The 109,728-nt window shown below is 59.6% G+C and carries 117 protein-coding genes and 1 tRNA gene (2 of these 118 cut by a window edge); 52 read left to right on the top strand and 66 right to left on the bottom strand.

Going from position 1 to position 109,728, the window contains the following annotated elements; translation table 11 throughout:
* The 4 genes from ACR0KM_RS01655 to ACR0KM_RS01640 form a co-directional block, all read right to left on the bottom strand.
* Positions 1–213, bottom strand: the beginning of a protein-coding gene (locus tag ACR0KM_RS01655; RefSeq protein WP_480856972.1) for an inorganic phosphate transporter. It extends 1,266 nt beyond the left edge of the window; only the first 213 of its 1,479 coding nucleotides appear in the window; it begins with the start codon at positions 211–213; its stop codon lies off the left edge, out of view.
* A 91-nt stretch (positions 214–304) separates the two neighbouring features.
* Positions 305–763 carry an NUDIX hydrolase gene (locus ACR0KM_RS01650; protein WP_480819436.1) on the bottom strand — a complete coding sequence of 153 codons (459 nt, stop codon included), beginning with the start codon at positions 761–763 and terminating at the stop codon, positions 305–307.
* A 183-nt stretch (positions 764–946) separates the two neighbouring features.
* Positions 947–3,388 carry an ATP-dependent helicase HrpB gene (gene hrpB, locus ACR0KM_RS01645; RefSeq protein ID WP_480856974.1) on the bottom strand — a complete coding sequence of 814 codons (2,442 nt, stop codon included), beginning with the start codon at positions 3,386–3,388 and terminating at the stop codon, positions 947–949.
* Between the two features lie 42 nt (positions 3,389–3,430).
* Positions 3,431–4,147 (bottom strand): DUF3108 domain-containing protein, encoded by a 717-nt coding sequence (locus tag ACR0KM_RS01640; RefSeq protein WP_480856976.1) that lies wholly within the window; start codon positions 4,145–4,147, stop codon positions 3,431–3,433.
* Positions 4,148–4,227: 80 nt separating this feature from the next.
* Here ACR0KM_RS01640 and meaB point away from each other — a divergent pair, with 80 nt between their 5' ends.
* The 5 genes from meaB (at position 4,228) to ACR0KM_RS01615 (ending at position 8,185) form a co-directional block, all read left to right on the top strand.
* The gene (meaB, locus tag ACR0KM_RS01635; protein ID WP_480819439.1) at positions 4,228–5,211 is read left to right on the top strand and encodes a methylmalonyl Co-A mutase-associated GTPase MeaB; all 984 of its coding nucleotides are present in this window, start codon (positions 4,228–4,230) and stop codon (positions 5,209–5,211) included.
* 116 nt (positions 5,212–5,327) lie between these two features.
* Entirely contained in the window at positions 5,328–6,521 is a 1,194-nt protein-coding gene (locus ACR0KM_RS01630) for a Hint domain-containing protein (protein WP_480856978.1), read from the top strand.
* A gap of 119 nt (positions 6,522–6,640) precedes the next feature.
* Positions 6,641–6,928, top strand: a complete 288-nt coding sequence (rpmB, locus tag ACR0KM_RS01625) for a 50S ribosomal protein L28 (protein ID WP_008756960.1) — start codon at positions 6,641–6,643, stop codon at positions 6,926–6,928.
* Positions 6,929–7,324: 396 nt separating this feature from the next.
* Positions 7,325–7,675, top strand: a complete 351-nt coding sequence (locus ACR0KM_RS01620; RefSeq protein WP_480856980.1) for a hypothetical protein — start codon at positions 7,325–7,327, stop codon at positions 7,673–7,675.
* A 45-nt stretch (positions 7,676–7,720) separates the two neighbouring features.
* Positions 7,721–8,185 carry a copper chaperone PCu(A)C gene (locus tag ACR0KM_RS01615; RefSeq protein WP_480856983.1) on the top strand — a complete coding sequence of 155 codons (465 nt, stop codon included), beginning with the start codon at positions 7,721–7,723 and terminating at the stop codon, positions 8,183–8,185.
* Between the two features lie 68 nt (positions 8,186–8,253).
* On the opposite strand, the gene ACR0KM_RS01610 is transcribed toward ACR0KM_RS01615, so the two are convergent.
* Together ACR0KM_RS01610 and ACR0KM_RS01605 are read right to left on the bottom strand one after the other, a co-directional pair.
* Positions 8,254–8,862: an HdeD family acid-resistance protein gene (locus tag ACR0KM_RS01610; RefSeq protein WP_480856985.1), complete on the bottom strand. Its 609-nt coding sequence runs from the start codon at positions 8,860–8,862 to the stop codon at positions 8,254–8,256.
* Positions 8,863–8,922: 60 nt separating this feature from the next.
* Positions 8,923–9,627, bottom strand: a complete 705-nt coding sequence (locus ACR0KM_RS01605) for an NAD-dependent deacylase (protein WP_480856987.1) — start codon at positions 9,625–9,627, stop codon at positions 8,923–8,925.
* A gap of 28 nt (positions 9,628–9,655) precedes the next feature.
* Between ACR0KM_RS01605 and ACR0KM_RS01600 the strand changes: the two genes are divergently transcribed.
* Complete coding sequence (locus ACR0KM_RS01600) at positions 9,656–10,126, top strand: low molecular weight protein-tyrosine-phosphatase (RefSeq protein WP_480856989.1); 471 nt, start codon at positions 9,656–9,658, stop codon at positions 10,124–10,126.
* Positions 10,127–10,585: 459 nt separating this feature from the next.
* On the opposite strand, the gene ACR0KM_RS01595 is transcribed toward ACR0KM_RS01600, so the two are convergent.
* From ACR0KM_RS01595 to ACR0KM_RS01585, 3 genes are all read right to left on the bottom strand, one after another.
* Complete coding sequence (locus ACR0KM_RS01595) at positions 10,586–11,527, bottom strand: LysR family transcriptional regulator (RefSeq protein ID WP_480856991.1); 942 nt, start codon at positions 11,525–11,527, stop codon at positions 10,586–10,588.
* A 66-nt stretch (positions 11,528–11,593) separates the two neighbouring features.
* Positions 11,594–11,902: a hypothetical protein gene (locus ACR0KM_RS01590; RefSeq protein ID WP_480856993.1), complete on the bottom strand. Its 309-nt coding sequence runs from the start codon at positions 11,900–11,902 to the stop codon at positions 11,594–11,596.
* Between the two features lie 141 nt (positions 11,903–12,043).
* Positions 12,044–13,141, bottom strand: a complete 1,098-nt coding sequence (locus ACR0KM_RS01585; RefSeq protein WP_480856995.1) for a tetratricopeptide repeat protein — start codon at positions 13,139–13,141, stop codon at positions 12,044–12,046.
* A gap of 282 nt (positions 13,142–13,423) precedes the next feature.
* Between ACR0KM_RS01585 and lepA the strand changes: the two genes are divergently transcribed.
* The gene (gene lepA, locus ACR0KM_RS01580; RefSeq protein ID WP_480856996.1) at positions 13,424–15,223 is read left to right on the top strand and encodes a translation elongation factor 4; all 1,800 of its coding nucleotides are present in this window, start codon (positions 13,424–13,426) and stop codon (positions 15,221–15,223) included.
* Positions 15,224–15,302: 79 nt separating this feature from the next.
* Here the strand turns inward: lepA and ACR0KM_RS01575 are convergent, their stop codons facing one another.
* Positions 15,303–15,686, bottom strand: coding sequence for a DUF5615 family PIN-like protein (locus ACR0KM_RS01575; protein WP_480546379.1), 384 nt, complete (start codon positions 15,684–15,686; stop codon positions 15,303–15,305).
* Positions 15,687–15,691: 5 nt separating this feature from the next.
* The gene (locus ACR0KM_RS01570) at positions 15,692–16,333 is read right to left on the bottom strand and encodes a DUF433 domain-containing protein (protein ID WP_480856998.1); all 642 of its coding nucleotides are present in this window, start codon (positions 16,331–16,333) and stop codon (positions 15,692–15,694) included.
* Between the two features lie 349 nt (positions 16,334–16,682).
* On the opposite strand from ACR0KM_RS01570, the gene ACR0KM_RS01565 reads away from it, so the two are divergent.
* Both ACR0KM_RS01565 and ACR0KM_RS01560 read left to right on the top strand, forming a co-directional pair.
* The gene (locus ACR0KM_RS01565; protein ID WP_480819450.1) at positions 16,683–16,997 is read left to right on the top strand and encodes a hypothetical protein; all 315 of its coding nucleotides are present in this window, start codon (positions 16,683–16,685) and stop codon (positions 16,995–16,997) included.
* 111 nt (positions 16,998–17,108) lie between these two features.
* Positions 17,109–17,561, top strand: coding sequence for a hypothetical protein (locus ACR0KM_RS01560; RefSeq protein WP_480857000.1), 453 nt, complete (start codon positions 17,109–17,111; stop codon positions 17,559–17,561).
* A gap of 403 nt (positions 17,562–17,964) precedes the next feature.
* On the opposite strand, the gene ACR0KM_RS01555 is transcribed toward ACR0KM_RS01560, so the two are convergent.
* Together ACR0KM_RS01555 and ACR0KM_RS01550 are read right to left on the bottom strand one after the other, a co-directional pair.
* A complete protein-coding gene (locus tag ACR0KM_RS01555; protein ID WP_480819452.1) occupies positions 17,965–18,102 on the bottom strand; it encodes an entericidin A/B family lipoprotein in 138 nt (45 codons plus the stop codon).
* Between the two features lie 201 nt (positions 18,103–18,303).
* On the bottom strand, positions 18,304–18,645 hold the full coding sequence (locus tag ACR0KM_RS01550; RefSeq protein WP_480819453.1) for an ArsR/SmtB family transcription factor: 342 nt from the start codon (positions 18,643–18,645) through the stop codon (positions 18,304–18,306).
* A 303-nt stretch (positions 18,646–18,948) separates the two neighbouring features.
* On the opposite strand from ACR0KM_RS01550, the gene ACR0KM_RS01545 reads away from it, so the two are divergent.
* The 6 genes from ACR0KM_RS01545 (at position 18,949) to ACR0KM_RS01520 (ending at position 22,841) form a co-directional block, all read left to right on the top strand.
* Positions 18,949–19,581, top strand: a complete 633-nt coding sequence (locus ACR0KM_RS01545; protein ID WP_480469244.1) for an ATP-dependent Clp protease proteolytic subunit — start codon at positions 18,949–18,951, stop codon at positions 19,579–19,581.
* Between the two features lie 137 nt (positions 19,582–19,718).
* Positions 19,719–20,984, top strand: coding sequence for an ATP-dependent Clp protease ATP-binding subunit ClpX (clpX, locus tag ACR0KM_RS01540; protein ID WP_480819454.1), 1,266 nt, complete (start codon positions 19,719–19,721; stop codon positions 20,982–20,984).
* A 211-nt stretch (positions 20,985–21,195) separates the two neighbouring features.
* On the top strand, positions 21,196–21,558 hold the full coding sequence (locus tag ACR0KM_RS01535; RefSeq protein WP_480857002.1) for a RidA family protein: 363 nt from the start codon (positions 21,196–21,198) through the stop codon (positions 21,556–21,558).
* 79 nt (positions 21,559–21,637) lie between these two features.
* Entirely contained in the window at positions 21,638–22,021 is a 384-nt protein-coding gene (locus tag ACR0KM_RS01530) for an NADH:ubiquinone oxidoreductase subunit NDUFA12 (protein WP_480857004.1), read from the top strand.
* An 11-nt stretch (positions 22,022–22,032) separates the two neighbouring features.
* The gene (mlaD, locus tag ACR0KM_RS01525; RefSeq protein WP_480819457.1) at positions 22,033–22,485 is read left to right on the top strand and encodes an outer membrane lipid asymmetry maintenance protein MlaD; all 453 of its coding nucleotides are present in this window, start codon (positions 22,033–22,035) and stop codon (positions 22,483–22,485) included.
* Positions 22,482–22,841 carry a DUF2155 domain-containing protein gene (locus ACR0KM_RS01520; protein WP_480857006.1) on the top strand — a complete coding sequence of 120 codons (360 nt, stop codon included), beginning with the start codon at positions 22,482–22,484 and terminating at the stop codon, positions 22,839–22,841. The genes mlaD and ACR0KM_RS01520 overlap by 4 nt, the downstream gene beginning before the upstream one ends.
* Here the strand turns inward: ACR0KM_RS01520 and aat are convergent.
* The 4 genes from aat to ACR0KM_RS01500 all read right to left on the bottom strand — a co-directional run bounded on the left by aat (position 22,805) and on the right by ACR0KM_RS01500 (position 26,021).
* A complete protein-coding gene (gene aat / locus ACR0KM_RS01515; RefSeq protein WP_480857007.1) occupies positions 22,805–23,437 on the bottom strand; it encodes a leucyl/phenylalanyl-tRNA--protein transferase in 633 nt (210 codons plus the stop codon). The two genes, ACR0KM_RS01520 and aat, sit on opposite strands and share 37 nt — an antisense overlap.
* Before the next feature lie 48 nt (positions 23,438–23,485).
* Positions 23,486–24,835 carry an acetyl-CoA carboxylase biotin carboxylase subunit gene (gene accC, locus ACR0KM_RS01510; protein WP_480857008.1) on the bottom strand — a complete coding sequence of 450 codons (1,350 nt, stop codon included), beginning with the start codon at positions 24,833–24,835 and terminating at the stop codon, positions 23,486–23,488.
* A gap of 9 nt (positions 24,836–24,844) precedes the next feature.
* Positions 24,845–25,336 carry an acetyl-CoA carboxylase biotin carboxyl carrier protein gene (accB, locus tag ACR0KM_RS01505; RefSeq protein ID WP_480819461.1) on the bottom strand — a complete coding sequence of 164 codons (492 nt, stop codon included), beginning with the start codon at positions 25,334–25,336 and terminating at the stop codon, positions 24,845–24,847.
* 148 nt (positions 25,337–25,484) lie between these two features.
* Positions 25,485–26,021 carry a LuxR C-terminal-related transcriptional regulator gene (locus ACR0KM_RS01500; protein ID WP_480819462.1) on the bottom strand — a complete coding sequence of 179 codons (537 nt, stop codon included), beginning with the start codon at positions 26,019–26,021 and terminating at the stop codon, positions 25,485–25,487.
* Between the two features lie 165 nt (positions 26,022–26,186).
* Here ACR0KM_RS01500 and ACR0KM_RS01495 point away from each other — a divergent pair, with 165 nt between their 5' ends.
* The 5 genes from ACR0KM_RS01495 (at position 26,187) to ACR0KM_RS01475 (ending at position 32,087) form a co-directional block, all read left to right on the top strand.
* The gene (locus tag ACR0KM_RS01495) at positions 26,187–27,482 is read left to right on the top strand and encodes a helix-turn-helix domain-containing protein (protein WP_480857010.1); all 1,296 of its coding nucleotides are present in this window, start codon (positions 26,187–26,189) and stop codon (positions 27,480–27,482) included.
* A 78-nt stretch (positions 27,483–27,560) separates the two neighbouring features.
* Entirely contained in the window at positions 27,561–27,941 is a 381-nt protein-coding gene (locus ACR0KM_RS01490; RefSeq protein WP_480819464.1) for a response regulator transcription factor, read from the top strand.
* Complete coding sequence (locus ACR0KM_RS01485) at positions 27,938–28,258, top strand: hypothetical protein (protein WP_480857012.1); 321 nt, start codon at positions 27,938–27,940, stop codon at positions 28,256–28,258. The genes ACR0KM_RS01490 and ACR0KM_RS01485 overlap by 4 nt, the downstream gene beginning before the upstream one ends.
* Positions 28,246–30,927, top strand: coding sequence for an ATP-binding protein (locus ACR0KM_RS01480; RefSeq protein ID WP_480857014.1), 2,682 nt, complete (start codon positions 28,246–28,248; stop codon positions 30,925–30,927). The genes ACR0KM_RS01485 and ACR0KM_RS01480 overlap by 13 nt, the downstream gene beginning before the upstream one ends.
* A 77-nt stretch (positions 30,928–31,004) precedes the next feature.
* Entirely contained in the window at positions 31,005–32,087 is a 1,083-nt protein-coding gene (locus ACR0KM_RS01475; protein ID WP_480857015.1) for a FliM/FliN family flagellar motor C-terminal domain-containing protein, read from the top strand.
* Between the two features lie 5 nt (positions 32,088–32,092).
* On the opposite strand, the gene ACR0KM_RS01470 is transcribed toward ACR0KM_RS01475, so the two are convergent.
* Genes ACR0KM_RS01470 through ACR0KM_RS01455 form a run of 4 tightly spaced genes read right to left on the bottom strand, consistent with a single transcriptional unit; the run spans position 32,093 to position 34,279 of the window.
* Positions 32,093–32,521: a protein tyrosine phosphatase family protein gene (locus ACR0KM_RS01470; protein WP_480857017.1), complete on the bottom strand. Its 429-nt coding sequence runs from the start codon at positions 32,519–32,521 to the stop codon at positions 32,093–32,095.
* Between the two features lie 9 nt (positions 32,522–32,530).
* Positions 32,531–32,962: a DUF6691 family protein gene (locus tag ACR0KM_RS01465; RefSeq protein ID WP_480857019.1), complete on the bottom strand. Its 432-nt coding sequence runs from the start codon at positions 32,960–32,962 to the stop codon at positions 32,531–32,533.
* The gene (locus ACR0KM_RS01460; RefSeq protein WP_480857020.1) at positions 32,962–33,390 is read right to left on the bottom strand and encodes a YeeE/YedE family protein; all 429 of its coding nucleotides are present in this window, start codon (positions 33,388–33,390) and stop codon (positions 32,962–32,964) included. The genes ACR0KM_RS01465 and ACR0KM_RS01460 overlap by 1 nt, the downstream gene beginning before the upstream one ends.
* Positions 33,391–33,415: 25 nt before the next feature.
* Entirely contained in the window at positions 33,416–34,279 is an 864-nt protein-coding gene (locus tag ACR0KM_RS01455; RefSeq protein WP_480857022.1) for an MBL fold metallo-hydrolase, read from the bottom strand.
* 242 nt (positions 34,280–34,521) lie between these two features.
* Here ACR0KM_RS01455 and ACR0KM_RS01450 point away from each other — a divergent pair, with 242 nt between their 5' ends.
* Positions 34,522–34,737 carry a hypothetical protein gene (locus tag ACR0KM_RS01450; RefSeq protein WP_480819472.1) on the top strand — a complete coding sequence of 72 codons (216 nt, stop codon included), beginning with the start codon at positions 34,522–34,524 and terminating at the stop codon, positions 34,735–34,737.
* Between the two features lie 8 nt (positions 34,738–34,745).
* Here the strand turns inward: ACR0KM_RS01450 and ACR0KM_RS01445 are convergent, their stop codons facing one another.
* Positions 34,746–34,964, bottom strand: coding sequence for a hypothetical protein (locus ACR0KM_RS01445; RefSeq protein ID WP_480819473.1), 219 nt, complete (start codon positions 34,962–34,964; stop codon positions 34,746–34,748).
* A gap of 167 nt (positions 34,965–35,131) precedes the next feature.
* Between ACR0KM_RS01445 and ACR0KM_RS01440 the strand changes: the two genes are divergently transcribed.
* Positions 35,132–35,398: a DUF2312 domain-containing protein gene (locus tag ACR0KM_RS01440; RefSeq protein WP_480819474.1), complete on the top strand. Its 267-nt coding sequence runs from the start codon at positions 35,132–35,134 to the stop codon at positions 35,396–35,398.
* A gap of 9 nt (positions 35,399–35,407) precedes the next feature.
* Here ACR0KM_RS01440 and ACR0KM_RS01435 read toward each other — a convergent pair whose 3' ends face one another.
* Positions 35,408–36,283 carry a hypothetical protein gene (locus tag ACR0KM_RS01435; protein WP_480857024.1) on the bottom strand — a complete coding sequence of 292 codons (876 nt, stop codon included), beginning with the start codon at positions 36,281–36,283 and terminating at the stop codon, positions 35,408–35,410.
* Positions 36,284–36,461: 178 nt separating this feature from the next.
* Between ACR0KM_RS01435 and ACR0KM_RS01430 the strand changes: the two genes are divergently transcribed.
* Positions 36,462–36,537: transfer RNA gene (locus ACR0KM_RS01430), tRNA-Thr, on the top strand.
* A gap of 198 nt (positions 36,538–36,735) precedes the next feature.
* Here the strand turns inward: ACR0KM_RS01430 and ACR0KM_RS01425 are convergent.
* Entirely contained in the window at positions 36,736–37,020 is a 285-nt protein-coding gene (locus ACR0KM_RS01425; protein WP_480865369.1) for a hypothetical protein, read from the bottom strand.
* Positions 37,021–37,538: 518 nt separating this feature from the next.
* On the opposite strand from ACR0KM_RS01425, the gene ACR0KM_RS01420 reads away from it, so the two are divergent.
* The 3 genes from ACR0KM_RS01420 (at position 37,539) to ACR0KM_RS01410 (ending at position 39,698) form a co-directional block, all read left to right on the top strand.
* Entirely contained in the window at positions 37,539–38,186 is a 648-nt protein-coding gene (locus ACR0KM_RS01420; RefSeq protein WP_480857026.1) for a hypothetical protein, read from the top strand.
* A gap of 101 nt (positions 38,187–38,287) precedes the next feature.
* Positions 38,288–38,554: a hypothetical protein gene (locus ACR0KM_RS01415; protein ID WP_480857028.1), complete on the top strand. Its 267-nt coding sequence runs from the start codon at positions 38,288–38,290 to the stop codon at positions 38,552–38,554.
* A gap of 664 nt (positions 38,555–39,218) precedes the next feature.
* Positions 39,219–39,698: a hypothetical protein gene (locus tag ACR0KM_RS01410; RefSeq protein WP_480857029.1), complete on the top strand. Its 480-nt coding sequence runs from the start codon at positions 39,219–39,221 to the stop codon at positions 39,696–39,698.
* Between the two features lie 152 nt (positions 39,699–39,850).
* On the opposite strand, the gene ACR0KM_RS01405 is transcribed toward ACR0KM_RS01410, so the two are convergent.
* The 10 genes from ACR0KM_RS01405 to ACR0KM_RS01360 all read right to left on the bottom strand — a co-directional run bounded on the left by ACR0KM_RS01405 (position 39,851) and on the right by ACR0KM_RS01360 (position 46,786).
* Positions 39,851–40,720, bottom strand: coding sequence for a hypothetical protein (locus ACR0KM_RS01405; protein ID WP_480857031.1), 870 nt, complete (start codon positions 40,718–40,720; stop codon positions 39,851–39,853).
* Entirely contained in the window at positions 40,717–41,130 is a 414-nt protein-coding gene (locus tag ACR0KM_RS01400; RefSeq protein WP_480857033.1) for a hypothetical protein, read from the bottom strand. The genes ACR0KM_RS01405 and ACR0KM_RS01400 overlap by 4 nt, the downstream gene beginning before the upstream one ends.
* On the bottom strand, positions 41,120–41,593 hold the full coding sequence (locus ACR0KM_RS01395; RefSeq protein WP_480857035.1) for a hypothetical protein: 474 nt from the start codon (positions 41,591–41,593) through the stop codon (positions 41,120–41,122). Before ACR0KM_RS01395 ends, ACR0KM_RS01400 begins: the two co-directional genes overlap by 11 nt.
* A 1-nt stretch (position 41,594) precedes the next feature.
* Complete coding sequence (locus tag ACR0KM_RS01390; RefSeq protein WP_480857036.1) at positions 41,595–43,097, bottom strand: YfjI family protein; 1,503 nt, start codon at positions 43,095–43,097, stop codon at positions 41,595–41,597.
* 1 nt (position 43,098) lies between these two features.
* Positions 43,099–43,971, bottom strand: a complete 873-nt coding sequence (locus ACR0KM_RS01385) for a DUF7146 domain-containing protein (RefSeq protein ID WP_480857038.1) — start codon at positions 43,969–43,971, stop codon at positions 43,099–43,101.
* The gene (locus ACR0KM_RS01380; protein WP_480857040.1) at positions 43,968–44,204 is read right to left on the bottom strand and encodes a hypothetical protein; all 237 of its coding nucleotides are present in this window, start codon (positions 44,202–44,204) and stop codon (positions 43,968–43,970) included. Before ACR0KM_RS01380 ends, ACR0KM_RS01385 begins: the two co-directional genes overlap by 4 nt.
* Positions 44,201–44,419 carry a hypothetical protein gene (locus ACR0KM_RS01375; RefSeq protein ID WP_480857042.1) on the bottom strand — a complete coding sequence of 73 codons (219 nt, stop codon included), beginning with the start codon at positions 44,417–44,419 and terminating at the stop codon, positions 44,201–44,203. Before ACR0KM_RS01375 ends, ACR0KM_RS01380 begins: the two co-directional genes overlap by 4 nt.
* A gap of 107 nt (positions 44,420–44,526) precedes the next feature.
* Complete coding sequence (locus tag ACR0KM_RS01370; protein ID WP_480857044.1) at positions 44,527–44,724, bottom strand: helix-turn-helix transcriptional regulator; 198 nt, start codon at positions 44,722–44,724, stop codon at positions 44,527–44,529.
* A gap of 116 nt (positions 44,725–44,840) precedes the next feature.
* Positions 44,841–45,602 (bottom strand): hypothetical protein, encoded by a 762-nt coding sequence (locus tag ACR0KM_RS01365; RefSeq protein ID WP_480857045.1) that lies wholly within the window; start codon positions 45,600–45,602, stop codon positions 44,841–44,843.
* A complete protein-coding gene (locus ACR0KM_RS01360; protein WP_480857047.1) occupies positions 45,602–46,786 on the bottom strand; it encodes a tyrosine-type recombinase/integrase in 1,185 nt (394 codons plus the stop codon). The genes ACR0KM_RS01365 and ACR0KM_RS01360 overlap by 1 nt, the downstream gene beginning before the upstream one ends.
* Before the next feature lie 233 nt (positions 46,787–47,019).
* Between ACR0KM_RS01360 and ACR0KM_RS01355 the strand changes: the two genes are divergently transcribed.
* A complete protein-coding gene (locus ACR0KM_RS01355) occupies positions 47,020–47,481 on the top strand; it encodes a DUF6538 domain-containing protein (protein ID WP_480857049.1) in 462 nt (153 codons plus the stop codon).
* A 41-nt stretch (positions 47,482–47,522) separates the two neighbouring features.
* Here ACR0KM_RS01355 and ACR0KM_RS01350 read toward each other — a convergent pair whose 3' ends face one another.
* Positions 47,523–48,221, bottom strand: coding sequence for a hypothetical protein (locus tag ACR0KM_RS01350; protein ID WP_480857050.1), 699 nt, complete (start codon positions 48,219–48,221; stop codon positions 47,523–47,525).
* On the opposite strand from ACR0KM_RS01350, the gene ACR0KM_RS01345 reads away from it, so the two are divergent.
* Entirely contained in the window at positions 48,189–48,689 is a 501-nt protein-coding gene (locus ACR0KM_RS01345) for a hypothetical protein (protein ID WP_480857051.1), read from the top strand. The genes ACR0KM_RS01350 and ACR0KM_RS01345 overlap by 33 nt on opposite strands.
* A gap of 991 nt (positions 48,690–49,680) precedes the next feature.
* Here the strand turns inward: ACR0KM_RS01345 and ACR0KM_RS01340 are convergent.
* Both ACR0KM_RS01340 and ACR0KM_RS01335 read right to left on the bottom strand, forming a co-directional pair.
* Positions 49,681–50,187 (bottom strand): hypothetical protein, encoded by a 507-nt coding sequence (locus ACR0KM_RS01340; RefSeq protein ID WP_480857053.1) that lies wholly within the window; start codon positions 50,185–50,187, stop codon positions 49,681–49,683.
* Positions 50,171–51,022: a response regulator transcription factor gene (locus ACR0KM_RS01335; RefSeq protein ID WP_480857055.1), complete on the bottom strand. Its 852-nt coding sequence runs from the start codon at positions 51,020–51,022 to the stop codon at positions 50,171–50,173. Before ACR0KM_RS01335 ends, ACR0KM_RS01340 begins: the two co-directional genes overlap by 17 nt.
* 520 nt (positions 51,023–51,542) lie before the next feature.
* Between ACR0KM_RS01335 and ACR0KM_RS01330 the strand changes: the two genes are divergently transcribed.
* The 6 genes from ACR0KM_RS01330 to ACR0KM_RS01305 all read left to right on the top strand — a co-directional run bounded on the left by ACR0KM_RS01330 (position 51,543) and on the right by ACR0KM_RS01305 (position 60,488).
* Positions 51,543–53,969: a hypothetical protein gene (locus tag ACR0KM_RS01330; RefSeq protein ID WP_480857056.1), complete on the top strand. Its 2,427-nt coding sequence runs from the start codon at positions 51,543–51,545 to the stop codon at positions 53,967–53,969.
* A gap of 130 nt (positions 53,970–54,099) precedes the next feature.
* Positions 54,100–56,040, top strand: coding sequence for a type I secretion protein (locus ACR0KM_RS01325; protein ID WP_480857058.1), 1,941 nt, complete (start codon positions 54,100–54,102; stop codon positions 56,038–56,040).
* A gap of 40 nt (positions 56,041–56,080) precedes the next feature.
* Positions 56,081–58,390, top strand: coding sequence for a type I secretion system permease/ATPase (locus ACR0KM_RS01320; protein WP_480857060.1), 2,310 nt, complete (start codon positions 56,081–56,083; stop codon positions 58,388–58,390).
* Between the two features lie 3 nt (positions 58,391–58,393).
* A complete protein-coding gene (locus ACR0KM_RS01315; RefSeq protein ID WP_480857062.1) occupies positions 58,394–59,737 on the top strand; it encodes an HlyD family type I secretion periplasmic adaptor subunit in 1,344 nt (447 codons plus the stop codon).
* 87 nt (positions 59,738–59,824) lie between these two features.
* Positions 59,825–60,217 (top strand): rhodanese-like domain-containing protein, encoded by a 393-nt coding sequence (locus tag ACR0KM_RS01310; RefSeq protein WP_480857064.1) that lies wholly within the window; start codon positions 59,825–59,827, stop codon positions 60,215–60,217.
* Positions 60,218–60,302: 85 nt separating this feature from the next.
* Positions 60,303–60,488: a hypothetical protein gene (locus tag ACR0KM_RS01305; RefSeq protein ID WP_480528563.1), complete on the top strand. Its 186-nt coding sequence runs from the start codon at positions 60,303–60,305 to the stop codon at positions 60,486–60,488.
* Here ACR0KM_RS01305 and ACR0KM_RS01300 read toward each other — a convergent pair whose 3' ends face one another.
* Entirely contained in the window at positions 60,489–61,289 is an 801-nt protein-coding gene (locus tag ACR0KM_RS01300) for an alpha/beta fold hydrolase (protein WP_480857065.1), read from the bottom strand.
* 47 nt (positions 61,290–61,336) lie between these two features.
* On the opposite strand from ACR0KM_RS01300, the gene ACR0KM_RS01295 reads away from it, so the two are divergent.
* Positions 61,337–61,711, top strand: a complete 375-nt coding sequence (locus tag ACR0KM_RS01295; protein WP_480528565.1) for a hypothetical protein — start codon at positions 61,337–61,339, stop codon at positions 61,709–61,711.
* A 65-nt stretch (positions 61,712–61,776) separates the two neighbouring features.
* Here ACR0KM_RS01295 and glyA read toward each other — a convergent pair whose 3' ends face one another.
* Entirely contained in the window at positions 61,777–63,072 is a 1,296-nt protein-coding gene (glyA, locus tag ACR0KM_RS01290) for a serine hydroxymethyltransferase (protein WP_480857067.1), read from the bottom strand.
* A 168-nt stretch (positions 63,073–63,240) separates the two neighbouring features.
* On the opposite strand from glyA, the gene ACR0KM_RS01285 reads away from it, so the two are divergent.
* Entirely contained in the window at positions 63,241–64,002 is a 762-nt protein-coding gene (locus tag ACR0KM_RS01285) for an NAD kinase (protein ID WP_480819486.1), read from the top strand.
* Positions 64,003–64,253: 251 nt separating this feature from the next.
* Here ACR0KM_RS01285 and ACR0KM_RS01280 read toward each other — a convergent pair whose 3' ends face one another.
* The 3 genes from ACR0KM_RS01280 to ACR0KM_RS01270 form a co-directional block, all read right to left on the bottom strand.
* Positions 64,254–65,693: an amidase family protein gene (locus ACR0KM_RS01280; RefSeq protein ID WP_480857069.1), complete on the bottom strand. Its 1,440-nt coding sequence runs from the start codon at positions 65,691–65,693 to the stop codon at positions 64,254–64,256.
* 169 nt (positions 65,694–65,862) lie between these two features.
* On the bottom strand, positions 65,863–67,752 hold the full coding sequence (gene prpE / locus ACR0KM_RS01275) for a propionate-CoA ligase PrpE (RefSeq protein WP_480857071.1): 1,890 nt from the start codon (positions 67,750–67,752) through the stop codon (positions 65,863–65,865).
* A 284-nt stretch (positions 67,753–68,036) separates the two neighbouring features.
* Positions 68,037–70,310 carry an NADP-dependent malic enzyme gene (locus tag ACR0KM_RS01270; protein ID WP_480857072.1) on the bottom strand — a complete coding sequence of 758 codons (2,274 nt, stop codon included), beginning with the start codon at positions 70,308–70,310 and terminating at the stop codon, positions 68,037–68,039.
* 175 nt (positions 70,311–70,485) lie between these two features.
* On the opposite strand from ACR0KM_RS01270, the gene ACR0KM_RS01265 reads away from it, so the two are divergent.
* The 7 genes from ACR0KM_RS01265 to upp all read left to right on the top strand — a co-directional run bounded on the left by ACR0KM_RS01265 (position 70,486) and on the right by upp (position 76,870).
* Complete coding sequence (locus ACR0KM_RS01265) at positions 70,486–71,184, top strand: hypothetical protein (protein WP_480857073.1); 699 nt, start codon at positions 70,486–70,488, stop codon at positions 71,182–71,184.
* Positions 71,153–72,250, top strand: a complete 1,098-nt coding sequence (locus tag ACR0KM_RS01260) for a cupin domain-containing protein (RefSeq protein ID WP_480857075.1) — start codon at positions 71,153–71,155, stop codon at positions 72,248–72,250. Before ACR0KM_RS01265 ends, ACR0KM_RS01260 begins: the two co-directional genes overlap by 32 nt.
* Positions 72,251–72,349: 99 nt before the next feature.
* Positions 72,350–72,742: a cytidine deaminase gene (locus ACR0KM_RS01255; RefSeq protein ID WP_480819491.1), complete on the top strand. Its 393-nt coding sequence runs from the start codon at positions 72,350–72,352 to the stop codon at positions 72,740–72,742.
* Positions 72,743–74,050, top strand: a complete 1,308-nt coding sequence (locus ACR0KM_RS01250; RefSeq protein ID WP_480857077.1) for a thymidine phosphorylase — start codon at positions 72,743–72,745, stop codon at positions 74,048–74,050.
* Positions 74,047–75,258 (top strand): phosphopentomutase, encoded by a 1,212-nt coding sequence (locus tag ACR0KM_RS01245; protein WP_480857079.1) that lies wholly within the window; start codon positions 74,047–74,049, stop codon positions 75,256–75,258. The genes ACR0KM_RS01250 and ACR0KM_RS01245 overlap by 4 nt, the downstream gene beginning before the upstream one ends.
* Positions 75,255–76,241 (top strand): adenosine deaminase, encoded by a 987-nt coding sequence (locus ACR0KM_RS01240; protein WP_480857080.1) that lies wholly within the window; start codon positions 75,255–75,257, stop codon positions 76,239–76,241. The genes ACR0KM_RS01245 and ACR0KM_RS01240 overlap by 4 nt, the downstream gene beginning before the upstream one ends.
* The gene (gene upp, locus ACR0KM_RS01235; protein ID WP_480819495.1) at positions 76,238–76,870 is read left to right on the top strand and encodes a uracil phosphoribosyltransferase; all 633 of its coding nucleotides are present in this window, start codon (positions 76,238–76,240) and stop codon (positions 76,868–76,870) included. Before ACR0KM_RS01240 ends, upp begins: the two co-directional genes overlap by 4 nt.
* Before the next feature lie 3 nt (positions 76,871–76,873).
* Here the strand turns inward: upp and ACR0KM_RS01230 are convergent, their stop codons facing one another.
* Complete coding sequence (locus ACR0KM_RS01230) at positions 76,874–77,887, bottom strand: hypothetical protein (protein WP_480857082.1); 1,014 nt, start codon at positions 77,885–77,887, stop codon at positions 76,874–76,876.
* A gap of 143 nt (positions 77,888–78,030) precedes the next feature.
* Between ACR0KM_RS01230 and ACR0KM_RS01225 the strand changes: the two genes are divergently transcribed.
* Positions 78,031–78,951, top strand: a complete 921-nt coding sequence (locus tag ACR0KM_RS01225) for a DMT family transporter (protein WP_480857085.1) — start codon at positions 78,031–78,033, stop codon at positions 78,949–78,951.
* A 267-nt stretch (positions 78,952–79,218) separates the two neighbouring features.
* The gene (locus ACR0KM_RS01220) at positions 79,219–79,914 is read left to right on the top strand and encodes a Hint domain-containing protein (RefSeq protein WP_480819498.1); all 696 of its coding nucleotides are present in this window, start codon (positions 79,219–79,221) and stop codon (positions 79,912–79,914) included.
* Between the two features lie 59 nt (positions 79,915–79,973).
* On the opposite strand, the gene ACR0KM_RS01215 is transcribed toward ACR0KM_RS01220, so the two are convergent.
* The 8 genes from ACR0KM_RS01215 to ACR0KM_RS01180 form a co-directional block, all read right to left on the bottom strand.
* On the bottom strand, positions 79,974–82,175 hold the full coding sequence (locus ACR0KM_RS01215; RefSeq protein WP_480857087.1) for a 3-hydroxyacyl-CoA dehydrogenase NAD-binding domain-containing protein: 2,202 nt from the start codon (positions 82,173–82,175) through the stop codon (positions 79,974–79,976).
* Complete coding sequence (locus ACR0KM_RS01210) at positions 82,168–82,656, bottom strand: cupin domain-containing protein (protein ID WP_480857088.1); 489 nt, start codon at positions 82,654–82,656, stop codon at positions 82,168–82,170. The genes ACR0KM_RS01215 and ACR0KM_RS01210 overlap by 8 nt, the downstream gene beginning before the upstream one ends.
* Positions 82,656–83,867: an acetyl-CoA C-acetyltransferase gene (locus ACR0KM_RS01205; RefSeq protein ID WP_480819501.1), complete on the bottom strand. Its 1,212-nt coding sequence runs from the start codon at positions 83,865–83,867 to the stop codon at positions 82,656–82,658. Before ACR0KM_RS01205 ends, ACR0KM_RS01210 begins: the two co-directional genes overlap by 1 nt.
* Before the next feature lie 11 nt (positions 83,868–83,878).
* Complete coding sequence (locus ACR0KM_RS01200) at positions 83,879–84,517, bottom strand: glutathione S-transferase family protein (protein ID WP_480857090.1); 639 nt, start codon at positions 84,515–84,517, stop codon at positions 83,879–83,881.
* 277 nt (positions 84,518–84,794) lie between these two features.
* The gene (locus ACR0KM_RS01195; protein WP_480819503.1) at positions 84,795–85,007 is read right to left on the bottom strand and encodes a hypothetical protein; all 213 of its coding nucleotides are present in this window, start codon (positions 85,005–85,007) and stop codon (positions 84,795–84,797) included.
* 53 nt (positions 85,008–85,060) lie between these two features.
* Positions 85,061–86,842, bottom strand: coding sequence for an acyl-CoA dehydrogenase C-terminal domain-containing protein (locus ACR0KM_RS01190; RefSeq protein WP_480857092.1), 1,782 nt, complete (start codon positions 86,840–86,842; stop codon positions 85,061–85,063).
* 38 nt (positions 86,843–86,880) lie between these two features.
* Complete coding sequence (locus ACR0KM_RS01185; protein ID WP_480819505.1) at positions 86,881–87,282, bottom strand: MerR family transcriptional regulator; 402 nt, start codon at positions 87,280–87,282, stop codon at positions 86,881–86,883.
* Between the two features lie 172 nt (positions 87,283–87,454).
* Positions 87,455–87,823, bottom strand: a complete 369-nt coding sequence (locus tag ACR0KM_RS01180) for a MerR family transcriptional regulator (RefSeq protein WP_480857094.1) — start codon at positions 87,821–87,823, stop codon at positions 87,455–87,457.
* Positions 87,824–87,940: 117 nt separating this feature from the next.
* Here ACR0KM_RS01180 and ACR0KM_RS01175 point away from each other — a divergent pair, with 117 nt between their 5' ends.
* Genes ACR0KM_RS01175 through ACR0KM_RS01165 form a run of 3 tightly spaced genes read left to right on the top strand, consistent with a single transcriptional unit; the run spans position 87,941 to position 90,196 of the window.
* Positions 87,941–88,360, top strand: coding sequence for a PaaI family thioesterase (locus ACR0KM_RS01175; RefSeq protein WP_480819506.1), 420 nt, complete (start codon positions 87,941–87,943; stop codon positions 88,358–88,360).
* Position 88,361: 1 nt separating this feature from the next.
* Positions 88,362–88,877 (top strand): PaaI family thioesterase, encoded by a 516-nt coding sequence (locus ACR0KM_RS01170; RefSeq protein WP_480819507.1) that lies wholly within the window; start codon positions 88,362–88,364, stop codon positions 88,875–88,877.
* 2 nt (positions 88,878–88,879) lie between these two features.
* Positions 88,880–90,196, top strand: coding sequence for an MATE family efflux transporter (locus ACR0KM_RS01165; protein WP_480819508.1), 1,317 nt, complete (start codon positions 88,880–88,882; stop codon positions 90,194–90,196).
* On the opposite strand, the gene arsC is transcribed toward ACR0KM_RS01165, so the two are convergent.
* Genes arsC through ACR0KM_RS01145 form a run of 4 tightly spaced genes read right to left on the bottom strand, consistent with a single transcriptional unit; the run spans position 90,193 to position 92,352 of the window.
* Positions 90,193–90,534, bottom strand: a complete 342-nt coding sequence (arsC, locus tag ACR0KM_RS01160; protein WP_480528593.1) for an arsenate reductase (glutaredoxin) — start codon at positions 90,532–90,534, stop codon at positions 90,193–90,195. The genes ACR0KM_RS01165 and arsC overlap by 4 nt on opposite strands.
* Positions 90,531–91,589, bottom strand: a complete 1,059-nt coding sequence (locus ACR0KM_RS01155) for a quinone-dependent dihydroorotate dehydrogenase (protein WP_480857095.1) — start codon at positions 91,587–91,589, stop codon at positions 90,531–90,533. Before ACR0KM_RS01155 ends, arsC begins: the two co-directional genes overlap by 4 nt.
* Positions 91,586–92,017 carry a DUF1330 domain-containing protein gene (locus ACR0KM_RS01150; RefSeq protein ID WP_480857097.1) on the bottom strand — a complete coding sequence of 144 codons (432 nt, stop codon included), beginning with the start codon at positions 92,015–92,017 and terminating at the stop codon, positions 91,586–91,588. The genes ACR0KM_RS01155 and ACR0KM_RS01150 overlap by 4 nt, the downstream gene beginning before the upstream one ends.
* On the bottom strand, positions 92,014–92,352 hold the full coding sequence (locus tag ACR0KM_RS01145) for a DUF952 domain-containing protein (protein WP_480857100.1): 339 nt from the start codon (positions 92,350–92,352) through the stop codon (positions 92,014–92,016). Before ACR0KM_RS01145 ends, ACR0KM_RS01150 begins: the two co-directional genes overlap by 4 nt.
* A gap of 108 nt (positions 92,353–92,460) precedes the next feature.
* Between ACR0KM_RS01145 and ACR0KM_RS01140 the strand changes: the two genes are divergently transcribed.
* Together ACR0KM_RS01140 and mnmH are read left to right on the top strand one after the other, a co-directional pair.
* Positions 92,461–94,044: a bifunctional metallophosphatase/5'-nucleotidase gene (locus ACR0KM_RS01140; RefSeq protein ID WP_480857622.1), complete on the top strand. Its 1,584-nt coding sequence runs from the start codon at positions 92,461–92,463 to the stop codon at positions 94,042–94,044.
* Between the two features lie 73 nt (positions 94,045–94,117).
* Entirely contained in the window at positions 94,118–95,170 is a 1,053-nt protein-coding gene (mnmH, locus tag ACR0KM_RS01135; RefSeq protein ID WP_480857102.1) for a tRNA 2-selenouridine(34) synthase MnmH, read from the top strand.
* Here mnmH and selD read toward each other — a convergent pair.
* Genes selD through ACR0KM_RS01100 form a run of 7 tightly spaced genes read right to left on the bottom strand, consistent with a single transcriptional unit; the run spans position 95,161 to position 103,247 of the window.
* Positions 95,161–97,320 (bottom strand): selenide, water dikinase SelD, encoded by a 2,160-nt coding sequence (gene selD, locus ACR0KM_RS01130; RefSeq protein ID WP_480857103.1) that lies wholly within the window; start codon positions 97,318–97,320, stop codon positions 95,161–95,163. The genes mnmH and selD overlap by 10 nt on opposite strands.
* A 5-nt stretch (positions 97,321–97,325) precedes the next feature.
* Complete coding sequence (locus tag ACR0KM_RS01125) at positions 97,326–97,712, bottom strand: Na+/H+ antiporter subunit G (protein ID WP_480819516.1); 387 nt, start codon at positions 97,710–97,712, stop codon at positions 97,326–97,328.
* Between the two features lie 7 nt (positions 97,713–97,719).
* Positions 97,720–97,989, bottom strand: coding sequence for a K+/H+ antiporter subunit F (locus tag ACR0KM_RS01120; protein ID WP_480857104.1), 270 nt, complete (start codon positions 97,987–97,989; stop codon positions 97,720–97,722).
* Positions 97,986–98,486: a Na+/H+ antiporter subunit E gene (locus tag ACR0KM_RS01115; protein WP_480857105.1), complete on the bottom strand. Its 501-nt coding sequence runs from the start codon at positions 98,484–98,486 to the stop codon at positions 97,986–97,988. The genes ACR0KM_RS01120 and ACR0KM_RS01115 overlap by 4 nt, the downstream gene beginning before the upstream one ends.
* Positions 98,483–100,021 (bottom strand): monovalent cation/H+ antiporter subunit D, encoded by a 1,539-nt coding sequence (locus ACR0KM_RS01110; protein ID WP_480857107.1) that lies wholly within the window; start codon positions 100,019–100,021, stop codon positions 98,483–98,485. Before ACR0KM_RS01110 ends, ACR0KM_RS01115 begins: the two co-directional genes overlap by 4 nt.
* The gene (locus ACR0KM_RS01105) at positions 100,018–100,377 is read right to left on the bottom strand and encodes a Na+/H+ antiporter subunit C (RefSeq protein WP_480819520.1); all 360 of its coding nucleotides are present in this window, start codon (positions 100,375–100,377) and stop codon (positions 100,018–100,020) included. The genes ACR0KM_RS01110 and ACR0KM_RS01105 overlap by 4 nt, the downstream gene beginning before the upstream one ends.
* Positions 100,377–103,247, bottom strand: a complete 2,871-nt coding sequence (locus ACR0KM_RS01100) for a monovalent cation/H+ antiporter subunit A (protein ID WP_480857109.1) — start codon at positions 103,245–103,247, stop codon at positions 100,377–100,379. The genes ACR0KM_RS01105 and ACR0KM_RS01100 overlap by 1 nt, the downstream gene beginning before the upstream one ends.
* A 219-nt stretch (positions 103,248–103,466) precedes the next feature.
* Here ACR0KM_RS01100 and ACR0KM_RS01095 point away from each other — a divergent pair, with 219 nt between their 5' ends.
* Positions 103,467–103,937 carry a rhodanese-like domain-containing protein gene (locus ACR0KM_RS01095; RefSeq protein ID WP_480819522.1) on the top strand — a complete coding sequence of 157 codons (471 nt, stop codon included), beginning with the start codon at positions 103,467–103,469 and terminating at the stop codon, positions 103,935–103,937.
* A complete protein-coding gene (locus ACR0KM_RS01090) occupies positions 103,937–104,761 on the top strand; it encodes a CE1 family esterase (protein ID WP_480819523.1) in 825 nt (274 codons plus the stop codon). The genes ACR0KM_RS01095 and ACR0KM_RS01090 overlap by 1 nt, the downstream gene beginning before the upstream one ends.
* On the opposite strand, the gene mdoH is transcribed toward ACR0KM_RS01090, so the two are convergent.
* The 4 genes in view from mdoH to ACR0KM_RS01070 are tightly spaced (at most 32 nt apart) and all read right to left on the bottom strand, a layout consistent with a single transcriptional unit that may run on beyond the window.
* Positions 104,762–106,633, bottom strand: coding sequence for a glucans biosynthesis glucosyltransferase MdoH (mdoH, locus tag ACR0KM_RS01085; protein ID WP_480857111.1), 1,872 nt, complete (start codon positions 106,631–106,633; stop codon positions 104,762–104,764).
* Positions 106,630–108,129, bottom strand: a complete 1,500-nt coding sequence (locus ACR0KM_RS01080; protein WP_480819525.1) for an OpgD/OpgG family glucan biosynthesis protein — start codon at positions 108,127–108,129, stop codon at positions 106,630–106,632. The genes mdoH and ACR0KM_RS01080 overlap by 4 nt, the downstream gene beginning before the upstream one ends.
* A complete protein-coding gene (locus ACR0KM_RS01075; protein ID WP_480857113.1) occupies positions 108,126–109,343 on the bottom strand; it encodes an OpgC family protein in 1,218 nt (405 codons plus the stop codon). The genes ACR0KM_RS01080 and ACR0KM_RS01075 overlap by 4 nt, the downstream gene beginning before the upstream one ends.
* 32 nt (positions 109,344–109,375) lie before the next feature.
* Positions 109,376–109,728 carry the 3' portion of a tetratricopeptide repeat protein gene (locus ACR0KM_RS01070; protein ID WP_480819527.1) on the bottom strand. Its footprint extends 1,018 nt past the window's final position, so only the last 353 of its 1,371 coding nucleotides appear in the window; its start codon lies beyond the right edge, outside the window; it ends in the stop codon at positions 109,376–109,378.

The raw sequence follows: 109,728 nt of genomic DNA, 5'->3' as shown, positions 1-109,728 counted from the left end.
GCCGAACGCGGCTGCGGCCGCCACAATCAGCCCACCTTCGGCCTGACCAAACAGCACAGCTGCGGTCAGACCTGCCAAGGCAATGAAGGCCAAAGCAATGCCGGGGGCAAGCATGGGGCGGGCAACGTATGCGTTGGCATGTTCGACGCGCGAAATACGGTGAAGATCACTGTCCAGTGCGTGCCAGCGGGATTTGGGGGTCGTGTCAGACATCTGAAGTGCCGGGGCCTGTTTAGATTGGCTCAGGCCGCTACTCCTTTCATCAAGGGGCGGCAACAGCTGTCATCAAGATTTTACAATATTGTTACATCTGCCGAAGCAGATCCTGCAACTCGGGCTCTTGCACCCGTTCTGCGGCGACCCCGGGCGAGACCCAGCAGCGCGTGCGTTGGTCGACTTCGGGATAGTCGTCAGCCAGCTCGCTAACCTCAATATGGTAGACGCTTGTTTGCACCGGCTGGGCGGAACCATCTTTCAGGATTTTGTTGTACGAATATTGGCCAACCGGGTCTTTGCGTACATCCGTCGCGCGCACACCAGCCTCTTCCCACGCTTCCTGCAAGGCGGTTTCAGCCCCGTCCAGCCCGTCAATTGGCCAGCCTTTTGGGATGATCCAGCGACCGGTATCGCGGCTGGTGATCAGCAGAACCTCATCATCTGCGCCAGAGCTTCGGGTGCACAGTGCTGCAACCTGTACCCGGCTGGGGCGCAGGATCATCGGTCGGGCGACTTCTTCCCAGATATTACGCAGCCATTTCGTCATAGAGCGCCTGTCTGAACCAGATCATTCTTACATTGAGATACTAACTAGTAATGTATACCGCCCGAGACAATATTTCTGTTGGAAATTGGGTGATTTTGACCGAATTAAATGGAATAGGGGTGTGAATGTGACCTTTAAGTCAAGATTTGCGCAGGTTTGGCCGGAAAATCCACGCGCCCCAGCTTAGGGGGTCCGCCGTTTTGCACGCAGGGTTGGGTCAGCCAGAGTCGGGTCTTCGGGCCATGGGTGTTTGGGGTATTGGGCCCGCATGTCCTTGCGCACATCGGCATAAGACCCGGCCCAGAAACCGGGCAGATCACGGGTGATCTGAATCGGGCGCTGGGCGGGTGAAAGCAGGGTGATCTTAAGCGGCTCTTGCCCGATGGTCGGATGCTGCGTGACGCCGAACAGCTCTTGCAGCCGAACTGAAATCTCGGGCACCGCGCCGCCATATTCGATCGGAACCTTGCGGCCCAGAGGCGTCGTGAACGATCCCGGTGCGCGGCGGTCCAGCTCCTGAGTTTGTGCCCAATCCAGCCGGGCGCGCAGCGCGGGCAGCAGATCAAAGCGCTTCCAGTCCTCAGCGCTGCGCACACCCGAGAACATTGGCAACAGCCACGTCTCAAGCTCATCCAGCAACCCTTGTTCCGAGAAGTCGGGCAAGTCGTCGCCGTCCGCCCGCACCAGTTCGACCCGCGCCGCCAGCCGGGCCGCGGCCCCCTGCAGGCGGAGGCCCAGATCGCGCACTCCGTCCAGCATCGCGCGCGCCACATCGTCTTCGGGCACGTCTTTCCAGATGCGGTCGTCCAGAGTAATCGCCCAGAACCGCTCTTGCCGGCGGGCTACGACGCGGCGGTCGCGTTTGGACCATGCGCAGCTGTTGACCCACACGATCTGGTCGCTGAACAGATCGCGAAGTTCGCCTTCGCTGATTTGCGCGGCCATGCGTCCGCGCGCCTCGCGTGGATTTCCATCCGTATCGATCACTACAAGATAAGGCGCAGCTGCCAGCGTATCATCGCTCTCGAGCACCACGCCCTTGCCACCCGACAAGACATAGCGCGGCGCATCGCCCTTGCGGCGCTGCCCGATCCGATCGGGATAGGCCAACGCTGCCATCGCGGCCGGGCCCAGATGGCTTTTGCCCGTGGTTTTGGCCTTCAGGCGCCTGGCCTCAGCTTTGATCCGGTCCAACGCCCCCGGATTGACCTGCCAGACCCGGTTACGCTGAAACGCACGGACATCCCGCAGAGCTTCCAGCCGCAGCAACACGTCAACCGGGGCACCTCTGAGCGGGTCACGGTCCGCCATGAGCGCGGCCAAGGGCGCAGCGTCTGGTCCTGCACGCACAAGCATATGCCCTAGGCGGGGGTGCAGCGGCAGCGCCGCCAGCTTGCGCCCATGATCCGTGATCCGCAGGGTGCTGTCCAATGCGCCCAGCATCTGCAGCAAAGCCCGCGACTCGGCCATCGCCCCTTCGGGTGGAGGCGTCAGAAACGCCAGGTCCCCGGGTCCAGCACCCCACAGCGCTAGTTCCAGAGCCAGCCCGGTCAGGTCAGCCGCCTCGATTTCGGCCGGTGGGTAGGCGGCAAGGGCACCGTCTTCGCCCTTGGCCCACAAACGATAACAGACCCCGGCCGCCACACGGCCCGCGCGGCCCGCGCGCTGTGTCGCTTCGGCACGTGTCACCCGTTCGGTCACCAGCCGGGACATGCCCGAACCGGGATCGAACCGGGCCCGCCGCGCTTGCCCCATATCGACCACAACACGGATATCGGGAATGGTTAGCGAGGTCTCGGCGATGGACGTCGCCAGCACCACCTTACGCCCACCTTCAACGGGCGTAATCGCCGCACGCTGAGCCGCGAAGGGCAGGGCACCGAACAGGGGGCGTACCGTGCATGTTTCGGGCAAACGGCTGGCCAACGCGGCCTCTGCGCGGCGGATCTCACCCTCGCCGGGCAGGAAAACCAGCATCCCGCCTGACGTTTCGCGCTCTGCCCGTACCACCAGATCGATCAGGTCATCCAGCCGCCGCGCCTGCGCCCCCAAAGGCCGATCCAGCCAGCGGGTTTCAACGGGATAGCTGCGCCCTGCGGATGTCACCAACGGCGCATCCATCAGCCGCCCCACCGGTTCGGCATCAAGGGTGGCTGACATGGCAAGCAACATCAGGTCATCCCGCAGTGCGCCGGCCACCTCAAGGCACAACGCAAGCCCAAGATCTGCGTTCAGGGACCGTTCGTGGAACTCATCGAAAATCACCGCGCCGACACCCGGCAGGTCGGGCTCGGTTTGCAGCATGCGGGTCAGAATACCCTCGGTCACGACTTCGATCCGTGTGCTGCTGGAGATTTTGACTTCACCGCGCATGCGATAGCCAACGGTCTGCCCCACCGGTTCGCCCAGCGTCTCGGCCATGCGCTCGGCGGCGGCGCGCGTAGCCAGTCGCCGCGGCTCGAGCATCACGATCCGACCCCCGCAAAGGTTCGCCTTCAACATCTCAAGCGGCACACGGGTGGTCTTGCCCGCACCCGGAGGGGCTTGCAGCACGGCGCGGCCATGGGCGCGCAGCGCATCCAGCAGTTCGGGGATTGCATCATCAATGGGCAAGCGCGTCGTCATCCGCGCTTTATCCGTCAAAGGCGGGCAGAGGTCCAGTTCCTGCTACTTCCGCACCACCGTCGCGTCTCCGAACACGGTGTCCGCATCAACTCGCACCGCCCGCATCACCGGCCCCGCAGGCGCATAGGTCACGGTGACGGCAAACCGGCTGCCCTGCCGCAGATCCCCCGGACGATATCCCGCAACCCGCGTGAAATACCCGCTGCACAGCACGTTATCGCCCTGCGCGCTACGTTGGGTCAGGGCGATCTCGGTCAGCCGCTCTCCGTCAAAAATCTTCTGCTGCAACCCGCACAACCCCTCCGGCGGCTTGTCCCGCAGCACCATGAAGATAGCGGTCAGCGGGTCCACAGCCCCGCGTTGCTGTGCATCCGTCACCGCGTGATTGCCATGGTTGCTGATCTCGGTTCCGCTGGCCCGCGCCACACCTCTCGTGTAATCCAGTCGCACGCGCGTCTCGCGCTGGCCCGCCACCTGCTCCTCGACATAGCGCTGTGGAACAAATCGCGCACCCCGACGACGGCCTTGTGACGCGATCTCGAACCGCACCCGTTTGATGGCTGAGGCCAGCCCCGTGGTCTCCAGTCGCGACGCCACCGCATAGCGACTGGCACTGATCTCAGCGTTCAGCGTCAACTCGCCAACCTTGACCCCCAGCGCGCGCAGGGCAAAGCGGCTCTGGTCCACTTCGGCGAGCGCCGCCATCGGTAGACTTAGCAGCAACATCAGCACAACAGGCGCGCGAACAGTCTGTATCACGGTCATTCCTCAGCGCTTGGCTCTGGACAAATCACCTTTGGCAAAGGCAACTGGTCCTGCGGAATACAATTAGGTTCGGAATGCAGATGGACAGCCTTGGTGACAGGATTTTGAACGGAGACCGCCGGGCGTTGGCCCGCGCCATCACGCTGGTCGAAAGCGGTCGCGCCGATCACCGCGAACAGGCGACGGCGTTGCTGGAGCAACTGGCGCGGGCCGAGAGACAGGCGCTGCGCATCGGGCTGTCGGGCACGCCGGGCGTCGGCAAATCCACCTTTATCGAAGCCTTCGGCATGATGCTGACCGGGCAGGGGCTGCGCGTCGCGGTTTTGGCGGTCGATCCCAGCTCAGCCCGTTCCGGCGGGTCCATTCTGGGCGACAAGACCCGGATGGAGCGCCTGAGCCGCGAGAAAAACGCCTTCATCCGCCCCTCTCCCAGCCAGAGCCACCTTGGCGGCGTCGCCCGCCGCACCCGCGAGGCCATCGCTTTGTGCGAGGCGGCGGGGTTCGACGTCGTGCTGATCGAAACCGTCGGTGTCGGCCAATCGGAAACCGTTGTGGCCGAGATGTCCGACCTGTTCCTGTTGCTGCTGGCCCCGGCGGGCGGCGATGAGTTGCAGGGCGTCAAGCGCGGCATCATGGAGATGGCGGATATGATCCTCATCAACAAGGCCGATGGCGACCTCAAAGCCACCGCCACCCGCACCTGCGCCGATTATGCCGGGGCGCTGCGCCTGCTGCGCAAACGCCCGCAGGACCCCGAAGGGTTCCCCAAGGCCATGACCGTCTCGGCGGTCGAAGAACACGGGCTGGAACAGGCTTGGGACGAGATGCAGGCGCTCAGCGCCGCGCGGCGCAAGGCCGGGCACTGGGACGCCAACCGGGCGCAGCAGGCGCAATACTGGTTCGAGCAAGAGGTCCGGCAGGCCCTGCTGGCGCGCCTTTCGGCCCCGCAGGCCCGCGCCGAGATGGAGCGTTTGGGAAGTGAGGTCACCACCGGACGGCTCAGCCCCTCGGCTGCCGCCGATCAGATGCTGCGCGCGCTGATGCCGGAACAGGCCTAGGTGTACCGGCCTGGCAACGGTTAACCCTCCGATTGTATCCCGGGCTGACCGGTGGCGAAAATCGTGATACGATAGGGCATTACACCCGCTGACCGAGTGTTCAGGAGCCGCCGCATATGCCCAATATCAACGGCACGAATGGCGATGACGATATTGAAGTCACAAATGACTCCGGCACCCTGAACGGGACGCCGCAAGGGTCTCCGATTGACAATATCAACGGGCAGGCGGGCGATGACACGATCACCGTCACCGGCAGCACCGTCACCGGCAGCATCCGCGGCAATCAGGATAACGACGATATCGTCATCACCAGCAGCACCGTCGGCGGCCTGATCGCCGGCGGCAGCGGCAGCGACACCGTGACGGTGCGCGGGTCCGACGTAGACAGTATTCGACTGGGCGGCGGCAACGACACGCTGAATTTTCAAAGCACCACGGTCAGCGGCGATCTGCGCGGCGGGGCGGGCACCGATACCCTGAACCTGCCGGTGGGGACGGTCGTCACCGACAACAACTTCGGCACCTTCACGGTCGAGGAAGGCGTCAGCTATTCCCTTTCGACCGGTTCGTTCACGCTGCCCTCGGGGTCGACCGTCAGCTATCGCTCGTTCGATGGCGGCGCAGGCATCCCCTGTTTTACCCGGGACACCCTGATTGCCACCGGACAGGGGCCCGCCCCGGTTCAGTCCCTGCGGGCCGGAGACCTGATTTCCACGCTGGGGCAGGGACCCCAGCCGATTCGCTGGATCGGTCGGCGGCGGTTCGAACGCGCCACGCTGCAGGCCAACCCCCGGCTCTGGCCGGTGCGCATTCTGGCTGGTACGCTGGGCCGGGGCCTGCCACAGCGCGATCTTCTGGTCTCGCGCCAGCACCGGATGCTGGTGCAGTCCAAGATCGCCCAACGCATGTTCGGGGCCGCCGAAGTGCTGATCCCCGCCATCAAACTGACCGCGCTGCCGGGGATTTATGTCGATGACACCGTCGACAGCGTCGAATATTTCCACCTGCTGTTCGACCGCCATCAGGTGATCTTTGCCGAAGATGCCCCCACCGAAAGCCTGTTCACCGGTCCCGAGGCGCTGAAATCGCTCAGCCCGGCGGCGCGGCAAGAGATTTTCGCCATTTTCCCCGAGTTGATGGATATGGATCACGCCGCCGACCCGGCCCGCCCGATCCCGCGCGGGCGGCTGCAGGCGCAGCTGATCTCGCGCCATTTGAAGAACAACAAACCCCTGTTGCAGGCCCCCGCGCCCTGCGCCAGAAAGGAATTCGACGGGCGCGCAAAGATTTCGCCGCAGCCGTCTTGACCCTTCGGGCGATTCCCACTACACGCATCCAACCAGTTTTCGGGCGCGACTTCGGGTTGCGCCCCTTGTGATTTGGCCGCGGGTCTTGTACCCGGCCTCCAGAAACAAAGGAAGAAACCATGTCGCGCCGTTGCGAACTGACCGGAAAAGGCCCGATGACTGGCAACAATGTCAGCCACGCCAAAAACAGAACTCGTCGTCGTTTTCTGCCCAACCTGAACGACGTAACCCTGCAGTCCGAGACTCTGGGCCGTGGCGTCAAGCTGCGCATCTCGGCCGCTGCCCTGCGCTCGGTCGACCACCGCGGTGGTCTGGACGCGTTCCTGGCCAAAGCCAAGGACGATGAGTTGTCGGCAAACGCCCTGAAAGTGAAAAAAGAGATCGCCAAGGCACAAGCCTCGGCCTAAGTCCTTTTCTCACCAGAGATTACGGCCCTGCACCTTCCGGTGCGGGGCCTTTTTCGTTGCTGTCATGACCCGATTGTTTGCAAGATCGCAATAAAAAGCACCTGTTTCGTGATGTTGTTCACGGATAACCTTCTGAATACTGCATATGTTCGTGCATATTCTTGTTGAGGGGGGTCCTCATGTCTTTCAAAGTTACGAATTTCCTGTTGCTCTTGCCATCCGCGATTGCGACCGCAGTATCCCGCTGCACCCGGATGCAGCGTCGTGTAAATCGTTTGCATACCGGGATGAACGCCAAGACGGTTAAGCCTCCGAAAGGCTGAGTCGGGCCACACTGTCTCAGCCCGGCCTTTCCGCTTGAAGTGGCATCGCTGCGGGGTGTATCCCACGGCTGAGATGACAGGCTTTTTCCGCACATTCCTGCCTTATGCACTGTCCCTGCTGGTGATCCTGACCGGGCAGGGGCTGGCCGTATCGCGTGGCGTGGACCGCGCGGTCGGGCAGATGGTGCTGTGCACCGGGACCGGGCCTGTCGTTGTCTATATGGATGAAGACGGCCAGCCGACCCGCGCGCCGCATTACTGTCCCGACTATGCGCTCAGCCTGTTGGGGGCAATTCATGAGGCACCCGCTGCGTTGCCTCTGGCCCCGTCTGTGGCTTTACCAGCCCCATTGTTGCGGGCGAATGACCTGATCGCCGCGCCGCTGCCGCGCCACCCGGCGCGTGCGCCACCGATCCTATTGTAACACTCATATCAAGGTTAATCAGACTGTTACGAAGGAGAGGTTAAAATGACCCTCAAATCCACCCTGCTTGCGACTCTCACGACTCTGGCTTTGACTTCGGGCGCGTTCGCTGCCGATGTCATCGTCGTCGAGGATCCCTATGCCCGCTCGGCAGGCAAACATGCCAAGGCCGGAGCCGCCTTTATGGTGATCGAAAACCAAGGCGATACCGATGACCGCCTGATCGGCGTGACCTCGGATGTGTCCGACCGGGTTGAATTGCACACCCACAAGGTTGACGAAAACGGCGTTGCCAAGATGATCCATGTCGAGGAAGGCTTTGCCATACCGGCCGGTCAGACCCACATGCTGAAGCGTGGTGGGGATCATGTGATGTTCATGGGGCTCAAAGCGCCGTTCGAACAAGGCGCGACCTTGCCGGTGACGCTGATTTTCGAGAACGCCGGAGAGGTAATGATTGAAATCCCCGTCGATCTTGAGCGTCAGGACAGCCACGGGCACTCGAACTGACGCCTGTCTTCGGGCTGCTCTGCAGCCCTCATCCATGCGTCAGGCCGGGCTTTGCCTGGCCTGTTGCCTTAGTGGTTGACGGTTTTCATACCCAACCGGTCGCCGGCCTTTTTGAACCGTGCCGCCAGAAAGAACATCACCACCGCCGAGGTCAGCGCAAAGAATGCTATCGCCCAACCCAGCGCCACCATGCCGCTGCCGGGCCAGAAGATCAGCACCAGCCCGATGATCAGCGCCACGATGCCGGAATTGCGCACCGTCGCGCGCTCGGGATCCTGCGGGTGCATCTGCGGCAGCGCCATGAAGGACCCAATGGCCACAAACAGCGCCATCGCCCCCATTAGCGTAAACGCCAGCCACGCCACCCCCTGTGGCCAGATCAGCAGCACCAGCCCGATCAGTGCCGTGCCGATGCCCACGCCTCCGATCAACCCGCGTCGCCCGAAGCCCAGCCATGTCAGCGCGCCATCAAGGATCAGCAGCACCCCCACCAGCCGCAGCAGAACCGCGATGCTGCCGGTCGGCCAGAACAGCGCCGCAATGCCGATCAGACCGGCCAGTATCCCGCGCAGCAAAAAAGTCCACCAAAGGCTGGCAAGATTGGTGCTGAGCGTATCGCGGGCATTGATGCTGGCATCATCAAGGATTTCTCCGTCTTGGGGCGGTAGATCAGTCATATCACTCACTCTTTTCGTGTTCTCAGCACCATAGACGGGAAACTGCGCTGCTGTCTGCCCCTATCGCGTGTCACCCTGCGCCAGCAGCCCGTCCACCCAGCGCGGCACCACTTCGGATGCAGGCCCCAGCAGGGCCTCGTCAAACATCGACGCCCCCGCCGAGGGTTCAAGGTTCAGCTCGACCGTCCGCGCGCCCACGGCTCGCGCCTCTTGCACGAAACCCGCCGCCGGATAGACCTGACCCGAGGTCCCGATCGAGGCAAACAGGCTGGCCTCTGTCAGATGGTCGAATATCTCATCCATGAAATAGGGCATCTCGCCAAACCACACCACGTCAGGCCGGGCCGAGGGCTTCTGACAGGCCGGGCAGCGCTCGCCCACTTGCATCTCGGGCGGTGAGGTCCAACGATGCCCGCAAGCCGCACACAAAGCCCCGGCCAGCGTGCCATGCATATGGATCACACGCGCGGCCCCTCCGGCCTCGTGCAGGCTGTCAACATTCTGGGTGACGATGATCACCTCGGCGGGCCAGTCCCGTTGCAGCCGCGCCAGCGCCCGATGCGCGGCGTTGGGCTGCGCCTTAGCCGCCTGCACCCGCCGCGCGTTGTAGAACCCATGCACCAAGGCCGGGTTGCGGGCAAAACCTTCGGGCGTGGCCACATCCTCGATCCGGTGCTGCGCCCACAGGCCGCCTTCGTCGCGGAACGTGCCCAGCCCGCTTTCGGCGGAAATCCCGGCCCCGGTTAGAATGACGATCTTTCCCATACTCGCCTCACGCGCTAGACCCATTGCCATGACACACCGTATCCTATTCGTCTGCCTCGGCAATTTCTGCCGCTCGCCCGCGGTTGAAGGCGCCTTCCGCGCCCGCGCCTCGCACCACGAGACCGACAGCGCCGGAACAGCGGGCTGGCATGTCGGAAAGCCGCCCTATGGCCCGATGCAGCAAGCTGCCCGCGCGCGCGACATCGACCTTGGCGACCTGCGCGCGCGTCAGTTCGTGGCGCAGGATTTCACCCGTTTCGACCTGATCATCGGCATGGATACCGACAACATCGCCGCAATCGAGGCCCTGCGCCCCGAGGGCAACGACACCCCCGTCCATCTGCTCACCGATTTCGCACTCCATACGGGCGCGGATCACGTCCCGGACCCTTACTACAGCCGAGATTTCGATGGGGCGTTGGATTTGATTGAAGAGGCAGTCGCCGGGTTGGAGGTGTATTTGGGGGCGGGAGTGCCTGGGGAGTGGGGCAGGTTGTAGGTTGTCTGATGACGGCTTTGAGCCCAAAGCAACGCGGTAGACGGTCACCGCTGCACGGCAGGTTTACTCATTCTTTCTAAACCTGATGTCGGAAAAAAGTGAACCTATCCACAAAGCGACAAGCAAGAATAGTGAACCGGAAAAAACAACACTGATAGTTGGCATGACCAAAAGACGCACAACATCATTTTCGAGAAAAGGTACAAAACAAACGAAAACAATGAATGTTATGGCAACCGTTATTGCGAGTCGGTTTTTTAGTTTCCCGTTCTTTGTGTGCTGCCAAAGCGGATGCAAATCTGTCTTCCTCGCGGTGCATAAAGTGTAAGGCGATCAAGTTAAGTCAGTTCATACCAATGGCATCCTACGACGGTCAACGGCAGCTTTGTCCGCAATGCCGAGCTTCGCTAAGCCGCATCCATAGCCGGCTAAGTAGCCCCCAGCAAAAACGGCCCCAAACTATCCCATCACCTTCAACTGCCCGCTCAGCCACGGCAACTGCGCCACCGCCGGATCAACGATCTGGCTCTGCATCAGCCGCCGGATCATGTCCGCCACCTCCTGCGGCACCTGATCGGACCAGTCGGTACGAGTGAACAGCGAGATCATCCGTGAAAACTCACCAAAGGGCGAAGGGTGAACCTCAATCCCGTCATGGAACCGGGCCGCGCGCATATAGCCCAGCGGTGTGGTGATCGCCCAGCCCAGCCCGCGCGCCACCATCGCCATCAGCGCAAGGTGCGAGCCGATCTCGAACCGTTCCTCGAACTCCAACTGCTGCCGCGCCAGATGTGCCTCGATCTGCCGGCTTATCAGCTGTTCGCGGGCGTAGCGCAGAAAGGGCAGGTGCTGCGTCGGCTGCTCTGCCCCTTTGGGCGCGACCAGAATGAAGGGATCCTGAACCAGAGGGTATTCGACCACCCCCTCCAGCACCTCGCCCGAATGGGCCGAGACCGCCAGATGCAGGCGCTGTTCCACCAGCGCCTCGAAAATCTCGAGGCTGGGCAGCGTGGTCAGCTTGAATTTCGACCGGGTCAGACTGTCGGCCAGCAAGGTTGCCAGACGCGGCGTCAGGTCATTGTCGAAATCGTCGATCAGCCCGATGGACAGCGTGGTCAGATGGCCCAGATCCATCACCGCCAGCTCGCTTTGGGCCACTTGCAACTCACCTAAAACCGCCTGCGTGCGCGCCAGAAAGCTGCGCCCGGCCTGCGTCAGCCGCATCGGCCGCCGCCCGTGATCCACCAGATCGGTGCCCAACGCCTTTTCCAGATTGCGCAGCTGTTGCGAAACCGAGGGCTGGCTGAGCCCCGTGATCTCGGCCGCCTGCGCCACCGATCCGGTCCGTGCCAGTGCCTCGAACACCTCAAGGCCCCGCAGGGTCAGCCCTTTCATCACCATCAGATACACCTTTCGCTGCGCCTTTTCTGAGGCGCAGCGGGCATCAGGTCAAGGATTGCGTCCGGCTTAGCTGCAGATCGCCTGCGCCATCTGGCCAAAGTTCTGATACCGATCCCAGAGCGCATCATCGCGCGCGGTCTGCGACATCTTCAACTGCTGCGCCTGATGGGGGTCTTCGAACCACTTCGACACGGTCTTCTGATCACTGCGCGTCAACGCCTGATCGGCCACCCGCTGAATGCAAGAACACCGATCCCGCGTCGCCGCCTCACGATCTGATGCCAAACACGCCTGCTTGATCTTGGCCGCTTCTGCAACCGGAGCAACCGCCGTCAGCGACGCCGCACAACATGCGATTAAGAGGAACTGTTTCATACTCGAGCCTCGTTTTTGCCTGCCCGGACGGGTCTTCTGCCCCTCTCGGTCTGCGCGGGAGTATGAATCAAAGTGGAATCGGGATCAATCGGGCGGTTCGAAAAAGTGATTGCATACTCATGAAACGCCACAATGTCCCAACTATTCGGCTTTCGTTTGCATGTAATGAGCCAGATTGATCATGTTCTTCCTGATGATGCCGCCGTGAAAGGTCTTTGCTTCTTCGGAGAGGCCGCCACTTTCAATGGGATTGAACAACTTGCCAGCTTCAACACACGAAACCACTTCTTCAAACAAAAGAAAATTGTCTTCTGGGGTTTCTCCTTCTTCTCCCAATTGGAGGCCAGTCGAATAAGTGATATACGCTGCCTCGACTAGCTGCATTCGAGCCTTGTTCACCTGCTTCTCAAGGGCTGCTTCGTTTTCGGTGGCGTTGGGGCGAAGGGACTCCCAGAATTTCGGAAATTCCGCGGCGAGCTGGCTGGTTGTTGCCTCGCAGTCTCTTTCCTCAACGATAACTTCTGCGTCCGACCAGAGCATCGGGCAGTCTGGGCCAAGTTTGATGCACGAGCGGAAGAACAGCTCTCGGCTCTTCTGATCGCCTGGCTTGCTTTGAACTGCGATTTTTAGCACCTCGGCAGCAGCTTCAGGTTGATCCAGCGCCAGCCTCAACCTTCCCAACTGCTGAGGCATCCAGTAATTTCGCGGGTATTCTGATGTTGGATACTGCTCCATCAATTGCGTGTAGTAGTCGTCCGCCTCGTCATATCGCTCAAGCTTGGTTAGAAGGCGAAACTTCCTGCGCACACTGTATTTCTTGGCAGGTTCGATAGCCAAAGACATTTCGATAGCTTCCAGCGCCGCCAGATCTTCGTTTAGCCCGTCAAGCGCGAAACTCTTGCCTTGCCAAGCCTCAAAGTTGTTTGCGTTCAGTTCGATAGCCCGATCGAAGTCGAGGATTGCTTCGTTCCACTTATCCAATCGATCCAGTGCATATCCACGATGTATATGAAGGGCGGCGAGCGTGTTTGAAGACGAAACTTCTGCGTCAATCAACTGCGTGCAGATATCAATGATCAAGTTCGGTTCTTGCTTGCGGTTCATGCACGGTTCAATAGCGCTGTAGTTATTGGCCGCCTGCGAACGCTCAAGTTTCTCGTGCACCACCCAGCCAATCGCCAAAGCCACAAAAACAAGAGCGATCAAACGTATGAGAATCCGGTTCTTTCCTTGCTTCAAAGTTTCAAGTCCATTTCATTGATCTGCCGCTAAGAATGCATTGTAGGCAACGGTTGGGGCGAACATCACTTTCCGGCAGAGTGCATTTCATCGATTTCTCGTCAAGAGAGATTTCGTTGGTGCCACGAGAAGGGTTCCAACATGCAACATTGACCGGGCTCATTAAGGTTGGACGCAGTTTCGGTTTGGCTGGTCTCGGTTAGTACTTGCTTAGCTGCGAGGATATTCTCGTGTACTTTCCTGCATTGACCAAACCACAAAATCTCTACATATCCCCAACCCATGACAGACCTCGCTCATATCCGCAATTTCTCCATCGTCGCGCATATCGACCATGGCAAATCCACCCTTGCTGACCGGCTCATCCAAGAGACCGGAACGGTCAAGGATCGCGACATGAAGGAACAGCTGCTCGACAGCATGGATATCGAGCGGGAACGCGGCATTACCATCAAGGCCAACACGGTCCGCATCGACTATACCGCCGACAATGGCGAGGCATACGTGCTGAACCTGATCGACACCCCCGGCCACGTGGACTTTGCCTATGAGGTCAGCCGGTCCATGCGCGCGGTCGAGGGCTCTCTGCTGGTTGTGGACTCGACCCAGGGGGTCGAGGCGCAGACGCTGGCGAATGTGTATCAGGCCATCGACGCCGATCATGAGATCGTGCCGGTGCTCAACAAGATCGACCTGCCCGCGTCCGACTGTGACCGCGTGGCCGAACAGATCGAGGATGTGATCGGCATCGACGCGACCGACGCCATTCAGGTCAGCGCCAAGACAGGGCAGGGCATCCACGAAACGCTGGAAGCCATCGTACAGCAACTGCCCGCGCCGCAGGGCAATCTGGACGCGCCGCTCAAGGCGATGCTGGTGGATTCGTGGTACGACGCCTATCTGGGCGTCATCGTTCTGGTTCGCATCATGGACGGGACGCTGAAAAAGGGGATGCGGGTCAAGTTCATGTCGAACAACACGCTGCACCATGTCGACCGCGTCGGTGTTTTCCGCCCTGAGATGGAGATGGTGGACTCGCTGGGCCCCGGTGAGATTGGCTTTCTCACCGCGTCGATCAAACAGGTCCGCGACACTCGCGTCGGTGACACCATCACCAATGATCGCAACGGCACCGAGGACGCTCTGGACGGCTTCAAACCCGCGCAGCCGGTGGTGTTCTGCGGTCTCTTCCCCGTCGACAGTTCCGAATTCGAAGACCTGCGCGATGCGATCGACAAACTGGCGCTGAACGACGCCTCATTCTCGTTCGAAATGGAAACCTCAGCCGCGCTGGGCTTTGGTTTCCGCTGCGGCTTCCTCGGGCTTTTGCACCTTGAGGTCATCCGCGACCGCATCGAACGCGAATATGATATCGAGCTCATCACCACCGCGCCGTCGGTGATCTATCACGTCTACATGAAAGACGGCGAAATGATCGAGTTGCACAACCCCGCCGACATGCCCGATCCGTCCAAGGTCGACCATATCGAGGAGCCGCGCATCAAGGCGACCATTCTGGTACCCGACGAATATCTGGGCGACGTGCTGAAACTCTGCCAGGACCGCCGCGGCATCCAGCTAGACCTGACCTATGCGGGGTCACGTGCGATGGTTGTGTACGACCTTCCCCTCAACGAAGTTGTGTTCGACTTCTATGATCGCCTGAAATCGGTAACAAAAGGTTACGCCAGCTTTGACTATCAGATGACCGGCTACACGCAGGATAATCTGGTCAAGATGTCGGTGCTGGTGAATGACGAACCCGTTGACGCCCTGTCAACCATGGTCCACCGCGACCGGGCCGAGATGCGGGGCCGCGCGATGTGCGAAAAGCTCAAGGACCTGATCCCGCGCCATATGTTCAAAATCCCGATCCAGGCCGCCATCGGAGGCAAGGTCATCGCCCGCGAGACCCTCTCGGCGCTGCGCAAGGACGTGACCGCGAAATGCTACGGAGGCGACGCCACGCGGAAACGCAAACTGCTGGACAAGCAGAAGGCGGGCAAGAAAAAGATGCGTCAGTTCGGGAAGGTGGATATCCCGCAGGAGGCGTTTATTAGCGCCTTAAAAATGGACAGCTAAAAAGCTGGCCATTTTTACGGCGGGTGGGCGAAAGCGGTTGGCGCAGCCAACTGCGTGCCCACAGGGTCTGGATTGATATTCAGACGAAAATCGAAATCAGATCGGTTTTGATTTCAATTATCGACCTTTTGTCAGCCATATCTTTCCGATTCTCAAAATCGTGCACGATATACGGCAAGCATTTCTGCATTCGTTCCGCAGATCGAGGTTTTTTGCATTGCAATCGAACCATACTCAGTTTTCTGAATCGAGCTCGCTCTCCCTCTGGAATTCGAGGCGCAATTCTCTTGAAATCCTTGTCGTGACTTACGAGCGTTGCCAGTGCGTCTTCCGCGACCGCAGCAACAACTTCATCTGGAGCTCCTGGCACCAATATTTCGCGTGTCCAAACAACTGTATGGTCATTCCCTTCGAGTACTTCCTGCACCGAGGCAGGAACATTTTCGTCAAGATAAAATAGCATTCAGATTAGGCCGCCCTTATTCCAAGCCAGTGTATTGCGGCATCAATGTCTTGTTTTGTAAGAGTTGGATAATCTTTGAGAATATCAGCTTGTGTCAGTCCTTCGTCAAAGTACTCTTTGACCATATCAATCGGGATTCTGGTGCCTTCAAATACCTCAGCCGCGCGCGCAACACTTCTGGCCTTAGTCTTGTGACCGGTGAGCTCAGTAGAGCGTATCCGAAGTTGCGCAGCCTCAGCCTTAACATCGGCGTTGACCTTTGGGATCGGAATGTGCGGTAGTGTCTCTTCGTCGGTATCCGAGTTTACGAAATTGCCCCGTTCGTTCTTGAAATAGACACGCTTCTTGTGCACGTACAGCTCTTCTTCTGCCCATGCCGATTGATCCATTTGGTATTTGTCCCGAACTCGGCGCAGATGTTGGAGCGGTACATCATAAACGTTTCTGAGCTCGCCGAGTACACGCAGGGCAACGACATCGTCAAAAGAATAAATCCGACTGAATGCGACACGCCTATTTTCGAAGGCAATTGATGGTTCAAAGAAATGGGTCTGGTCCCAATATCTAATTTGGTCCAGCGAAATGTGGGCAAGCCTAGCCGCTTGCTCGTCCGTAAAGACCTTTACCAGTCGATGAACAGTTTTCATGAGTTCGAAGTAATCACTAGTCAATTTGCATGCAAGAAAAACAGTCTAAAGCAACTGTAAGGTGAGGGAGTCGTGGCATCAAGTCACTAAGATATTGTGAGTTTTGATCCAATCCACCCGCCCGGCGGCACCGCCGGGCCGCGCCGACCCGCCCCAATGGGGCGGCGCGTTTGCGCCTCCCCTCGGGCCGGCGCTGCCCTCAGTTCTTTTGATCGAACGGCTTTGAAAGCCCGCTCTACGGGTGGATTGGTGGGTTTTTAACCCATCACCCACACTGTGACCCACCTCACAGCCCCAATCGCAGCCTCCTGCTAGACTTGACCCTACGGAACCCCGGCAGGAGGCCCTTATGTCCATGATCCCCATCATCGCCCTCGGATCGGCAGGTCTCTATTCCGTGGCCATGATCGCGATGAAGTTCTGGTGGAAAATTCCCGGCGTCGGCCTGACCCTTCTGATCGTTGCCACGTTGTTGGCGGCAGCGACGCTGGAACTCGCCGCGCTGCGCGAGGAACGGTTGGGCATCATCTATACCGGCATTCTGGGGGCCGAGGTGGTTCTCATCGCCATCGCTTCATTCTTTCTGTTCGGCGAGAATTTCTCGTATCGCGAGGGGATCGGTATCGGTCTGGTCATCCTCGGCACCGCGCTGGCCTGGGCCTGAGGCCCGCATTAACCCCACATGAACAATCCTTTAGAAAGCTTGTAAGCCCGGCGCGTCCTCCCAATCTGTTGACCAAGGCCAATGACGGCCATGATCTGAAGGAGGAAGACCATGACCAGATATATGACTGCCGGAGCAGCCGCTCTGGCCACGAGCCTCACCCTTGCGACGGCCGCGATTGCCGAAACCACGCCGGACCTGCGCGGCACATGGACGGGCAGCTATACCGCCGTCGGTCCGAACCGAACCACGACCGGGGACATCCCGCGGTTCAACGACGCCGAGTGGGTGCTGGATATTCAGAAACAGCAGGGCAACGTGTTCTGGGGGCCCAGCAAGTGGCGCTCGAACGCAACGCAGGACTGGCGGATGCTGGATGCCACCGGCACCATCAGCCTGGATGACCCGACCCGCATCAGCATTGTCGAAAGCTCGGCCAACCCCGAGATCGGCGTCAACGCCCTGATCGACGCCCGGTATCAGGACGGCAAGATCTATGCTGATTTCCGTAGCCTGCGTCGCGGAACGACCTACAGCACCGTTCTGGAACGTCAGGTGAACTGAAGCGTCTTCGGCCTGGTCGGATGTTAAAGGGGGTATTGCCGCTGAGCATTGAGACTGCGGCAGGAGTAGTAGGTACCCCGATCGGGTCGGAGCGCTTCTCATGACCAGAGGTCTCCACAGGGAGGCTTCGGACCGGGCGGCAACCGCGCCGCCCGCGACAGGGTCTGGTCCCGGTGAGTCGAGGATGCGGCGTTCCTCTGCTCGGGTGATCAGGCTCTCGCGGACCTTCAGCGCGGCGTCGCGCGCGGTGTGGTCTTGTGCGCCCGGTCCAAGTTCGTGTCGCTGTGCGATGACCTTCGGACGGCCGAACGAAACGGACCGGTTTTATTGTTGAACCACGCGAACGAAGCCTGCCGCAGCGCCGGCACGGCGATACCGCCGCGCCGCGTTTCGGTGATCTGGATCAGAGGTTTTCCTGCACTTCTGTCGCGGCGCCCTGGATGGCATCGCCTGCCTTTTCGATATCCTTGCCTGCCCCTTTTGCCGTTTCACAGGCGGTCAGAGCGAACAGGGCGAGGCCAATCATGAATGCGCGTGTCATTGGGTACTCCATCAGGGCTTGTTTTGCATTGCCTAGCAGCTTTCGGGACATGCGGCTACAGGTTTCGGCCTACCCAGATCATGGTCGAATAGCAGAGCAAAGCGGGAATGGATGAAGTGGTATATCCATAAGGCCCGAGTGCCCGTAATGCGGCGTATCAGTAAGTGAATCAGGCGGTTTTCACGTGGATGGTCTGAGCGCTCAATTGGCTTCGCGGTTGCAAAACAACTCATGAACCACTTCAAGCATGCGGACCGGACGATCATCGGCAAGGCGGTAGTAGATCGCCTTGCCTTCGCGGCGGGGTAAAACAAGCCCCTCCAGCCTCAGGCGTGAAAGTTGTTGCGAGACGGCGGCCTGACGGGCGGACAGCAAGTGTTCAAGTTCGGTCACCGACTTTTCGCCGGACACGAGGTGGCAGAGGATCATCAGACGCCCCTCGTGACTTATTGCCTTCAGAAAATTCGAAGCAGCGGTCGCATTTTCGACCATTTGGTCCAGATCGTTGGGCGACATATCCATCGTCATCTCGGAAAGAGCCATTTTTCTTGTTCCCTAGCAAGTCCAGACGCGCATGTTGGCAACAGGCTGCGATCTGCGCGCAGGCTTATGTAGCTACAGATTTTGCACATGATTTTCTATATGCATGGATCAAAATAGCGTGATGCGTTGAACACGAATACGCGCGTTTGATGTGATCGATTTGCCAGAGGGCGGCGGCCCATAAAGCCTCAGGTCCAGACGAACGCCCGCGCCCCCCTTGCGGCCCCCACGCGGCAGCACTAAGACTCGGGTAACTCTTCTTCGGGTAAGGTCCCGATCCATAGCAAAGCAGGCAGGTTTTCCATGTTCGATCCCGTTGACACATACATGAACACTCTGGTCCCCATGGTCGTCGAACAGACCAGCCGGGGTGAGCGTGCATACGACATCTTCTCGCGCCTTCTGAAAGAGCGGATCATTTTCATCAACGGCCCGATCCATGACGGGATGAGCCATCTGGTGGTGGCACAGCTACTGCATCTTGAGGCGGAAAATCCCAGCAAAGAGATCTCGATCTACATCAACTCGCCCGGTGGCGTGGTGACCAGCGGTTTGTCGATTTACGACACAATGCAGTATATCAAGCCGAAATGTTCCACATTGGTGATCGGTCAGGCAGCCTCGATGGGGTCGGTTCTGCTGGCCGGTGGGGAGAAAGGGATGCGCTTTTCGCTGCCCAACAGTCGCATCATGGTGCACCAGCCCAGCGGTGGCTATCAGGGTCAGGCGAGCGACATCATGATCCATGCGGCCGAGACCCAGAAGCTGAAAGATCGTTTGTACGATATCTATGTACGCCATACCGGGCAGACCAAAAAGGCTGTGGAAAAGGCTCTGGATCGCGACAATTTCATGAGTCCCGAAGAGGCCAAGGATTGGGGTCACATCGACGAGATCGTCGAAAACCGGGCCAAGATGGACGGCGACGAGGACTAAGTTCAAAACCCCGCGCTTATTGCGTGAGGGATGATTTTGCGATTGTAGCTGCCAGAACGCTGGCCTAAGCTGCAGGCATTGACGGCAAACGCGGCCCCTTGGGTGGGGTCGCCGAGACGGAGCCCGAGGGGTAAATCATGGCGACCAATTCAGGCGGTGACGGCAAAAACACGCTCTACTGCAGCTTCTGCGGCAAAAGCCAGCATGAAGTGCGTAAGCTGATCGCGGGCCCGACCGTGTTCATCTGTGACGAGTGTGTTGAGCTCTGCATGGATATCATCCGTGAAGAGACCAAGGCCAGCGGCCTGAAATCCTCGGATGGGGTGCCGACCCCCAAGGATATCTGCGAGGTGCTGGACGATTATGTGATCGGTCAGGCCACTGCCAAGCGGGTTCTGTCGGTTGCGGTGCACAATCATTACAAACGGCTCAATCATGCCCAGAAGGCAGGCAGCGATATTGAGCTGGCAAAATCCAACATCCTGCTGATCGGCCCGACCGGGTGCGGCAAGACATTGCTTGCACAGACGCTCGCGCGGATTCTGGATGTGCCGTTCACCATGGCGGATGCAACCACTCTGACCGAGGCGGGTTACGTGGGCGAGGATGTCGAGAATATCATTCTCAAGCTGCTGCAGGCGTCGGAGTACAACGTCGAACGCGCGCAGCGCGGCATCGTGTATATCGACGAGGTCGACAAGATCACGCGCAAGTCCGAAAACCCCTCGATCACGCGCGACGTGTCAGGGGAGGGCGTGCAGCAGGCGTTGCTGAAGCTGATGGAAGGCACCGTGGCCAGCGTTCCGCCGCAAGGCGGGCGCAAGCATCCGCAGCAGGAATTCCTGCAGGTGGATACCACAAACATTCTGTTCATCTGTGGTGGGGCCTTTGCGGGGCTCGACAAGATCATCGCGCAGCGCGGTAAGGGCTCGGCCATGGGCTTTGGTGCCGACGTACGGGATAATGACGAGCGTGGTGTTGGCGAGATTTTCAAGGAGCTCGAACCCGAAGATTTGCTGAAGTTTGGCCTGATACCGGAATTTGTCGGTCGCCTGCCAGTACTGGCAACACTCGAGGATCTGGATGAAGATGCGCTGGTCACTATCCTGACGAGTCCGAAGAACGCTCTGGTCAAGCAGTACCAACGCCTGTTCGAACTGGAAGATGCAGAATTGGCCTTTACCGATGACGCCCTGAAAGCCATCGCCAAGAAAGCCATTGAGCGCAAGACCGGCGCAAGGGGCCTGCGTTCGATCCTTGAGGACATATTGCTCGACACCATGTTTGAGTTGCCAGGGATGAAGAACGTGACGGAAGTCGTGGTCAATGAAGAGGCTGTGACATCCGAAGCCCAGCCCCTGATCATCTATGCGGACACCGCTGAGTCAGCCTCTGCCGGCTGAATGAGAGAGGTTCTGGACGCTTTGTGCGTTTCAGCGTTGCAAGAGGGGGCTCTGCCCCCGTCGCGACAAGTCGCGCCTCCCCCGGGATATTTATAGCCAGATGAAGAACAGATCCGCTGCTTCATCTGGCTATAAATATCCCGGAGCGCGAGGCAGAACCTCGCATCTGCGCTGGCCCATCACATAATCAGATTTGCCGAAGGGGGTTTTCATGACAATCAAGCGCATATCGTCCGGTGGTGAATTTGAATCCAAGGTTGGATACTGCCGGGCAGTTGTCGCCGGTGGCTGGGTGCACGTGTCGGGCACAGTCGGGCAGGGCGCTACCGCGCTGGAACAGTGTCGTTCGGCGCTGGATACCATTGGCAAAGCACTGTCAGAGGCTGGTGCTTCGTTTTCAGATGTGGTGCGCATCACGTATATGCTGCCGGATCGTCAGGAATTTGAAGCGTGCTGGCCTTTGCTTGCTGAGACCTTCGGAGTAAATCCGCCAGCGGCGACGATGATTGAATGCGGTTTGATTGATCCAAAATACCTGATCGAAATCGAAGTGACCGCGATTTTGCCGGATTGACGCAGGCAGGTGCCCAGGCACTGGACCTTGGCGCGCCTTTGGTCCATATCTGCGAGAAGAGAAATGCCGGAGGCAGCCGATGGGAATCCTGAACAGTCTTTTGCGGGCCGTGACCTGGTGGAACGGGGCCACCCTGAACACACAGATTTACACCGCGCGCAAGGGCGTCAAAGTCGGCGAAGACAACGAAGGCAACGTGTTTTACCGAAATGCCGACGACAGCAAACGCTGGGTGATATTCAATGGTGAGGCCGAGGCCAGCCGAGTAGACCCGGACTGGCATGGCTGGCTACACCGTACATGGGATGAGCCGCCGACCGATAAGCCTCTGCCGCATAAGTCGTGGGAAAAGCCTCATCAGGAGAACCTGACCGGAAGTGCTCTGGCTTACACGCCTGCAGGATCGCTGCGGCGGCCCGACCCGGTTGACCGCAACGACTACGAGGCGTGGACCCCGGAATAGGCGAGGCCAGTATGTCTACTCACACCAAGACCGAAGTCATTGTCGGCGGGGTCGTGCTGGCCTGCGCCGTGGCGTTCGGCGTCTATGCCAGCCAATCCACGGGCCTGTCGCAGAACCGCGCCGGGTATGAGCTTGGCGCATCGTTCCGGTCGCTTGAGGGTGTTGGTGTTGGCACCGATGTGCGCCTTGCCGGCGTGAAGATCGGCACGGTGACCGGCGTTACGCTGAACTCTGACACCTATCGCGCGGATACGCAGTTTTCCGTGGCGGATGGAATTCTCATCCCGGATGATAGTGCGATCGTGATCTCATCCGAAGGCCTGTTGGGTGGCAATTTTGTCGAAGTGATGCCCGGTGGCTCTCCGTTCTATTTCGAGCCGGGGGATGAGATTGAGGATACGCAAGGTGCGGTCAGCCTGATCTCGTTGCTGGTGAAGTTCGTAGCCGGGGATGGCGGCGAATGATACGGGCCGCTTTGATGGTGCTGCTCTTGTCGGGCAGTATCGCTGCAGCTCAGCAGAAAGTGGAATCTGGACCGGGGGCGATGCTGCGCGGGCTGGACAAGGTCAGCGGGCAGACCGTTGATGTCGAGGTTCAGAACGGGCGGACGGCAGCGGTGTTCGGGCTGGATGTGGCCCTGGGCGATTGCCGCTATCCGGCTGAGAACCCGACGGGTGACGCGTTTGCCTATTTGACGATCTGGGAGCAGGGCAAGGCGCAGCAGTTGTTTGATGGCTGGATGATCGCGACCTCGCCCGCGTTGAACGCTCTGGATCATGCGCGCTACGATGTCTGGGTGATCCGCTGTATGACGCCCTGAGGGCTCTGCTGCAGATCAGCGGTGAAATCGGCGCTGACCTCAAGGGCCTGTTGCAATTCTCGATGATAAGCGGCGCGTGGGATTTCGATGGCCCCTAGCGAGGCCAGATGGGCCGTCAGAAACTGCGTATCGAACAGGGCAAAGCCGGTCTGCCGCAAACGGTCCACCAAATAGGCCAGCGCGATCTTCGATGCGTCAGTCCGGCGTGAGAACATGCTTTCGCCGAAGAAGGCCGCACCCAGAACCACGCCGTAGACCCCTCCGATCAGTGCCTCGCCCTCCCAAATCTCAAGCGAATGGGCGTGGCCAGACTGATGCAGGTCCTGATACAGGCGGCGTAGTTCGGGGTTGATCCAGGTGTCTGCCCGGTCGGCGCAGCCATCGACGACGCCAGCAAAGTCCTGATTGATAGTGATGTCGAACCCGCAGGTTCGCAGACGACGTGCAAGGCTGCGCGAGATATGAAAGCCGTCCAGCGGGAACACGCCCCGGAACTTTGGATCGACCCAGAACAGCTCGGGGTCGTCGCGGTGTTCGGCCATCGGAAAAATGCCGATGGAGTAGCCATGCAGCAGAAGTTCGGGGGATAGGCTCATGCTGGGTGCCCCGGGATCGGAAGGCCGCAGCCCTCCGATCCCATGCGTTTATTGGGCCATGTTCTCCGCAAGCCAGTGCTCCAGCCAGTGGATGTTATAGTCGCCGCTGTGCAGATCGGGTTCCTGCAGAAGCGCGTGGAACAGCGGCACGGTGGTATCGATGCCGTCGACAATCAACTCGCCCAGCGCTCGTTCCAGACGGGCCAGCGCCTCGGTCCGGTCGCGGCCCTGCACGATGAGTTTGGCAATCAGCGAGTCGTAGTAAGGCGGGATCGAGTATCCGTCATAAAGCGCTGAATCCATCCGCACGCCTAGACCACCCGGTGCGTGATATGCGGTGATTTTGCCGGGGCAGGGTGAGAAGTTGGGCAGTTTTTCCGCGTTGATCCGAACCTCGATAGCGTGGCCATTGATCTCAAGATCATCCTGGCCAAAGGACATCTTTTCGCCTGCGGCGACGCGGATTTGTTCGCGCACCAGATCGACGCCGAAGATGCCCTCGGTGACGGGGTGTTCGACCTGCAGGCGAGTGTTCATCTCGATGAAATAGAACTCGCCGTTCTCATACAGGAACTCGATGGTGCCCGCGCCGATATAGTTGATCTTGGCGACCGCATCGGCGCAGATCTTGCCGATCTTGGCGCGTTCTTCGGGGGTGATGCAGGGGCCGGGGGCCTCTTCAAAGACCTTCTGGTGACGACGCTGAAGCGAGCAGTCGCGCTCGCCCAGATGAACCGCCTTGCCCTTGCCGTCGCCAAAGACCTGAATCTCGATGTGGCGCGGCGTGGTCAGGTATTTCTCGATATAGACCTCATCGTTGCCAAAGGCAGCTTTGCCCTCGGCCCGCGCGGTCATGAAGGCGCTTTCCATCTCATCAGCGCTTTGCGCGACTTTCATGCCGCGCCCGCCACCGCCGGCGGTGGCCTTGATGATGACGGGATAGCCGAACTCTTCGCCGATGCGCTTGGCGTCGGCCAGTGTCGGCACCCCGCCGTCCGAGCCGGGCACGCAGGGCACACCCAGTTCTTTCATCGTGTCTTTGGCGGTGATCTTGTCACCCATCACGCGGATATGTTCGGCGGTGGGGCCAATGAAGGTGATGCCGTGGTCTTCGACGATCTGCACAAACTCGGCATTTTCAGACAAGAAGCCATAGCCCGGGTGAATCGCCTGCGCGCCGGTGATTTCACAGGCCGAGATGATAGCAGGCACCGACAGATAGCTCTGCGGGCTGGGCGGAGGGCCGATGCAGACCGATTCGTCCGCCATGCGCACATGCATCGCGTCGCTGTCGGCAGTCGAATGCACGGCAACCGTCTTGATCCCCATCTCGCGGGCTGCACGGATCACGCGCAGGGCAATCTCGCCTCGGTTGGCAATCAGGATTTTGTCGAACATGGGCCCGCCTTACTCAACGATGACCAAAGGCGTACCGAATTCCACGGCATCGCCATCCGCGACGAGAATGCGCTTGATGGTGCCCGATTTGGGCGCGTGGATGTGGTTCATGGTTTTCATGGCTTCGACGATCAGCAAGGTGTCGCCTTCTGACACTGATGCACCAACGCTGATGAACGAGGGCGCGCCGGGTTCGGGCTGCATGTAGACGGTGCCAACCATGGGCGAGGTCACCGCGCCCGGGTGGCTCGCGGGATCATCGACAGCAGCGGGCGCTTCGGCGGCAGCAGCAGGGGCAGCGGCTGGGGCAGGCGCTGCGGCCGGGACGGCCACCTGAACCGGAGCGGCAACCGTCTGCGACATCCGGCTCACGCGGACATTCAGGCTGTCTTCTTCGCCATATTCGCGCTTGACCTGCAGCTCGGTCAGGTCATTCTCGCGCAGCAGTTCGGCCAGTGCCTTGATGAACGCCACATCCGCTTCGTGTTTGGTATCTGTCATGAGTGTCCTCGAAGGTTCCCCTATGGCCCGTCTGTTCCGTGCGGGCTTGGTCTGATTACGCAGGGTTATAAGGCATGGCGTCGGGCATGAAAAGCGTCGTTTGAGCCTACAATGTGGGGGGTTGCGGGATTTGCAGCACCGATCGCACTCAGAGCGGCATCCCCGAGAGTTTGGCCACCAATTCGGGCAGTTTGCGCGCGCCAAATTTCTCAAGCAGCCGCGCGCGGTAGGCTTCGATCGTGCGATAGCTCAGTCCCAGTTCGACACCGATTTCCTTGGCTGAAAGGCCCCGGCAGGACAGGATCGCGACCTCACGTTCGCGGGTGGTCAGTTCAACCAGAGGACGTTCTTCCGAGATGTCTGAAAAGCTCCAGACTCCATGACGGAACGGGTCATCTGGTGTCAGCGACCGGCCCCGTGCGCGGCACCAGAACAGATCGCCGTTGCGGCGGCGCATGACCCTCTCATCGGTGTAATAGCCGGTGTCGCGCATCACTTGGAGGCTACGTGCGCCGATCCGTTCCCAATCCGCCACCGATGGGTAGAGATGCAGCAGCGGCATGTTGCGATAGTCGGCCTCATCCCCGCCGAAGGTCCGCGCGAATTGCAGGTTGCAGCGACGGATGATCCGGTTTTCCAGCTCGACAAGGCCGATGGGGGCATATTCGAAGGCGGGGTCGCTCATGGCTTCATGGTGACGCGTATTGCGCGGAAAGAGAAGAGGAGGCAGCGGTTTCGCTTAGGGCTATTTGTTAAGGTTGTAAAGACACTTTGAAAACGCAAAGATAACCGTTAAAAAACACCGGGTAATTCTGCAAAATCGGACAGCGCTCCGAAAGGTTCAGCGGCAATGCGAGACACTCTGACCGGCAGCCGGATACGCGAAAGGCGGCAGATTTCAGGGCTGCGTCAGGCAGAACTGGCGCGGCAGGTGGGGATTTCGGCCTCGTATCTGAACCTGATCGAACATAATCGTCGCCGTATCGGGGGTAAGTTGCTGGTCGATATCGCAGCTGCCTTGTCGGTCGAGCCATCTCTGCTGACGCAGGGTATTGAAGAGACGCTGATTTCGGCCTTGCGCGAGGCCGCGGCAGATGCGGTGGGCCAAACAGCCGAACAGGACGCGCTTGAGGAATTTGCGGGGCGCTTTCCCGGCTGGTCCTCAGTTCTGGCGCAGACGCACCGCCGTGTGATCTCGCTGGAACGCACGGTCGAAACCCTGTCGGACCGGCTGACACATGATCCGCATTTGGCGGCGTCGATGCATGAAGTGTTGTCAACCGCCGCGGCGATCCGCTCAACCGCAGCCATTCTTGCAGAACCCGGCGAAATCGAGGCTGAGTGGCGTGACCGTTTCCATAGCAACCTGCACCAGGATGCCGAACGATTGGCGGAAAGCTCGAAGGCGCTGGTAAACTATCTGGATGACACCGGGGGGCAGGGGGATTTGCGCGGTGTGCCGCTGGACGCGGTCGAGGCGTTTTTCGCCGAGCAAGGCTTTCATTTCCCCCAGATCGAGGCTGGGGGCCACAGCGCCGACGTGCCGCTGGAGGCGCTGGAGTCATCCGCCGCCAGGACGGTGGCTGCCGATGTACTTGATCTCTGCGCATCGGATGCGCGTGCCATGCCGCTGGAACAGGTGCAGGCCGCACTGAGCAACGCAGAGATCGACCCCCTGGCGCTGGCCAACGCGTTTTCGGTCGATCTGGCAACGGTGCTGCGGCGGCTGGCCTTTTTGCCCGAAGGGACGCTGGCGCGCCCGGCGGGGCTGGTGATCTGCGATGCCTCGGGCAGTGTGCTCTTTTACAAACCGGCACCGGGCTTTGGCTTGCCGCGCCATGGCGAGGCTTGCCCGCTCTGGCCATTGTTCACGGCGCTGAACCGTCCTCTGGTGCCGATCCGCAAGCGGGTGGTGCAATTGGGTCGGACGGCGGCTGAGTTCGAGTGTTTTGCGATCGCGTGGCCTCAACCTGCCGAGGCGTTCGGGGATGAGCCGGTCTATCGATCTGTCATGCTGGTTTTGCCGGTCGAGGACACGGCGCAACCAGCCGCAAACGCGGCGCAGGCGGGCGCGAGTTGCCGGATCTGTCCGAAACGTGACTGCAGTGCGCGGCGCGAACCCTCGATCCTGAGCGAAGGGTTTTGACAGGTTCCCGAGACAGCGCTTAATCTGTGCTGGACAGGTGGCCGGGCGTGCGACCGGTCATGGGGAGGAATTGCAAATATGAGCCGTAAGGTTCTGCTGATTGAGGATGAGCCTAATATCACCGAGGCGATCCGGTTTCTGCTGACGCGCGAGGGGTGGCAGGTAGAAACCCATGCTGAGGGCACAGATGCGGTTCAGGTCGTTTTGGCGGCCCAACCCGATCTGGTCATACTGGATGTGATGTTGCCGGGCAAAAGCGGGATGGATATTTTGCGTGATCTGCGCGAACACCATGAAACACAGGGCTTGCCGGTTCTTATGCTGACCGCACGTGGCCAGTCCCGCGACCGCGAGATGGCCGAGCAGGCCGGGGTCAGCCGCTTTATGACAAAACCGTTCTCGAATGCCGAGGTTCTGACCGCGGTGCGCGACCTGCATGCGCAGGCCTCGCGGTCATGAGCCCGTCGGACGAGCGCAAGGAATCAGCGGGTTCCACCCGTCCGTCGCTGTTTCTGGAGCGTCAAAGCTATCGCCGCCGCCGGTTGGCGGATGCGGCAAGGCTGTTGCCGTTCCTGGGTGCTGCGATGCTGGCTTTGCCTTTGCTATGGCCCGATAGCTCGGGCGGGTCCGAGGCCGTGTTGCTGTCGTCGGCCATGTTCTACATCTTTGCCTGCTGGGGTGTTCTGATACTGATCAGCCTGATTTTCGGGTTTGCCGCCAGACGCATGGCGGCGCGTGAGAACGCCGAACCCGAGGCCGAGCCATGGCAACGCTGAATGTCCTCATTCTGGTCTGTCTGGGCTACGTCGTGCTGCTGTTCGGCGTGGCTTTTGCAGCGGACCGTCTGGCGGCTGCTGGCGGCGGCAGGTGGCTGCGCTCGCCTTTGATCTACACCTTGTCGCTGTCGATCTACTGCACCGCGTGGACATTCTATGGTGCCGTTGGCAGCGCTGCACGTTCGGGGCTGGAATTTGTGACCATCTATCTGGGTCCGACGCTTGTCATGGTCAGTTGGTGGTGGGGTCTGCGCAAGCTGGTGCGCATCGGGCGCAGCCAGAGGGTGACGTCGATCGCTGACCTGATCTCATCCCGCTATGGTAAGTCCAACACGCTGGCCGTCTGCGTCACCATTCTGGCGGTGCTGGGCGGCACGCCCTACATCGCTCTGCAATTGCAGTCGATTACACTGTCATTCTCGATCTTTGCCGAGGCGGATCCAACTGGTCTTTACCGTGAGGGCTCCAGCGTGTTCTGGGTGGCTGCCGGTCTGGCGATGTTTGCTATTCTGTTCGGCACCCGAAATCTGGACGCCAACGAACGCCACCACGGGGTGGTGACCGCCATCGCGCTGGAATCCGTGGTCAAGCTGTTTGCCCTGCTGGCGGTCGGCATCTTCGTGGTCTGGGGGATTGCCGGCGGGATCGGACCCATGATGGACCAGATCGATGCATCGGAGATCGGTCAATGGCGTGTGGATGCCGGGCGCTGGACCACTTTCATCTTCCTGTCGGCTGCGGCTTTTGTCTGCCTGCCGCGAATGTTTCAGGTGATGGTGGTCGAGAATGATGACGAAAGCCACCTGCGCACCGCCGCCTGGGCCTTTCCGCTGTATCTGCTGCTGATGAGCCTGTTTGTGGTGCCCATTGCCGTCGTTGGGCTGGACCTGATGCCGGAAGGCTCGAACCCCGACCTGTTCGTGCTGACCGTGCCGCTGTCGCAGGGCAATGACTGGCTGGCGATGTTATCCTTCATTGGCGGGTTTTCTTCGGCTACGTCGATGGTGATCGTGACCGCGATGGCTCTGTCAACCATGGTGTCGAACCATGTGGTGATGCCCATCTGGCTGAATACGCAAGAGGGCACGGGCTCGGTCTCGGGTGATGTGCGAACCATCGTACTGATCGCGCGGCGGGTCTCGATCGCGGCGATCATGGCGCTGGGTTATTTCTACTATCGCCTCTCCGGCGGAGGGGCGGCGCTGGCGTCAATCGGATTGGTGGCCTTTGCCGGGATTTCGCAGATTCTGCCCGCGCTTGTGGGCGGGCTGTTCTGGCGCGGGGCGACGCGGACAGGAGCGTTGGTTGGGCTGACCGTCGGATTTGTCTTGTGGATATACACGCTGCTGCTGCCGGGCATGGGCGGGGGCCTCATCCCGATCTCGGTCATCGAGAACGGTCCCTTCGGCTGGGGCTGGTTGCGCCCACAAGCCCTGTTCGGGATCGAAGGGATTGATCCCATGGTGCACACGGTCATGTGGTCGCTGTCGCTGAATACGATCGCCTTCTGTGTCGCCTCGATGCTCAGCTTTCCCAGTCCGCTGGAACGCCTGCAGGGCGCGCAGTTCGTGAACGTTTTTGATCACTCTGCTGCGCTGCGCGGCTGGACCGGTTCGGTGGCGCAAAGCGAAGATCTGATGATCATGACCCAACGCATTCTGGGCACCGCCCCGGCGCAGGAGTTCTTTCAGGCCGAGGCCGAGCGGCAGAAGGGCAGACCTGGACGCCTTCCAGAACCCACGCCGCAATTCCTGGAACGGCTGGAGCGCGAGCTGAGCGGCTCGGTGGGTGCGGCCACGGCGCATGCCATGATCGGGCAGATCGTTGGCGGTGCTTCGGTTTCGGTCGAAGATTTGCTGGCTGTGGCCGATGAGTCGGCGCAGCTGCTGGAGTATTCAGGTCAGCTTGAGGCAAAATCCGCCGAACTGACCCGGACGGCGCGGCAACTGCGCGAGGCGAACACCAAGTTGACGCAGGTTTCGATGCAGAAAGACGCGTTTCTAAGCCAGGTCAGCCACGAATTGCGTACGCCCATGACCTCGATCCGGGCGTTTTCCGAGATCATGCGCGATACCGACGGGCTGAGCGACGCAGAGCAGACCCGCTATGCCGCGATCATTCATGACGAGGCGCTGCGTCTGACGCGCCTGTTGGACGATCTGCTGGATCTGAGTGTGCTGGAAAGTGGTCAGGTAAGTCTGAACATGGGCGAGGCTACGCTAAGCCAGATCCTTGATCGTGCCCTGTCCAGTGCCCTGACGGGCGGTGAGAGGAAACTGACCGTTAAACGCGTGCGCCCGTCGGAACGCATCCCGCTACACACCGATTTGGACCGGCTGGGGCAGGTGTTCATCAACCTGATCTCAAATGCGCAAAAGTACTGCAACGCGGCTGAGCCGGTGTTGACGATCTCTGCCCATGATGTGGGCGGACAGGTGCTGATCGATTTCATCGACAACGGCAGCGGTATCCCGTTCGAGGCACAGTCGATGGTCTTCGAGAAGTTCGCCCGCGTCGGGTCGGACAAAGCCGGCGGTGCAGGTCTGGGTCTGGCGATCTGCCGCGAGATCATGCAGCGACTTGGTGGTGAGGTCGCCTATCTGCCGGGGCAGGGTGGTGCGGCGTTCCGGGTCAGCCTGCCGTTGGCTTACCAGCAGGCCGCGCAATAACATCCGCATAAAGATATTGGTAACGACCGCCGGGTTAAACCAAGATTCGAAACAGCGACTAACGGCGGTATCGGACGATGACGGTTCAAGCCAACGCAGCTTTGGCGCGCAAGCTTTCGACAGGGCAGGATCGGGTGGTTGAGCCAAGCCGGTCAATCCTGCGCGCTTTGCGTCTGGGGCTGGCGCGTGCCGCGGGTGAGGGGTTGGGGTTACCTTTGTCAGTGATCGGGGCGAAGCAGGGCCACCGCGCACAGGCCGAATTGGCGGACAGGTTGCCCGACGACTGGTTGCTGCTGCTGTTTGCGTCCGGGCAATCGGGGGCTGCGGCAGTGTGTCTGAACGCCGGATGTGTCGGGGCCATTGTGCAGCAGCAGACCATCGGCATGGTGACACCTGACACCCCGGCCGAGCGCGCATTCACGGACACCGACGCGGCCATGGTCGCGCCATTGCTGGAAGACATGATGGCGCGTGCCTGCAGGCTTGTTGATGCGCCCGAAGATCTTGCCAGTCTTTCGGGATATGAATACGCCTCGCGTCCCGAGACCGTGCGTGCCCTGCTATTGGCGATGGCGGATGAGAGCTATCAGGCCATTGATCTGACGGTGGAACTGGCTGGCGGAACACGTCAGGGAGAGATGTGCATCCTACTGCCCAACCCTGCGGCCGGTGATCAGAAGCAGAGCGCGTCAGAGACCCCTATTGGCCGCAACTTGGAGCAAGCCTCGGGGGTAATGCGGGCCGAATTATGTGCAGTGCTCAGTCGCGTGTCGCTGCCGCTGACCAGCTTGTCGGGGTTGTCTGTCGGGGATCAACTGCCGCTGAGCCGGGCGAAACTGGATAAGGTTGAAATCGTGACCATTGACCGGGGCCGGATGGCTGTTGGTCGACTGGGTCAATGCGGTGGAATGCGTGCAGTTCGGATCAACGAAGATCGGGGCATGACAACCTTGCCCCCAACAGAGCAGCAGCCGTTCCTCGCAAGCCGGTCCGGTCCTGTTCATGCACAAGCGCCGGAGGACACCGGTGACAATCTGGGCGCGCTAACCCCCCTCGGCGACACCAAAGAAGGGAGTGATGCCTCGCCGATCGACGCGGTGCAAATTGTTTCCGAGATTTCGCAGCTCGCTGGGCTTTCAGAAATGGATGACCAAGGCTGATCGCTTCAGCTCTGTCCGCGCATCTGGTCCAGTGCCGGACGGAGGTTCTCCAGCGCGTATCCCGCCTTGCTGGTCGCATCCAGAATATCATCCGTCGTCAGCCTGTCGCATTGACCCAGCGCCCAAACGACAGAGCATCGTGTGCCGGATGCACAATAGGCCAGAACCGGCCCGCTGCAGCTTTCCGCCATATCGCGTTGCAGGGCAACGTTTTCGGGGGTCATCGTCTGGTGCGTCAGCTCAAGCACCTCATATTCCAACCCGGCGTCCCGGACGGCCTGACCGATGGCATCGGATTGCTGGTCCGGGGGCACTTCGGAATTGGGGCGGTTACAGATCACCTTGACAAAACCTGCCTCGGCGATGGCTGGCACGTCCTCAATCTTGATCTGAGGCGAGACAGCGTAGCGGGGGGTAATCGGTCGAATCTCCATGACAATTGCTTAGGCCGGGTTTTCCATCCTGTCCAGTTGCGCCCCCACCATTGGGGCGGCAAACATGCCTGCGATCATAGCGATCAGGAACACAATTCCGCCAGTGCCGCCATAACTCAGCGATGCCATGGCCGGACCGGGGCACAAACCTACCAGTCCCCAACCCACGCCGAACAACACGGAGCCGACGATCAACCGCCGGTCAAGCTCGACCCGGGGCGGAGCGGGGAACGTGCCACCGACCAGTGGTGCACCGCGGCGAGTCAAGCGCCATGCAACCAGCATGGGCAGGATGGCACCGCCCATGACAAAGGCCAGCGTCGCGTCCCAGTTGCCGAAAACATCGAGCCAGCCCTGCACCTTGGTCGTATCGGTCATGCCGGAGATCAAAAGCCCTGTCCCGAACAAGGAACCGGCCAGAAATGCAAACAAGTTGCGCATCAGATCACCCCCAGGCCATGGCGAAACGCCGCGACGGTCAGACCGCCTGCCAGGATGTAGAACACAGTGGCCACGATACCCCGCAGCGAGAAGCGGGAAATGCCGCAAACGCCATGCCCGGAAGTGCAGCCATTGGCGACGCGGGTTCCCACGCCAACCAACAGCCCTGCCATGATGACCAGCGCCAGATCGCCGGTCAGATGGGTTTGCGCCTGCGGAGCGATCAATGGGCGCAGCAAAAACGGCATCCCGATCAAGCCGACCAGAAAGGCCAGCCGTTCCGTCATCGCGCTGCGGTCACTGCGTACCAGCACGCCAGCAAGGATACCGCTTGCGCCCATGATGCGCCCATTGCACAGCAGATACACGGCTGCGCCCGATCCAATCAAAAGTCCTCCGGCCAAGCCCCAGAGCCAGTCGATATGCATTTCCGGTTCCTCTCTTATCCGGCAGTCATAATTTGTTGACCGGGAGTTTCATGAACACATCGCCATTGTCATCTGCGGGCGGCATCTGCCCGGCGCGCATGTTGACCTGCAGCGAGGGCAGGATCAGACGTGGCATCGATAGCGTTGCATCGCGCGCGTCGCGCATTTCGACGAATTCTTCGATGCTGCGGCCCTGTCCGATGTGGATGTTCAACGCCTTTTGCTCGCCGACCGTCGTTTCCCAGGCATACTCATCCCGGCCGGGCGCCTTGTAGTCATGGCCGACAAAGATGCGCGTCTCATCGGGTAGCGAGAGGATCTTCTGGATCGAGGCGTACAGATCCGCGGACGAACCGCCGGGAAAGTCGCATCGCGCGGTGCCGAAATCGGGCATGAACAGCGTATCACCCACGAAGGCTGCATCGCCGATCACATATGTCATGCAGGCAGGTGTGTGGCCGGGCGTATGCAAAACATCGCCGCGCATCTGACCGATGTGAAAGCTGGAGCCTTCGGCGAACAGTGCATCGAATTGGCTACCGTCACGCTGAAATTCGGTCCCTTCATTGAAGACTTTTCCGAACGTGTCCTGCACGGTCACGATGTTCTCACCAATTCCGATTTTCCCCCCCAACTTTTGCTGAAGATAGGGCGCAGCCGACAAATGATCGGCGTGGACATGGCTTTCCAGAATCCAGTCGACCCTGAGCCCATTGGCCATGACATGATCGACGATTTGATCCGCCGACGCTGTGTCCGTGCGCCCGGAGGCGTGATCAAAATCCAGTACGCTGTCGATGATGGCACAGGCCTGACCTTCGGGTTCGCGCACAACATATGACACAGTGAAGGTCTGTGGATCGAAAAAGGCGTTCACGATAGGGGTCATGTGGTCCTCCGTCTGGGCAGATTCACATATTGATAGCGGAATGTGACGCAAGTGCCAAATCACGAGTTGATGTCTGTCAAGGCAAGACGCGTGTAATTTGTATATCCTTTAGGCGACCCGCAGCGTATCGCCGGTTTTTGCGGTGTCTCGGCAAGAATTTGCGATACGTTGATCAAGTCTCATGCTGATCTTATTTCTGTTACCTATATCAGGCAAAGTGACACCAATTGGGAGGATGCAAAATGACTGCTCAGGACCTTTACACCGAAGCGGAACGCCTTGAACAAAGGCTTTGTGGCGCATGTCTCGATACCCGGTTGGAATTGCAACCCAGTGTCAGCAAGGTGATCGACAAGATGCGTGCGCGGGGCGTTCAGATTCCGTCACGGTTGCGGCGGCTGGATGCGGCTCTTGCCGAGGATGCACTTGAAGCGCGCTTTGACAACATGCCCGTCTGATCGGTTGGTCATCCAAACGAGATCCCGAGGATGACCAACATCAGTCCAATGACAGACAAGAAAAGAGAGGCGAGGTTCCAGGGAAGTACCGCTTGAACCGCGGCGCGCAGTTCATCATCACTCAGACCAGATCGGCGCGCCTTCATTACGCGTAAGATGCACCAGACAAGCCCGACCAGCCCGGCCAGAGACAGGGCGGCCCCGCCCCAGACGATCATGTCGAACATGGTTTCCACACTCATCCCTTAAAACTGAGATCGCGCTTAGCGGATCGCGGCGTGCCAGACAAGCCTGCCATCCCGAATGCGCGCTTGCGGTTGGGCGGGCGGCAATGTATCCGGCGTCCTGCCCGCCTTCCGGGCATCTTGTTTTTCAGCCCTTGGGAGAGACGCAGATGGATGACATCACCGAAGATCAGGCCGCCGCCAATTATCGCGTAACCGCAGGCGAGTTGCGCCAGTTCATTGAGCGGTTCGAGCGTCTTGAGGCGGAAAAGAAAGATATCGCTGATCAGCAAAAAGAGGTCATGGCTGAAGCCAAGGCGCGTGGCTACGACACGAAAGTGATGCGTAAGGTTGTCGCTTTGCGCAAGCGTGACAAGGATGACATTGCCGAAGAAGAGGCGGTGCTTGAGATGTATAAAGAAGCGCTGGGCATGTAGCGCGCGCCGTTACGGCCGCAGGAACCTGATATCTGGCATGGTTTGCAATCGTGCCAGATCCTGCTCGTAAAGCTCGGTAAACGCCGCCACGACATCCTGATCCCAGCCGGGCAACTCAACCTCTTCCTCGATCTCATGCGCCAGGGCATGGTCGCGGAAGATGGTGGCAAGCGCCTCTTTTATAGCGGGGTCATTGGGCGACAGGTCCTGTTGTCTGAGGTCCTGTATCTGTTGGCGGCCGGTCTCGGATACAAGCGACGACAGCAGTTTGTATTCGTTACGCAAGCGCAAGTCCTCTGGCAGCCTGGCCAAGGCGCGGACGATTTCACCTTGCAGTAGCGGCGAGTCTTCGTTGCTCCACAACGTTATCTTTACATCTGGTGCCAAATCCCGCAGGTCTTCGATCACGCTCAACCAGCTCAGACAGCTCAGGTCCGTTGTTGCCAGAATCCTGTCCCGCTCGGGCTGGGAAAGTGACATCAGGACCTTCGGAATATATGTGCCGGGATTGCGCAGTGCGACAAACAGCTCGATCTGAGCGTCCGCGAACAGCTGATCCATCAATGCAATGCGCTTTCCGGCGTGCGGATAAAACTGCCCGTCCATGATGGTGGTAGGGTTTTCGCCCAGATATTCGGCGCGATACAGGATGGCGCGACTGATCTCTCGATCATCTGGTGTGATGGTTTCAAACTTGGCCAGAGTTTCCGCCTCTGGGGGTCTGTCGCCGATCACCCCTAGCGCGGACCGGAATATGTTCTTGTAAGCCCGGAAGCCCCAGAACGCCGCGCCGTTGCCGTGAACCACCGCGGCATTTGCCTTGAGTAGCCTGAGCACGTCGCCTTCATCGGTAAAGCGCGTACCGGCATGGATGGCCACCTGCATTGTCGTCTATCCTTCCATACGGTACGAACCGGGTCGGGTTACAATTTGCACCGAGCGTGGTCAAATGCCTAACATGGGGCACCCGAGGGGCATGCTGGCAAAAAAACAACCCGGTGTTAAGATCAGGCAAAAATTCTGTCTTGCAGTTGCCGGGCCAACGCATTAATCGGCATCCAGTGCCCCTATAGCTCAGCTGGTAGAGCAACTGATTTGTAATCAGTAGGTCCGCGGTTCGAGTCCGTGTGGGGGCACCACTAAATCAATTATTATCTGTTATAGAACAAATAATTAGGCAGAGGTTGTTTTGTCTTGGCCCCACTAAAGGCCCCACTGGCTGCCTGCCATACCTTGCTATTCCTCAGCATTCCCAAGAATCACAAAAGCGCCCCAACCGGAGCGCTTTCGTTTAGGCGATATGTGAAGGGATAGACCCTTTCATTCCGCCCCTGTCATCAATCTTGTATCGCATCCCATTCCGCCAAAGCGTGGTCGAGACATGCGCGGGCCATACGAAGGCGGGCTTCGTTGACCTTGGCCCATCGTGGTTGTCTTCTGCGCTTGCGTGCGCCCCTGACCATGCGGCCAGCGAATAACAATAGATCCTCTGTCGGGATTAGGGGGACCAGAGCGGCCAATTCCTTGTCCGACGGGGCTCCTATGACGCCTGTTGTGTCTTCAAGAAACGGCATTCCAGGCAAGTGCAGGACGTCGCCTGTGGTCAGCTTCACACTGCTCATGGCTGCAGCCCTCCCGATATGGATAGGTTGCCGGAGGTAACGTGCGGAATCGTCTTGTTGGATGTGTTCATTGGTTTTCTCACTGGATTTGGCTGTTCAAGGCCCTACCAGCGGCGGGCTGGCACCGGGACGTTGAACACTTGCCAGTGAGACAAGCCGGATGTTTTTCCCCGCAAGGGGGTCTTGTATGGCATCCGCGTCCCGGCATAGCATACCGGTGGACGCGCTGCCGCCAAGCAGCCGTCTAGCACTTCGACCGCCCTACGCGCCAACGTAGGAACCCATTGGTCCGGGAATGCGGTCTATCACTGGTCCGGGTGTTCAAGCCCGCTGACACGCTACACCCAAAGCACAGATTTGCGCAATGGCCCTTCGGGGCCTGCTGCGTTTCGTCCCGATCCGCATGGCGAGCGACTTCCAAGGGCTGGTTTGCAGACTTCCATGGATGGGACTGAGAGTTGACTTTGCTTGCTTATCCCGCTGGGTTCGGTGTGTTTGAATGAGAATGAGTTTTGGCAATGGATCAAGATGGTGAAGGTGAAATAGAGCTTTCCACGGGAAGTTTCATCGTAACGACCCATCCTGCGATTGTTCGGCAGAGGCACAACCGCGCTATGCAGCTTCATTCGGGCGCGCGCTACTTTGCGGATCAACTAAGTAAGGTTGAGGAAGAATTCTGCGAGTCTGAGTATGGGCCACATGCCGACCAAGCGACTTGGCTTTTCACTGCATCGATACTTAGTTCAGTGGCCTGCTTGGAAGCCAGCTACAACGAGACCGTTGAAGATCTTGAAGCAGATCGAGATGTCTTCTATTCAGTTGATCGCCTGCGCTTACTGGACAAATACAACCTGCTGTTACGGTTCCACCAACGAGAAGGGATCGACAAGACGAAAGACCCCGCGCAGTCAGTTACTTTGGCGATTAAGCTCCGCAACGCTATCGCACATTTTAGGCCGGAGTGGGACGACGACGCGAAAACGTCTATCAAGTTAGAAAAAGCTCTTAGGGGTATGGATAGCCCGCTGATGCCAGCAACTATGCCCTTCTTTCCCATGCGATGCGCTAGCGCAGAACGTGCAGAATGGGCCGCGAATGCGACCTTCGAGTTTGTGCGCGAAGTCCGGAAAAGCCTTGGCCTTGCATTCGAATGGCCGACTAAATGATCCGCACCTGTGGACTGTCCGCAGACGGGCAATAGTGCGGGTGATCTTGTAGCGCTGATAGGCGGGCAGTAATCTCACTCTGAAACAAATGGACCAATTGAATGAAAGCCGTATTTGACAAACTATTCAAAGGCACACCCCGGGAAAAGCTCTCAGCCTTTGTCACCATCGAAGACATTCTACCAAAACTGCATAGCCTGGATCACATGGTTAAGAGTGACTTTGAGGCATTTGGGCAATGGCTTTCAGAATTCGATTCTTGGGACGAAAACCAAAAGTCGCGTTTCTTTCGCAGGGCGTCCGCTGTTCAGACTCACGCCGAGCTGGCGGGATTAGTTTATGACGAAAAGGGCCAAAAGGTCCGATAGTCGCGTCCCGATATGGGCGGCAATCGACTTCCAGCAGCCGGCAGAGAGACTTCCACAGACTTCCCAAAACACCGCATGGCGCGCGCACTGACTGGACTAAAATCGGCAATAACTGCCGATACCATGGCCGCAACACGACGCGGGGTGGGGTTTTGTATATCTCTCCCGACCTATTAGCGCTCGGTATGGTCAAAACACTCGGCTGGGGACACACCCGTGCGCCGTAGCATCAAAGCAAGTCAACCGACTGATAATGCAATGTAATATTTGGTCCCAATGCCCCGACTTATGGAGGGGGATACGACGCGGGGTGGGGTTATCCCCTCTCTCTCCGAAGAATTAGAGGAGGCAAAAGGGACCCAAACTAAGGAAAATTCCAAGGAAAATAAGGTCGATTCCTTGGTCCATCGTCGCGCGATATTGCCGAAAAAGCCAATTTATGTGGGCCAAATAGCGCAAGAATGAGCCCGGATCAGGCTGATAAGTTGTGGTTTCGTAGAGAAGTAGGCCCTTTTTAGCCAAAAATACGGGGCGGTCAGTGATACCGCACAATCGCACAAAATGCGGCTACGTTTTTCGCTGTGTTGAAAGTCGGATAGTCCCGGCTGGACGCCGGTACGACATCCTTGTAGCAAAACGAACGAGCCAGCTAGGAGTGAATGTCTTGCGGAAAACCGTTGCGCTAGTCCTGATTGCCTTAAGTGGATGCTCCGGCAGCCAAACTTCTGTCGAGCAACCCAAATTGGTATCACCGTTCCAAGATAGGCCAAACGAGCAATTTACGTTCCAACACGAGATAACTATCGTAAAAGGTGACGTTCATCATTTCGAAGAGGACGGAACGAGGCTTCTATATCACTATGTTCCCGCTACGACGATTGTTGACTCAAATACCTACGTAATCTCGGTATCCCCTCAGAATGGTCTCCGTGATTTTGTGGACACTAGCTTTGACGCCAAAAGCGATATCAAGGGCATCATTATGTCTGCTGAAGCCTATTGTGCCGAAACAGGTTTCAGGCGAGTAGATAATGGCGCCAGTATTTGGGTTGGCAAAGGCAAGTTTGCACTTGTGGAATTTTGTGTTCCTCCCGAAGTTTCATTGCCCCCAAGTTATAAGAGCGGCGACCGAGTGCCTCGCTGACAAGCCAGACGCATAGATTGTTGGGTTGATGGAAAGAAGGCAGCCCGACTTGTGTGTGTAAAAAAATGGCTCCCCACCCGACGGTCCCCCCGGTAAAATAATCCGGAGCATTGGGACCAGATCAGACAACTAGGCAAAACTAGAGGTTCGAACTACATCGACAGCCATTTGCCGATTTGTGCCTTGTCCTGCGTCTCTTGCTCAAGAACCTCGGTTTCAACGTACTTGCTGCGCCGTTCCTCGATGCAGGCTTTGAGGATCTGGGCCAGTTGGTCGGGGGGGATTGCTTCACACTGGACCGTGCGCGTGCCATCGAAGGACCGGCGGTCGGTCTTCTTGGGTGGCGCGCTTGGCAGGCCCATGGCTTCGATCTGGGCCGGTGTTACGGCAAGACGGGTAAACACAGGTTCGAACGGGCCGATCCGCCTGACCATCGCTGTCACGTCCTCAGCAAGGGCTGAGAACAAGTGTACGCCGCTTGGGTCGTAGTCGCCCAGGTGCAGCACCTCTGGGATTGCCGTGTGGTCGCTCATTTCATACGCCAAGTCGTGCTTTGCGGTCAGGCTGTCGAAGCCACCCGATGACAAGACAGGCACGCCATAGGGACGCGCTACAGCCGCCAGCATGGGCACCATGCCCCCGGCCTCGCACATGACCCACAGACGGCGCTCCTGCCCCTTCTGGCGGTCAAGCCGGTAACTGTCTGCCGTGTTTGCAACCGCGGCCTTGAAGCCTTCCACGCCGCTCCATGCGGTCGGGCTGATCCGGGTCACGCCATCGTCGCGGATTGCAGAGAATGGAATGAGACCAGCACGGCGGCCGCGATTGAACGTCTCACACAACCGGGCGTAGCTCTGTTCGGTCTTGTCGAAGCCGTATTGTCCGACAAGGCGGTAAAACACCTGCCGGATCGTCAGGGGCAGATAATCGGCGTATTCGTCCAGCACTTCACCTATCTGATCCAGCAGTTCATGCGTGCGGCCCTGTGGGCGCCAAGGGGCAAATCCTCTGGGGCGGGTCATGCCTGTGCCTCCACTTGCTTTGATGGTTTAAGGGGGACAACGCGGTACATCGGGAAGTCGTTGCCTTCGGCCCAATCCAGATAGAGCCTGCGCCCGATCTCTGCCGCAGGCAGGGGTATCTCGGTCAGCTCATAGGTGAACAGGGAACCCGTGTCCGCGGCGCGGCCCTTTGCGCGCCCGGTGACCACCAGAAAGCCTTTGGCCTGAAGATCGTAAATCGCATATTCGGCAATCTCGTGATCGCATTTCATGCGGGCCGCTGCGATCCGCGCGGACATGCTCATTTCGCCATTGTTGTTTTCAGGCCAGTACCATTCGAATTTGAGCCACGGATAGAGGATTCTGGACGGTTCCCATAGAGCGCGCCATGCCGGGCAGAATACCAGTTCGTAATGCGCGTCAGTTGGCATGGTTGGTTTCCCATTTTCGGGTTAGGCCGTTCCACACCCTGCCGTTCGGGCCGTGTCGGTCCCACTCAGATAATCGCCGCCACTCGTCCAAACTGACCACCTTGCCGGTCCATGTGCGGGGTCTGCCACTGGATGTAGTGCCTTGTGGCGTATCTGGGGCAGCCTCGCCCGCATGATCTGGCTTCAATCCACTATCCCGACAACCAGCAGAAACCAGCAAAAAGCCATCGGAGCCTTTGTTTATTGGCCCATTTTCTGCGGGCAATGGACCAGCAGAAACCAGCAAAAAGTCCGGATCCGAGTGCACTTGCACCCTTTCTGCTGGTTTTTGCTGGCTGGGGGCTTTTGGCAAGGCAACCTTATTTTTAAGGAGGTTTACCCTTTCTGCTGGTTTTTGCTGTATGTCGGTAAGAGGATTCCAATCGTCCTCGTACCTGCGTGCCAGATCAGACCAACGTCCCATGTTATGCCCCCAGCTTATGATTGACTGCATAGACGACTGATGGACGCCCACCGGTTTCGGTTTGCACTTCGCGTAACCAGTCAGCATCCAACAGAACGCGCAGCGCGGCCTTAACTTCTTTGGCGGATGTCAGACCAGCGCGACTCCGGTTCTGGATGTCTCGAACCTTAAAGTGGCGCGGTCTCTCGGTCTGAATAATCTGAGCAATGATCTTCGCACCTTGAACCTCAGGAGCCAGTTTCGCTGCCCCGTAGGCGCGATATGCGTGGTGTCTGAGATAATCACCCACAAGGTCGCAGGCGCGGCCTACGTGGTGGGTCTCGATGCTAGAGGGTGGCGCGTCAATCGTGCTGGCTGCCCAATCGAGATGAGCCAAGACGCAGGCGACCCGGACCACTAGCCCTGGCATCTTGCCGATATGGCTCTTGAATAGTCCGCTGGCTTCCGCCTCCCATTTCCTGACCTGCTTACGGAACTCCTGCAAGACGCCCGCCGCCGGTTCACTGAAATGAACAAAGAAGGGGCGGTCATTGGCTTCTTCGTCCTGCGCGGGGCGTAGTGACCGTAGACGCGCTATGGTGTTGAACATTCTGGCTTCATCTAGTGGCGTTGTAGGCCGCGCAATTGGAACTGGATCGGGGAACACGACCATGAACCGGGCCAACAAGCCGTCATCGCTTGTCTTGATGAGCAACTCAGATAACTTGTCAGGCTGCGTCCCGCCAATGATCGAAACGCTCAGATGATCAACAATGATCGGTTCCGGGCTGTTCTTGCGGTCGATGGTGTAGCTGCGCCCGCCATAGGCTTCTAACCAGAAAGGACGGTCACCGCCGCCGTTGTAGCGGTCCATACTCGACAACCAACCGGAAAGCTCGTCCCTCGCTAACAACAGCCCTCGCCATGTCGATGCCAGCAGGTCAGCCACCTTTTCAGTGGTGATATCAGTGATGCCGATGCGCTCACGCACAGGCGGCGGTCCCGCGTCAGCCTCGTCAGGCTTTGCGGGTGGCTGATCGCCATCCGCTACAGCGGCAGCAGCATTCTTCTTCCATTGCGTTAGAGCGAAGGAAGCAAGCTCGTTTTCGGCCTCCCACTTGTCGCGCGCTTGGCGGTACTCCTCAGACAGAGTGCGCTCGAACTCCTTTATCGGATCAAGGACACTATCCAGAGCCGGGCTTTTGCCCGCTGAGGGATCGCCGACCAGCATGGACCAAAGAACTGGCGGTTCTTTCCAGCCATCCCAAGGCACGGCCCAACGTGAGTTGCCAATTGCTGCGCTGGCGGCGCTCAGGAGGGTCAGCGCTACGTAATCAACAGGGACGTTCTTCACCTTTGCTGCGTCTCTGATCCAGTCTGCCCACGACCCGTACACATGGTCAAAGTCCTGCTCTGCCATCACGGGGGCTGCTGGCCTGATCGGCTGGCCGATGTTCATGTCGGGGTCCGGCCACTGAGTTATCGGATCGAAGGCCACGATGTTGGGGTTCAAGGGATCGGTCATGTTACGCCTCCTTCTGCCCGGCGCACAAAACATCGTTCCAGTCGCGGCCTTGAGGGGCAGGCAGAAGGGACACGTCCCAGCCAAGGGCAGAGGCCCGAGACGCCAGCGCATTGCCCGCTTCTGCGCCCGCTGTGTCGCCATCCGTTGCGATGACCAGCTTGCCGTGTGTCAGGGGTAGGTTCAGGGCCTTCATTCCGGGTGTTGAAAGGGCTGCCCAGACAGTCGCAGGCCCGCTTAGCAAGCCAGACAGCAGCGATAGGCCGGTCTCGATGCCCTCGCATACCACAAGCGGCCCTTTTGTATCTGACAGCGCCACGGCACCGCCGGAACACGGCCCGAGCATCATCTTCGTGTTCTTCTGAAGGCGATTGCCTTTCTTGTCGAAAAACGTCCGGTGAACCCCGCCGGTCGAGACGTTGGCCACCATCGCCATGCACCACGATGTTGACGGGCCGTGGAACAGATCCGGGGCAAAGCGCAGGGACGACGGCAGGGGGCAGGTAATACCTCGACCCCTCAGATAAACCTCTGCCTTGGTGCCTTCGATTGGGCGAGATGCTTCCCAAAGGCCGCGCGCCTGCCTGAGTTTGTTGGCTTCGTATTCAGCGCGCTTTTCGTCGGCCTGCCTTTGTGCTTCAGGGTCAACGTGCGTCCGGCCAGTCGGGATATCTGCGGCACTGGCAATGTCCGCAAAGTTGCACCGGCCCTTGAAGCAATACAGCAGCAGCTTGCCACCGGATTCCGTGATTGAAAGGGCCTGTTGATCACGGCGGCGCTCAGGCTGGCAAACCGGGCATGGCGCAGAACCGCGCCCAGCGCGCCAGACGCCGCCAAGGTTGAACGTGAGGGCTTCTGCACTGGTTTGAGAGTTCATGGCATGACCCCCACCAGCTCCAACGGATCGTAATGGCCTGCACCATGGATCGCCTCCACAACCTTACCGTTCTTATCCAGAATGACGCGGCGCGGATCGCAGGTGCAAATCCGTTCGCGGGAATAGATCATGCAGCCGGAATCGTGCTGAACCTCAATCTTAAGTAGCTTGCCCCTACGGGTGTGCCTGCGAAGTGCGGCTATCCATGCGCGCCGTGCTTTTCGGGCACTCATGTCGCACCCCCTTGGCGCAGCGGGTGGTTGCCATCAAAGGCTGCCCCGTGCTCGTGCATCCAGTTGCCCATGTCTTGGATCGCGCCCTCTATGGCCGGTGCGACCTCTGGATGGGCTTCCAGTCGCTGCATTAGGAATTGCAATTGGACAGACGGATAATCACCCGCGCTGCCCATCACCGTCTTGGTGAGTCTGTGCCAATTTGTGCTGCTCATATTTGCCTCTGCATTTGCAGGGCAGGCGCAATGCGGCTAAGATTGGGCTGTTGATCGTCCCTAAATCTTGTCGCCCGCGCCTGTGCCTGTCAGGTGCGGGTTTCTCGTTAGGCGGCGGGGCGCTGTTGCAGCCACTCGGCCAACACGCTCTCAGGCCAGGCAACGGCCTTTGTGCCGAGGCGCACGGGCCGTGGAAAGTCGCCCTTGTCCATCATGTCGTAGATGGTGCTGCGGCTCAGGCCGGTGATTTGCTCAACTTCGGTGCGGCGATAGTGCTTTTCCAACATATCTGTTGTCTCCTGCATGAATCGGAACATGCGGGAAAGGTAAGTTGAGATCAGGACTTCAAGAACGCACGCAAAACAAGCAAAACGATAGTTGGGTTTTGCGTAGGCTTTTGCTCGTTATTGCGCTTTAGAGTTTAGTCGCTTCTAAGTCCAAGAGCACGCTTAACTGTGTCTACTGATGTTCCGACTCCACATTCGGCTTCGATCAGAACGCAAACCTGCTTCCATGTTGCATTGCCTTTGCCGTTTGGAAATACGGCGTCAAATGCTTGCCTTACAATTTCAGTTTTTGCAGGTCTACCGATTGTAGTTTCTATCTCTTGTTCCGAATAAGTAGCAGACAACACATCTGAAACTGCCTGTTCAATCAGATTTTCTAATCCATCCTCTTTAAGGCATGGTGAGAAACCATCAAACGCTTCAATATTCTGCAAGAAGCCAACGAATGATGAAGTCTGTTCATTAATTCGGATAAGTCTCCTGCGCGCCTTCTCAGCGAATTTGCCTGTCTTTTGATTTTCAGGGCGTCGCGCGACTCTGAATTCAGCCCGAAGGTTCGATTTCCTTTCTTCAAGCCTTGTCGCTCTAGTCTTCGCGCGTGAAACACAAACCAAGCCAGTCCCGTGATTGATGTACCAAAACCCCTGCATGGCGTTTCCAATTTCATCTTCACTAGATGAAAACGCAGCCAATTTTCGAGGAACTCGGAACAAATCGCCCTCAAGAGAACATACGTGAAGTCCCGATTTTGCGCGCGCAAGAACTAGGTTGATGGCTATCGCCTTCTTTCCCCCGATATCATATTCACCATCTAAATTAGCGCTGTTTTGAAGTATCGAGCTTCTAACCAGATCGCCAATTTCAAATATCGACACAAATCCTTCTGGTGCAAACATCAGCCAATCCTCACAATTTCAGCTTGTTTCTGGGTCACGAAATCCGCCCACCGCTGCATCAGCACCCGGCGCTGATCGAGGTGATCCGTGCGGCGGTAAGCGCGCTCTACCGTGCCGCCGACAACATGGCCCAAGCACGTCTCAGCAACCTCGTGCGGCGTGTTCGTGGTCTCTGCGACCCAATCCCGAAAGCTGGATCTGAACCCGTGCGGGCGAGAATCCATGTCCCTGCGTTCCATCAGGCGGGCCATAGTCGCGTCGGAGATGACCCCGCGCTTTGGGCTGGGAAACAAATAGCCGTCTCGGGCCTGCGTGCTGGCCTGCTGGATGACCTCAAGCGCCTCATCCGACAAAGGAACCCTGAAAGCCTCTGTGGCCCCCTTGCGCCCCTTCATGGCCTCCGCTGGCACGGTCCAGATATCCCCGTCAATCTGATCCTCTCGGATGAACCGGATAGGGTGAGACCGAACTGCAGTCAGGATCAAAAGGCGCAAAGCCAGATGCGTTGAGGTTTGCTCATCAAGGCTTGAATAGAAGGCAGGCACCTCTTTCCACGGCAAGGCGGAAATATGCTGTTCCTTGTGCCTCTGCTGCCCCAATAGGGCGCGGGCCTTGTCGGTGGCTTGCAGATCGACATCCAAGCCCAGCGCTGCCGCGTGTTTGAGGCAAATGCCCAACCGGTTCAGTGCCTTTTTGGCGGTCGCCGCCTTGGTGTGCCAGATCGGTTTGAGCGTGTCGCGAATGTCGATCTGATCAATGTCAGCAACCGGCAGATGCCCAAGTCTCGGCAGGACGTGAAGTTCCAAGGGCGAGAACCAGCGACCAGCCTTGCCATCGCCCTTAAGCTCAGCCTTGCGGGTCTCAAATGTATCCTCGGCAATGTCCCTCAGGATATGTAAATTCCGTAAGGCCTCGCGCTTTTCCTTTTCGCGCTGCTTGATCGGGTCCAACCCCTGCATGGCCACGGCCCGCCACTTCTGTGCATCGTCACGTGCGGACCTTAGGGTGATATTAGGGTAGGTCCCCAACCCCATTTCCCGGCGGCGACCTCCAATGGTGAAGAAGAAAAGCCACTTGCCGCGCATCACATCGCGCTTGTGTAGGTACAGCCCGCCGCCGTCCCCATACTTGCCAGCAGGGGCGGTTTTGATCTGTGCTGCGCTCAGCTTGTTCAATTCTCTCATTCTCTGGCCCCACTTACAGCCCCATTACTATATTTGGTATAGGAAGGATCATTGTGGAACAAGTGGGAATGTTATCAGAAAGCCATATCTTTGATTTATTTGATTGTTTTTCAAAGTTGGGAATAGGGTGGAACAACTCGGAATAGGTCTATGGTGCCGTGTGGGGGCACCATAACATCCGCTAAGCCATTGTAAGACATCAGCTTTATCTCAGGATGGAGCTACCGTAGAACATGGCGGAGAACAAAACTGCACCTCACTCATTTGTCAAAGATGGCGTCTTCTACTTCGTGCGACGAGTCCCGAAGGACCTGAAGCAACACTATACGTCGTCAAAAATCTCATACTCACTGAGAACCAGATCAGCTTCAGTTGCAGCATCGCGGGCTACAAGAGCTGCACAACAGCTTGACGAATATTGGTATCACTTGAGCATCAAGGACAGCGAGCTACCTGGCAAACACATGCTTCGACTGGCGCAGAACGCCAATGCTGCTCCCATGTCGTTGACTGCATCTCCCAGTATGCCGGAGACGGTCAAGCTATCGGAGGCTGTGGCCATATACCTTAGGCTGAAGGGCCATGATCGTCCCGTCACTTTCCACCGCGCGGCAGAACGCTCTTGCGGTTATGTCATCGACGTTTGCGGTGACAAAGTCATCACAAGCTACAGCAAGGCGGATGGCGACGCCTGAAGACAGCCGGAAGCTCGCGTAAGGTGCCGCTGGTAGGGGCATCACTCTGCAGATGCATCCAGAACCAGAACAGGAGCCAGGTCTTCTGGCAGAAGTGTCTTGGCAAGCACGGCGACACGCTGACTGCCCCAACCAGAGGCGAAGCGACCTCCCCGAAGCCGAGACAGAAGCATCTGCTGGGTGGTGAAGAGGACACGTGCCTCACCGACCGGCGTCGATGACAACGCATTGACCTCCTCGTCACGGGTCAGCACAGCAAAGTCGACCTCATCCAACCCAGCATCTTCAACGATCCTCTCAATCTCAGCCTTGCGCGACAGGCAAACGAGGACAGCAACGTCTTGGTGAATATGAGATCGCATCAGCTGTCGTAGAAAGACGATCAACGACGTGGTCTTTCCCATCCCAGGGTCGAGGCTGGACACATAGACACGGCGTTCTGCAGACCCCTCCGCCATATCAGCCATGGTCTGGATAACGCTATGCAATGCGTTGTGGTGGTTGTGGGAGAGGTCTTGCCCGTAATGGTGCAGGGTATTGACGACCTCGTTCATGGTCGACGTGGTCAGGTCAGCTGAAGCAGTATCGCTTCTATCATAGCTATGTAGAGAACATACCAGTTCGGCGGCAGGGTGAGAAACATGCGCTGTATGGTCAGCAGTAGATTCAAAAGCATGTGCATGTGGCATGGGATACCTGAGGATGTGGTGAAGCGCGTCGAACTCGGCGAACATGGTCATGCCGTCGTGCAGGCCGTTGGCCGTGGTGCCACCCGTGGATGTTCTGGCGGCAAGTGCTTGCCTGGTGACGTCTACATCATCGCGGCAGCGGGGTCTGGCATCGAAGCTGCACTCCGAGACTGGTTCCCTGGGGCGACGGTGAAGCGCTGGTATCCTGCCAACCGTCCCGCTCTTACTGGCAAGGTCGCCCAAGCCGCCGCCTTCATCAAGCAGCGCCTGAAAGACGACCCAGTTGGACCCATCCTGTTCCAAGAAGTCATGGACCATATCGGCTGCAGAGACAGGAGCAACTTCAACAGGACCGTTCGTGGCAACGAGCTGTTCAAGCTATGGCTGTCAGACAAGGGTTTGGTCGAGGTCAAGCTACCGGGCACCCGAGGCAAGGCAAACGCGTTCCAAGCCGAACTACCGCTCTTTGCGGCTGCTGGTGTCGAGTTGCCCCCGGATGTTCAGGGGTCAAAAATCTGAGCGCCCTACCCATAAGGTGCGCATCGGCGTTTTCCCCCGGTGGGGTGGGTCTCCCCCGCCCCGCTTCAGGGACATACCGTAGGAGTCCTGAGGAGTCGCTGTGGACGCCTCTCGATACGGCTGGGTGCATTCCCGCCCTTCAAGCAGAACGACCCTCTCAGGCTCTCTCAGAGGCTCTCAGCCACCGTAGAACATACCGTAGAACACGCGATGCCTGTTGACGGGGATTCGCTGATGCTGATACCCCTGTTTTTGCTGAGGCTTTCGGCTGATGCGGTGCCTGTAGGGAGACCTGAACAGCCGTGTGGGGGCACCACGTTTTTCCTGCCAAACTCTCAGATCGTTCCCGAGCGCGTTTTCGAGGCGTGGCGTAGCAAATGCTCCTGACCATCTCGGAGTCTGATGACGTGGCTAAGAATCTCTGGCAAAGGGGGAGATTTTTGAGGCGAGACGTGCTATGATTCCACTATGCCTGAAAGGGCACCTTTAGGGGAGCAAGCCATCGTCTCACAAATGGTAGAGAGTGAAGATGGCGCGAGGGGCTGGATGAGGGGGTCTTGGCCAGCCCCTCTCTCCTAGGGGGTGTCGGAGCGTTGAAAACGATCCGTTGAAGTCAAACTAACACCTGTCTTTGATATCTGAAATTGGGGTTTTCCCTTAGTCAGAGATTTGCTGCCTATAGGTGGCGCTGACTTTGTTTTTGGTCTCGATAGAAGCCCTACGGTGCTTGAAGGGATCGCCGCCATCGGGCGCCCGCTGTCGTACTGGTCGGTGTGATCGCTACAGCTTTCTCAAGTTTGTTTTGAACGCATGTGAACTGCATCACTGATAACTCTGACAATATGCGTCAGAAGAGAGGTGTTAGTGAGTGAGCGCCTCTTTTTTGTTTCGGGCGTTTGGTTTTTCATAATCCTCCCTTTTTAATAGGGCGCGCTGTGATCAGGCGCGCCCTTCTTTTTCCCAACAGCTCAGGATCGGTGTTCGGAATGGGTCAGACAGGAAACCCAAGCCGCTTGATCAGGGCCCAGATGTCAGTGTTGGCTGTCGAGAGACGGGCAACTACATCCTCGATTTCGCGCATCGCGTCATCGTCCACGGTGTCTTCGCGCCCAAGTTTGATGTCTGTCTTGCGGTCTGCGATACGCATCAGGATGGTTTTGGGATTTCCGCTTTCCTGATCGAAGGAATAGATGCAGTGGTTGTATTTGTTTCGGATCGACGACAGGCGCAACAAGCGTTGTGTATGTTCCAGGATCGGATCGCGAATCTCGGCAGGGCGACCCTCCATCTTGGCGAGGCGCTCGACAAGATCGATGCGTGCGCGGGTCGTGTTCAGGGTCAGAAAGATGATGACGGCGACGTCTTTGTTGGCTCCGGTCAGCCCGGCGATCAGATGGATCAGCAGGCTTTCCGTATTCGTCCACATATAGTTCAACCGGCCGACCAGAAGGATCAGCCGGTCAAACCGCGTTTCGAAAGCCTCATCCAACTGAGGCATTGCGCGTCTCGTTCGGTGCGACCTCGAAATAGAAATGGGCGGCTTCGGTCCGGTTGCTGACATCAATCTTGCCCGAAACGTTGTGCATGTGCAGTTTCACAGTGTGTTCGGTGATGCCCAGCTTGGCGGCGATTGCCTTGTTGCTTTTGCCTTGTGCAACGAGTCTCAGCACCTGTTTCTCGCGGCGGGTGAGTTTGGCGTAAAGCAGCAGTTTCTCGGGCGCGTGTGTCCGGGTGGCTGGCTGGTTTTCAATAGAGGTTTCTGCGGTCGCCTGTTTGGCTGCAACGCTATCTGCCAGGAAACAGGGCAGGTGCAGTTCTTCGTGCATCAAGAGGCGCAGAATGGCGCGCCAGACATCGGGCGCGACGTTCATGGGAAGGTACCCGATATTGCCGAACTGGTCGCGCGGCCAGTGTTCAAACAGGAATCTGGCCGAACTTTTCTTACGGTATGCGAACGCCAGACAACCGTCTTGCGCCAGCTTTGCGTAATCGCCCGGGCGGGTCAGCAAATCCTCTATCAACATCTGGTCGACCACGATAATACGTTCGGCCGGCGGCGCAGATCCGCTCTCGCTCAGAAGCGCGTCGATCGTTTCGTAGCGCGCCGCTACGACGCCGAATTCATTCTGGACACTTCTGAGAGTTTGGTTGGAATAGAATAATTCCTTACCGATAAATGTGATCGTCAGGTCTTCTGGGTATTCAATCTGACCACGGGAGTCATCTTGCAATGAGGTCTTCATTGTCCTTCCCCCACTAATAAACGCACCACCTGCTGAAGGTCTAATCGGGTACAGATTCAGATGGCGCCCAACGGTAACTAAAATCTTCAAAATAGAACTTCATGATAACTTAAAGTTCGAATTTCAGCAATAGAACGCCATGCTTCGGTGCTGTGCCATAGAACTTTCGGTTAGTATTGGATTTTGTCGATATCCGTTAATTTATTGCTTTTTATAAATAAAATACTGACAAGGCCGAAATTTGCTCGTTTTTCCTCCGAAATGCCTTGTCTAAAGGCGGTTTCTGAAAAAACCATTATTTAAACAAAGAGTTGCCACATTTAGTACTTTCGGCCAGCTATTCACCCCCCCCCATCGCTGCGACCATGATCGCGCTTCAATTGAAGAAGCATCTTTGAACCTGACATGCCCGCGGCCGCTTATTCCGGCGAATTTTCTGTGGTCATGGAATCGGCTGGGCCGAGAAAGGGGGGCTGACCAGACAGAAGACCTTCACTGCCGCGCGAGTGTCCAGTTTGACACTCTGTACGCGAAGTCTGTTTCAACCGCGCCTGTAACCGCTTTGTAGATGAGTGGCGGTCTGGTGCTTCAGTAAAAGTGGAAATTTATTATGGAACGTAGAGTAGCACCTATCACCGATGTCCAAGAAGTCATCGACGATCAGGATCCTATCGTAGACGAGCCGCAAGTCGAAGTAGAAGAAGAGATGGCTGTTGAAGACCTGCAGCAGCAGCAACAACAGCAGCAACAGGGCGATGACAGCAACACCAATGGTGGTAATGACAGCAACACCAACGGTGGCAATGACAGCAACACCAATGGTGGCAATGACAGCAACACCAACGGTGGCAATGACAGCAACTCGCAGTCGAACGGTGGTGACGACAGCAACACCAATAACAACACCGCATCAGTAGACATTGATTTCTCAGGCGGAGAATGGATTCCGCGCGACGATGACAAGGTTGACGTCGATATCGAAGATGTCGATGGCGACGTCGGTGACGTGATCACGGCGGGCGACGACGTCAATTATGATCCCGGCGATGATATCAATATCGATATCTCACTGGATGGACCCGGAAACGACTTTGCGTCGATCAATCAGCAATACGCCAGCCTGGAAGATAGTGACTCACTGGGCACCGCATCGGTATCGAACTCGGGTGACTTCAGCCAGAATGGCGACGCCAACGGTGGCGAGGCCTATGCTGAGGATGGCATCGACGTAAACAACGACGGTGGCTCTTCTGGTGATGGCGGCATGAGCTACGGTGGTGACGCTTATGGCGATACCAGCGGCAGCCATTCGCTGGCCTTTGGCGGCCATTCCGGAAACGCAGACAGCGCTGCAACCGGTGGCGACGGCGCGTCTTCGGGCGATGCCTATAATGCAAGCCTGGGTCTTGGTCATTCAAGCGCCAGCTCGGACGGTGACAGCACTGGCGGTGAAGGAGGAGCTGCCGACAGCGAATCCAATGCCGACAACTATGGTGAATCAAGCTCAGACAGCGACTCGACCGGTGGCGACGGTGGCAGCGCTGAATCGTTTGGTCTTGGTCTGGGTCTTGGCCTGTCCGGAGCGAACGCAGATGGCGATGCAGACGGTGGTGACAACACCTCGGGTGCATTGGCTGCTGGCCTTGGTCTGGCGGGAACCGATGCTTCTAACGACGGTGCCGATGGTGGCGATGGTGATGCCGAAAACGATGGTTCGGCAGACAACTCCAGCGATGGAACCAACGAAGCCAACGAGTCTTCCTCAGGAGGCAATATTGGTTTGGGTCTGGCTGGTGCTGGCGCCATGGGTTGGAATGATGCCGATGGCGGCGAAGGTTCCGGTGGCGAAGGCTCCGGCGGCGAAGGCGCTGGTGGCGAAGGTGCTGGTGGCGAAGGCTCCGGTGGCGAAGGCTCTGGCGGCGAAGGCTCCGGTGGCGAAGGCTCTGGTGGCAATGCCAATGGTGGTGACGGTACCGGCGGAGATTCCGGTTCGGTAGAAGAAGGGTTCGCATTCCCTGTACTGCTGGTCGAAGAGGAAGAAGATCCTGACGGTGACGAAGCAGCCGGAGATGGCAACTCGAATGGTACCGGCGGAGACGGCGGAACCGGTGGTGCAGGTACCGGTGGTACAGGTACCGGCGGTACGGGTACTGGTGGTACGGGTACTGGTGGTACCGGTACTGGCGGTACGGGTACTGGTGGTACTGGTACCGGTGGTACGGGCACTGGCGGCGCCGGTGGCGGTTTTGTCGACACGGATGCGGCAGCACAAGGTGTTGGTGACCAAGACGCTGCTGGACCGGTGATCACGCAGTCGCCTGGTGATATCGACGGCTCTGCCGACAACGATCAGGACGTAGACGGTTCTGGTGGCAATGGTGGAACCAACACGAGCAACGGATCGGCAGACGCCAGCGGCGATGGTATGGCATCGGCCGAAGGTACGGGTGGCGCTGGTGGTACAGCCAACCCCGACGCAAGCTCGGCCGGAAGCGGTGCCGGTTCGGCTGACGCGACCAACGAAGCCGGAAACGGCGGCGACTCTGAAGCATGGGCCGAGGCAGCCAACGATGGTTACGCCGACAGCCTTGCCGAAGCGATTGCCGGATACGGTGGTGATGCGTCGTCCGATAATGATGCGGACTCGATGGCGTCGGGTGACGCAACAGGTTCTGCGATGTCGGGTGACGGCGGTGCCGGTGGTGCAGCAGCATCGAATGGCGGCACCAGCGGTGACGTCATGGGTACGTCTACTGGTGGTGCAACCACAGGTGCGATCAACACCGGTGGCGAAGCATCCGGTGCATATTCGGGCGCCGGTGGTGCTGGCGGTAATGGCGGCTCCTGGGGTTCGGACAACGGTGGCGACGGTATCGTCAACGGCGAATCCTATGCATCCGCAGCCGCAGTAGTCGATACATCTGCCTTCAACCAATCGATCGTCATGGGTGCCAATGTGCTTGGTAACTCGGTCGATACGACCATGGTTGGCGGTTCGATGACCTCGACATACTCGAGCGACGACACCGAGGTCTAAGACCAATTCGCGGGGGCCGTATTTTCGGCCCCCGTCTTAATGAAAACGCCGGGGCCGCATTCTGTGGCCTCGGCCCAGCAAATCCAGACCCGGAAATTTCCTGCCGGTGAAGGAGTTAGAGGTCATCGAAATGTCATTCGATAGTGTTACCGAGAAAATTGCACACTTTATTGGAACTTTTGATCTTACGATTGAGCAAACCCGGCTGAGGGATCAGTATGAAGAGTTCACCGCTATGCGCCGCAAGGCCGAGCTGGAGGAACTGGAAGATCCGTTCAAGATTACGGTCAAGGCAGATCTTGACCTGGACCCCGGAAAATATGCGCCGCTGTCTTATTTGATCGACAGCCTCCCTGCCACTCCTGAACTTCCACCTGCGCCTGACGGGCCATATCTCCAATCCAATGTGGTTCTCGCTGCACCGCCCGCGGCGGGGCCACCGCTGCCGGATGGGGCCATCGGCCAGGCCGCGCAAAATACGATAATCCTTGAGCCGCAGATTGTGACCGAGTTGATCGGATCGGCGATCACTTACACCTTCCAGTCGATCTTTTTGCGCGACAATGATGTGGTGGGCGAGGGTGACTTCCGCGATCCCGAAGAGCTTGTGGCGCTGGCCGAGGCCGCGATGCAGGTTGCGACCTCACTGCATGCCTTTTCTGCGCCATCTTTCTCGATCTCGGACTACCTGTCGGTCGAATATGTCGAAACGCTGGCCGAAGACATGCTCTCGCCGATCCAGGTCGAGGTTGAGGGCGCGGTTGTCTATCAGTTCCATGGGGACGACGCGATGGGCGTGATCGTCAACGGCGAATATATGGATGAGGCGCCAGAGTGGGACGACCTTCTGCCTGCGTATCATCAGCCCGAGGAAGATGATGAAGATGCCACTCCGAATCCATTCCCGGTGGAATGGGATCAGGACGCCGACCCAGAGTTTTCGGATGGCCATGAGGTGATCGTAGGGGGCAATCTGGCGATTAATGCTGTTTCTGCCACCGTGGCCTGGGTTGATGCGCCCTTCATTGCGGTTGGTGGCAAGTCGATCGAACTGACAATGGTCAGTCAGGTCGCAGTCGTCTCGGATATTGATAAGGGCACAAATGGCGGCTCCGGTACGAAAGTCATTCAGTCCTCGTCGATCGAGGTCGAAGGCAGCGCTGCCGGTTGGATCTCGGGCGAAGGGGACGATGCGCCGGGCCTCGTGCATGTCGATTGGATTAACGGCGATCTCATCGTGGCGAATTTCGTCAAGCAAAGCATCGATGCTACGGATATTGACCATATCGACACCGAGATTTCCGCCACGACCACGCTTTATGCGCTGGGCGACAATGAAATGGTCGATGTGACCGACATTCTGCAGCTTGGCAGCTACTACGATCTGGTCATGGTGGATGGCGACATGATCTCGGTCGACTCTTTTGTCCAGACGCTGGTGCTGATGGATGATGACATCGTGACCGGCGGCCTGCCGAAACCGATGGAAGGGACCGACGAAAACCTTGTCATGAACGAGGTCTCGCTGCTCACGGAAGGGGACGATACGCACGAGGCGATGCAAAGTGCGATGGCCGACGCGATGGCGTTACAGGAATCCGACATGGAGGCGCTGGAAGATGCGCTGATGAACGATCCGATGTTCGCCGGAATGGAGCAGATGCGTGTCCTCAAGGTTGATGGGTCACTGGTTCAGCTGAATGTTGTCGAGCAAGAGACCAAGCTGGCCGATCAGGATGATGTGCATCTGGATGGACCAGGCGCGTCCGCGACCGAGGTGATCGCCGGCAGCAACGCATTGCTGAACGCTGCCAACGTGACCAAGGCCGGGGTCGACTCGGTGGTGATGGCGCAGGACGGGTCATATTCGGACCTGCTGTTGCATCAGGCCAGCCTGATCGACATGCCCACCAACGAAGATATTACAGAGATGACGAACGAAGCCATTGCAGCCCTGATGGATGAAATGGGGATGCCTGGTCACGGTGCCGATATCGGACCGAAGGGCAATGACCTGACGCCAAGCGAGATGGCGACCGCTTCGGATGGCCTGCAGTCAATGCTGGCCTGAGTTTTCCGTACATTACGAGTGACCCAAAGGTTTTTTATATATGTCGATCGTTTTTTCGTCGCGCCGGACCCGTTTTGCCAGCCCTTTGGACCGGCACGGAGGCGGAGGCCAGGCGCCACTGGATGACAGCAAGCGGGCCAAGGTGCCCGCTAAGGCTGATGCGTTGGGGGCAGAAGCCCGTTTTCGCCTGACCAAGGAGATGCTTTTGTCCAACTCCCAACCCGCTTCTGCACTCGCCATCGAAGAGGGCGTGGAAACGCTGGACTCCCCATCAGACCGGGTACCTGAGGATGCGGTGCCCCAAAAATCACAAGAGCCGGACAAAACCGGGCCGAGGCATGCGCAGCAGTCAGATACTACGTCACAAGCGCGCGCTGGCTCTCCCCTTCAGCGCGCGCCGTCGCAGCCCGCGCAAGATCCGGATCCGGCGGGCGGCGATACTGGGGTGGCCAAGCCAGAGACCCCGGATCGTGAGACAGCCGATCATTCGACAGCGCGTATGACCCCCTCTGCGCCTGCGGACGGCAAAGACCGCATGGGTACCACGATCGAGGCAAAGGCGAACGAACCGTTGATGCGCTCGGGGACGGGCGGCGGCGACGGCAAGGGGCCACCCCAAACCTTTCACAAACGCACTCCGCCCGAAGATTTCCAGAAAACGCTGCGCACCTCGCTGCGCGCGATCTGGCGCAATCTGGCCTTTGTGCTGGTGCTGACCTGCGCCACCAACATCCTGATCCTGGCGATCCCGATCTATCTGTTCCAGATCAGTGACCGGGTGCTGACCAGCCGCTCGCTTGATACGCTGATCATGCTGACCGCAATTGTTGCGGGCGCGGTGATTTTTCAGGCTGCATTTGACGCCGTGCGCCGGTTTATGCTGATGCGTACGGCGGTCGAGGTAGCGGCCCGTCTGGGTGCCCCGGTTCTGAGCGCGGCGGCCCATGCCTCGCTGCATGGTAACGGGCGCGAGTATCAGACGCTGGGCGATTTGCAGCAGGTGCGGGGCTTTCTGGTCTCGGGCACGCTGATTTCCTTCCTTGATGTGCCTTTTGCACCGCTGTTCATCCTGATGATCTTTCTGGTGCATCCGCAGTTGGGCATGATCGTTGTGACCACTGCGCTGATCCTGATGGTGATCGCGCTGGTGAACCAGAAACTCACCGCAAAACCCTTTGCCAAGGCCAATCAGGCCCAGTCGCTTGCCAACCAGCATCTGGATTCAATGTCGCGCAACAGCCAGATCATCAACGCGCTGGCTATGATCCCCGAGGCGGTGCGCATCTGGGGCCGTGATACCGCACAATCGCTGACATGGCAGGTCAAGGCGCAGGATCGCAACGTGATCTTCGCCGCCATCTCTCGCGCCGTGCGTCTGCTGACCCAGATCGGCATTCTGGGTTGGGGTGCCTATCTGGCGCTGCAGGGAGAGATCACGGGTGGCATGGTCATCGCGGCTTCGATCATTGCGGGTCGTGCTTTTGCTCCGATCGAAGGCTCGATCGAAGGCTGGAACACCTTCCTGCTGACCCGTGGGGCTTTTGGCCGGATCAAGGCGTTATTGTCGAATTCTGCCCTGCAATACGAGAAACTGCGCCTTCCGCGCCCCGAAGGTCGTCTGGATGTCGAGCGCCTGCTGTACGTGCCGGGCGGCACCAAGCGCGTGGTTCTGAACGGGATCACCTTTGCCCTGAACCCCGGTGAGACGCTGGCCATCATCGGTAATTCCGGTGCGGGCAAGACGACGCTGGGCAAAACGCTGGTGGGCTCGATCCTGCCGACCTCGGGTAGCGTGCGGCTGGACCTGATGGACATCCGCAACTGGGACCCGCGCCAGTTTGGCGAAAGCATCGGGTATCTGCCGCAGGACGTGCAACTGTTCCCTGGTACGATCAAGGACAATATCGGCCGGATGCGCGCGGATGCGACCGACGAACAAATCCACGACGCGGCCGTGCTGGCCGATGTCCACAACATGATCGCGACCCTGCCGCAGGGGTACGAGACGGTCGTGGCCGCAGACGGCTCACCCCTGTCGGGCGGCCAGAAACAGCGCATCGCTTTGGCGCGCGCTTTCTTTGGCAACCCGCGGCTGGTGGTTCTGGACGAGCCGAACTCGAACCTTGATGTGGCGGGCGATAAGGCGCTGGCCCGGGCGATTGAGCAGGCCAAGGAAAGCAAGATCACTGTCGTTGTCATCACGCAAAAGCCAACGCTGCTGAGCGTGGTCGACAAGATCATGCTGCTGACCGACGGGCGCGTGGCGCTCTTTGGTCAGCGCGAACAGGTTCTGCAGCAGCTGAACAACTCGCGGCAGCAGCCACCTGAAATTCAGGGCAACGGGGGATAGATCATGAATGAGCTGGTAGTCCGCAAAGATGATCCGGGCCTCTGGTACGCCGAGGTTCCGCGATCGATCACCAAGTTCATCGTCATCGGTATGATCATGCTCGTGGTCTGTTTCGGTGGTTTTGGCGTCTGGTCTTTCCGCGCGCCGCTGGCGGCGGCGGTCATCGCGCAGGGCAGCTTTGTCGCCACGGGACGCAACAAGATCGTGCAGCACCTTGAGGGCGGGATCATTGAGAATATTCTGGTCGCCGAAGGCGAGGCGGTTGAGGCAGGTCAGATCATGATGACGCTTGATCAGACCTCTGCCGCGGCGAATGAGCGGGAATTGTTTATCCGCAAAATCCGCCTGCAAGCCATGACCGAACGCCTTCTGGCCGAGCACAGCGAGCAAGAGGATCTGGTGTTCTCGCCCGACCTGATTGAGGCCTCGGACGATGTCGAGGTCATGACCATTCTGGATAACCAGAAGCTCAGCTTCAATGTTTCACGCAAGACGTTGTTGAACGACATCGCATTGCTGCAGCGGAACATGGAGGCGTTGAAGATCCGCGCCACCGGGTTCGAGGCGCAGCTGACAAGCATGCAGCGCCGCTCGGACATCCTGCAGGAGGAATATGACACGAAACACGCGCTGTTCGAGAAGGGTTTGGTGCGCAAAGGCGATTTGAACACCATCCGCCGGGTGCAAGCCGAAGCAGAGGGGCAACTGGCGCGTCTGCATGCCGAAACCGCCGAGGTCAATCAGATGCTGCTGAAGTATGAAGAGCAAATCCTGCGCACCCGCTCGGCCTATCGCGAGGCCGCGCTGGATGAGCTGGGCGTGATTGAGGCCGATCTGGAATCCGTGCGCGAGAAGGCGCGGCAGGCGCGCAGCGTGCTGGCGCGTGCGGTTGTCCGTGCCCCGGTGACGGGCACGGTCGTGCGCTTGCATCACCACACGCCGGGTGGTGTGATCGAAACCGGTGAGCAAATCGCCGAGATCCTGCCCGCCGATGCGCCGCTGATCATCGAGGCACAAATCCCGCGCACCGAGATCGACAGCGTCGTGACCGGTCAGATTGCAACGGTACGTCTGGTGGCGCTGAACCAGCGCACGACCCCGGTGCTTGAAGGTGAGGTGTTCTATGTCTCGGCGGACTCGCTGGTCGAGGATTCCGCCGGTATGCCGCAAGAGGTCTATCTGGCACGTATCTCACTGACCACGGACGAGATGAGCCGCGTGCGGGGTTTCGTGCCCACACCCGGCATGCCTGCCGAGATCATGATCCAGACCGAAGAGCGCACATTCGCGGCCTACATCGCCAAGCCTGTGGTCGACAGCATGTCGCGCGCGTTCCGGGAACATTAATGTGACGGACCGCATACGTTAACTGCTACATCTTCCAAATTTCGCATGTTACCCTTCTGCAGATTCAATCTGCAGGAGGGTGCGCGGATGGCTTTGACAGTCAAAGAGATGATGGAGGCCGCCAATGCCGTGGTCGAACGTATTGACGCGGGCAGGGCGCAGGAGCTTCTGGCGCAGGGGGCGCTGCTGCTGGATATCCGGGACACGCCCGAGCTGGAAAAGACAGGCCGGGCTGTGGGGTCGCATCACATCCCGCGCGGTATGCTGGAATTCCGGGCCGACCTTGACCTGCAATCCTATGACCCGGAATTGCGCAAGGATCGCGTCATTGTACTGCACTGCGCGTCAGGTGGCCGGGCGGCGCTTGCCGGAAAGCTGCTGAAGGACATGGGCTATCAGCAGGTCTACAACATGGGCGGATTTTCGGATTGGGTAAACGGCGGCGGTGATACCGTCGAACCGGTTGATCCGGGGATGTAAGAGTTTGATCTGACACAGGTCAAAGCGAGTTATATGCGATTCCTGTAATGTGATCGCCGAGTGTGACCAAACAGGACAACCGGCCATGATACGCCTTGCAGCTATGCTTTATTCTCTGATCGCCACCGCCCTTGCCGGAACCGCTGTGATCGCCGTTCTGGCGGCAGGGATGGTTAGCGCGATGGCCATTATCTACGCCGCTATTGCAGGGGCGGTTGTCGCCGCACCTGCGTCATGGCTGGTGGCCAAGCGGCTCTACCAAGGGGCGTGATCAGGCGTTCAGGAAGGTTCTGACAGCAGCTTCGAATTCACGGGGTTTCTCGGCGTGCAGCCAATGCCCCGCGCCGGGGATTTTCGCGAATCGGGCCGAGGGGAAAAGGGCGCGTATCTGGTCGCGGTGTTCGGTCAGGACATAGTCTGACGCGGCACCGGACAGAAACAGCGTAGGGCCGTCCCAATGGCCTGAAACCTTGGGAAACCCCATGATCTTGGGCATCTCGCTAGCCAGAACGTCTAGATTCAGCCGCCAGCGCCCGCCTTCAACATCCAACGACTGCGTGAAAAAGCTCTGCAGCGATTTTTCGACGCCCAGATCGGCCAGTTGCGCCTCTGCGTCCGATCGGCGCTGGACGCTGGACATATCCACCGCCCGCATCGCCTCGATGAACGGCATCTGGCTGTGGCCATAGGTGACCGGCGCGATATCCGCGACGACAAGTTTGCGCACCAGATCACCATGTTCCAGCGCCAGCACCATCGAGGCTTTGCCGCCCATGGAATGGCCCACCACGTCCGCCAAGCCTCCAACGCTGCCGATGACTTCGGCCAGATCCTGCGCCAATTGCGGATAGCCATGCTGATCGTTCCAGAAGCTGTAGGCATGGTTGCGCATGTCGACCGCGATCACCTGTCTTTCGTCAGACAGCCGCCGCGCGATGACGCCCCAGTTCCGGGCCGAGCCGTAAAGGCCATGGGCAATCAGCAGGGGCGGGTGGTCGGTCGGGTCGCCATGGATGATCGTATTCAGCATATCCCTGTGATACGCGTCGCCGGGCGGAACAACCAGCCCCATTGTCGCCTGCGCGGCAGAGGGCTAGATTACCCCGTCAGGAGGCGCAGATGACGCAGGAAATCGATATCCAGACGCAGATTTCGCAGACCATCCGGTTGCTGCGCAAAAAGCTTGGGGTGAAGGACAAAACACTGATCGCCTCGGTCAAGCGCGCCAAGCGGCGCTTACCGCGCAAGGTCTATAAACAGGCCATGGTGCTGGCCCGGGCCGAGCAGATGGCCGAACACCCAAAGCTGCGGATGGTTCTGGATATGCCGAAGCTTGAGAAAGCGTCTGACGAGGTTCAGACCCATCTGAACGGGATCAATCTGGCCGACAGACGCCTGGGCTGGTTCCTGAGCTTTCTGGGTTCGCTGGCTTTGGGGCTGATCGCGCTGGCAGCGCTGGCGGTCATCGTCTTGCGCTGGCGCGGCTATATTTGAGCCAAACCCAAAAGAAAAACGGCGCCCCTTGAGGCGCCGTTTTCTGTTTCACGACCTGAGACGGATCACAGGTTCGGATAGATCGGGAAGCGCGCGCACAGCTCGGCGACTTCGGCCTTCACCTTCGCCTCGACCTCGGCGTTGCCGTCTTCGCCGTTGGCGGCCAGACCGTCTACAACCTCGATGATCCAGTCCGCGATCTGGCGGAACTCGGTCTCGCCAAAGCCACGGGTGGTTCCTGCGGGCGAGCCCAGACGGATACCGCTGGTGATGGTCGGCTTCTCAGGGTCAAACGGCACGCCGTTCTTGTTGCAGGTGATATGCGCGCGGCCCAAGGCTTTCTCGGTCGCGTTGCCCTTGACGCCTTTGGGGCGCAGGTCAACCAGCACCACGTGGGTGTCGGTGCCGTGGGTCACGGTGTCCAGACCGCCTTTGATCAGCTGATCCGACAGCGCCTGCGCATTGGTGATAACCTGCTGGATATAGCTCTTGAATTCGGGACGCAGAGCCTCGCCAAAGGCAACGGCCTTGCCTGCGATGACGTGCATCAGCGGGCCGCCCTGAATGCCGGGGAAGATGGCCGAGTTCACTTTCTTGGCGATATCTTCGTCGTTGGTCAGGATCATGCCGCCGCGCGGGCCGCGCAGGGTCTTGTGCGTGGTGGTGGTGGCCACATGCGCGTGCGGGAAGGGCGAGGGATGCTCGCCTGCCGCAACCAGACCGGCAAAGTGCGCCATGTCCACGTGCAGATAGGCACCAACCATATCGGCAATCTCGCGCATACGAGCAAAATCGATCTGGCGCGGGATGGCCGAGCCACCTGCGATGATCAGCTTGGGGTTATGCTCTTTCGCCAGCGCCTCAACCTGATCATAGTCCAGCATGTTGTCCTGCTGGCGCACGCCGTATTGCACTGCGTTGAACCACTTGCCCGACTGGTTCGGACGCGCGCCGTGGGTCAGGTGACCACCTGCGTCGAGGCTCATGCCCAGAATGGTGTCGCCGGGTTGGATCAGCGCCTGAAACACGCCTTGGTTCGCCTGAGAGCCCGAGTTCGGCTGCACGTTGGCAAAGCCACAGCCAAACAGCTCTTTCGCGCGGTCAATGGCCAGGTTCTCGGCGATGTCGACGAACTGGCAACCGCCATAGTAGCGGCGACCCGGATAGCCCTCGGCATATTTGTTGGTCATGACCGAGCCCTGCGCCTCCATCACGGCGGCAGAGACGATGTTCTCGGATGCGATCAGCTCGATCTCGTCGCGCTGACGGCCCAGCTCGGATGTGATCGAGCCGAACAGCTCGGGGTCACGATCAGCAAGGGACTGGGTGAAGAAACCGGTATCACGAAGGTTGGCGTTCATAGTGGCTCCACAGGGCTGGGGTTTATCTGGCGGATTTCCTATCGGAAACTGATCAGCCGAGAAAGGCTATAAAGCGACGAATTGGCCTGCTATGGCGTCAACTCTGGCCTAATGCGGAAAGGTATGTTTGTTTCGGAACCAAATGTGCAGCACTGGAAACCGCAGATCATGAGCAAAAGAATCGCCTTTCTGGCCAGCGACGCCAAGGTAGCGCAATCCGCCCGCGACGCGTTGGTGGCACGCTATGGCAATGCGGCCCCAAGGGACGCGGATGTGGTGGTGGCACTGGGCGGTGACGGGTTCATGTTGCATACGCTGCACGGGATTCAGCACCTCGATACGCCGGTCTATGGCATGAATCGTGGCACTATCGGCTTTCTGATGAACGAATACGCTGAAACCGATCTGATGGCGCGCCTTGCCGAGGCCGAGGAAGAGGTGATCAACCCCCTCAGCATGACTGCGATGGACCAGTCCGGTACACAGCATGAGGCCCTCGCGATCAACGAGGTCTCACTGCTACGGGCGGGCCCGCAAGCCGCCCGCCTCAGGATCAGCGTCGATGGCCGTGTGCGCATGGCCGAGCTCGTCTGCGACGGGGCGCTGTTGTCGACGCCTGCGGGCTCGACGGCCTATAATTACTCGGCCCACGGCCCCATTGTGCCCATCGGTGCCGATGTCCTGGCGCTGACACCCATCGCGGCGTTCCGCCCCCGGCGCTGGCGCGGGGCGTTGCTGCCCAAGATGGCGCGGGTGCGATTCGAAGTGATCGAGGCCGACAAGCGTCCGGTTATCGCAGCCGCCGATTCGGTGTCCTTCCCCGATATCGACTGGGTCGAGATCCGTTCGGACCCCAGCGTACAACATCGAATCCTCTTCGACCCTGGGCATGGCCTGGAAGAACGCCTCATTTCCGAACAATTCACATAAATTTGGATGCGTTCGTCCAATTCGCATCTTTTATGTGAACCAGTTCACAGGCGCGGCCTTTATCGTTTGTTAATGTTGTCTTACCCGGAGATCACACCAAGGTGGAAGTGAGTGGCCATCTAAAGGTGTTTTCGAAATGATTGCGCATTTTACGCGCTGGCGAGGGTGGGTGGTGCTACGCTCGTCATCAGGTTTCTGGGCATATTTTATCATGCGGACCCCGGGCACAAAAACCCGGGGTCAATTTTTTGCTATGCGCCTGCATCCATCCTGTCCCAAAGAACCGGAGCCATCTGGCCAACCCGCGCCTCGATGGCGGCGGCGGCATCAACCGCCATGTCCTCGCGCCAACGGTTGGCGGTGATCTGGACGTTGATCGGCTGCGGCCCGGTCGCCAACTCGGCCAACCGTGCCGGCACGCTGGCGGCGGGCAGGCCAAGAAAGTTCATCGCATAGGAATAAACCGCACAGCCCAGCACCTCATGCACACCCTCGGCCCCTTCGGTATCCCGGTCTGGCCGAAAGAAGGGCTGCGGCAGAAACGGCGACAGGACCAGCGGGTACTCCTGCAGAAACAACGACCAGGCCCGCGCATAATGGCTGCGCTGGGCCAGAGCCTGAATCAGTTCAGTGCCGACAATCGGTGGGAATTCCTGAAAATAGACCTCGAAAATCTCACGGATGGTCTGCGAGCCCGCTGCCTCGATATCGCCCTGCATCAGGGTCAGCACTTCGCCCATCAGCGCGCGATAGCCCAGGCGCCCGCATTCGAACACATCGGGCGGATCAATTTCGGTCACCAGATACCCGGCTTCGACCAGCGCAGCGCGCGCTGTATCCAGCGCCTTGTCCACCTCAGGGTGCAGCTCATACCCGAATGTGTTCTTGGTAAAGGCAACCTTGATCGGTGCATCCAGAGTGGCACCGCGCCACGGCATTGGAACATGGAAGGGATCGCGCGCATCCGGCGCGATCAATGCGGGCATCGAAAGGTGCAAATCCGCCGCCGACCGCGTGATCAACCCCTGCACCGACATGGACTGGGCCAGCAGTCCTCGCTCGGCCTTCTGGCTCGGGTTCCACGCAGGCACGCGCCCCAAACCGGGTTTTACCGTAACGGCACCATTGGCTGCCGCGGGAAACCGCAGGCTGCCCCCGATGTCATTGCCATGCCCCAGCGCGCCAATTCCGGCCATAACAGCCGCCCCAGCCCCGCCCGAGGATCCACCCGCCGAGATATGCTGCCCCCAAGGGTTGTGCGTGCGCCCGTAAAGCGGATTATCCGTGTCGGCCCGAAAGGAAAACTCAGGCGTATTCGTCCGCCCGATCACAATGGCACCGGCCTTCTGAAGGTTCGAAACCACAGGCGCATCATCCGGCGCAATCGCGTCCTTCAATGCAACAACCCCGTTCGTCGTGGCATGCCCTTTCTGATCGACGTTGACCTTGATCGTAACCGGAACACCATGCAACGGTCCGACCGCAGCACCGCCTGCACGCGCCTTATCAAGACTCCGCGCACGCTCCAACGCCTCAACGCCAAGATCTTCGACCACCGCATTCAGCGCGGGGTTTACCTGATGCATCCGCTCCAACGCGGCCTGAACTGTGTCCTCGGCGCTCAGATCCCCCGCCCGCGTCTGGTCCACCAACTCCGCAGCACTCAGCCGCCAGATATCACCATGTGCCATGCCCGTCCTCCCGGCCTCAACCTGCGGCGGAGCGACCCCAATAGCAAGAGTGACAATCCAAAAACGGACCCGCCCTTCATCTGGCCATAAATATCCCGGAGCGCGAGGCAGAGCCTCGCACAACGCGCGTCAGCGCAAATCGGGCGCGCCGCAAGGCGCACCGCATGATTTATTGTGCATACCCAATGGTCTGTAGGGCCGAGGTGATTTCATCCAGAATAGCTGGATCGTCAATCGTGGCAGGCATCTTATACTCTTTGCCATCAGCGATCGAGACCATGGTCCCACGCAGAATCTTACCCGAGCGCGTCTTGGGCAGCCGATCCACAACCACAGCTTTCTTAAAGGCCGCGACAGGGCCGATCTTGTCCCGCACCATCTTGACGACATCGCTTACCACATCATCATGATCCCGGTCCGATCCTGCATTCAGGCACAGGAAGCCGACCGGCATCTGCCCCTTCAGCTGGTCTGACACCCCGATTACGGCACATTCGGCGACGTCAGGGTGGGCGGCCAGAACCTCTTCCATGCCCCCGGTCGACAGACGGTGGCCCGCGACGTTGATCACGTCATCGGTGCGCGCCATGATGTAAAGGTACCCGTCCTCATCAATCATCCCCGCATCGCCGGTCTCGTAGTAGCCCGGGAAGTGCTCCAGATAAGACTTCTTGAACCGATCCCCTGCGTTCCACAACGTCGGTAACGTGCCCGGAGGCAGCGGCAGCTTCACCGCAATTGCCCCCAGCTCTCCGGGTTTCATCGGATGTCCGCCTTCGTCCAGAATCTGGACGTCATAACCCGGCATCGGTTTCGCCGGTGATCCCAGCTTTACCGGCAACTCTTCAATCCCAAGCGGGTTCCCGGCGATCGCCCATCCGGTCTCGGTCTGCCACCAATGGTCGATGACCGGAACCTGCAGCGCCTCCTGCGCCCAGACAATGGTGTCGGGATCGGCGCGCTCGCCCGCAAGGAACAGAGCGTTCAGGCAGGACAGGTCGTATTTCGCCATCATCGCGGCCTTGGGGTCCTCGCGCTTGACGGCACGGATGGCGGTAGGCGCCGTGAAGAAGCTTTTGACCTTATGTTCCGAGATCACGCGCCAGAACGTGCCCGCATCGGGCGTGCCAACAGGCTTGCCCTCGAACACGATGGTTGCATTGCCGTGGATCAGCGGGGCGTAGCAGATGTAGGAATGCCCTACGACCCAGCCCACATCCGAGGCGGCCCAGAAGACATCGCCGGGGTCGACATTGTAGATGTTTTTCATCGACCAGTTCAGCGCCACCAGATGCCCGGCCGTCGGTCGCACCACGCCCTTGGGTGCGCCAGTGGTTCCCGATGTATAAAGAATATAGGCCGGATCATTACCGCTGACGGGCACACAATCTGCGGGTTCGGTCCCGTATTGGAACCCGTGCCAGTTTACGTCGCGCCCCTCGATCAGCTGCGCGACCTCTTGTTCGCGCTGGAAGATCACGCAGAATTCGGGTTTGTGGCTCGCAAGGTCGATGGCCCCGTCAAGCAGGGGTTTGTAATGCACGACGCGACCCGGCTCCATCCCGCACGAGGCTGCGATGATCGCCTTGGGCTTGGCGTCGTCGATACGCACAGCCAGCTCGTTGCTGGCAAAACCGCCAAATACAACCGAATGCACTGCGCCCAGGCGGGCGCAGGCCAGCATCGCCTCAAGCGCTTCGGGGATCATCGGCATATAGATGATGACCCGATCGCCTTTCTCGATCCCCTTCGCCCGCAGCGCACCAGCCAGATTAGCGACCCGGTTGCGTAGCTCGACATAAGAGATTTCCCGCTTGGTATGCGTGATCGGGCTGTCATAGATGATCGCGGTTTGCTCACCCCGGCCATTCTCGACATGCCGGTCAACCGCGTTCCAGCAGGTGTTCACCTTGGCATCGCTGAACCATTCGTACAAAGGCGCATTGTCGTCAAACAGGGCTTTGCTGGGGGGCTGGACCCAGTCGATCCCTTTGGCGGCGTCCATCCAGAACGCCTCGGGGTCGTTTTTCCAGCTTTCGTAAACGTCCTGATACGCCATCGTGCTCTCCTCCAAAATCCTCGGATGATGTGTAAGGTGTCCGGTGGTCGTGCGACAAGCAATGCGACTGACGGCGCGTCAGTTTATCGCAAAATATTTGCAGATTTCTGTCAGTCTGGCTGCAAATTTTTGCAAATACACCGCCGGAGCACGCCAAAACCGCGCTCAGAGCCGAATTTTGCAAAGTTGCAAATTTTCTGGTGCAAAAAACTGTGAGCGTTCAGAATCACACCGGGTGTTCTTTTTGGGAACCCGGTGTGACCCACGATATGTCAGATTCGTGCTCAGCCGTAGTGAGCCACGGGCGTCCCGGCGATTGCAGCCATGTTCAGCAGTCCGCGCGCCGTGATCGAGGGCGTCACGATATGGGCCTTGTTGCCCATCCCCATCAGAATCGGTCCAACCTCAAGCCCGTCGGCCTTCATCTTGAGGATGTTGCGGACGCCGCTGGCTGCGTCTGCGTGGGCGAAAATCAGAACGTTGGCTGCGCCCTGCAGACGCGAGTTCGGGAAGATACGCGCGCGTAACTCAGGGTCCAGCGCGACATCCAGGTTCATTTCACCCTCATAGGTGAAATCGCGTGGTTCTGAGTCGAGAATTTTCAGCGCCTCGCGCAGCCGTTTGCCCGAGCCTTCGGCCTGATTGCCAAACTGCGACTGTGAACAGAAGGCGATCTTGGGCTCCAGTCCGAAACGCCGGACGTGCCGCGCGGCGCCGATCGTGGACTCGGCCAGCTCTGCTGGTGAGGGCAACTGGCGCACATGGGTATCGGCGATGAACAACGGGCCGTCTTCGAGGATCATCAGCGACAGCGCCCCGTGCGGGCGCAGGTTGCCACCATCGAGCACCTGCTCAACATAGTTAAGATGCCAGCGATATTCGCCAAACGTGCCGCAGATCATGCTGTCGGCCTCACCGCGATGCACCATGATCGCAGCGATAGCGGTATTGTTCGTCCGCATGATGGCCTTTGCAAGGTCGGGTGTTACACCCCGGCGCTGCATAATCTGGTGGTACGAGTTCCAGTAGTCATAGTATCGCGGGTCGTCCTGAGGGTTCACGATCTGGACATCCTGTCCCGGACGCACCGTCAGCCCCAGTCTTTCGCATCGTGCGTTAATCACGTCGGGTCGCCCGATCAGGATCGGCGTTTCCGTGGTCTCTTCCAGAATGGCCTGAGCGGCACGCAGGACGCGTTCGTCCTCGCCCTCGGCAAAAACGATCCGGCGTGACGCGGCGGCAGCAGCTTCGAACACCGGCCGCATCAGCAGAGCAGACTTGAAGACAGTCTGATTCAGGCGCTCTTTATAGGCTTCAAGATCGTCGATCGGGCGTTTGGCAACGCCACTTTCCATTGCTGCCTTAGCGACGGATGACGACACAACGCCGACAAGACGCGGGTCAAAGGGTTTGGGGATCAGGTAGTCGGGACCAAAAGTCAGTTGCTCACCCTTGTAGGCGGCGGCGGCTTCGGCGCTTGTGGTCGCGCGCGCCATCTCGGCGATGCCGTCGACACATGCGATCTGCATGGCGTCATTGATCTCGGTCGCACCCACGTCCAGCGCGCCCCGGAAGATGAAAGGGAAACACAGGACGTTGTTCACCTGATTGGGGAAGTCGCTGCGGCCCGTTGCTATGATCGCATCCGGTGCAACCTCGCGCGCGGCTTGCGGCAGGATTTCCGGGGTCGGGTTGGCCAAGGCGAAGATTATCGGCGTTTTCGCCATTTTCGCCACCATTTCCGGCTTGAGAACATTGGGCCCGCTAAGTCCCAGAAACAGGTCCGCCCCGCCGATCACATCATCCAGTGTGCGCAGATCTGTTTTTTGCGCAAACTGGTCCTTGTGCGGGTTCATATCCTCGGCGCGGCCCTCGTAGACCAGTCCATGAATGTCGCACAGCCAGATGTTCTCTCGTTTCACGCCCAGTTTGACGAGCATGCTGAGGCAGGCGATCCCCGCCGCGCCGCCACCGGTCGAGACGATCTTGATGTCTTCGAACTTCTTGCCCGCGACATGCAAGGCATTCTTGGCCGCTGCACCGACGACGATCGCGGTGCCATGCTGGTCATCGTGGAAGACCGGGATATTCATCCGCTCTCGGCACAGCTTTTCCACGATGAAACAATCCGGGGCCTTGATGTCTTCAAGGTTGATTGCGCCGAAAGTCGGTTCCAGCGCGCAGACGATATCAGCCAGTTTCTCGGGGTCAGGCTGATCCACTTCGATGTCGAAACAATCGATCCCGGCGAATTTCTTGAACAGAACCGCTTTGCCTTCCATCACAGGTTTCGAGGCCAGCGCGCCGATATTGCCCAGCCCCAGGACTGCCGTGCCGTTGGACACCACAGCAACAAGGTTGCCGCGCGCCGTGTATTTCTCGGCATTGGCCGCATCGGCCTTGATCTCAAGGCTGGCTTCGGCAACGCCGGGAGAGTAGGCGCGGGCAAGGTCGCGACCATTCGCCATCGGCTTGGTGGCTTTGATCTCAAGCTTTCCCGGTTTTGGATGGGCATGATAGTCAAGGGCGGCCTGCCGCAGGCTGGGTGTGTCAGACATCGGCGTTCGAACTCCGTTCCAGAATTTGTTTGATCGTTAAACTATTTTTTTCGGCTTGGCTACGCTGCGTCAGCCTAAGTCATCACGCAGACGTTCCTTGCGCTTTGTCGTAAAACTTTTACATTCAGCCAATTCGCCAGACACTTCAAGTTTTGCAGGCGGCAGGACCAAGAACATGAGCTACAAAGACGATCTCTACCCCCCGTTGGTGGATGCTGATCCTGTTGCTTCGAACAGAGCGGGGCGGCTGTTTGCGCGCTTGGCGCTGTTTGCCGGCGGCCTGTTGTTGTGCGTGATCCTGATCTGGCCACAGCAAGCCGCGATCTTCAATCAGGAAGGCGGTCTGATCGAGACGCTTTCAGCAGCGGCCCTGTTTACGGCAGGGCTGGTTGCGCTGGTCAGGTACCGGGGGATCAGCCGCGCCTATATCGGGCTGGTCTGCCTGCTGTTGGCCGAACGCGAGCTTGAGGCGGACGTCTATGCCGAGGGCAGCCTGCCCTTTGCGCTGCTGCACGGTCTGGACGTACTGCTAGATATAACGGCGGTGCGGGTTTTGCTGGGGCTGGTCATAATCGGTGGGGCCCTCTGGCACGGCATTCCTTCTGCTTGGCGGGCGCTGAAACAGCGGACTCTGTTCCTGCTGGTGTTTGTTCTGGCCGGAGCGGCCGCCGTTGTGGCGCAGCTTCTGGAAGAGGTCAGCGGTTTTCTTGATGTCGGCGTTTCGTCTTTGATGGCGACGCGTCTGTTTGTTCTGGAAGAAACGCTTGAGATGTACTTTTCGGTTGGTATTTTGGCGGCTGTTCTGATCGGATGGCCGAGATCGAAGACCAAAGAGATGCCAAATGACCTCGACCGAAAGCCAGACACGCGCTGAGATTCGCCTGCCGACACAGGAACTGCGCGACGATATTCCATTTTATACCAAGGTTCTGGGGATGCGGATGGATATGATCTATCCCGCCGACGACCCACGCATAGCTGTGTTTTCAGGGCATGGGTTGCGGCTGCGGATCGAAAAGGACGCGCCCGAGACCGCAGGGACCCTGCGCATTCTGACCGAGGACCCGGATGGGTTTGCCGATGGTCAGCGCAGCCTTGTTGCGCCGAATGGCACGCGGGTCGAGATCGAGGAGCTGAACCCGCCAATGGTGATGCCCGAGACGGTGCATTCCTTCGTGGTGCGCCGTCTCAAGGATCAGGCCCCGTGGATCATCGGGCGCGCAGGGATGCATTATCGCGATCTGGTGCCGGACCGTCTGGGCGGCTCAATCATTGCCAGCCATATCCGCATCCCGGATGGTGGCCCGGTGCCGGATATGGTGCATTTCCACAAGGTCGGGTTTCAGTTGATCTTCTGCATTCATGGCTGGGTCGATGTGGTTTATGAGGATCAGGGTGAGAAGATGCGCCTGACCGCCGGCGACTGCTTTATCCAGCCGCCCGAAATCCGCCACCGGGTGCTGGAGGCTTCGGACAATGTGCAGGTGATCGAGATCGGAGTGCCTGCCGAGCATGTGACCGAGATCGACCACCAGATGGAACTGCCCACCCCGCATTATCGCCCGGATCGCGAATGGCAGGGGCAACGGTTTGTTTACAATCAGGCCAAGGATGCCGAATGGGTTCCCTTCCGCTTGCCGGGTTACATCTGCCGCGACACGACGATTGCCGAGAACACCAAAGGCGTCGCCGGGGTGCAGGTTGTGCGCCGGGGGCAGGGCGACCCGGAATGGGCCAGCCATGATACGGATATTCACTTCACCTTTGTGATGAACGGCGAGGTGACGTTGGAGGGCGAGCGGCGCGACCCATTCCGGCTGGAACAGGGCGATGCGTTTGTAATTCCACCGGGTATGCGGACCCGGTTGTCTGACCCTTCGGATGACATCGAACTGCTTGAGGTCACGCTGCCCGGCACCTTCAACACCACGCTGGGCTAGAAGCCTGTGGATAACCGCGCCCGGGGGCTTCAAATCACCGGGCGATTTCCTTTAGGGTGCGGTATTCTGACCAAGTGATCAAAAAATCGGGAATCGCCCATGTCTCTGAAAGATGCCGCGCGCGCCGTTCGGGAAAACGCCCATGCGCCTTATTCCAATTTCAAGGTTGGGGCCGCGATCCGGTCTGGCTCGGGCCAGACGTATGTCGGGTGCAATGTCGAGAACGTCGCCTATCCCGAAGGCACATGCGCCGAGGCCGGGGCTATCGCCGCAATGGTCGCCGCGGGTGAAACAGAATTGACCGAGGTCTACGTGGTCGCCGGCAGCCCGCAGCCGGTACCGCCCTGTGGCGGCTGCCGCCAGAAACTGGCCGAATTCGGCAAAGGCGATGTTGTGGTTACGATGGCAACCGTCGACGGCGTTGAAACCCGCACCACTATTACTGATCTGCTGCCCGGTGCCTTTGGGGCCTCGCATATGGAAGGCAACTGAATGGACGCCCGCTCGATCATTGCCAAGCTGCGCCGGTCTGAGGTGCCCTCGGGCGAGGAACTGCACTGGTTCGCGCAAGGCCTCGCGGATGGGGGCGTCAGCGATGCGCAGGCGGGGGCTTTTGCCATGGCGGTCTGCATGGGCGGGCTGGGTGCGCAGGGGCGGGCCGATCTGACCCGTGCGATGCGCGACAGTGGTGAGGTGCTGCGCTGGGATCTGGACGGCCCGGTGATCGACAAGCATTCGACCGGGGGTGTCGGGGATTGCGTCAGCCTTGTTCTGGCTCCTGCGCTGGCCGAATGCGGGGCCTATGTGCCGATGATCTCGGGGCGCGGGCTGGGTCATACCGGAGGCACTTTGGATAAGCTTGAGGCTATTCCCGGGGTCACAACCCAGATTGGTCAAAGCCGTCTGGCACAGGTTCTGAAAGACACAGGCGCGGCGATTGTGGGGGCCACCGGCCAGATCGCGCCTGCGGATAAACGGCTCTATGCGATACGCGATGTGACGGCGACGGTGGAAAGCCTCGATCTGATTACGGCGTCGATCCTGTCCAAGAAACTGGCCGCCAGCCCAGACGCGCTGGTGCTGGACGTCAAGGTGGGCAGCGGCGCGTTCATGAAAACGCTCGACGATGCGCGCAGGCTGGCGCAGGCGCTGACCGAGACGGCGAATGCGGCGGGGTGCAAGACCTCGGCGGTGATCACCGATATGAACCAGCCGCTGGCCCCGGCGCTGGGCAATGCGCTGGAAGTGGCCGAGGTGATGCAGGTCTTGACCAGCGGGCAGGATTCGCCTCTGGCCCATATCTCTGCCGAACTGGGCGGTGTTTTGATGGCGGACGCGGGGATGTGCGCCTCGGTCGAAGAGGGCACGGCGCAGATCGCCGAAGTAATCCGCGATGGCCGTGCCGCTGAACGGTTTGGTCGCATGATGGCCGCCGTTGGAGGCCCGGTGCATTTCGTCGACACATGGGCGCGGTTCCTGCCCGAGGCCAACGTGATTCAGGAAGTGCCCGCGCCACACGATGGTTATATCTCGGCCATCGATGGCGAGGCGCTGGGCCTTGCCGTGGTTGCGCTGGGCGGCGGGCGTCAGGTCGAAAGCGATGAGATTGACCCGGCGGTCGGATTGTCTGGCATCTTACGGTTGGGCGAGACGGTTCAGAAAGGCGCACCGCTGGCCGTGGTCCATGCCGCGCGCGAAGACGCGGCGCGGCAGGCGTCTCAGGCGGTGCTGAACGCCGTGACGATCAGCGATACGCCCGCGGACCAGCCGCCGCATGTGCATGAAAGGATCAGCGCATGAGCCGCGCTTTCCTTGTAGTGATGGATTCGGTGGGCATCGGGGGCGCGCCGGATGCCGATCAGTTCTTCAATGGAACTGCGCCAGATACCGGCGCGAACACAGTGGCCCATATCGCGCAGGCCTGCGCTGAGGGACGCGCCGAGGATGGGCGCTCGGGCCCTTTGCATCTGCCCAATCTCGATGTGCTGGGTCTGGGGGCGGCGGTGCGGCTGGCCTCGGGCGCCGAAACGCCGGGGTTGAGCGCCACGCCAACGGGTCTCTGGGGCTGCGCGCGGGAGTATTCACCGGGCAAGGACACGCCGTCGGGCCATTGGGAACTGGCGGGTTTGCCTGTGCCGTGGGACTGGCACTATTTCCCAGACACCAAGCCCGCATTCCCCCCTGATCTAAGCCGTGCCGCTGCCGAGGCTGCAGGAACTGACGGTATCCTTGGCGATTGCCACGCGTCGGGCACTGCCATTATTGCGGAGCTAGGGGCCGAGCACATGCGCACCGGCTGGCCGATCTGCTATACCTCTGCCGACAGCGTGTTCCAGATTGCCGCGCATGAGGAAAGCTTTGGCCTCGACCGGTTGTTGGATATGTGCCGGACGCTTGCCCCGCAATTGCATGAGATGAAAGTGGGTCGCGTGATTGCGCGGCCCTTCGTGGGATCGCCTGAGGATGGGTTCACCCGCACCACCAACCGCAAGGATTTCGCCATCCTGCCGCCCGCGTCGGTGCTGACGAACTGGGCGCAGGGCGCTGGCCACCGCGTTCATGCGGTGGGTAAGATCGGTGACATCTTCTCGATGCAGGGGATTGATACACTGCGCAAAGGTTCGGATGCGGACCTGATGCGGCACCTGTCTGATCTGGTGGACGAGGCCGAAGAGGGCAGCCTGACCTTCGCCAATTTCGTGGAGTTCGACAGTCTCTATGGCCACCGCCGAGATATCAGCGGCTATGCCCGTGCGCTGGAATGGTTCGACCGTGAGATCGGGGTGATCCTGCAAAACCTGCGCCCCGGAGACCTGATGCTGCTGACCGCAGATCACGGCAATGATCCCAGTTGGACCGGGACCGATCACACGCGCGAACAGGTGCCTGTGCTAGTGGCCGGGCAGGGTGCGGGCGAGATCGGCCAGATCAACTTTGCTGATGTCGCGGCCAGTATCGCTCACCATCTGAACATTCCGTCGCAAGGACCGGGGCGGAGCTTTCTATGACCGTTTCCGACCTGCCCAAGATCGAACTGCATCTGCATCATGAAGGCGCAGCCCCGCCCGCTTTTATCCGTCAGTTGGCGCATGAAAAGAAGGTGGATCTCAGCGGCATTTTCAAGCCCGATGGCTCCTACGACTTCCGTGACTTCGCTCACTTCCTCAGTGTCTATGAGGCGGCCTGCGAAGTGCTGAAGTCGCCCGAAGATTTCCGCCGCCTGACGCTGGCGATCCTCGAAGAAAGCGCGTCGAATGGCGTGGTCTATACCGAGACCTTTCTCAGCCCCGACTTCTGCGGTGGTGGCGATCTGCACGCGTGGCGCGACTATCTGACCGCAATTCAGGACGCTGCGGACGAGGCCGAGCGCAAGTTCAACATCACCCTGCGCGGGGTAGTGACCTGCGTACGCCATTTCGGTCCCGAGCAGGCCAAGCGCAGCGCCTTTTGCGCGGCTGAGACGGCTGGAGACTGGATCACCGGCTTTGGCATGGGCGGCAACGAAGGCGTCCATACGCAAGGCGATTTCGCATGGGCCTTTGATTGTGCCCGCGAGGCCGGATTGCGCCTTACCACCCATGCCGGAGAATTCGGTGGGCCGGACAGTGTGCGGGATGCCATTCGTGATCTGGGGGTCGAACGGGTCGGGCACGGCGTGCGCGCCATTGAAGACCCCGATCTGATCCGCGAAGTCATCGATAGGGATGTAACGCTTGAGGTTTGTCCGGGTTCGAACGTGGTGCTGGGTCTGTTTCCCGACTTCGCCGCCCATCCGATTGCCAAGCTGCGCGACGCGGGCGTAAAGGTCACGGTCTCAACCGATGACCCGCCGTTTTTCCACACCACAATGCGCCGCGAATATGAGATGTTGGCTGCAGCCTTCGGCTGGGAGGCTGAAGATTTTGCCGAATTGAACCAGAACGCCCTGAACGCGGCATTCTGTGATGAAGACACCCGCGCGCGGGTCAAGAAAAGACTGGAGAACTCATGAGCGAACATCTGACCGTCGTCGACCACCCGCTGGTGCAGCACAAACTGACGCTCATGCGGGACAAGGGCACCTCGACCGCCGCGTTCCGGCAGCTTTTGCGTGAGATTACGCTGCTGCTGGCCTATGAGGTCACGCGTGAGATGCCGCTGACCACCCGCCATATCGAAACCCCGATGGAGGAGATGGATGCACCGATTCTGGCGGGCAAGAAACTGGCGCTGGTCTCGATCCTGCGGGCCGGGAACGGAATGCTGGACGGGGTGCTGGAATTGATCCCCTCGGCTCGTGTGGGTTTTGTCGGGCTTTACCGCGATGAAAAGACGCTGGAGCCGGTGCAGTATTACTTCAAGGCCCCCGAGGGGCTGAAGGATCGGCTGGTCATCGCCGTTGATCCGATGCTGGCGACCGGTAACAGTTCGGCCGCCGCGATTGATCTGCTGAAAGAGGCGGGCGCCACCGATATCCGGTTCCTGTGCCTGCTGGCCTCGCCCGAAGGGGTTGCGCGCATGAAAGAGGCGCATCCGGATGTGCATATCGTCACGGCGGCGCTGGACCGTGAGCTGAATTCGAAGGGGTATATCATGCCCGGCCTCGGCGATGCCGGAGATCGCATGTTCGGTACCAAATAAACCCTATTGCCCGCAGATATTCTGCAGCCGGACCCAGTCGCGGTCCGGCAGGACCTGTTCCAGACTACGCCCCGCCATGGGGTCGGCCTCGATCAGGCCCAGAACGGTCTCGCCAGTGATATCGCGGGCATAGGCGTATGGCGTCGAGGGCAGGGCAGCCTGTGCGAACACGGCCAGAAGGTCGTTGTCGGTGATCGTCGGGCGCGGCTCTGACAGCACCTGTTCGGTATAGGCGTCCACGATTTCGGGGGTCAGCTCACCCGTGGTCAGCAACCGGAAGGCTGTCGTGGGGCCGGTGCGGTCCAACAGCTCATCCAGCGGGTCTTGTTGCCCCGCGCGCGCGCGTGCTGCAATCACATAGCCTGCGGCAACGGCGGGGTCCTCGTGATCCTCAACCAGAGCCCGGTTCAACAGAACCGTCCCGCCCGGCAGGCTGAGGCTGTCCGGCACCCCAGCGGGCAGGATCACGATCTGCCGGACTCCCGTCCGGCGCGCCAGTCGATCCAGCGAGTCCTGTGCGTCGGGTGAGGTGCAGGCTTTGCCTGAAACACGTTCGATCCGGTGCAGAATCGCATTACCGATCTCCTGCCGTTTGATCTCGGGCACCACGGAGACTACGTGGCGCTGCAATGCGCCGGGCAGCCAGAACAGCAGCAAGGCAACAACCGCCAATACTACACCTGCGACACTGAGCCAGCGCAGCCGACCGGGATGCGGTCGCGCGCGGTCGATGGCGCGTTGCAGGCGGTCGATGGCCTCGATCATCGTGGTCTCGGTCTCGGGCAGTTCCAAAGTCTCGCCCGGGTCGCCATCCGGGTGGAAGATCGCCGGATAGGCTCCGGGGTTTTGCCGCTCCAGCGCGGCCAGCGACCAATGAGTCAGCGCCCGGTCGTTGAAATCCGAGATGGTCAGTGTGGCCTCGCCAATGGACACCACGACCTCGCGCCGCTGCTCGTCGGGCGTGGGGCGCCACAGACCGGTGGCTTCGATCCGCTGGTACTGTTTGAGTGCGGTCATCGGGTAAGGCTGCTCGAGTATTATTTTGTCCCGAGTCTAGCATGTTGAAAACCAACGGCGCAAACCTGTTGCGCGCGGTTTCGAAAATATGCTGACTGGGCCGGATCGGGGCGAGCGTATTTGCGGCAAGGGGGATATCAGGGGTGGAACACGAGAGGTCCTCGGCGCTGGCATCGATGCTGATGGTCTGTGCGATGGCAATCATCGGCGTCATCGACAACTTCGTGATTCGTCTGGCAGAGACCATCGGGCTATGGCAATTCCACCTGTGCCGTGCCCTGCTTATGCTGCCGCTGATCGCTTGCCTGTCGTTGCTGGGGCTGGGTAGCCTGAGACCCCGCCGCTATGGCATTGTCGCGCTGCGCAGTGCTTTGATCACTCTGGCCATGCTGTTCTATTTCAGCGCACTGGCGCTGATGCCGATCGCGCAGGCACTGGCCGGGTTGTTCACGTCACCCATCTTTGTGCTGCTTATCTCGGCCCTGATCCTGAAGCAGCATATCGGGCCATGGAGGATCGTTGCCGTCCTGTTGGGCTTCTCGGGTATCCTGTGCGTGTTGCAGCCCGATCCACAATCCTTCGACATCAAAACCCTGCTACCCGTGGCCGGTGGTTTCTTCTATGCCCTCAGCGCCGTCGTCACGCGCACCCATTGCGCGGGCGAAAGCACCGTCGCTCTGTTGGCCGCGATGGTGGTGACGCTTGGCTTGGCCGGAGGGGTGGGGCTGGTCTGGTTGGCACTATCTCCGGCTACAGCGGTGGCCGGGCCCGAGGGGTTCGTGCTGCGCGGCTGGGTCTGGCCGATGCACGCGGCGGTGCCGTGGGTTGTGGTGCAGGCTGTCGGCTCGACAATCGCGGTGTTCATGCTGATCAAAGCCTATCAACTGGGCGAACCGTCTTATGTGGCGGTGTTCGAATACTCGGTCATGATCTTCGGTCCGCTGTTTGCATGGGTGGCCTTTGGGCAATCCGTGGGCGTGATGCAGATCATCGGCATCGCGATGATCGCAACGGCAGGGGTCCTGCTGGGGTGGAGAGAACGTCGTCTGCTGGCCCAACCCTGAACCGGATTCGCGCCCCGTCGTTTCCGCAGGGCGTCCAAACGGGCGTTCGCCTGCGGCTTTGTCCACCGAAATCCGGCTAAATGCGGCGAAATTAACCGAAATTTGCCCCAAATGTGGCGAAACTAAGCCCCTTTAAGGCACAACACTCAGACCCTTCTGTTTTGTTTGAAGGTGCCAAAAAGGGGAAGGCACGTGTTAGAAGTAGTGAGTGTTTCGGGGTATTCGAAACAGGAAGACAGGGGCCGGGGGGCCTTTTCGGGGACAGCCGTGTCAGTACGTCGTGGGGGCCTACTGCACGGAACCAAGGTTGCAACAACCAGCGGTTGGAAACCGGTCGAAAGATTGGTCGCGGGTGATCTGGTGCGCACACTGGATCACGGCTTTCGCGAGCTTCGGCGCGCCAGCGTCGACCGTATCGTTGTTCCCGGAGATGAGCGACGGGCCGAGCATCTGCCGGTGCTTGTCCCGTCGCGCGCGGCCTATAACGGGCGACCTGTCTGGCTGATGCCTGAACAGGGCATGGCGCTGGATCAGGGCAAGCTGGGTCTGGGGATCGAGGGTATCTCGATTGTGCCCGCCCGCATGCTCAGCGGGGTGGGGCGGTTGCATTCGCAGACACCGGCCCAGACCTTTGATGTGACGTCATTATTTTTCGATCAGGATGAGGTCGTGTTCATCGAAGGCGGGTTTCAGGCCTATTGTCCGGCCGGCCGGATGGTGGCGGCTCTGGGGCCGACAAGCGCCTATGAGGTCGCTGATGCCGAGGATGCCGAACTGTTGATCGAAGCGGTTGCGACAAGGGGCGATATTTCCGCTTTTGCAAACCCGTTGGGTGCACTGCCTGCACCCATCCCGCAAGAACCGATTTTCCCGATCCGGCCCCCTTCGGGGATACGCCGACCGGGGCGTCCGGGACGGCCGAGTATGCCGCCTTTGTTTCTGCGGCCTGAATGGCAGACCTGACCTAACACTTCAAAAAGAACGATGCAGGCACATGACTTTATGCGCCTGCATCTGTTTTCTTACGCGGCCTCAGCTTCCGGATTGAACCGACCGTAGAAGCTTTGGCCTTTATCGGCCATTTCACGCAGCAGCGGCGGGCAGGCGAAACGCTCACCATAGGCCTCGGCCAGCTGATCGCAGCGCTCGGCTGCATAGGGCGTGCCGATGATGTCCAACCAGCTCAGCGGGCCACCGGACCAAGGCGCAAAGCCCCAGCCCAAGATCGCGCCCACGTCGCCTTCACGGATGTCTTCCAGAACGCCTTCTTCCAGCGCACGGACGGCTTCCAGAACCTGTGCGAACATCAGACGTTCCTGCACCTCGATCAGGTCAGGCTGCTCGGCGGCCAGCGGGTACTTGTCCTGCAGACCCTTCCAATATTCGACGCGCTTGCCCTTGTCGTCATAGTCGAAGAAGCCAGCATTGGCCTTGCGACCCAAACGGCCCTGTTCCTCCATCCAGAAGATCAGATCGTCCGAGGGGCTTTCGGGATAGGCATCACCCATCGCCGCCTTGGTCGCCCGTGCAATCTTGGCACCCAGATCGATCGAAGTCTCGTCCGTAAGTTGGATCGGTCCGACCGGGAAGCCCAGCTGACGCGCCGCGTTGTCGATCAGGATGGGGCTGACGCCCTCGGTGATCATGCGCGCGCCTTCGTTGATATAGGGAATGATGCAGCGGTTGGCGTAGAAGAAGCGCGCATCGTTGACCACAATCGGTGTCTTCCGGATCTGGCGTACGTAGTCCAGAGCCTTGGCGACCGCGCGGTCCCCGGTTCCCTTGCCCTTGATGATCTCGACCAGGAACATCTTCTCGACGGGTGAGAAGAAGTGGATGCCGATGAACTGCTCAGGCCGCACTGAGGCCTTCGCCAGATCGGTGATCGGCAGGGTCGAGGTGTTTGACGCAAAGATGCAATCCTCGGGGATGATCGCCTCGACTTTCTTGGTCATCTCAGCCTTGACGCCGGGGTCTTCGAACACGGCCTCGATGATCAGATCGCAGCCTTTCAGATGCTCCAGATCAGGGGTGGCTGTGATCTGCGCCAGCAGGGCCTCTTTCTTCTCAGCGGTGGCTTTGCCGCGCTTGATGCCTTTGTCCATGTAGCTCTCGCTATAGGCCTTGCCCTTATCGGCGGCAGCCTGATCACGGTCGATCAGAACAACCTCCATCCCGGCCTGCGCCGAGACCAGCGCGATACCAGCCCCCATCATGCCCGCGCCCAGAACACCGACTTTTTTGACGCGCTGATCAGGGACATCCTTGGGACGCACCGCCCCTTTCTCCAGCGCTTCCTTGTTCAGGAACAGCGACCGGATCATTGCCGATGAGGACGGGTTCATCAGGACATTGGTGAACCACCGCGCCTCGATCTTCAGGGCGGTGTCGAAGTCAACCAGCGCGCCTTCGTAGATCGAACTCAGCAGAGCCTTTGCCGCCGGGAAAGCACCTTGTGTCTTGCCGTTCACCATCGCGTTTGCGCCAACGAAGGTCATAAAGCCAGCCGGGTGATACGGCGCGCCGCCGGGCATTTTGTAGCCCTTCGCGTCCCATGGCTTGACCAGATCGGCGTCCTTGGCATTCAGAACCCATTCCTTGGCTGCGGCAACTGGATCGTCCGCGACCGCGTCGATCAACTGCGCGCCTTTGGCTTTCTTCGAGTCCATCATCTTGCCTTCCAGCAGGACCGGAGCCGCCGCCATCGCGCCAACCATACGGCTATAGCGCATGGTGCCGCCGCCACCGGGGAAGATACCCAGCAGGATCTCGGGCAGGCCGATCTTCGCTTTGGCATTCGAGGTCATGACGCGGTGATGACACGCCAGCGCAATCTCGGTCCCGATCCCGGCGCAGGTGCCGTTGATGGCGCAGGCCACCGGCTTGCCGCCTTTCTTGGTCTTCGGATCCATACCTGCCAGTTCCAACCGACGCAGAATGTTGTGACCGCTCATGACGAAGTCAAATAGCGCCTGAGCGGGTTCATCACCGGCCTCCTGACGGATCGTGGCAAGCGTGCTCAGGTCCATGCCGCCAGCGAACGAACCTTCCTTGCCGCTGGTAATCACGATGCCTTTGATCTCATCATCCGCCAGCGCCTGATCGATCAGTTCGCCGACCAGAGTGAAGGCCTCGCGCGACAGAACGTTCATGGATTTTCCCGGAACGTCCCAGGTGATGAAGGCGACGCCGTCTGCGTCTTTGCTGAGGGTGAAATCAGTCATTGTCATCTCCAATCTGGTCAGCCGTCAGCGGGCTGCCATCCTTGCGGGTGAAGACGAATCCGTTCTCGTCGTCCTTCACCATCATGTCTATGTCGCTGTAATAGCCGGTCTCTGTCGGGGTCCGGGTGCCCACCACCAGAAAGGTCGCGGGCGCATCGGTTCTGTTCACAAGGTGATGGCCATTGGCCTCACCAGCGGGCCAGGCGGCGCAATCGCCGGGCAGCATCTGGTGCTCACCGTCATCGTCGATCAGCACGCATTCGCCGCTGAGCATGATGGCAAACTCGTCCTGCTCCATATGATAATGGCGAAGCGAGGAAAGGGCCTGCGGCTCCAGCCGCACGATGTTGACCCCGAACTGGGTCAGTCCACCCGCATCGCCGACGCCCTGGTTGAAGCGGCCTCCAACCGCCTCGGCCAGTTTGCCGGGATAGGACGAACCGCCCCTGTAGGGGATTTGCGAAAGGTCCAGCTTGGGCATCAGACCCGCTCGATAATGGTTGCCGCCCCCATGCCGGACGCAATGCAGAGCGTGGCCAGACCGGTTTCCTTGTCCTGACGCTCCAACTCATCCAGCAGGGTGCCGATGATCATCGCGCCGGTTGCGCCCAGCGGGTGACCCATCGCGATAGAACCGCCATTGACGTTAACCAAAGCGGGATCGACATCGAACGCCTGCTGGAACCGCAGCACGACCGAGGCGAAGGCTTCGTTCACCTCGAACAGGTCCAGGTCACTGATCTGCATGCCATTGTCAGCAAGGATTTTCTCGGTCACCGGAACCGGGCCGGTCAGCATGATGGTCGGGTCGGTGCCGATCTTGGCTGTGGCCTTGATACGTGCGCGGGGTTTCAGGCCGTATTTCTCACCGAATTCCTTATTCCCGATCAGAACCGCAGCTGCACCGTCCACGATGCCCGAGCTGTTGCCGGCGTGGTGGATGTGGTTGATCCGCTCAAGATGCGGGTACTTCATCATCGCGACCTTGTCGAAGCCCGGCATCTGCTCACCCATCATCGCGAAAGACGGGTTCAAAGCACCCAGCGACTGCATGTCAGTACCGGGGCGCATGTATTCGTCACGATCCAGAATGGTCAGGCCGTTCTGGTCCTTGATCGAGATCACCGATTTCTCGAACCGGTTGTCTTCCCAAGCCGCCGCCGCGCGTTTCTGAGACTCAACGGCCAGTGCGTCGGCGTCGTCGCGGCTGAACCCATACTCGGTCGCAATGATGTCGGCCGAGATGCCCTGCGGCACGAAATAGGTCTCCATTGCCAGCGTCGGGTCCACAGCAATCGCGGCACCGTCGCTTCCCATGGCCACGCGGCCCATCATCTCAACACCGCCCGCGATGTAGGCCTCGCCTGCGCCGCCTTTGACCTGGTTGGCTGCAAGGTTCACGGCTTCCATACCCGAGGCACAGAACCGGTTGATCGCCAGACCGGGGATCGATTGATCCAGATCGGACGCCAAAACAGCCGAGCGCGCCAGACAGCCGCCTTGCTCCATGACTTGGGTGACGTTGCCCCAGATCACGTCCTCAACGGCGTGACCTTCCAGATTATTGCGCTCTTTCATCGCGTTCAGGGTCAGGGCGGACAGCCGCACTGAGGTCACCTCGTGCAGGCTGCCATCCTTGCGGCCTTTGCCGCGCGGGGTGCGCAGGGCGTCATAAATGTAAGCTTCGGTCATGGGTCTTCTCCTCAAGCTCGATCCGACGGATTGCCGGGCATCAGGTCATAGGGGTGTTTCCAGCCGGGCTGTTCGCTGAGGCGCGTCAGCCAGGCGTCGATATTGGGCCAGTCGGCGCGATCAAAGCCGAAGGGTTCGGGGTAATAAAGATAACCGCAGCAGCTGAGATCGGCATTGGTCACGCCATCCCCAACGATCCAGTCGCGGCCTTCCAGATGTGCGTTCAGCACGCTGTAAGCGGCCTTCAAACGCCCTTGGTTGAATGCGATGACATCCGCATTGCGATGCTCTTCGGGTAGGAAGTTGCACAGAAATCGGGTCAGGCCAGCCACCGAGCTGAGCTTGTGGTTGTCCCACAAAACCCAGCGGAAGATATCATAATTCTGGTCGCGATCTTTGCCGCCGAATTTGCCGGACTTCTCGGTCACATATGCCTGAATCGCGCCCGACTGGCTGGTGCTGAAATCGCCGTCGACCATCACCGGCGCTTCGCCCATTGCATTTACTTCAGCACGGTATTCCGGCGTTCGCGTTGCCCCGCCAAAGAAATCGACAAAGACCGGCTCCCAATCCAGTCCGGACATCTCAAGCGCGAGGGCGGCCTTGTACGAGTTCCCGCTTTCTCCGAAGCAATGAAGCTTGATGGTCATAAGAACGCCCCTCCCATGGCGTGTGCGGTTAGGTCGGAAATGAGTATTTGTGAAAAGATGAAGTTGCTTTCGTAACGTTCAATTAACGATCTTCTGTCTTCATGACCCTGCGGTACAGGCTGGAGAGCCGATGGCCGTAAAAGGTGAAGTCGTCCCTGTCCTGATGACGAGTGCGCCCGGTGGCAGGGACGCATCGCATCTTCATCTTTTCAAAAATACTCCCGCCGGAGGCATCTGAGCTCAGAGCTCGCGATGCCGGTTGATTTGCATTTTGTTTTCACCGCTTGCGCGCCTCCAACTCCGAGTTGAAAATGCGCAGCCTGTGCGTCAGGTTTTCGTGATCAATCACGCTGTTGAAGTTCTCGAACAGAAATGACAGTGCTTCACCTTCATCAAGACCGGCCTCGCGCGCGAAGCCGCGCAGTTTGCGATACCCTTCTTCGGTCATGGCGACCGGAAATCGGCGGGTCAGGCGAAAGCGTTTCGGCATCTTGTCTCCTTTGAATGTGGGTTCGGGTTTCAGTGCCCGAACCCACCCTGAGATCAGAAGTTCGCCGCGTCCAGTGCCATTACCGTGTCCGCGCCGGTCTGGATGCGGGCCAGATGCAAGGCGGTCGCGGGCAGGCGGCGGGCCATGTAGAAACGACCGGTGTTGATCTTGGTCTCGTAGAACTCTTTGTCCGAGGCACCGCCGTCCAGCGCGTCTTGTGCGGCCTTGGCCATCTGCGCCCACATCAGGCCCAGGCACACATGGCCGAACATGTGCATGAAGTCATAAGAGCCCGACAGCGCATTGTTGGGGTTCTTCATGCCTTCCTGCATGAAGTACATGCCCGCGGCCTGCAGATCTTTCGACGCGGCTTTCAGTGGTTCGATAAAGGCCTTGTCATAGCTCTCATCCTTGCCGCCGTTCTCTTTGCAGAAGGTCTTGACCATCTCGAAAAACGCCATGACGTGCTTGCCGCCATCCTGCGCTAGCTTCCGACCCACGAGGTCCAGCGCCTGAACGCCGTTTGCGCCCTCATAGATCATCGCGATCCGGGCGTCGCGGGTATACTGCGACATGCCCCATTCCTCGATGTAGCCATGGCCGCCGTAGACCTGCTGTGCCTGCACGGTCATGTCGTAGCCTTCGTCCGTCAGGAAGCCCTTGATGACCGGCGTCAGCAGCGAGATCAGCCCGTCCGCATCCGCGTCACCCGACCGGTGCGCCTTGTCGAGCACGGTCGCGCCCCACAGGATGAACGCGCGCCCGCCTTCGGTAAAGCTTTTCTGATCCATCAGGTTGCGGCGGATATCCGGATGTACGATCAGCGGATCGGCCGGGCCGTCCGGGTTCTTTACGCCGGTCACATCGCGGCCCTGCAGCCGGTCCTTGGCGTATTCCAAGGCGTTCTGGAACGCGGCCTCGGCCTGAGACAATCCCTGCATGCCTACACCCAGACGCGCCTCGTTCATCATGGTGAACATGGCGCGCATGCCCTTGTGTTCCTCGCCCAGCAGCCAGCCGGTCGCCTCGTCATAGTTCATGACGCAGGTCGAGTTGCCGTGGATGCCCATTTTCTCTTCGATCTTGCCGACCGACACACCATTGCGTTCGCCCAGCGAGCCGTCTTCGTTGACGATGAACTTCGGCACGATGAACAGAGACACACCCTTGATGCCCTCGGGGCCGCCGGGAATCTTCGCCAGCACCAGATGGATGATGTTGTCAGCCATGTCGTGATCACCGGACGAGATGAAAATTTTCTGGCCGGTGATTTTATAGCTGCCGTCGCTCTGCGGTTCCGCCTTGGTGCGCATCAGGCCCAGATCGGTGCCGCAATGCGGTTCGGTCAGGTTCATGGTGCCGGTCCATTCACAGCTAACCATGTTGGGAAGGTAGGTATTCTTCTGCTCTTCAGACCCGTGCGCCAAGATCGCTGAAGCCGCCCCATGGGTCAGGCCCTGATACATCACAAATGCCTGGTTTGCGCCCGAGAAGATCTCGCCCACGGCCGTCCCCATGACGTAGGGCATGTTCTGGCCGCCATACTCTTCCGGCATGTCGAGGCCCGTCCAGCCGCCTTCCTTCATCTGCTCGAAGGCATCTTTGAAACCCGTAGGGGTGTAGACAATCCCGTTCTCCAACCGGCACCCTTCGGTGTCGCCCACCACGTTCAGTGGGTGCAGCACGTTGGTGGCCACTTTGCCTGCTTCCTCCAGCACGGCTGCGGTGAATTCGGTCTCAAGCTCGGAATAACCGGGGATATCTGAGGCCGAGACCTTCAGAACGTCATGCAGGATAAACTGTGTGTCTTTTGTTGGCGCGTTATAGACGGGCATGTGAAGCTCCCTTAATTCATATGTCCGAGAGGGCGGGCTTATTCAGCCGCCTTCTTTTCCTGTTTCATCGAGGCGATAACCTTCTCGCCCCAGCGCAACTGCTCTTTCAGTTCGTCGATGGCCTGTGTCAGCTCTTCGCGGCGTGATTCCATGTCGGCCAGACGCTCGCACGCGATTTCATAGGTGCGGGACATCTGGGTGACCTGCTGGTCGCCCACATGGTACAGGTCCAGAAGCTGGCGGATTTCTTCGAGGCTGAAGCCAAAGCGCTTGCCGCGCAGGATCAGTTTCAGGCGTGCGCGGTCCCGTTTGGTGAACAGGCGCTTCTGGCCCTCGCGGATCGGAAACAAAAGCTCTTTGGCCTCGTAGAACCGCAAAGTGCGGGGCGTGACATCATAGGTCTCGCACATTTCGCGGATGGTCAGCAGATCTTCGGTCATGGTTCAAACTCTCATCACTGGCGTCATGTTGATTGAGTTGCGCAGTCGATGAGCGTTTTACAACACACAAGTGACGTTTACGTAATGTGGACGCTGCGTCACAAATAAGTTGACGTAACATCCGGTCGCGTAAAGGGTGGTTTCGAGAAATTTTCTTGCCGTAAGGGAAGGGCTATTTCAGCAGCTCAACCGTCTGATTGCGCAGCTGCTGCAGCGCGTCCATCGCCTCATCCAGTTGCGCGCGCTGCTGGCGCAGCTCTTCCATCTGGCGATCTGCCATCTCGATAAACGTCGCCATCTGGGCCTGATTGCCCTGATCTTCATAGATCAGCAGCCATTGGCGGATTTCTTCCAGCGGGAACCCGAACTTGCGGCCCCGCATGATCAACTTCATCCGCGCGCATTCGCGCGGGCCATAAAAGCGCGACCGGCCTTCGCGGTCGGGCTGCAGCAATTCGATATATTCGTAGTAACGCAGGGTGCGCGGAGTCACGTCGAACTCGGCGCACATTTCTTTGAATGACAAACGGGTGTCGGACATTCCGGGTCTCCTCGGCTGCAACCTAGGGTGTTGGGCCGGCAAGCGCAACAGGTGGGCTTGCCCTTGACGCAGGCGCAGGCCCATAAAGGGGCAGGCACAAGGACAGGACCCAACCCTATGGTCGACAAGACAGTTTTAGCGCGCCAATTCATCGAGGCGATCCCGCATGCCAAGGCTTTGGGACTCGATTTGACCCATATCGGTGAGGGTGAGGCCGAAATCTCGATGCCCTATAACGAAAAGCTGATTGGCGATCCTCGCACCGGGGTGATCCATGGTGGCGCGGTGTCTGCGATGCTGGACACCTGTTGCGGTGCAGCTGTGATGAGCCATCCATCCGCCCCGGGCGGCACGGCCACCATCGACCTGCGCATCGACTATATGCGTGCGGCAACGCCGGGACAGAGCATCCGCACCCGCGCCACGTGCTATCACATCACGCGCAACGTTGCATTTGTGCGCGCAACCGCAACGGATGATGACAGCGACCGCCCCGTCGCCACCGCCTCGGGCGCATTCACAGTGGAGGGTCGCTGACATGGCGCGCGCGCGACCCGAACCCATGCAGGTGGTCAAGCACCGCCGCGACGCCGCGCTGACAGCGCTGGTCGAAGGGGTGCCCTATATCCAATTTCTGAACATCACATTCGACCGACGCGGGGATGAGCTGACCGGTGTGTTGAATTTCGACGAAAAGCTGATCGGTAATCCGTTCCTGCCCGCCATCCACGGCGGCGTGACGGCGGCCTTTCTTGAAGTCACCGCCGTCATCACCCTGAGTTGGGAGCATATGTTCCCAAGGATCGAAAGCGGTGAGATCGATGCCGAGGATATTCTGACTAACGAAAATATCCGCTTTCCCAAGACCATCGATTTCACCGTCGACTACCTGCGCTCGGGCCTGCCGCGCGATGCCTATGCGCGGGCGTTCATCAACCGGTCGGGGCGGCGCTATGCCTCGGTCCGGGTCGAGGCGTGGCAGGACAACCACGCCAAGCTGTTTGCGCAGGGTACGGGTCATTTCCTGATGCCGCAGCCTCCGACACAGGCCTAAGCGTGGAGGACGCCAACGCGCCCATCACCCATCGGCGCGTGCTGAAAATCGCGTTGCCGATTGTGCTGTCGAACGCAACCGTTCCGATCCTTGGGGCGGTGGATACCGGCGTCGTGGGCCAGATGGGGCAGGCCGCCCCCATCGGTGCGGTCGGCATGGGCGCGGTGATCCTGTCGGCGATCTATTGGATTTTCGGCTTCCTGCGCATGGGCACCACGGGGCTGGCCGCGCAGGCGCGCGGGGCGGGCGATACGGCTGAGACCGGAGCGCTGCTGATGCGTGGCCTGTTGCTGGGCGGCACGGCGGGGCTGTTCTTTATCGCCGCTCAGGTCTGGGTTTTCCTCGGGGCCTTTGCCCTGTCCCCGGCCAGCGCCGAGGTCGAGGCGCTGACCCGCGCTTATCTGGAAATCCGTATCTGGGGTGCGCCTGCGACCATCGCCCTTTATGCGGTGACCGGCTGGTTGATCGCGGTCGAGCGCACGCGGGGTGTATTCATCCTGCAAGTCTGGATGAACGGGCTGAATATCGTGTTGGATTTATGGTTCGTTTTGGGCCTCGGCTGGGGCGTCGAGGGCGTTGCCATCGCGACCCTGATCGCGGAATGGACCGGCCTCGCGCTGGGTTTATGGCTGTGTGGCGACGCGTTCAGCGGCAAACAGTGGCGGGACTGGCCGCGCATTTTCGACGCCAGCCGCCTGCGCCGGATGTTGCAGGTGAATGGCGACATCATGGTGCGTTCGGTCTTACTAACGGGCGCGTTCACCACGTTTCTGTTCGTGGGCTCAGATTTAGGAGACGTGAATCTGGCCGCCAACCAGGTCTTGCTACAGTTCCTTGAGATCACAGCCTTTGCGCTGGACGGCTTCGCCTTCTCGGCCGAGGCGCTGGTCGGCGGCGCGGTTGGCGCACGTGATCGGCTGAAGGTCCGGCGCGCATCGGTGATGGCCTCGCAATGGGGCGTGGGCGGGGCGGTTGCGCTGGGGCTGCTGTTCTATCTGGCCGGACCTGCGCTCATTGACCTGATGTCGACCTCGCCCGAGGTGCGCAGCGCCGCGCGGGACTATCTGTTCTGGGCTGCGCTTGCCCCGGTGATCGGGGTGGCCAGTTGGATGTATGACGGCATTTACATCGGGGCCACCTGGACCCGCGCGATGCGCAACGCAATGATTCAATCGGTTGCGATCTATGTGGTGGCGCTGTTCGTGCTGGTCCCCACGATGGGCAATCACGGGCTCTGGGCTGCGCTGATGGTGTTGAACATCGCGCGCGGCGTCACGCTGGGCTGGAGGTACCCGAGGTTGGAGGCGCAGATCGCCTAAAGCAGGTCCAGCAGGTTCTCGGGCGGTCGGCCAATGGCGGCTTTGTCACCCGCAATGGCCACAGGGCGTTCAATCAGGATCGGATGCGCGGCCATCGCCTGAATCAGCGTCTCGTCCGGCGAGGTTTTGGTCAGACCCAGTTCCTTGAACACCTTCTCGCCCGTGCGCATCAGGCTAATCGCCGGGATACCCAGTTTGGCCAGAACCGCCCTGATTTCATCCGCCGAAGGCGCATCATCAAGATATTTGCGCACCTCCGGTTGCGCGCCGTTGTCCTGCAACAACGCCAGCCCGGCACGGGATTTGGAGCAGCGGGGGTTGTGCCAGTATTCGATCATAGCCAGTCCTCTCGTTTGCTGCCGACCGCTTGCGCGACCGAGGTGAAGCCATCGCGGGCCAGCAGGGCGTCCAGCCCATGGGCGATCTCGGCAGCCAGTGAAATTCCGCCATAGACCATCGCGGTATAGAACTGCACCGCAGATGCCCCGGCGCAAATCTTGGCATAGGCCTGTTCCGCCGTACTGATGCCGCCAACGCCAATCAGGGGGATATCTCCGCCGGTCAGTCGGCTGAGCTGCGCCAGCACACGGGTCGATTTCTCGAACAGGGGTGCACCGGACAGGCCGCCCGCCTGATCTTTGTGTGCGCTGTGCAAGCCGTCGCGGGACAAGGTTGTGTTGGTGGCAATCACCGCATCCACGCCGGTTTCGCGCGCGACATCAGCGATATCCTGCAGTTCGGTCTCGGTCAGGTCCGGCGCGATTTTGAGGAAAATCGGGATCGGGCGGGGCAGAGAATTGCGGGTCTCGATCACGCCGCCCAGCAGCGCGCTCAGCGCCGCCTTGCCTTGCAGATCGCGCAGCTTTTCGGTGTTGGGGGACGAGACATTGACAGTGGCAAAATCCAGATGCGCCGCGCAATGGGCCAGCACCTTGGCAAAATCTCCGGGCCGGTCGTCGCTGTCCTTGTTGGCCCCAAGGTTCAGCCCGATCACGGCATCCTTAGGGCGGTGAGCCAAGCGACGGGCCATGACCTCCATGCCCTCGTTGTTAAAGCCGAACCGGTTGATGGCGGCGCGGTCTTCGGAGAGGCGAAAAAGGCGCGGCTTTGGGTTGCCGGGCTGCGGGCGCGGGGTCACGGCACCGACCTCGATAAACCCGAACCCCGCGCGTGAGAGCGGGGTCAGCGCCTCGCCGTTCTTGTCAAAACCAGCGGCCAGCCCGACCGGGTTGGGCAGATCCAGTCCTGCGACACGGGTTCTCAGCCGGTCGGACGTCACAGGGCCGGGCGTTGGCGCAAGCCCTGCGGTCAGGGCCCTGATCGACAGCCCATGCGCGGTTTCGGGGTCAAGTCGGTGCAGGGCGGCCAGCCCTAGTTTCTCGGTCAGTTTCATCCGAAGGACACTCCACCTTTTGTTGGCGCGCAGCGGATCAGGCGCGAGGTTTCAACGGCGGCCTGTCGGTGGACCACAGCGGCGCGATAGCCGGGATCGGTCACCATATCTAGAAACGCATGAGCGGTGGGATAGCGGGCGATGAACACTGCGTCCCATGCTTCGTCTTGCGGACCGATCAGCGTGGCCTGAAACGCGCCGCGCCAGAGGATTGACGCGCCGATCCGGTCAATGATCGGCGCAGTTTCCACTCCATAGTTGCGATAAGCCTGCGCGCCGGTCAGCCGGGTATCGGCCAACGGATGATCCGACGGATAGTCTGCCAGATTGCGGAACCTCACCAGATTAAGCATCTCGATCGGATGATCCCGATCAAGGGCCTTGAACGCCTCGAATTGCTCGCGCTCGGGGTCGATGAAGCGGCTCATTCCATCTCCTCCGGGAAGCGATGGGCCTGCCCGTCATGTGGCAGGTCGCGGGACCAGACCACATCCGTCATCCGTATCTGGCGATAGAGATGTGGGAACAGGGCATCGCCGCGCGAAACCTCCCATTTCAGATCATCGCCCATAGCGTCCGCATCACAGGCCAGCAGCGTCAGCCCCTGGGTCCCGGCAAAGTGCTTGGCCGCCGTTTCGGCGGCCTGGGTGGCGGTCGAGAAATGCACGAACCCATCCGCCACATCAACGGGCGCACCATCCGAGGCCCCCTGCGCCTGCAGGGTCGCCCATTCATCGGCACGGAAAATCTTGTAAATCAGCATGATGCCCTGATGCCCCGCACGACGGGCAGAATCAAGCCGGATTTCCCCCTTTGACTCTTCGGGATGCACGGCGCACCATCACGTCAAACAACCACAGGGAGTTACATGATGTTCACCCGTTTTCTGGCCTCGGTTGCCGCTCTGGGCCTGACTGCCGGTATGGCTGCGGCCGAATACAAGTTGACCATTTTGCACACCAACGATCTGCACAGCCGGATCGAATCCATCAACAAATACGACTCAACCTGCGACGCCGAGGGCGAAGCTGAGGGCAAGTGTTTCGGTGGTGTGGCGCGCCTGAAAACTTTGGTGGATGCCAAGCGGGCGGAGCTGGCCGATGAAAATGTCCTGTTGCTGGATGCAGGCGATCCGTTCCAGGGTTCTCTGTTCTACACAACTTACAAAGGCGCGGTAGAAGCCGAGTTCATGGAGGCCATCGGCTATGACGTAATGGCGGTTGGCAACCACGAGTTCGACGACGGCCCCGCGGGTTTGGCGGCGTTCATTGATGCGGTCAGTTTCCCGGTAATCTCGGGCAATCTGGACCTGTCCTCGTCGGCCGAGTTGAAGGGTAAGGTGGACAACCACGTTGTATTGGACGTTGGCGGCCAGAAAATAGGCATCATCTCTGCGCTGGCTACAGACACTGTTGAGACGTCCAGTCCTGGTAAAGATGTCGTGTTTCAGGATGAGATCGACAGCCTCTCGGCTGATGTCGCTGCCCTGCAGGAAGACGGTGTGAACATCATCATCGCGCTGAACCACGTGGGTCTGGCCAAGGACATCGAAATTGCCGAGAAAGTGCCCGGTCTGGATCTGGTGGTCGGCGGCCACTCGCACACTTTGCTGTCGAACACGGATGAGGATGCCGCAGGTGCCTACCCGACCATGGTCGGCGACGTGCCTGTTGTTCAGGCCTATGCCTATTCGAAATATCTGGGCGAAATCACGCTGACATTCGACGATGACGGCAACCTGATTTCCGCAGAGGGTGCGCCGATCCTGCTGGACGCCTCGGTCACCCCGGATGCGGATATCGCTGCACGCGTCGCGGAAATGGGTGCCCCGATCGAAGAGATGAAGCAGCGCGTCGTTGCCAATTCCGGGGCTGCCATCGAGGGGTCGCGGGATATCTGTCGTGTGCAGGAATGTGAGATGGGCAATCTGGTTGCCGACGCAATGCTGGCGCGCGTCGCGGATCAAGGCGCGCAGATCGCGATTGCCAATGCAGGCGGACTGCGCGCCTCGATTGACGAGGGCGAGGTGACCATGGGCGAGGTGCTGACGGTGCTGCCCTTCCAGAACACGCTGTCGACCTTTGAGATCAGCGGTCAGGGCGTCATCGACGCGCTGGAGAATGGCGTAAGCCAGGTGGAAGAGGTCAAAGGCCGCTTCCCGCAGGTGGCTGGTATGACCTTCACCTGGGACCCGTCGGTCGCCCCGAACGAAGGCCGCATTACCGAGGTGATGGTCGCCAAGGATGGTGGTTTTGAACCCATTGATCCGGCGGCGACTTATCTGGTGGTCACCAACAACTATGTCCGCAACGGCGGCGACGGCTATTCCGTGTTTTCGGGCGATGACAAGAACGCCTATGATTTCGGACCCGATCTGGCGGATGTCACGGCCGAGTATCTGGCCGAAAACGCGCCGTATCAGCCTTATCTGGATGGCCGTATCAAGCAGAAGTGATATCTGCCTGACAAACACCAAAGGCCGCGTCCTCGGATGCGGCCTTTTTCGCAAGTCACGATAGGCCAACGCAATGGCGCTTGAATTCAACGATCTTCCGCAGCTTTACGCCCATGCGTTTGACAGCATCATCGATGTCCGCAGTCCGGCAGAGTTCGCCGAAGATCATCTGCCCGGTGCCATCAGCCTGCCGGTGCTGGACAATGACGAACGGGCGCGGGTGGGCACGATCTATGTCCAGCAGAGCCCGTTTCTGGCCCGGAAACTGGGCGCTGCCCTCGTGTTTCGGAATGCCGCAAGCCATATAGAAAACAGCCTGAGCCATCATGAAGGCGATTGGCGGCCTCTGGTCTATTGCTGGCGCGGTGGGCAAAGATCTGGTTCATTTGTCTGGATGCTGCAGCAAATCGGCTGGCGGGCCGAGCTGGTCGACGGCGGTTATCGCACCTATCGCAGGCTGGTGAAGCGCTACCTTTACGATGATCCGCTGCCGCATCGTCTGGTCGCTTTGGACGGCTATACCGGTACGGCAAAAACTGAATTGCTGAGCTATCTTCAGTCCCGAGGCGTGCAAGTTCTTGATCTCGAAGGTCTGGCCAATCACCGCGGATCGTTGCTGGGCGAAAAACCCGGCGGGCAACCCAGCCAGAAGGCGTTCGAATCGGCGTTGGCCAAAGCGCTCTGCAGCCTCGACCCGAACCGGCCTGTGGTGGTCGAGGCTGAGTCGTCCAAGATTGGCTCTTTGATCCTGCCGCCCGCGGTCTGGAAGGCGTTGTGCAGCGCGTCGCGCATTCGGATCACGGCGCCGATTGAGGCGCGTACTGCATATCTGCTCAGGGCCTATGAAGATATCCTGTCAGATGCAGCACGATTGCGCGACCGCCTGTCGCCGCTTCGCTCTCATCGTGGTCACGACGTTGTCGATGGTTGGATGGCTCTGATCGATGCGGGTGACAAGCCGGGGCTGACGCGGGCATTGATGCAGCAGCACTACGATCCGTCCTATGCAAAATCGTGTCGGGCGCAAACGGCGGAGGTCTGTGCCGAGGTTGAAGCCCTGTCTTTGGATGACAAGGGGCTTTCCGCTGCTGCGGACCGCATTGCGCAGGTGTTGGATCAGCTTTGAAGGCGCAGACCGGGTTGTTGATCCATATGTCCGATGATCTCAGCCGGATAGCCCGCAGCCCTTAACTCTGCACAGATCAATGTCGCTTTATCGGTGGGCAGTGCGGCCAACAGCCCGCCGGCAGTTTGCGGATCGTACAACAAGTCGGCTTTGCCCCCTTCCGGTAGCTCGGGCGTAAGCGCGCGGTTGTCTGCATAAAGGGTCGAGCGGACGCCTTGCTTGCTCAGGTCCAAAGCGCCTTGCATCACGGGGATTGCATTCAGATCCAGAGTCGCGCCACAACCAGATGCGGCGCACATCCCCTGCAAATGACCTGCGAGGCCGAAACCGGTGACATCGGTCATCGCATGGGCCTCACCCAGCAGGCGAGAGGCCGTGGCCTGTGGATGCGTCATATGCGCGAAAGCTGCCGCAACCCAGTCGCCATCGGCCTCACCGGCCATTTCGGCGGCCATCAAAACACCGCTGCCGATCGGTTTGGTCAGGATCAAAGCATCGCCGGGTTTTGCGCCGCTCAGGGTGATCGGATCGGTGTCGCACAGGCCGGTCAGCGTAAACCCGATGGTCATTTCGTCCCCCATCGAGCTGTGGCCGCCAACGATCTCGGCCCCGGCGTCGCGCATGACCTCGGCCGCAGTGGTCATGATTTCGGCCAGTGTGCGTTGCTGCAACTCTGCCGACATTCGGGTCAGGATAAGCGTCGCGGTCGCGGCCTGCGGCTGTGCGCCCATGGCCCAGATATCGCCAAGCGCATGAACGGCGGCGATCCGCGTCATCAGAACCGGGTCATCGCTCAGGCTGCGCAGGTGGTCCGAGGTCATCACCTGCCGCGCCCCGCCTGTGCTCAACAGCGCGGCATCGTCACCGGGTAGGGGCGTTATGTCCCCGCGCTCAGGTGCTGGTAAGTCGCGCAACGCAGTCTGTAATGCTTCGCGTCCAACCTTGGCGCCGCAGCCCCCGCACATGGGTTTGGCACCCAGTGCCTCGTGCATTCCATCGGCGCGTAGACGGGGCAGGGTGGGGGCCTGCATTTTTGGCAACGCGCGGAACCTGTTCATAAAGCTCTGATCGATGTGGTTTTTCCACTTCCACATCAGCGGCCCGCTGAACGAAGTGCCCAGACGTTCGGCCAGTGCGGATTTACCACCCAGCGAGATAAGCTTCAGATAGTCCTTTTGCGGCGTGTAACGGCGCATCCTGCCTGCACCCAAGGCGGCCCTGAGATTGTCGAACAGCACCGGAGCCTCACGCACCGCATAAACGCCCGCCTTGGGGCGTGGGTTTTCCGAGAGGTGGGCGCAGTCTCCGGCGGCGAAAATTGCGGGGTCGCTGGACTGAAGATAGCCGTTCACGCGTATATAGCCGTCGTGAAGCTCTAGTCCGCTGCTGGCCATCCAGCCATAGGGTCGCGCACCGGCCGCCCCGGTGATGAACGCGGCAGGGATTTCGCGCCCGTCACTCAGGGTGATCTGGCCCGCCGAGATCTGTTGGATTGTGCTCTGTTCAAGAACCTCAACACCCAACTGCGCCATCGCCTGCCGGATCGTGGCGGCGGCCTTTGGGACCGTCGCAGTCAATGCCGTGGCATTATCGATCAGTGTCACCTGTGCGTTGCGCCCTTTGCTGCGCAGCGCGTGCGCCATCGCCATGACAAGTTCGACGCCCGCGACGCCGCCGCCAATCACAGCGACCGAGGCCGGGCCGGACCCGGCCAGATAACCGGCCCATTGCGCCGCAAACGGTCCCAGCGGTTTAGCCGGAACCGCATGGTCGGCAAAACCGGGCAGGGCGGGCATGTCCGAGGTGATGCCTACGTTGACCGAGGCGACATCAAATGCCACGGGCGGACGACCGGGCACGTGGACCTGCTGCGCATCTGGGTCAATCCCGTCGACTGCACCCAGAATGACGCGCGCACCGGCAAACCGCGCCAGACGGACCAGATCGATATCCAACTCCCACCGCTCATAGTGACCGGCGACAAAGCCGGGCAGCATGCCGGAATAGGGCGCGGTAGGGCCGGGATTGATCACCGTGACCCGTGCGCCGGGCAGTGGGTTCATGCCCCACTTGCGCAGCAGCAGCGCGTGGGTGTGGCCTCCGCCTATCAGAACCAGATCGCGGGTCAGGGGCAGCGGAGGTGTTTTCATGGCTCTCAGTTCGTGCTGTGGTCCGGGACGTCCTCGACCTGTTCGACCGCGTGGGTAGCCCAAAGCTCATCCTCGCCCGCGTCCGGCAGATCACCGGGCTTTTCATGGCGGTGAATGTGCCATTTGGCAATGAACAGGGCTGTGATCGGCGCGGTCAGGAACAAAAACAGCGTGATCAGCAATTCGTGCAGCGACAGTTTACCCTCAAGCAGCACCGAATGCGCGATCGAGGCCAACAGGACGCCGCCCACCCCCAGCGTGGTCGCTTTGGTGGGGGCGTGCAGTCGGGACATTGGATCCTTCAGCTTGATCATACCGAACGAGCCGACAAAACCGAAAATGCCCGAGACGATCAGGAAGAAGGCGATGAGCAGTTCGAAGATGAATGTCATACCGCCCTCACTCGATGATATTGCCGCGCAGCATAAAGCGCGCATAAGCCACCGTTGAAACAAAGCCCAGCATGGCGATTATCATGGCGGATTCGAAGAATATCTCGGTCTCGACACTCAGCCCGTACAGGATCAACAGCGCGATGGTGTTGATCACCATCGTGTCCAGCGCCAGAACGCGGGTGCCGACGCCTTCGGCCGAAATGATCCGATACAGGCACAGCATGATGGCTGTACCGAAACAGGCAAAGGCAAAGTAAATCGCATAGGTGATCATTCGAAAATCTCCTTCAGGCGGCGTTCGTAGCGTTGCTTGATCTGGTCGCGCACCTCTTCTGGGTTGGGGGCGTCCAGGCAGTGAACCAGCAGGCAATGCCCCTGCGCGGACAGATCGCAACTGACGGTGCCGGGGGTCATTGTGATGGTTCCGGCCAGCACGGTAATGGCTTCGGGCGTACGCAACTCTAGCGGGACGCTGACAAAGCCGGGCTGCCGATCCGCATCGCGTTTGAACAGGATGATCCGGGCGACCGCGATGTTGGCCATCACGATATCCCACAGAACCACCAGCATGTATTCGGCTACCATCGGCCAGTTGCGCAGCTTGGGGCGGTCGGGCCAATAGGGCTGGGTGATGAAGGGAATGATGATGCCCAGCAGCAACCCAAAGACCAGCGAGTTCAGGGACCCGTTATTGGCCAGCAGGACCCAAACAAATGTCAGCAGAAAGGTCAGATGAGGGTGCGGAAATATGCGGTGCAGAAGCTTTCTCATTGCTCTCCTCCCAGCACTGACGAGATGTAGTCATCCGGCGCAAAAAGCTGCGCCGAGGTGCCGCTGGCATAATCCAGCGCCGGACCGGCAAACAGCGTCAGAAGCACCAGACCCAAAACAGCGCCAAACACCGACGTAAAGGCGAGACCCGGATGAGGTTCGGGCGCGTGTTTTGGTGCAGCTTCTTCTTCGGGGTCGGGTGCAGGGTTGTGCTGCGTATCGTGGCTTTTCCAGAAGATCATAGTCCCGGCGCGGGCCAGTCCAACGATGGTGACAAAGGACCCGATCAGGATCACCGCCCAGACCGCGTTGGCATCCGGGGCCCCGCGTGACGCGTCCAGAACCAGCAGCTTACCGATGAAACCCGATAACGGCGGCATACCCGCCATGGCAATCGCGCCGACGAAGAACAGCGCCGAGATCAACCCGGTTTGCGCCATCGGGGCTGTCGGTGAGATGGCACCGCCGCGGCGCTCCATCACCATATCGGCGACAAGGAACATCAGTGCTGTCGCCAGTGTGGAGTGGAAGATGTAATACAGCGCCGCCGCCGTCGCCGCCTCATTGAACAATGAGATCGCGATCAGCAATGTGCCCATCGAGGCGATGGCGCAGAAGGCGACCATCCGCGCGATGTGCTGCGATCCCAGAATGCCGATCGCCCCGACGGCCAAGGTCAGCAGGGCTGCGGGTTGCAGCCACGTTCCGACCAGACCATCGGTGGCGGCGACCTCTGGGCCGAAGACCAGCGTGTAGACGCGCAGGATCGAATAGGCTCCGACTTTGGTCATGATCGCGAACAGGGCGGCCACGGGCAGCGGGGCATTGGCATAGCTGGCGGGCAGCCAGAAATGCAGCGGCAGGACTGCAGCCTTGATACAGAACACCAGCAACAGCAGAACTGCGCCGACCCGCAGCAAGGCGGTGTCCTCAGGAGGGATCTCGGCAACACGGACAGCCAGATCGGCCATGTTCAGTGTCCCGGTCACAGCATAGAGCGTGCCCAGAGCAAACAGAAACAGGGTCGAGCCCAACAGGTTATAGGCCACATATTGTACGCCAGCTTTCAACCTCACCGCTCCGCCTGCATGGGTCATCAGCCCGTAAGAGGCGATCAGCAGCACCTCGAAGAACACAAACAGGTTGAAGGCGTCGCCGGTCAGGAAGGCGCCGCAGACCCCCATAAGCTGAAAATGAAACAGCGCGTGGAAATGTTTGCCGCGTTCATCCCAGCCGGACCCGATGGCATACAGAACAATGGGCAGGGCCAGAAGGGCGGTCAGCAACACCATCATGGCCGATAGCTTGTCCAGGACCATGACGATACCGAAAGGGGCGGGCCAGTTGCCAAGCTCGTAGACCTGAACCTCTCCTCCGGCGGCTTGCGCGGTAATCGTCAGCGCAATGCCCAGCAGACCGAAAACGCCCGCGACCGAGAAGATGCGCTGCAGGTCCAGGTGATAGCGCAGGACCATGATGATGAACGGGGCCAGGATCGCGGGCAGGACGATCGGCGCAACGATCCAGTGATTCATGCGTCTTCTCCCGGCGCGTCCACGCTGTCGCTGGCGCTCATGTCGATGTGGTCATCCTTTGAGGACAGATAGGCCGACAGCGCGATCATCACGATCACGGCCGTCATCCCGAACGAGATCACAATGGCTGTCAGCACCAGCGCCTGTGGCAGCGGATCGGTATACGGGACGTCTTCGTATTTGTTCAGAACGGCGGGCGCGTTTGTCGCCAGCCGCCCGGTCGCAAACAGGAACACGTTGACTGCATAGGTGATCAGCGACAGGCCAAGGATCACGGGGAAAGTCCGGCGGCGCAGGATCAGGAAAATCCCGGCGGCGGTCATGACGCCTACGGCAGAGGCTACGAGCGCTTCCATCAGGCCTGCTCCTTCTCATTATTTTGGTCCTGAGGGTCATCCCGCAGCGGGTTGATATCCATCGGGAATTCTTGTGCCATGCCCGGCTGCCATGCGAACCGCGACAGGCTGTCTAGGGCCAGCATTACCGCGCCCAGCACGGCCAGGAACACGCCTGTATCGAACAGGATTGCGGTCGCCCATTCGAACTCTTCCAGCGGGGGCCAGTTGATATAGCCGAAATCGCTGGTCAGGAACGGACGTTCGTTGAACCAGGCGCCCAGACCGGTGGCTGCGGCAATCAGCACGCCCCAGCCGATGGTGCCGTGGTAGTAGAACCTTTGTCGCTCGATCGCCCAGGTATAGCCACTGGCCATGTACTGCATCAGGAACGCAATTGCGACGATCAGGCCCGCGATAAAGCCACCTCCGGGCTGGTTGTGGCCACGGAAGAAGATATAGGCCCCGACCATCAGCGCGATGGGCATCATCACGCGGGTGACGACGACCATCATCAGCGGGTGCGAATCCCCCGATTGCGGCCAATGCGGTTTGCGGTTCAACAGATAGCTTCGAACATTGGTGCCCAGAACCGCCTCGGTCAGGGCAAAGATGATCAGTGCGGCGATGCCCAGCACGATGATCTCGCCAAAGGTATCAAAGCCACGGAAATCGACGAGGATCACGTTTACGACATTGGTGCCGCCACCGCCTTTGTAGGAATTGGCCAGATGGAATTCCGAGATCGTCGGAAAGGCGAAATCCCGCATCATCAGCGCATAGATCAATGCGCCCGAGCCGATCCCCGCAATCACCGAGATCGCGGCATCGCGCCAGCGCCGCGCCGCGCTGCTGTCCCATGGGGTCTCGGTCGGCAAGAAGTTCAGCGACAGCAAGAGAAGGATCATCGTGACGACTTCTACCGAGATCTGCGTAAGCGCCAGATCCGGGGCCGAAAGATAGTTGAAGGCCATCGAAACGATCAGGCCGACCACCCCGATCAGCACCAGAGACAGCAAACGGTTGCGATGGAACCACATGATCGCCAGCGTCGCGACAATCAGACAGATCCAGCCGATGATCGGAATGATCTGGGGCTCTAGCGGCACCCGCGTTTCGACGCCAATGGTACCGGTGGAATAGGCATAATAGCCCAAACCCACGGTGAAGGCGACGAAGATGATCGCATAGCGGCTGAGGACACCGTTGTGCAACTCGTCCGTGATCCAGCGGCTGGCGCGGGTCAGCGCCGCGATGAGTGCCTCGAAAATCACCTTGGCTTCGGGACGGGGCAGCGCGTTCCAGATCTGATCCCCACGCTTGTGCAGTGACAGCAGAAACAGGCCGCCAAGCGTCGCGACAACGGACATATAAAGCGCGGGCGTAAAGCCGTGCCACAGTTTCAGCGAGTAATAGGGCAGCTTTTCGCCGCCGATCACGGCGCTGGCCACAACCGCGACCAGAGGGCCTACGATGGCGGCCGAATACAGGCCGATCAGGATCACCAGCACGACAAGGAAAGCCGGGGCCAGCCAAAGGCCAACAGGCGGGTCATGCGGGTGCGCCGGGTAGTCGTCGCGCGTTTCCCCCAGAAACACATGGCTGATGAACCGGAAGGAATAGGCTGCTGAAAACAGCGCCGCCAGCAGCGCCAGACCGGGCACCAGATAATGGGTGTTCAGCCACGTGGTGTGCACGGTTTCCTCAAGCATCATTTCTTTTGACAGGAACCCGTTCAGCGGTGGCAGACCGGCCATCGACAAGGCTGCGATGGTGCCGATGGTAAAGGTGATCGGCATCAGGTGGCGCAGCCCGCCCAGTCGTTTGATATCGCGCGTTCCGGCCTCGTGATCGACGATCCCGGCGGTCATGAACAGGGCCGCTTTGAACGTTGCGTGGTTGATGATGTGGAACACGGCGGCAACGGCAGCGAACTTGGTGCCAAAGCCCAGCAGCATGGTCACCAGACCCAGATGCGAGACCGTCGAAAACGCCAGAAGCGCCTTGAGATCATCCTTGAACAGCGCGATGACCGCGCCCAGCAACATGGTGATCAGACCCGTCGTGGCCACGATATAGAACCACGCATCGGTGCCCGCCAAAACGGGCCACATCCGTGCCATCAGGAACAGACCGGCCTTCACCATCGTGGCCGAGTGCAGATAGGCCGAGACAGGGGTTGGCGCGGCCATGGCGTGCGGCAGCCAGAAGTGGAACGGGAACTGAGCGGACTTGGTGAAACAACCCAGCAGAATCAGGATCAGCGCGGGCAAGTAGTAGGGTGAGTTCTGGATCAGCTCTTTGTTCTGTAGAATGACGCTCAGGTCATAGGATCCCACGATATTGCCGAGGATTAGCATCCCCGCGATCATCGCCAAACCGCCTGAACCGGTGACGGCCAGTGCCATGCGCGCACCTTGCCGCCCCTCGGGCAGATGTTTCCAATAACCGATCAGCAGGAATGAGCTGAGAGACGTAAGTTCCCAGAAAATAAGCAGAAGCAGGATGTTGTCGGACAGAACGATCCCGACCATCGCGCCCTGAAACAGAAGCAAATAGGTGTAGAACTGCCCCATCGGATCTTCGCGCGACAGGTAGAACCGCGCATAGAGGATGATCAGCAGGCCAATCCCAAGGATCAGCAGCGCGAACAGAAAACCCAGGCCGTCCAGCATGAAATTCGCGTTCAAACCAAGGCCTGGTATCCAGTCAAAGCGTGCGGTCACCACATCTCCGCGCATGACGCTGGGGATGTGGATCAGCAGCCCCATCAACGCCAGAAAGGTGGTCAACCCGGCGGCCGAGGCTGCAGCGTTTCGTCCTGCCCGTATCAGGAGGGCTGGAAAGACAGCTCCGAGGAAGGGAAGGGCCGCGATAAGGAATAGGGACAAGTGCGATACTCCGGTCTGTGCGGTCAAGATGACTGAATTACTAGGGATAATTTATTGACTGCTCGGAAATTGCAAGGTTTTGAAAGGTTCTAAAAGGTACATATTAAATGTGATTTACCTGCGTGATAATGACGCGAACTTGATCCGGGTGTCTGATTTCCCGACAGCGTCGCGATTTGCCCTGTGTTAAAACAAGCCGTCACGGCAGAGGGAGGCGGCATGGTGGTCGCACAAAATAGAACCCGCAGATGGGTTTTGCTGGGCGGCGGCGTTGCCATCGCAGCGGGATTTGCCGCCCGTGAATACCTTTTGACACCGCAGGATTATGCCGGTGGTCAGTTGCAGGTTGCCGAGGCCCATGCCAAGGCTGTCTCCGGCGAGGTGCTGTTGGTCGATATCCGCACCCCTCGCGAGTGGCGCTCAACCGGCATAGGCGAGGGCGCGCGGCCGCTGGATATGCGCCGCGCGGATTTCGTATCCGCGTTGATGCAACTGACCGGCGGAGATACCTCGGCCCCTGTCGCATTGATCTGTGCGCGCGGCGTGCGCTCGGCCCGGCTGAGCAACCGTCTGACCGAGGCAGGGTTTACAAACATCATCGACGTGCCTGAGGGTATGCTTGGATCGGCTGCAGGGCCGGGGTGGGTGCGCGCCGGGCTTCCGGTCGAAGTTTTCGCTGAGGGTACGTGATGAATAAGCTGTATTGGATGTCTTTCTGTTTGGCGCTTGCGGGGCAACAGGCAGCCGCTGCATGCGGTCCGGACGAGGGGACCTGTGGGACAGGGTCTGGTGAATATCACATCGAACTGCCTGATGCAGACAACCCGCCCTTGGTGGTGTTCCTGCACGGATATGGTGGCAGTGGCAGCGGCACCATGAACAATCGCCGCATGGTCGATCCGTTACTTGACCGCGGCTATGCCGTTATGGCGCCCGAGGGGCTGGAGCGACCCGACCGGGGCGGCACCAAAAGCTGGAACTTCTATCCGGGCTTCGGCGAGCGTGATGAAACCGCATTTCTAAGCGAAGCGGTCGAAGACGCGGCTGCACGGTTCGGCATCGACAGCGACCGCGTTGTTCTGGGCGGCTTCTCGGCAGGTGGCTTCATGGTCAATTATCTCGCCTGTGAAGCGCCCGAGACCTTCTCGGCCTATGTGCCGGTGTCAGGCGGTTTCTGGCGTCCGCACCCCGAGGATTGCGCAGGACCGGTGCGCATGTTCCACACCCATGGCTGGACCGACAATGTTGTACCACTGGAAGGCCGGCTTTTGGGCGGTGGCCGGTTTCATCAGGGTGATATTTTCGCCGGTCTGGAAATCTGGCGGGTCGCCAATGAATGTGTCGATACCAAACCCAGCGGGTTTTCGACCACAGGTCAGTTTCTGCGGCGCAACTGGATGGGGTGCGCCGAAGGCAGCGCGCTGGAATTCGCGCTGTTCCCCGGCGGACATACTGTGCCGCAGGGGTGGGCTGATATGATGGTGGACTGGTACGAAAGGTTGCCGGGCGGCTGATTACTCGGCCGGGGTGACAATGCCCTTGCCTTCGATCAGCCGCTTCAACTCATCCCGATAGCGCCGGGCCGAGCGGGTGATGGCGGGCTCGCTGACATCTTCTCGCATCCCGACCATGCGGCGCGCGGCGCCCGCCGACACACCGCTGAGCGCCGAGAGCGGGATGGCCAGCGCAAGGCTGATTGCAATCGGGGCCAGCCAGACCGAGACCAGACCGGCGAGGATACCAACGCTCAGCGCGACACCGCTGATGGTTTCCAGCGTGTGGCACAGGATCAATGTGCGCAGCCCATAACTGCCGCCATCGCGCGCCTGCGGCGACCAGCCCTTTTGCAGGCCCAAGGCGGTGCGGAACACGGCGATCATCTGCTGCACCATCAGGATCGGGGCATAGAGAATCGACAAAATGACTTCGGACAGAAACGAGGTGAAGAACTTGCGTGTGCCGCCGAAATCAGAATAGCGCACACCGCTGAGGGGCAGGGCTGCAACGCCCAGAACCTTGGGGGCCAGCAGCATCGCGTACATTACGAGAATGATCAGCACATGGCGGGTTTCGGACATCTCGGGCCATTGCGGGAACAGCGGGTTGTCCGGGCTGAAATAGTGCAGAACCGAGGCGTCCTCGCCCTGACCGATCAGCGCCCACATCACCAGCAGCGCGAACCACAGCGGCGACATCAGATAGCCGACCGCGCCGTGGAACATATGGAAGCGTGACACAGCGCGGAACCCGGTCGAGCCCAGCAGCTTCAGGTGCTGCAGATTGCCCTGGCACCAGCGGCGGTCGCGCATGGCGTGGTCAATGAGGGTGGGCGGTGTTTCTTCATAGGACCCGCGAATGCGCGGCAGAAAACGCACGGCCCATCCGGCACGGCGCAACAACCCGGCCTCAACAAAATCGTGGCTCATGATCAGCTTGTCCTGCCCGCCCAGCGACCGCAGCTTGGGCAGGCCCGCGCTGGAGGCGAAGGCGCGGGTGCGGATGATGGCGTTGTGGCCCCAATAGTTGCCCTCTTGCCCGCACCAACGCGCGAGGCCCTCGGCGAAGGCGATGCCATAGACACCATTGGCGAACTGCTGCATCCGGGCAAAGACCGATTGCGCACCGATCAATTGTGGATAGCTCTGGATCAGGCCTGCGCGAGGATCGCGCGCCAGCGCGTCGGTCAGGCGGCTGATTGCGCGGCCGGTCATCAGGCTGTCGGCATCCAACACCAGCATCGCATCCCAATCCGCGCCCCAGCGGCTGACCCAATCGGCGATGTTTCCGACCTTGCGGTCTGTGTTTTCAGGACGGCGGCGGTAATAGAGTTCCAGACCGGGGGCCAACGTGGTGCGCAGCGCCTCGACGCTGGCCTGTTCCTGCGCGGCGATCTCGGGGTCGCGCGTGTCGGACAGGATGAACATGGCATAGTGATGCTGACCACCGCGTTTCTGCAAGTCCTCCAGCATCGTGCGGGCATTGCCCAGCACGTTCCACGGCACCTCGTTGTAGACCGGCGTTAGCAGCGCCACGCGCAGGGGTTGCGGGCGGGTTTCGCGCTTGGGCTGCTCTTGCCGGGACAGCGAGATCATCCCCAGCAGCACAGTGCAGACCGTGAAGGAAATCCAGAAGAAGTTGAACGAGATCAGCGTCAGCAGAATGCCTTCGACCAGATTGATCCCTTCGGCGCTGAACCAATCGGACATGACCCAGAGCAGACCCAGAGCCGCCGCCATAGCCGGGGAAAAGGCCAGCGCACGCCAGAACCCCGACGAGGGTTTACGCCCCCCTGCAGGCACCTGCGCATCGCGGAAGCCCTGCGCAAAGTTCTGCGCGGGCATCGCCAGCGGGGCCTCGGGCGGCATGATATGCAGATCGCGGCTCATGTGGTCCAACGGTAAAGCCAGACCTCGGACGCCGGCTGTTTGTCTTTCAGAAGCTGCGCGCGCAGTTCCACATAGGTGCGGTCGCCGGGTTCGAACGAGAACGCCAGTCGCAGACCGCCGGTATCCGGGTTGCGCTGCAGCACACCGTCAGAGGTTTCGGCATGGGGCGAGTCCACGAAAATGGAGATGGCTTCGGGGTCCTCGAACAACTCGCTGTCCTCGAAATCGATCACGGCCAGACGGCCCTCGCCGAACGTATTGTCACCCATTGCAGTGTTGATCACGCGCGGCATCGGCGTGCGCTGAGGTTCCTCACCCCAGATCAGGCGATAGGACAGATCAATCTGGCTGCCAGCCGCGTAGGGCTCCATCGGGCGCCAATAGGCGACGATATTGTCATAAATTTCCTGATCCGCCGGGATTTCGACCAGCGTGACGGTGCCTTTGCCCCAATCGCCATTGGGTTCGACCCAAAGGCCCGGGCGTTTGTGATAATTCGCCTCAAGGTCCGCATAGTCCGAGAACTTGCGCTTCCGCTGCATCAGGCCAAAGCCGCGCGGGTTCGTGTCTACGAAAGACGAGATTTGCAGGCGGGTCGGGTTGGCCAGTGGTCGCCACAGGACTTCTCCGGCACCGTTGCGGATCAACAGGCCGTCGCTGTCGTGGACGGCGGGGCGGAAATCGTCGAACCGGCTGTGGTTGGTCTGGTCGAACAGGAACATCGACGTGCCGGGCGCGATGCCGACATGGGGCAGTTCGGTGCGCGGAAACAGCGTCGCCTCGACATCCATTACGCAGTCGGCCCCGGCGGTGACGTTGAAACGATAGGCCCCGGTGACGCTGGGGCTGTCCATCAGGGCGTGCACGATCATGTTGCGCTGACCCGGTTTGGGACGCTCCAGCCAGAAGCGGATGAATTCGGGGAATTCTTCACCATCCGGGTCGCCGGTTTTAAGCGCCAGACCACGGGCCGAGAGGCCATAAACCTCATGCAGACCAATGGCGCGGAAATAGCTGGCCCCTTGCCAGACGCAGAATTCATCGGTCTCACCCGGTCGGTGCATTTCGGTGCGCAGGCGCAGGCCGGAAAAGCCCAGCGTGTCGTCGATCGGCAGCTTGGGCACGTCTTCGGATTTGTCGAACATCGCCAGATCGAAACTGACTGGCGTAGTCACACCATCTTCGACCGTGTGCACCTTGACGGTGCGTGGGAAGTACAGGCCCGGTGTGAAGAAATCGACGTTGAAAGGGGTCTCAGTCTCGTACCAGAGCGCACGGTCCAGCCGGAACCGGATGGATCGGTATTGCTGGTACGTCAGATCCTGCCATTCCTGCGGGACCATCTCACGCTCGGCATAGTCGCGGCTGGCCAGATCGCGGGCCATGGCGATGACGTCATCACGGCTGAACGGGCTCTCTCCGCCTGTTGCATAGGCAGCCGGGGCAAAGGCTAGAGCCGTTGATGAGGCGAGAAATGCGCGGCGGGTAAAATTCATTTCTTCGATTTCCAGGGTTGAGACTTGAACCAAGCGGCCAGATAAGCCACGCCGATGATCATGGCAAAGCCAATCATGTTAGCGACAAAGACACTGGCAACATCCCGCCCACTCAGGTCCAGTCCGACGCCGATAAGCCGTGCTGCTGCCATGGAAAATACGAACACCGCCAGCGATTGCTGACCCACTTTGGTGATCACGGTCAGTAAGGCCTGCCAGACCCGCGCAGCCGCGCCATGGCCGGTGGCGATCAGGCGATGGCCGTGCTCACCGGCGACGACCCAGCCCAGATAGGCCAGTGACAGGAAGTGCAGATACCGGAACAGGCCAAAGTCGGTCTTGTCGCGGAATTCCTTCGTGATTGGCCAGACCTTGCGTATTTCATCCGCCAGATCGGGCGCTGCAGCATTGATCCAGGTGAACACTTTCCACGACCCAAACGGCATCGAGAAGATCAGGAACAGCGCCGCCGCCCAGATCAGGGTTTTCGACACCGGAGGGGCCGGGATCCATCCGCGCATGAAGGCAAAACCGGTGAAGAACAGCAATTGCCAGCCAAACGGGTTAAAGAACCATTGGCGATCCGACCACGGCTCGGCCGGCAGGGCCAGTATTCCGGTCTGCGCCACCAGCCAGATCGTGACCGAAGCCGCTGCAACAGCCCAGAATCCGATGCGGTAGAGACCCATGAACAGCGGCATCATCGCCAGAACCACCAGATACATCGGCAGGATGTCAAAGTAGTTCGGCACATAGGTCAGGGTGAACAGCCCCACGATCTGCGAGGCCGGATCGTTGAAGAAATGCTGCAGGTTCAGAGAGGCAATATAGTTTTTCTCGAACAACCCGCTTTCGTTCAACGCAGCCATGGACATGGCAACGAAGAAGAACAGGCAGATATGGGCCCAGTAGACCTGCCAGATGCGGAACGTCACGCGGGCGGTGCCCATCCACCATCCCTTGCGCATGAACGCGCCGCCAAAGGCAATGGCCGAGGCCATGCCTGAGCAGAAAACGAAGATCTCGGTCGCGTCCGAAAACCCGAACCGGGCGGGAATCCACTTGGCCCATGGATCGTTTGGAATATGCGCGATCAGAATGATGAACATCGCAATGCCGCGATAGAAATCCAGACGCGGATCGCGCGTACGGGCAGGGGTGGCTGCCGCAGAAGCCACCGGAGCAAAATCAGAAGCGGGCGATGCAGTCGCCATACAGTTCTGTCCTTCTTGGTCTTTTTTTGTTGTTATTCGGCTGGGACGCTTTGTGCGTCACCGCTGTCGCGTGCGGCCTCGATCAGAGCGCGGCGGGCGAGGGCATAGTTGTCTTCGCCACCCGCACGCTTGGCGCGGCGGTCATCCAGGATGTGCTCGACCTCATCCAGACGACCGGCGCGCAGGCCGGAATCAATTGTGATGCGCTCGAATACATCACGTTGGGCGTGGCTGCCACCCGCAAGTTGCATCCCGCCGCGCGCATTCGACAGGAAATCAAAGGCTTGGCCGTACAAACCGTCACCAAAGGCCTCAAGCCCCTTGGCGGCGGCAATGCCCGGGTCGGACATGCGAATGGGCGTGTCGCCCTGATTGCGCTGGGCGT

The organism is Ruegeria sp. G10, from assembly GCF_056533645.1.
The sequence above is the reverse complement of the archived record's forward strand: the minus strand, read 5'-3'. Positions and strand labels throughout refer to the sequence as shown.

Bases quoted from the DNA above. Each gene is read 5' to 3' on its own strand.
- ACR0KM_RS01285 (WP_480819486.1), top strand. From the start codon at position 63,241: ATGAGCAAAAGAATCGCCTTTCTGGCCAGCGACGCCAAGGTAGCGCAA.
- ACR0KM_RS01300 (WP_480857065.1), bottom strand. From the start codon at position 61,289: ATGGGGCTGGTTGTTCCGCCCGGCGACGCGTATCACAGGGATATGCTG.
- ACR0KM_RS01415 (WP_480857028.1), top strand. From the start codon at position 38,288: ATGAAAGCCGTATTTGACAAACTATTCAAAGGCACACCCCGGGAAAAG.
- mnmH (WP_480857102.1), top strand. From the start codon at position 94,118: ATGGCGCTTGAATTCAACGATCTTCCGCAGCTTTACGCCCATGCGTTT.
- ACR0KM_RS01375 (WP_480857042.1), bottom strand. From the start codon at position 44,419: ATGAGCAGCACAAATTGGCACAGACTCACCAAGACGGTGATGGGCAGC.
- ACR0KM_RS01425 (WP_480865369.1), bottom strand. From the start codon at position 37,020: ATGAGCAGTGTGAAGCTGACCACAGGCGACGTCCTGCACTTGCCTGGA.
- ACR0KM_RS01405 (WP_480857031.1), bottom strand. From the start codon at position 40,720: ATGACCCGCCCCAGAGGATTTGCCCCTTGGCGCCCACAGGGCCGCACG.
- ACR0KM_RS01360 (WP_480857047.1), bottom strand. From the start codon at position 46,786: ATGAGAGAATTGAACAAGCTGAGCGCAGCACAGATCAAAACCGCCCCT.
- ACR0KM_RS01265 (WP_480857073.1), top strand. From the start codon at position 70,486: ATGAGCTACAAAGACGATCTCTACCCCCCGTTGGTGGATGCTGATCCT.
- ACR0KM_RS01295 (WP_480528565.1), top strand. From the start codon at position 61,337: ATGACGCAGGAAATCGATATCCAGACGCAGATTTCGCAGACCATCCGG.
- ACR0KM_RS01365 (WP_480857045.1), bottom strand. From the start codon at position 45,602: ATGTTTGCACCAGAAGGATTTGTGTCGATATTTGAAATTGGCGATCTG.
- ACR0KM_RS01565 (WP_480819450.1), top strand. From the start codon at position 16,683: ATGTCCATGATCCCCATCATCGCCCTCGGATCGGCAGGTCTCTATTCC.
- ACR0KM_RS01230 (WP_480857082.1), bottom strand. From the start codon at position 77,887: ATGACCGCACTCAAACAGTACCAGCGGATCGAAGCCACCGGTCTGTGG.
- ACR0KM_RS01215 (WP_480857087.1), bottom strand. From the start codon at position 82,175: ATGACTGATTTCACCCTCAGCAAAGACGCAGACGGCGTCGCCTTCATC.
- ACR0KM_RS01390 (WP_480857036.1), bottom strand. From the start codon at position 43,097: ATGACCGATCCCTTGAACCCCAACATCGTGGCCTTCGATCCGATAACT.
- ACR0KM_RS01470 (WP_480857017.1), bottom strand. From the start codon at position 32,521: ATGGAGATTCGACCGATTACCCCCCGCTACGCTGTCTCGCCTCAGATC.
- mdoH (WP_480857111.1), bottom strand. From the start codon at position 106,633: ATGAGCCGCGATCTGCATATCATGCCGCCCGAGGCCCCGCTGGCGATG.
- ACR0KM_RS01175 (WP_480819506.1), top strand. From the start codon at position 87,941: ATGGTCGACAAGACAGTTTTAGCGCGCCAATTCATCGAGGCGATCCCG.
- lepA (WP_480856996.1), top strand. From the start codon at position 13,424: ATGACAGACCTCGCTCATATCCGCAATTTCTCCATCGTCGCGCATATC.
- ACR0KM_RS01110 (WP_480857107.1), bottom strand. From the start codon at position 100,021: ATGAATCACTGGATCGTTGCGCCGATCGTCCTGCCCGCGATCCTGGCC.
- hrpB (WP_480856974.1), bottom strand. From the start codon at position 3,388: ATGACGACGCGCTTGCCCATTGATGATGCAATCCCCGAACTGCTGGAT.
- ACR0KM_RS01445 (WP_480819473.1), bottom strand. From the start codon at position 34,964: ATGTTCGACATGATCGTCTGGGGCGGGGCCGCCCTGTCTCTGGCCGGG.
- ACR0KM_RS01475 (WP_480857015.1), top strand. From the start codon at position 31,005: ATGACGGTTCAAGCCAACGCAGCTTTGGCGCGCAAGCTTTCGACAGGG.
- meaB (WP_480819439.1), top strand. From the start codon at position 4,228: ATGCAGATGGACAGCCTTGGTGACAGGATTTTGAACGGAGACCGCCGG.
- ACR0KM_RS01195 (WP_480819503.1), bottom strand. From the start codon at position 85,007: ATGCCGAAACGCTTTCGCCTGACCCGCCGATTTCCGGTCGCCATGACC.
- ACR0KM_RS01620 (WP_480856980.1), top strand. From the start codon at position 7,325: ATGACAGGCTTTTTCCGCACATTCCTGCCTTATGCACTGTCCCTGCTG.
- prpE (WP_480857071.1), bottom strand. From the start codon at position 67,752: ATGGCGTATCAGGACGTTTACGAAAGCTGGAAAAACGACCCCGAGGCG.
- ACR0KM_RS01520 (WP_480857006.1), top strand. From the start codon at position 22,482: ATGATACGGGCCGCTTTGATGGTGCTGCTCTTGTCGGGCAGTATCGCT.
- ACR0KM_RS01420 (WP_480857026.1), top strand. From the start codon at position 37,539: ATGGATCAAGATGGTGAAGGTGAAATAGAGCTTTCCACGGGAAGTTTC.
- ACR0KM_RS01440 (WP_480819474.1), top strand. From the start codon at position 35,132: ATGGATGACATCACCGAAGATCAGGCCGCCGCCAATTATCGCGTAACC.
- ACR0KM_RS01255 (WP_480819491.1), top strand. From the start codon at position 72,350: ATGTCTCTGAAAGATGCCGCGCGCGCCGTTCGGGAAAACGCCCATGCG.
- ACR0KM_RS01605 (WP_480856987.1), bottom strand. From the start codon at position 9,627: ATGGGAAAGATCGTCATTCTAACCGGGGCCGGGATTTCCGCCGAAAGC.
- ACR0KM_RS01180 (WP_480857094.1), bottom strand. From the start codon at position 87,823: ATGTCCGACACCCGTTTGTCATTCAAAGAAATGTGCGCCGAGTTCGAC.
- ACR0KM_RS01485 (WP_480857012.1), top strand. From the start codon at position 27,938: ATGAGCCCGTCGGACGAGCGCAAGGAATCAGCGGGTTCCACCCGTCCG.
- aat (WP_480857007.1), bottom strand. From the start codon at position 23,437: ATGAGCCTATCCCCCGAACTTCTGCTGCATGGCTACTCCATCGGCATT.
- glyA (WP_480857067.1), bottom strand. From the start codon at position 63,072: ATGAACGCCAACCTTCGTGATACCGGTTTCTTCACCCAGTCCCTTGCT.
- ACR0KM_RS01590 (WP_480856993.1), bottom strand. From the start codon at position 11,902: ATGAAACAGTTCCTCTTAATCGCATGTTGTGCGGCGTCGCTGACGGCG.
- ACR0KM_RS01600 (WP_480856989.1), top strand. From the start codon at position 9,656: ATGACACACCGTATCCTATTCGTCTGCCTCGGCAATTTCTGCCGCTCG.
- ACR0KM_RS01150 (WP_480857097.1), bottom strand. From the start codon at position 92,017: ATGAGCCGCTTCATCGACCCCGAGCGCGAGCAATTCGAGGCGTTCAAG.
- ACR0KM_RS01320 (WP_480857060.1), top strand. From the start codon at position 56,081: ATGTCGATCGTTTTTTCGTCGCGCCGGACCCGTTTTGCCAGCCCTTTG.
- ACR0KM_RS01480 (WP_480857014.1), top strand. From the start codon at position 28,246: ATGGCAACGCTGAATGTCCTCATTCTGGTCTGTCTGGGCTACGTCGTG.
- ACR0KM_RS01210 (WP_480857088.1), bottom strand. From the start codon at position 82,656: ATGCCCAAGCTGGACCTTTCGCAAATCCCCTACAGGGGCGGTTCGTCC.
- ACR0KM_RS01400 (WP_480857033.1), bottom strand. From the start codon at position 41,130: ATGCCAACTGACGCGCATTACGAACTGGTATTCTGCCCGGCATGGCGC.
- ACR0KM_RS01450 (WP_480819472.1), top strand. From the start codon at position 34,522: ATGACTGCTCAGGACCTTTACACCGAAGCGGAACGCCTTGAACAAAGG.
- ACR0KM_RS01545 (WP_480469244.1), top strand. From the start codon at position 18,949: ATGTTCGATCCCGTTGACACATACATGAACACTCTGGTCCCCATGGTC.
- ACR0KM_RS01530 (WP_480857004.1), top strand. From the start codon at position 21,638: ATGGGAATCCTGAACAGTCTTTTGCGGGCCGTGACCTGGTGGAACGGG.
- ACR0KM_RS01460 (WP_480857020.1), bottom strand. From the start codon at position 33,390: ATGCATATCGACTGGCTCTGGGGCTTGGCCGGAGGACTTTTGATTGGA.
- ACR0KM_RS01200 (WP_480857090.1), bottom strand. From the start codon at position 84,517: ATGACCATCAAGCTTCATTGCTTCGGAGAAAGCGGGAACTCGTACAAG.
- ACR0KM_RS01560 (WP_480857000.1), top strand. From the start codon at position 17,109: ATGACCAGATATATGACTGCCGGAGCAGCCGCTCTGGCCACGAGCCTC.
- ACR0KM_RS01555 (WP_480819452.1), bottom strand. From the start codon at position 18,102: ATGACACGCGCATTCATGATTGGCCTCGCCCTGTTCGCTCTGACCGCC.
- ACR0KM_RS01190 (WP_480857092.1), bottom strand. From the start codon at position 86,842: ATGCCCGTCTATAACGCGCCAACAAAAGACACACAGTTTATCCTGCAT.
- ACR0KM_RS01155 (WP_480857095.1), bottom strand. From the start codon at position 91,589: ATGAAACTGACCGAGAAACTAGGGCTGGCCGCCCTGCACCGACTTGAC.
- ACR0KM_RS01260 (WP_480857075.1), top strand. From the start codon at position 71,153: ATGACCTCGACCGAAAGCCAGACACGCGCTGAGATTCGCCTGCCGACA.
- ACR0KM_RS01310 (WP_480857064.1), top strand. From the start codon at position 59,825: ATGGCTTTGACAGTCAAAGAGATGATGGAGGCCGCCAATGCCGTGGTC.
- ACR0KM_RS01140 (WP_480857622.1), top strand. From the start codon at position 92,461: ATGTTCACCCGTTTTCTGGCCTCGGTTGCCGCTCTGGGCCTGACTGCC.
- ACR0KM_RS01170 (WP_480819507.1), top strand. From the start codon at position 88,362: ATGGCGCGCGCGCGACCCGAACCCATGCAGGTGGTCAAGCACCGCCGC.
- ACR0KM_RS01380 (WP_480857040.1), bottom strand. From the start codon at position 44,204: ATGAGTGCCCGAAAAGCACGGCGCGCATGGATAGCCGCACTTCGCAGG.
- ACR0KM_RS01325 (WP_480857058.1), top strand. From the start codon at position 54,100: ATGTCATTCGATAGTGTTACCGAGAAAATTGCACACTTTATTGGAACT.
- ACR0KM_RS01280 (WP_480857069.1), bottom strand. From the start codon at position 65,693: ATGGCACATGGTGATATCTGGCGGCTGAGTGCTGCGGAGTTGGTGGAC.
- ACR0KM_RS01650 (WP_480819436.1), bottom strand. From the start codon at position 763: ATGACGAAATGGCTGCGTAATATCTGGGAAGAAGTCGCCCGACCGATG.
- rpmB (WP_008756960.1), top strand. From the start codon at position 6,641: ATGTCGCGCCGTTGCGAACTGACCGGAAAAGGCCCGATGACTGGCAAC.
- ACR0KM_RS01120 (WP_480857104.1), bottom strand. From the start codon at position 97,989: ATGATCACCTATGCGATTTACTTTGCCTTTGCCTGTTTCGGTACAGCC.
- ACR0KM_RS01355 (WP_480857049.1), top strand. From the start codon at position 47,020: ATGGCGGAGAACAAAACTGCACCTCACTCATTTGTCAAAGATGGCGTC.
- mlaD (WP_480819457.1), top strand. From the start codon at position 22,033: ATGTCTACTCACACCAAGACCGAAGTCATTGTCGGCGGGGTCGTGCTG.
- ACR0KM_RS01495 (WP_480857010.1), top strand. From the start codon at position 26,187: ATGCGAGACACTCTGACCGGCAGCCGGATACGCGAAAGGCGGCAGATT.
- ACR0KM_RS01595 (WP_480856991.1), bottom strand. From the start codon at position 11,527: ATGGTGATGAAAGGGCTGACCCTGCGGGGCCTTGAGGTGTTCGAGGCA.
- ACR0KM_RS01575 (WP_480546379.1), bottom strand. From the start codon at position 15,686: ATGCTATTTTATCTTGACGAAAATGTTCCTGCCTCGGTGCAGGAAGTA.
- ACR0KM_RS01270 (WP_480857072.1), bottom strand. From the start codon at position 70,310: ATGTCTGACACACCCAGCCTGCGGCAGGCCGCCCTTGACTATCATGCC.
- accC (WP_480857008.1), bottom strand. From the start codon at position 24,835: ATGTTCGACAAAATCCTGATTGCCAACCGAGGCGAGATTGCCCTGCGC.
- ACR0KM_RS01245 (WP_480857079.1), top strand. From the start codon at position 74,047: ATGAGCCGCGCTTTCCTTGTAGTGATGGATTCGGTGGGCATCGGGGGC.
- ACR0KM_RS01570 (WP_480856998.1), bottom strand. From the start codon at position 16,333: ATGAAAACTGTTCATCGACTGGTAAAGGTCTTTACGGACGAGCAAGCG.
- ACR0KM_RS01550 (WP_480819453.1), bottom strand. From the start codon at position 18,645: ATGGCTCTTTCCGAGATGACGATGGATATGTCGCCCAACGATCTGGAC.
- ACR0KM_RS01145 (WP_480857100.1), bottom strand. From the start codon at position 92,352: ATGCTGATTTACAAGATTTTCCGTGCCGATGAATGGGCGACCCTGCAG.
- ACR0KM_RS01500 (WP_480819462.1), bottom strand. From the start codon at position 26,021: ATGAGCGACCCCGCCTTCGAATATGCCCCCATCGGCCTTGTCGAGCTG.
- ACR0KM_RS01305 (WP_480528563.1), top strand. From the start codon at position 60,303: ATGATACGCCTTGCAGCTATGCTTTATTCTCTGATCGCCACCGCCCTT.
- ACR0KM_RS01330 (WP_480857056.1), top strand. From the start codon at position 51,543: ATGGAACGTAGAGTAGCACCTATCACCGATGTCCAAGAAGTCATCGAC.
- ACR0KM_RS01610 (WP_480856985.1), bottom strand. From the start codon at position 8,862: ATGACTGATCTACCGCCCCAAGACGGAGAAATCCTTGATGATGCCAGC.
- ACR0KM_RS01125 (WP_480819516.1), bottom strand. From the start codon at position 97,712: ATGACATTCATCTTCGAACTGCTCATCGCCTTCTTCCTGATCGTCTCG.
- ACR0KM_RS01455 (WP_480857022.1), bottom strand. From the start codon at position 34,279: ATGACCCCTATCGTGAACGCCTTTTTCGATCCACAGACCTTCACTGTG.
- ACR0KM_RS01205 (WP_480819501.1), bottom strand. From the start codon at position 83,867: ATGACCGAAGCTTACATTTATGACGCCCTGCGCACCCCGCGCGGCAAA.
- ACR0KM_RS01080 (WP_480819525.1), bottom strand. From the start codon at position 108,129: ATGAATTTTACCCGCCGCGCATTTCTCGCCTCATCAACGGCTCTAGCC.
- ACR0KM_RS01370 (WP_480857044.1), bottom strand. From the start codon at position 44,724: ATGCAGGAGACAACAGATATGTTGGAAAAGCACTATCGCCGCACCGAA.
- ACR0KM_RS01435 (WP_480857024.1), bottom strand. From the start codon at position 36,283: ATGCAGGTGGCCATCCATGCCGGTACGCGCTTTACCGATGAAGGCGAC.
- ACR0KM_RS01535 (WP_480857002.1), top strand. From the start codon at position 21,196: ATGACAATCAAGCGCATATCGTCCGGTGGTGAATTTGAATCCAAGGTT.
- ACR0KM_RS01315 (WP_480857062.1), top strand. From the start codon at position 58,394: ATGAATGAGCTGGTAGTCCGCAAAGATGATCCGGGCCTCTGGTACGCC.
- ACR0KM_RS01095 (WP_480819522.1), top strand. From the start codon at position 103,467: ATGGTGGTCGCACAAAATAGAACCCGCAGATGGGTTTTGCTGGGCGGC.
- ACR0KM_RS01385 (WP_480857038.1), bottom strand. From the start codon at position 43,971: ATGAACTCTCAAACCAGTGCAGAAGCCCTCACGTTCAACCTTGGCGGC.
- ACR0KM_RS01250 (WP_480857077.1), top strand. From the start codon at position 72,743: ATGGACGCCCGCTCGATCATTGCCAAGCTGCGCCGGTCTGAGGTGCCC.
- ACR0KM_RS01075 (WP_480857113.1), bottom strand. From the start codon at position 109,343: ATGGCGACTGCATCGCCCGCTTCTGATTTTGCTCCGGTGGCTTCTGCG.
- ACR0KM_RS01350 (WP_480857050.1), bottom strand. From the start codon at position 48,221: ATGACCATGTTCGCCGAGTTCGACGCGCTTCACCACATCCTCAGGTAT.
- ACR0KM_RS01490 (WP_480819464.1), top strand. From the start codon at position 27,561: ATGAGCCGTAAGGTTCTGCTGATTGAGGATGAGCCTAATATCACCGAG.
- clpX (WP_480819454.1), top strand. From the start codon at position 19,719: ATGGCGACCAATTCAGGCGGTGACGGCAAAAACACGCTCTACTGCAGC.
- ACR0KM_RS01615 (WP_480856983.1), top strand. From the start codon at position 7,721: ATGACCCTCAAATCCACCCTGCTTGCGACTCTCACGACTCTGGCTTTG.
- ACR0KM_RS01240 (WP_480857080.1), top strand. From the start codon at position 75,255: ATGACCGTTTCCGACCTGCCCAAGATCGAACTGCATCTGCATCATGAA.
- selD (WP_480857103.1), bottom strand. From the start codon at position 97,320: ATGAAAACACCTCCGCTGCCCCTGACCCGCGATCTGGTTCTGATAGGC.
- ACR0KM_RS01395 (WP_480857035.1), bottom strand. From the start codon at position 41,593: ATGGGACGTTGGTCTGATCTGGCACGCAGGTACGAGGACGATTGGAAT.
- ACR0KM_RS01630 (WP_480856978.1), top strand. From the start codon at position 5,328: ATGCCCAATATCAACGGCACGAATGGCGATGACGATATTGAAGTCACA.
- upp (WP_480819495.1), top strand. From the start codon at position 76,238: ATGAGCGAACATCTGACCGTCGTCGACCACCCGCTGGTGCAGCACAAA.
- ACR0KM_RS01185 (WP_480819505.1), bottom strand. From the start codon at position 87,282: ATGACCGAAGATCTGCTGACCATCCGCGAAATGTGCGAGACCTATGAT.
- ACR0KM_RS01340 (WP_480857053.1), bottom strand. From the start codon at position 50,187: ATGCCTCAGTTGGATGAGGCTTTCGAAACGCGGTTTGACCGGCTGATC.
- ACR0KM_RS01465 (WP_480857019.1), bottom strand. From the start codon at position 32,962: ATGCGCAACTTGTTTGCATTTCTGGCCGGTTCCTTGTTCGGGACAGGG.
- ACR0KM_RS01105 (WP_480819520.1), bottom strand. From the start codon at position 100,377: ATGGAAGCGCTCGTAGCCTCTGCCGTAGGCGTCATGACCGCCGCCGGG.
- arsC (WP_480528593.1), bottom strand. From the start codon at position 90,534: ATGATCGAATACTGGCACAACCCCCGCTGCTCCAAATCCCGTGCCGGG.
- ACR0KM_RS01090 (WP_480819523.1), top strand. From the start codon at position 103,937: ATGAATAAGCTGTATTGGATGTCTTTCTGTTTGGCGCTTGCGGGGCAA.
- accB (WP_480819461.1), bottom strand. From the start codon at position 25,336: ATGACAGATACCAAACACGAAGCGGATGTGGCGTTCATCAAGGCACTG.
- ACR0KM_RS01115 (WP_480857105.1), bottom strand. From the start codon at position 98,486: ATGAGAAAGCTTCTGCACCGCATATTTCCGCACCCTCATCTGACCTTT.